The 115,343-nt window shown below is 41.2% G+C and carries 108 protein-coding genes, 3 riboswitches and 1 other annotated feature (1 of these 112 running past the window's edge); of the genes, 74 read left to right on the top strand and 34 right to left on the bottom strand.

Features of this window, described 5'->3' with window-relative positions:
• The 3 genes from ACQKNS_RS22260 to ACQKNS_RS22250 form a co-directional block, all read right to left on the bottom strand.
• Positions 1–207, bottom strand: a complete 207-nt coding sequence (locus ACQKNS_RS22260; protein WP_076372773.1) for a DUF1657 domain-containing protein — start codon at positions 205–207, stop codon at positions 1–3.
• A 216-nt stretch (positions 208–423) separates the two neighbouring features.
• On the bottom strand, positions 424–1,428 hold the full coding sequence (spoVAD, locus tag ACQKNS_RS22255; RefSeq protein WP_427645427.1) for a stage V sporulation protein AD: 1,005 nt from the start codon (positions 1,426–1,428) through the stop codon (positions 424–426).
• Between the two features lie 372 nt (positions 1,429–1,800).
• A complete protein-coding gene (locus ACQKNS_RS22250; RefSeq protein WP_057278507.1) occupies positions 1,801–2,004 on the bottom strand; it encodes a DUF1657 domain-containing protein in 204 nt (67 codons plus the stop codon).
• A 269-nt stretch (positions 2,005–2,273) separates the two neighbouring features.
• Here ACQKNS_RS22250 and ACQKNS_RS22245 point away from each other — a divergent pair, with 269 nt between their 5' ends.
• The 3 genes from ACQKNS_RS22245 to ACQKNS_RS22235 are packed head-to-tail and all read left to right on the top strand — an operon-like array spanning position 2,274 to position 4,221.
• Positions 2,274–2,675 (top strand): hypothetical protein, encoded by a 402-nt coding sequence (locus ACQKNS_RS22245; RefSeq protein WP_427645426.1) that lies wholly within the window; start codon positions 2,274–2,276, stop codon positions 2,673–2,675.
• Entirely contained in the window at positions 2,672–3,949 is a 1,278-nt protein-coding gene (locus ACQKNS_RS22240) for an ammonium transporter (RefSeq protein ID WP_427645425.1), read from the top strand. Before ACQKNS_RS22245 ends, ACQKNS_RS22240 begins: the two co-directional genes overlap by 4 nt.
• Positions 3,950–3,993: 44 nt before the next feature.
• On the top strand, positions 3,994–4,221 hold the full coding sequence (locus ACQKNS_RS22235; protein ID WP_427645424.1) for a hypothetical protein: 228 nt from the start codon (positions 3,994–3,996) through the stop codon (positions 4,219–4,221).
• A gap of 273 nt (positions 4,222–4,494) precedes the next feature.
• Here ACQKNS_RS22235 and ACQKNS_RS22230 read toward each other — a convergent pair whose 3' ends face one another.
• Positions 4,495–4,827 (bottom strand): hypothetical protein, encoded by a 333-nt coding sequence (locus ACQKNS_RS22230; RefSeq protein WP_427645466.1) that lies wholly within the window; start codon positions 4,825–4,827, stop codon positions 4,495–4,497.
• Between the two features lie 356 nt (positions 4,828–5,183).
• Here ACQKNS_RS22230 and ACQKNS_RS22225 point away from each other — a divergent pair, with 356 nt between their 5' ends.
• The 5 genes from ACQKNS_RS22225 (at position 5,184) to ACQKNS_RS22205 (ending at position 9,605) form a co-directional block, all read left to right on the top strand.
• Entirely contained in the window at positions 5,184–5,840 is a 657-nt protein-coding gene (locus ACQKNS_RS22225) for a 5-bromo-4-chloroindolyl phosphate hydrolysis family protein (RefSeq protein WP_427645423.1), read from the top strand.
• On the top strand, positions 5,837–7,009 hold the full coding sequence (locus ACQKNS_RS22220; protein ID WP_427645421.1) for a toxic anion resistance protein: 1,173 nt from the start codon (positions 5,837–5,839) through the stop codon (positions 7,007–7,009). The genes ACQKNS_RS22225 and ACQKNS_RS22220 overlap by 4 nt, the downstream gene beginning before the upstream one ends.
• Before the next feature lie 11 nt (positions 7,010–7,020).
• Positions 7,021–7,590: a nitroreductase family protein gene (locus ACQKNS_RS22215; RefSeq protein ID WP_098370388.1), complete on the top strand. Its 570-nt coding sequence runs from the start codon at positions 7,021–7,023 to the stop codon at positions 7,588–7,590.
• Between the two features lie 194 nt (positions 7,591–7,784).
• Positions 7,785–8,291, top strand: a complete 507-nt coding sequence (locus ACQKNS_RS22210; protein ID WP_427645420.1) for an SEC-C metal-binding domain-containing protein — start codon at positions 7,785–7,787, stop codon at positions 8,289–8,291.
• A 318-nt stretch (positions 8,292–8,609) separates the two neighbouring features.
• The gene (locus tag ACQKNS_RS22205) at positions 8,610–9,605 is read left to right on the top strand and encodes a S8 family peptidase (protein ID WP_427645419.1); all 996 of its coding nucleotides are present in this window, start codon (positions 8,610–8,612) and stop codon (positions 9,603–9,605) included.
• A gap of 46 nt (positions 9,606–9,651) precedes the next feature.
• Here the strand turns inward: ACQKNS_RS22205 and ACQKNS_RS22200 are convergent, their stop codons facing one another.
• Positions 9,652–10,314 (bottom strand): YcnI family protein, encoded by a 663-nt coding sequence (locus tag ACQKNS_RS22200; RefSeq protein WP_427645418.1) that lies wholly within the window; start codon positions 10,312–10,314, stop codon positions 9,652–9,654.
• 16 nt (positions 10,315–10,330) lie between these two features.
• Positions 10,331–11,965, bottom strand: a complete 1,635-nt coding sequence (locus ACQKNS_RS22195; protein ID WP_427645417.1) for a copper resistance CopC/CopD family protein — start codon at positions 11,963–11,965, stop codon at positions 10,331–10,333.
• A gap of 299 nt (positions 11,966–12,264) precedes the next feature.
• Here ACQKNS_RS22195 and ACQKNS_RS22190 point away from each other — a divergent pair, with 299 nt between their 5' ends.
• On the top strand, positions 12,265–13,767 hold the full coding sequence (locus ACQKNS_RS22190; RefSeq protein ID WP_427645416.1) for a cadherin-like beta sandwich domain-containing protein: 1,503 nt from the start codon (positions 12,265–12,267) through the stop codon (positions 13,765–13,767).
• A 53-nt stretch (positions 13,768–13,820) separates the two neighbouring features.
• On the opposite strand, the gene ACQKNS_RS22185 is transcribed toward ACQKNS_RS22190, so the two are convergent.
• The 3 genes from ACQKNS_RS22185 to ACQKNS_RS22175 form a co-directional block, all read right to left on the bottom strand.
• On the bottom strand, positions 13,821–15,452 hold the full coding sequence (locus ACQKNS_RS22185; RefSeq protein WP_427645415.1) for a PAS domain S-box protein: 1,632 nt from the start codon (positions 15,450–15,452) through the stop codon (positions 13,821–13,823).
• Positions 15,453–15,566: 114 nt separating this feature from the next.
• Positions 15,567–16,223 carry a TVP38/TMEM64 family protein gene (locus ACQKNS_RS22180; RefSeq protein ID WP_427645414.1) on the bottom strand — a complete coding sequence of 219 codons (657 nt, stop codon included), beginning with the start codon at positions 16,221–16,223 and terminating at the stop codon, positions 15,567–15,569.
• 122 nt (positions 16,224–16,345) lie between these two features.
• Complete coding sequence (locus tag ACQKNS_RS22175; protein ID WP_076372803.1) at positions 16,346–16,831, bottom strand: QueT transporter family protein; 486 nt, start codon at positions 16,829–16,831, stop codon at positions 16,346–16,348.
• A gap of 6 nt (positions 16,832–16,837) precedes the next feature.
• Positions 16,838–16,882: riboswitch (PreQ1 riboswitch) on the bottom strand.
• A gap of 168 nt (positions 16,883–17,050) precedes the next feature.
• On the opposite strand from ACQKNS_RS22175, the gene ACQKNS_RS22170 reads away from it, so the two are divergent.
• Positions 17,051–17,578 carry a YbaK/EbsC family protein gene (locus ACQKNS_RS22170; protein WP_427645413.1) on the top strand — a complete coding sequence of 176 codons (528 nt, stop codon included), beginning with the start codon at positions 17,051–17,053 and terminating at the stop codon, positions 17,576–17,578.
• A gap of 123 nt (positions 17,579–17,701) precedes the next feature.
• Complete coding sequence (locus tag ACQKNS_RS22165) at positions 17,702–18,526, top strand: hypothetical protein (protein WP_427645412.1); 825 nt, start codon at positions 17,702–17,704, stop codon at positions 18,524–18,526.
• Between the two features lie 76 nt (positions 18,527–18,602).
• Here the strand turns inward: ACQKNS_RS22165 and ACQKNS_RS22160 are convergent, their stop codons facing one another.
• Entirely contained in the window at positions 18,603–18,899 is a 297-nt protein-coding gene (locus ACQKNS_RS22160) for a DUF3892 domain-containing protein (protein ID WP_076372809.1), read from the bottom strand.
• Between the two features lie 291 nt (positions 18,900–19,190).
• On the opposite strand from ACQKNS_RS22160, the gene adhP reads away from it, so the two are divergent.
• Positions 19,191–20,204, top strand: coding sequence for an alcohol dehydrogenase AdhP (gene adhP, locus ACQKNS_RS22155; protein WP_427645465.1), 1,014 nt, complete (start codon positions 19,191–19,193; stop codon positions 20,202–20,204).
• Between the two features lie 42 nt (positions 20,205–20,246).
• On the opposite strand, the gene ACQKNS_RS22150 is transcribed toward adhP, so the two are convergent.
• Genes ACQKNS_RS22150 through ACQKNS_RS22140 form a run of 3 tightly spaced genes read right to left on the bottom strand, consistent with a single transcriptional unit; the run spans position 20,247 to position 24,459 of the window.
• Positions 20,247–21,677 carry a sigma-54-dependent transcriptional regulator gene (locus tag ACQKNS_RS22150; RefSeq protein ID WP_427645411.1) on the bottom strand — a complete coding sequence of 477 codons (1,431 nt, stop codon included), beginning with the start codon at positions 21,675–21,677 and terminating at the stop codon, positions 20,247–20,249.
• Between the two features lie 4 nt (positions 21,678–21,681).
• Positions 21,682–23,298 carry an ATP-binding protein gene (locus ACQKNS_RS22145; RefSeq protein WP_427645410.1) on the bottom strand — a complete coding sequence of 539 codons (1,617 nt, stop codon included), beginning with the start codon at positions 23,296–23,298 and terminating at the stop codon, positions 21,682–21,684.
• Positions 23,299–23,310: 12 nt separating this feature from the next.
• A complete protein-coding gene (locus tag ACQKNS_RS22140) occupies positions 23,311–24,459 on the bottom strand; it encodes an iron-containing alcohol dehydrogenase (protein WP_427645409.1) in 1,149 nt (382 codons plus the stop codon).
• 271 nt (positions 24,460–24,730) lie between these two features.
• Between ACQKNS_RS22140 and ACQKNS_RS22135 the strand changes: the two genes are divergently transcribed.
• The 8 genes from ACQKNS_RS22135 to ACQKNS_RS22100 all read left to right on the top strand — a co-directional run bounded on the left by ACQKNS_RS22135 (position 24,731) and on the right by ACQKNS_RS22100 (position 32,122).
• Positions 24,731–26,131: a M28 family peptidase gene (locus ACQKNS_RS22135; RefSeq protein WP_427645408.1), complete on the top strand. Its 1,401-nt coding sequence runs from the start codon at positions 24,731–24,733 to the stop codon at positions 26,129–26,131.
• Between the two features lie 236 nt (positions 26,132–26,367).
• Positions 26,368–26,793, top strand: a complete 426-nt coding sequence (locus tag ACQKNS_RS22130; protein ID WP_427645407.1) for a YwqH-like family protein — start codon at positions 26,368–26,370, stop codon at positions 26,791–26,793.
• Complete coding sequence (locus tag ACQKNS_RS22125; RefSeq protein ID WP_144478758.1) at positions 26,793–27,083, top strand: YwqI/YxiC family protein; 291 nt, start codon at positions 26,793–26,795, stop codon at positions 27,081–27,083. The genes ACQKNS_RS22130 and ACQKNS_RS22125 overlap by 1 nt, the downstream gene beginning before the upstream one ends.
• On the top strand, positions 27,080–29,041 hold the full coding sequence (locus ACQKNS_RS22120) for a ribonuclease YeeF family protein (protein WP_427645406.1): 1,962 nt from the start codon (positions 27,080–27,082) through the stop codon (positions 29,039–29,041). The genes ACQKNS_RS22125 and ACQKNS_RS22120 overlap by 4 nt, the downstream gene beginning before the upstream one ends.
• A 9-nt stretch (positions 29,042–29,050) precedes the next feature.
• Complete coding sequence (locus ACQKNS_RS22115) at positions 29,051–29,320, top strand: hypothetical protein (RefSeq protein WP_427645405.1); 270 nt, start codon at positions 29,051–29,053, stop codon at positions 29,318–29,320.
• Positions 29,321–29,635: 315 nt separating this feature from the next.
• On the top strand, positions 29,636–30,658 hold the full coding sequence (locus ACQKNS_RS22110; protein WP_427645404.1) for an ADP-ribosylglycohydrolase family protein: 1,023 nt from the start codon (positions 29,636–29,638) through the stop codon (positions 30,656–30,658).
• A gap of 555 nt (positions 30,659–31,213) precedes the next feature.
• Complete coding sequence (locus ACQKNS_RS22105) at positions 31,214–31,534, top strand: hypothetical protein (RefSeq protein ID WP_427645403.1); 321 nt, start codon at positions 31,214–31,216, stop codon at positions 31,532–31,534.
• 396 nt (positions 31,535–31,930) lie between these two features.
• Entirely contained in the window at positions 31,931–32,122 is a 192-nt protein-coding gene (locus ACQKNS_RS22100) for a hypothetical protein (protein ID WP_427645402.1), read from the top strand.
• A gap of 243 nt (positions 32,123–32,365) precedes the next feature.
• Here ACQKNS_RS22100 and ACQKNS_RS22095 read toward each other — a convergent pair whose 3' ends face one another.
• Both ACQKNS_RS22095 and ACQKNS_RS22090 read right to left on the bottom strand, forming a co-directional pair.
• Positions 32,366–33,622 carry a DUF445 domain-containing protein gene (locus ACQKNS_RS22095; RefSeq protein ID WP_427645401.1) on the bottom strand — a complete coding sequence of 419 codons (1,257 nt, stop codon included), beginning with the start codon at positions 33,620–33,622 and terminating at the stop codon, positions 32,366–32,368.
• Between the two features lie 261 nt (positions 33,623–33,883).
• On the bottom strand, positions 33,884–34,855 hold the full coding sequence (locus tag ACQKNS_RS22090) for a bile acid:sodium symporter family protein (RefSeq protein WP_427645400.1): 972 nt from the start codon (positions 34,853–34,855) through the stop codon (positions 33,884–33,886).
• A 357-nt stretch (positions 34,856–35,212) separates the two neighbouring features.
• Here ACQKNS_RS22090 and ACQKNS_RS22085 point away from each other — a divergent pair, with 357 nt between their 5' ends.
• From ACQKNS_RS22085 to ACQKNS_RS22070, 4 genes are all read left to right on the top strand, one after another.
• Complete coding sequence (locus tag ACQKNS_RS22085; protein ID WP_427645399.1) at positions 35,213–35,890, top strand: response regulator transcription factor; 678 nt, start codon at positions 35,213–35,215, stop codon at positions 35,888–35,890.
• Entirely contained in the window at positions 35,887–37,266 is a 1,380-nt protein-coding gene (locus tag ACQKNS_RS22080; RefSeq protein WP_427645398.1) for a sensor histidine kinase, read from the top strand. The genes ACQKNS_RS22085 and ACQKNS_RS22080 overlap by 4 nt, the downstream gene beginning before the upstream one ends.
• 99 nt (positions 37,267–37,365) lie before the next feature.
• Complete coding sequence (locus ACQKNS_RS22075; RefSeq protein ID WP_427645397.1) at positions 37,366–38,472, top strand: ABC transporter permease; 1,107 nt, start codon at positions 37,366–37,368, stop codon at positions 38,470–38,472.
• On the top strand, positions 38,469–39,146 hold the full coding sequence (locus ACQKNS_RS22070; RefSeq protein ID WP_427645396.1) for an ABC transporter ATP-binding protein: 678 nt from the start codon (positions 38,469–38,471) through the stop codon (positions 39,144–39,146). Before ACQKNS_RS22075 ends, ACQKNS_RS22070 begins: the two co-directional genes overlap by 4 nt.
• 143 nt (positions 39,147–39,289) lie before the next feature.
• Here ACQKNS_RS22070 and bioC read toward each other — a convergent pair whose 3' ends face one another.
• From bioC to bioF, 3 genes are read right to left on the bottom strand one after another with little or no spacing between them, the layout of a single operon-like run.
• On the bottom strand, positions 39,290–40,150 hold the full coding sequence (bioC, locus tag ACQKNS_RS22065; RefSeq protein ID WP_427645395.1) for a malonyl-ACP O-methyltransferase BioC: 861 nt from the start codon (positions 40,148–40,150) through the stop codon (positions 39,290–39,292).
• Entirely contained in the window at positions 40,143–40,889 is a 747-nt protein-coding gene (locus ACQKNS_RS22060; RefSeq protein ID WP_427645393.1) for an alpha/beta fold hydrolase, read from the bottom strand. Before ACQKNS_RS22060 ends, bioC begins: the two co-directional genes overlap by 8 nt.
• A complete protein-coding gene (bioF, locus tag ACQKNS_RS22055; protein ID WP_427645391.1) occupies positions 40,886–42,085 on the bottom strand; it encodes an 8-amino-7-oxononanoate synthase in 1,200 nt (399 codons plus the stop codon). The genes ACQKNS_RS22060 and bioF overlap by 4 nt, the downstream gene beginning before the upstream one ends.
• A gap of 446 nt (positions 42,086–42,531) precedes the next feature.
• Here bioF and ACQKNS_RS22050 point away from each other — a divergent pair, with 446 nt between their 5' ends.
• The 14 genes from ACQKNS_RS22050 (at position 42,532) to ACQKNS_RS21985 (ending at position 55,206) form a co-directional block, all read left to right on the top strand.
• Positions 42,532–43,371: a YitT family protein gene (locus tag ACQKNS_RS22050; RefSeq protein ID WP_427645389.1), complete on the top strand. Its 840-nt coding sequence runs from the start codon at positions 42,532–42,534 to the stop codon at positions 43,369–43,371.
• 158 nt (positions 43,372–43,529) lie between these two features.
• A complete protein-coding gene (locus tag ACQKNS_RS22045) occupies positions 43,530–43,715 on the top strand; it encodes a hypothetical protein (RefSeq protein WP_063235290.1) in 186 nt (61 codons plus the stop codon).
• 360 nt (positions 43,716–44,075) lie between these two features.
• The gene (locus ACQKNS_RS22040; protein WP_427645388.1) at positions 44,076–45,365 is read left to right on the top strand and encodes an ABC transporter substrate-binding protein; all 1,290 of its coding nucleotides are present in this window, start codon (positions 44,076–44,078) and stop codon (positions 45,363–45,365) included.
• Between the two features lie 164 nt (positions 45,366–45,529).
• Positions 45,530–46,390 carry a carbohydrate ABC transporter permease gene (locus ACQKNS_RS22035; RefSeq protein ID WP_427645387.1) on the top strand — a complete coding sequence of 287 codons (861 nt, stop codon included), beginning with the start codon at positions 45,530–45,532 and terminating at the stop codon, positions 46,388–46,390.
• Complete coding sequence (locus tag ACQKNS_RS22030) at positions 46,390–47,208, top strand: carbohydrate ABC transporter permease (protein WP_427645386.1); 819 nt, start codon at positions 46,390–46,392, stop codon at positions 47,206–47,208. Before ACQKNS_RS22035 ends, ACQKNS_RS22030 begins: the two co-directional genes overlap by 1 nt.
• Positions 47,209–47,265: 57 nt before the next feature.
• A complete protein-coding gene (locus ACQKNS_RS22025; protein WP_427645464.1) occupies positions 47,266–48,300 on the top strand; it encodes a LacI family DNA-binding transcriptional regulator in 1,035 nt (344 codons plus the stop codon).
• A 225-nt stretch (positions 48,301–48,525) separates the two neighbouring features.
• Complete coding sequence (locus ACQKNS_RS22020) at positions 48,526–49,254, top strand: ThuA domain-containing protein (RefSeq protein WP_427645385.1); 729 nt, start codon at positions 48,526–48,528, stop codon at positions 49,252–49,254.
• Positions 49,255–49,267: 13 nt separating this feature from the next.
• Positions 49,268–50,290, top strand: coding sequence for a Gfo/Idh/MocA family protein (locus tag ACQKNS_RS22015; protein WP_427645384.1), 1,023 nt, complete (start codon positions 49,268–49,270; stop codon positions 50,288–50,290).
• A gap of 17 nt (positions 50,291–50,307) precedes the next feature.
• Positions 50,308–51,348, top strand: coding sequence for a Gfo/Idh/MocA family protein (locus tag ACQKNS_RS22010; RefSeq protein WP_098370422.1), 1,041 nt, complete (start codon positions 50,308–50,310; stop codon positions 51,346–51,348).
• A gap of 21 nt (positions 51,349–51,369) precedes the next feature.
• Positions 51,370–52,338, top strand: a complete 969-nt coding sequence (locus tag ACQKNS_RS22005) for a sugar phosphate isomerase/epimerase family protein (protein WP_427645382.1) — start codon at positions 51,370–51,372, stop codon at positions 52,336–52,338.
• Positions 52,339–52,755: 417 nt separating this feature from the next.
• Complete coding sequence (locus ACQKNS_RS22000) at positions 52,756–53,076, top strand: PadR family transcriptional regulator (RefSeq protein WP_377395309.1); 321 nt, start codon at positions 52,756–52,758, stop codon at positions 53,074–53,076.
• 72 nt (positions 53,077–53,148) lie between these two features.
• A complete protein-coding gene (locus ACQKNS_RS21995) occupies positions 53,149–53,502 on the top strand; it encodes a DUF1048 domain-containing protein (RefSeq protein ID WP_427645381.1) in 354 nt (117 codons plus the stop codon).
• Between the two features lie 192 nt (positions 53,503–53,694).
• On the top strand, positions 53,695–54,456 hold the full coding sequence (locus ACQKNS_RS21990; protein WP_427645380.1) for an ABC transporter ATP-binding protein: 762 nt from the start codon (positions 53,695–53,697) through the stop codon (positions 54,454–54,456).
• The gene (locus tag ACQKNS_RS21985; RefSeq protein ID WP_427645379.1) at positions 54,457–55,206 is read left to right on the top strand and encodes an ABC transporter permease; all 750 of its coding nucleotides are present in this window, start codon (positions 54,457–54,459) and stop codon (positions 55,204–55,206) included.
• 83 nt (positions 55,207–55,289) lie between these two features.
• Here ACQKNS_RS21985 and rluF read toward each other — a convergent pair whose 3' ends face one another.
• The 4 genes from rluF to brnQ form a co-directional block, all read right to left on the bottom strand.
• On the bottom strand, positions 55,290–55,997 hold the full coding sequence (gene rluF / locus ACQKNS_RS21980) for a 23S rRNA pseudouridine(2604) synthase RluF (protein WP_427645378.1): 708 nt from the start codon (positions 55,995–55,997) through the stop codon (positions 55,290–55,292).
• A gap of 114 nt (positions 55,998–56,111) precedes the next feature.
• Entirely contained in the window at positions 56,112–57,011 is a 900-nt protein-coding gene (locus ACQKNS_RS21975) for a DMT family transporter (protein WP_427645377.1), read from the bottom strand.
• A 172-nt stretch (positions 57,012–57,183) separates the two neighbouring features.
• Positions 57,184–58,116 carry an aldo/keto reductase gene (locus ACQKNS_RS21970; RefSeq protein WP_427645376.1) on the bottom strand — a complete coding sequence of 311 codons (933 nt, stop codon included), beginning with the start codon at positions 58,114–58,116 and terminating at the stop codon, positions 57,184–57,186.
• A gap of 122 nt (positions 58,117–58,238) precedes the next feature.
• Complete coding sequence (gene brnQ / locus ACQKNS_RS21965) at positions 58,239–59,570, bottom strand: branched-chain amino acid transport system II carrier protein (protein ID WP_427645375.1); 1,332 nt, start codon at positions 59,568–59,570, stop codon at positions 58,239–58,241.
• 98 nt (positions 59,571–59,668) lie between these two features.
• Positions 59,669–59,913 (bottom strand) — a binding site (T-box leader).
• A gap of 207 nt (positions 59,914–60,120) precedes the next feature.
• Here brnQ and ACQKNS_RS21960 point away from each other — a divergent pair.
• The 6 genes from ACQKNS_RS21960 (at position 60,121) to ACQKNS_RS21935 (ending at position 68,175) form a co-directional block, all read left to right on the top strand.
• Positions 60,121–60,294 carry a hypothetical protein gene (locus ACQKNS_RS21960; RefSeq protein WP_164468807.1) on the top strand — a complete coding sequence of 58 codons (174 nt, stop codon included), beginning with the start codon at positions 60,121–60,123 and terminating at the stop codon, positions 60,292–60,294.
• 492 nt (positions 60,295–60,786) lie between these two features.
• Positions 60,787–63,528 carry a GTPase domain-containing protein gene (locus tag ACQKNS_RS21955; RefSeq protein WP_427645374.1) on the top strand — a complete coding sequence of 914 codons (2,742 nt, stop codon included), beginning with the start codon at positions 60,787–60,789 and terminating at the stop codon, positions 63,526–63,528.
• A 94-nt stretch (positions 63,529–63,622) separates the two neighbouring features.
• Positions 63,623–63,728, top strand: a riboswitch (SAM riboswitch).
• A 116-nt stretch (positions 63,729–63,844) separates the two neighbouring features.
• A complete protein-coding gene (locus ACQKNS_RS21950) occupies positions 63,845–64,957 on the top strand; it encodes a sugar ABC transporter substrate-binding protein (RefSeq protein WP_427645373.1) in 1,113 nt (370 codons plus the stop codon).
• A 56-nt stretch (positions 64,958–65,013) separates the two neighbouring features.
• Positions 65,014–66,516: a sugar ABC transporter ATP-binding protein gene (locus ACQKNS_RS21945; protein ID WP_427645372.1), complete on the top strand. Its 1,503-nt coding sequence runs from the start codon at positions 65,014–65,016 to the stop codon at positions 66,514–66,516.
• Between the two features lies 1 nt (position 66,517).
• Positions 66,518–67,522 (top strand): ABC transporter permease, encoded by a 1,005-nt coding sequence (locus ACQKNS_RS21940; RefSeq protein ID WP_427645371.1) that lies wholly within the window; start codon positions 66,518–66,520, stop codon positions 67,520–67,522.
• 287 nt (positions 67,523–67,809) lie between these two features.
• Entirely contained in the window at positions 67,810–68,175 is a 366-nt protein-coding gene (locus ACQKNS_RS21935; protein ID WP_427645370.1) for a winged helix-turn-helix transcriptional regulator, read from the top strand.
• A 66-nt stretch (positions 68,176–68,241) separates the two neighbouring features.
• Here ACQKNS_RS21935 and ACQKNS_RS21930 read toward each other — a convergent pair whose 3' ends face one another.
• Positions 68,242–68,772: an NAD(P)H-dependent oxidoreductase gene (locus ACQKNS_RS21930; RefSeq protein WP_427645369.1), complete on the bottom strand. Its 531-nt coding sequence runs from the start codon at positions 68,770–68,772 to the stop codon at positions 68,242–68,244.
• Between the two features lie 476 nt (positions 68,773–69,248).
• Here ACQKNS_RS21930 and ACQKNS_RS21925 point away from each other — a divergent pair, with 476 nt between their 5' ends.
• On the top strand, positions 69,249–70,232 hold the full coding sequence (locus tag ACQKNS_RS21925; RefSeq protein ID WP_427645368.1) for a ketoacyl-ACP synthase III: 984 nt from the start codon (positions 69,249–69,251) through the stop codon (positions 70,230–70,232).
• 601 nt (positions 70,233–70,833) lie between these two features.
• Here ACQKNS_RS21925 and ACQKNS_RS21920 read toward each other — a convergent pair.
• A complete protein-coding gene (locus ACQKNS_RS21920) occupies positions 70,834–72,234 on the bottom strand; it encodes a purine-cytosine permease family protein (protein ID WP_427645366.1) in 1,401 nt (466 codons plus the stop codon).
• Between the two features lie 316 nt (positions 72,235–72,550).
• Here ACQKNS_RS21920 and ACQKNS_RS21915 point away from each other — a divergent pair, with 316 nt between their 5' ends.
• The 9 genes from ACQKNS_RS21915 to ACQKNS_RS21875 all read left to right on the top strand — a co-directional run bounded on the left by ACQKNS_RS21915 (position 72,551) and on the right by ACQKNS_RS21875 (position 80,082).
• Positions 72,551–73,270: a GntR family transcriptional regulator gene (locus tag ACQKNS_RS21915; protein ID WP_427645365.1), complete on the top strand. Its 720-nt coding sequence runs from the start codon at positions 72,551–72,553 to the stop codon at positions 73,268–73,270.
• Between the two features lie 20 nt (positions 73,271–73,290).
• Positions 73,291–74,436, top strand: coding sequence for an LLM class flavin-dependent oxidoreductase (locus tag ACQKNS_RS21910; RefSeq protein WP_427645364.1), 1,146 nt, complete (start codon positions 73,291–73,293; stop codon positions 74,434–74,436).
• Complete coding sequence (locus tag ACQKNS_RS21905) at positions 74,437–75,015, top strand: amino acid synthesis family protein (protein WP_427645363.1); 579 nt, start codon at positions 74,437–74,439, stop codon at positions 75,013–75,015. It begins immediately after the preceding gene.
• Complete coding sequence (locus ACQKNS_RS21900) at positions 75,015–75,827, top strand: alpha/beta fold hydrolase (RefSeq protein ID WP_427645362.1); 813 nt, start codon at positions 75,015–75,017, stop codon at positions 75,825–75,827. Before ACQKNS_RS21905 ends, ACQKNS_RS21900 begins: the two co-directional genes overlap by 1 nt.
• On the top strand, positions 75,824–77,308 hold the full coding sequence (locus ACQKNS_RS21895; protein WP_427645361.1) for an aldehyde dehydrogenase: 1,485 nt from the start codon (positions 75,824–75,826) through the stop codon (positions 77,306–77,308). Before ACQKNS_RS21900 ends, ACQKNS_RS21895 begins: the two co-directional genes overlap by 4 nt.
• A 58-nt stretch (positions 77,309–77,366) precedes the next feature.
• Complete coding sequence (locus ACQKNS_RS21890) at positions 77,367–77,927, top strand: NADPH-dependent FMN reductase (protein ID WP_427645360.1); 561 nt, start codon at positions 77,367–77,369, stop codon at positions 77,925–77,927.
• Between the two features lie 98 nt (positions 77,928–78,025).
• The gene (locus tag ACQKNS_RS21885) at positions 78,026–78,331 is read left to right on the top strand and encodes a hypothetical protein (RefSeq protein WP_427645359.1); all 306 of its coding nucleotides are present in this window, start codon (positions 78,026–78,028) and stop codon (positions 78,329–78,331) included.
• A gap of 37 nt (positions 78,332–78,368) precedes the next feature.
• On the top strand, positions 78,369–79,811 hold the full coding sequence (locus ACQKNS_RS21880) for an aldehyde dehydrogenase family protein (protein ID WP_427645358.1): 1,443 nt from the start codon (positions 78,369–78,371) through the stop codon (positions 79,809–79,811).
• Between the two features lie 13 nt (positions 79,812–79,824).
• On the top strand, positions 79,825–80,082 hold the full coding sequence (locus ACQKNS_RS21875; protein ID WP_427645357.1) for a YciI family protein: 258 nt from the start codon (positions 79,825–79,827) through the stop codon (positions 80,080–80,082).
• 513 nt (positions 80,083–80,595) lie between these two features.
• Here the strand turns inward: ACQKNS_RS21875 and ACQKNS_RS21870 are convergent.
• Positions 80,596–80,952 carry a hydrolase gene (locus tag ACQKNS_RS21870; RefSeq protein ID WP_427645356.1) on the bottom strand — a complete coding sequence of 119 codons (357 nt, stop codon included), beginning with the start codon at positions 80,950–80,952 and terminating at the stop codon, positions 80,596–80,598.
• A gap of 174 nt (positions 80,953–81,126) precedes the next feature.
• Here ACQKNS_RS21870 and ACQKNS_RS21865 point away from each other — a divergent pair, with 174 nt between their 5' ends.
• From ACQKNS_RS21865 to ACQKNS_RS21830, 8 genes are all read left to right on the top strand, one after another.
• Positions 81,127–81,813, top strand: coding sequence for a hypothetical protein (locus tag ACQKNS_RS21865; protein ID WP_427645355.1), 687 nt, complete (start codon positions 81,127–81,129; stop codon positions 81,811–81,813).
• Between the two features lie 189 nt (positions 81,814–82,002).
• A complete protein-coding gene (locus tag ACQKNS_RS21860) occupies positions 82,003–83,238 on the top strand; it encodes a S1C family serine protease (protein WP_427645354.1) in 1,236 nt (411 codons plus the stop codon).
• A gap of 549 nt (positions 83,239–83,787) precedes the next feature.
• Positions 83,788–84,102 carry a hypothetical protein gene (locus ACQKNS_RS21855; protein WP_427645353.1) on the top strand — a complete coding sequence of 105 codons (315 nt, stop codon included), beginning with the start codon at positions 83,788–83,790 and terminating at the stop codon, positions 84,100–84,102.
• Between the two features lie 1,047 nt (positions 84,103–85,149).
• Positions 85,150–86,079: a cytochrome aa3 quinol oxidase subunit II gene (qoxA, locus tag ACQKNS_RS21850; RefSeq protein WP_427645352.1), complete on the top strand. Its 930-nt coding sequence runs from the start codon at positions 85,150–85,152 to the stop codon at positions 86,077–86,079.
• A gap of 73 nt (positions 86,080–86,152) precedes the next feature.
• Complete coding sequence (qoxB, locus tag ACQKNS_RS21845; protein ID WP_427645351.1) at positions 86,153–88,099, top strand: cytochrome aa3 quinol oxidase subunit I; 1,947 nt, start codon at positions 86,153–86,155, stop codon at positions 88,097–88,099.
• Positions 88,099–88,695, top strand: a complete 597-nt coding sequence (gene qoxC, locus ACQKNS_RS21840; protein ID WP_427645350.1) for a cytochrome aa3 quinol oxidase subunit III — start codon at positions 88,099–88,101, stop codon at positions 88,693–88,695. Before qoxB ends, qoxC begins: the two co-directional genes overlap by 1 nt.
• Position 88,696: 1 nt before the next feature.
• The gene (qoxD, locus tag ACQKNS_RS21835; protein ID WP_283916703.1) at positions 88,697–88,981 is read left to right on the top strand and encodes a cytochrome aa3 quinol oxidase subunit IV; all 285 of its coding nucleotides are present in this window, start codon (positions 88,697–88,699) and stop codon (positions 88,979–88,981) included.
• A gap of 306 nt (positions 88,982–89,287) precedes the next feature.
• On the top strand, positions 89,288–89,737 hold the full coding sequence (locus tag ACQKNS_RS21830; protein ID WP_427645349.1) for a YfmQ family protein: 450 nt from the start codon (positions 89,288–89,290) through the stop codon (positions 89,735–89,737).
• 262 nt (positions 89,738–89,999) lie between these two features.
• On the opposite strand, the gene ACQKNS_RS21825 is transcribed toward ACQKNS_RS21830, so the two are convergent.
• The gene (locus tag ACQKNS_RS21825) at positions 90,000–90,134 is read right to left on the bottom strand and encodes a BA3454 family stress response protein (RefSeq protein WP_192207721.1); all 135 of its coding nucleotides are present in this window, start codon (positions 90,132–90,134) and stop codon (positions 90,000–90,002) included.
• A gap of 247 nt (positions 90,135–90,381) precedes the next feature.
• Positions 90,382–91,239 carry an EamA family transporter gene (locus ACQKNS_RS21820; RefSeq protein WP_427645348.1) on the bottom strand — a complete coding sequence of 286 codons (858 nt, stop codon included), beginning with the start codon at positions 91,237–91,239 and terminating at the stop codon, positions 90,382–90,384.
• Positions 91,240–91,369: 130 nt separating this feature from the next.
• Positions 91,370–91,415, top strand: a riboswitch (PreQ1 riboswitch).
• 104 nt (positions 91,416–91,519) lie between these two features.
• Between ACQKNS_RS21820 and queF the strand changes: the two genes are divergently transcribed.
• Positions 91,520–92,020 carry a preQ(1) synthase gene (gene queF, locus ACQKNS_RS21815; protein WP_061461394.1) on the top strand — a complete coding sequence of 167 codons (501 nt, stop codon included), beginning with the start codon at positions 91,520–91,522 and terminating at the stop codon, positions 92,018–92,020.
• A 202-nt stretch (positions 92,021–92,222) separates the two neighbouring features.
• The gene (locus ACQKNS_RS21810) at positions 92,223–93,569 is read left to right on the top strand and encodes an aspartate kinase (protein ID WP_427645347.1); all 1,347 of its coding nucleotides are present in this window, start codon (positions 92,223–92,225) and stop codon (positions 93,567–93,569) included.
• Between the two features lie 220 nt (positions 93,570–93,789).
• Here ACQKNS_RS21810 and ACQKNS_RS21805 read toward each other — a convergent pair whose 3' ends face one another.
• On the bottom strand, positions 93,790–94,350 hold the full coding sequence (locus ACQKNS_RS21805; RefSeq protein ID WP_427645346.1) for a nitroreductase family protein: 561 nt from the start codon (positions 94,348–94,350) through the stop codon (positions 93,790–93,792).
• Positions 94,351–94,800: 450 nt separating this feature from the next.
• Between ACQKNS_RS21805 and ACQKNS_RS21800 the strand changes: the two genes are divergently transcribed.
• The 9 genes from ACQKNS_RS21800 (at position 94,801) to ACQKNS_RS21760 (ending at position 107,137) form a co-directional block, all read left to right on the top strand.
• On the top strand, positions 94,801–96,549 hold the full coding sequence (locus ACQKNS_RS21800) for an ABC transporter ATP-binding protein (RefSeq protein ID WP_427645345.1): 1,749 nt from the start codon (positions 94,801–94,803) through the stop codon (positions 96,547–96,549).
• On the top strand, positions 96,524–98,314 hold the full coding sequence (locus ACQKNS_RS21795; protein WP_427645344.1) for an ABC transporter ATP-binding protein: 1,791 nt from the start codon (positions 96,524–96,526) through the stop codon (positions 98,312–98,314). Before ACQKNS_RS21800 ends, ACQKNS_RS21795 begins: the two co-directional genes overlap by 26 nt.
• A 362-nt stretch (positions 98,315–98,676) precedes the next feature.
• Complete coding sequence (locus tag ACQKNS_RS21790) at positions 98,677–100,731, top strand: carbon starvation CstA family protein (RefSeq protein WP_427645343.1); 2,055 nt, start codon at positions 98,677–98,679, stop codon at positions 100,729–100,731.
• Between the two features lie 13 nt (positions 100,732–100,744).
• A complete protein-coding gene (locus tag ACQKNS_RS21785; RefSeq protein ID WP_427645342.1) occupies positions 100,745–100,948 on the top strand; it encodes a YbdD/YjiX family protein in 204 nt (67 codons plus the stop codon).
• 293 nt (positions 100,949–101,241) lie between these two features.
• Positions 101,242–102,456 carry an ammonium transporter gene (locus ACQKNS_RS21780; protein WP_427645341.1) on the top strand — a complete coding sequence of 405 codons (1,215 nt, stop codon included), beginning with the start codon at positions 101,242–101,244 and terminating at the stop codon, positions 102,454–102,456.
• Between the two features lie 16 nt (positions 102,457–102,472).
• A complete protein-coding gene (locus ACQKNS_RS21775) occupies positions 102,473–102,835 on the top strand; it encodes a P-II family nitrogen regulator (protein ID WP_063235326.1) in 363 nt (120 codons plus the stop codon).
• A gap of 581 nt (positions 102,836–103,416) precedes the next feature.
• Entirely contained in the window at positions 103,417–104,067 is a 651-nt protein-coding gene (locus ACQKNS_RS21770) for a LytTR family DNA-binding domain-containing protein (protein ID WP_076370821.1), read from the top strand.
• Positions 104,068–104,198: 131 nt separating this feature from the next.
• Positions 104,199–105,725, top strand: a complete 1,527-nt coding sequence (locus ACQKNS_RS21765; RefSeq protein ID WP_427645340.1) for an acetyl-CoA hydrolase/transferase family protein — start codon at positions 104,199–104,201, stop codon at positions 105,723–105,725.
• 305 nt (positions 105,726–106,030) lie between these two features.
• Positions 106,031–107,137, top strand: coding sequence for an AI-2E family transporter (locus tag ACQKNS_RS21760; RefSeq protein ID WP_427645339.1), 1,107 nt, complete (start codon positions 106,031–106,033; stop codon positions 107,135–107,137).
• A gap of 54 nt (positions 107,138–107,191) precedes the next feature.
• On the opposite strand, the gene ACQKNS_RS21755 is transcribed toward ACQKNS_RS21760, so the two are convergent.
• From ACQKNS_RS21755 to ACQKNS_RS21735, 5 genes are all read right to left on the bottom strand, one after another.
• Positions 107,192–108,610, bottom strand: coding sequence for an NAD-dependent succinate-semialdehyde dehydrogenase (locus ACQKNS_RS21755; protein ID WP_427645338.1), 1,419 nt, complete (start codon positions 108,608–108,610; stop codon positions 107,192–107,194).
• A 210-nt stretch (positions 108,611–108,820) separates the two neighbouring features.
• Positions 108,821–110,089, bottom strand: coding sequence for a dicarboxylate/amino acid:cation symporter (locus ACQKNS_RS21750; protein WP_241590049.1), 1,269 nt, complete (start codon positions 110,087–110,089; stop codon positions 108,821–108,823).
• 227 nt (positions 110,090–110,316) lie between these two features.
• Positions 110,317–111,228 carry a ketopantoate reductase family protein gene (locus tag ACQKNS_RS21745; protein WP_427645337.1) on the bottom strand — a complete coding sequence of 304 codons (912 nt, stop codon included), beginning with the start codon at positions 111,226–111,228 and terminating at the stop codon, positions 110,317–110,319.
• A gap of 153 nt (positions 111,229–111,381) precedes the next feature.
• A complete protein-coding gene (locus ACQKNS_RS21740; protein WP_427645336.1) occupies positions 111,382–111,936 on the bottom strand; it encodes a 3D domain-containing protein in 555 nt (184 codons plus the stop codon).
• 397 nt (positions 111,937–112,333) lie between these two features.
• Complete coding sequence (locus ACQKNS_RS21735) at positions 112,334–113,398, bottom strand: M20 family metallopeptidase (protein ID WP_427645335.1); 1,065 nt, start codon at positions 113,396–113,398, stop codon at positions 112,334–112,336.
• Positions 113,399–113,561: 163 nt separating this feature from the next.
• Here ACQKNS_RS21735 and ACQKNS_RS21730 point away from each other — a divergent pair, with 163 nt between their 5' ends.
• Entirely contained in the window at positions 113,562–114,068 is a 507-nt protein-coding gene (locus ACQKNS_RS21730; protein WP_427645334.1) for a general stress protein, read from the top strand.
• A gap of 53 nt (positions 114,069–114,121) precedes the next feature.
• Here the strand turns inward: ACQKNS_RS21730 and ACQKNS_RS21725 are convergent, their stop codons facing one another.
• Positions 114,122–115,343 carry the 3' portion of a methyl-accepting chemotaxis protein gene (locus ACQKNS_RS21725; protein WP_427645333.1) on the bottom strand. 773 nt of this gene lie beyond the right edge of the window, so only the last 1,222 of its 1,995 coding nucleotides appear in the window; its start codon lies beyond the right edge, outside the window; the stop codon is at positions 114,122–114,124.

Below are 115,343 nucleotides of genomic sequence, written 5' to 3'. Positions count from 1 at the left end.
TTAAAAACCTTTATATTGTGGTTCTTCCCGTTCTAACTCTCCCACGCGTTTCTGTACATCCTTCATAACTTCATTCACCACCAGCATCGTTTCATGCAAGATGCGTTTAGATTCATCATCTTGAGTCCGGAGTGCTAAGCTGGATAAACCTGCTTCAACTCCTTTAAGACTAGAGACACATTGTTTTACATTAGAAGCTATCGTCATATAGCATCCTCCTTATCCTTTGGATCTAAATATAATGGCTTGTAACACTTCGATATTGTTTTTTCCTGGCACTGGTTAATTCAATCGTGCCAGTGACAACAATCGATCAATCCTTGCTTTTATGCATCCGCGAACTCTCCGAAAACAATGTACGCAGCCGTGAACAAGCAGGCACTTCAAACCTTATATGACCCGATTACATAAGAGAATCATGGTTCATTCGTATTCAATGGAAACGGCATGGGCAATGCATGGAATCGTCTCACTTTGTTGAAAGGATAGAGGAGATAGCAAAGCGCCGGTAGCCACGACGAGCAAACGTTTTATTTCTCCCTTTTTCATGCGATTCAATAAATGACCATAAACGACGGTTGCTGAGCATCCAGGGCCACTTGCCCCGGACAAGACCGGTTGACCATCCCTGTATATCATTAAACCGCAATCTTTATATTGCTCTTCTTTAATCGGCGTTCCATGTTTTTCAAATAATGCCAAAGAAACTTCATGTCCAATCTTTCCTAAATCCCCAGTCACTATTAAATCATAATAGGATGGGGCGAGGTTCCGTTCTCTTAAATGGGCTTCAATCGTATCTACAGCAGCTGGGGCCATGGCACCGCCCATATTGAAAGGATCAGTCAATCCCATGTCGATGACACGGCCTATCGTAGCTGAAGTCACCTTAGGGCCTTCCCCGGCACTACTCAATAAAGCCACTCCTGCCCCCGTAACGGTCCATTGGGCTGTTGGAGGTTTTTGCCCCCCGTATTCAGTTGGGTAGCGAAATTGCTTTTCCACTGCAGCGTTATGACTTGATGCTCCTGTCAATAAGTACTGTGCCCCTTTGGTATTGACAAGGTATGCACCAAGAGCCAGTCCCTCCATGGAGGTGGAGCAAGCACCAAATAAGCCAAGATAAGGTGTTCCCAGTGTACGACAGGCAAAACTCGTAGGGGTTATTTGATTGATAAGGTCGCCTCCAAGGAAAAATTGAATCTGTTCCTTCTGAAGACCCGCCTTTTCGATTGCTTTTGTACTCGCTTCTTCCAATAAGACTTTATGTGCCTTTTCATAGGTATCTTGATTTATCCATAAATCGGAATGGAGAAGATCGAAATCATCCGCAAGCAAACCTTCCGCTTCGAATGGACCGCCAACGGTTCCCGTGGAGACGATGACAGGTTTTTGATCAAACACCCATGTGCGATGTCCCGTAAGCATTATAAACCACCCCATTGTAGAGTATTGTCATTGATAAGATAAGATCTTGGAATAAACATAGATCCTTCAGCCAATTCCTTTTGAAATCCTTTTATTAAGGTCTTTTTAAGTTCATGCCATTCAAATTCTAAACGACCTGTTTACGAAAATTTTAAGCGTATGAATCAATAGCTTCAGCAACCTCGTCCTGTTTCAATAGCTTTGGGCTTGATTGTCCGTAGTTCAATCAATTGGATTGCTTGTATGTAACCCTATGGTAAATTCAGGCCAGGTCCTTTATGACAGGAAAAAGAATGAAAGGCTTCATTCTGCTTATGGAATTAAGATATAAAAAAGGCTGGTTGCTTTAACCAACCTTTTTTATATGAATGATTATTGTTTATATTGAGGTTCCTCGTTTTGAATCTCTTCAATGCGAGGCGTGATGCTGTCCACGATCGTTTGTGTTTGTTGGGCAGCTTGTTGGTATAGTTGTTTGGCTTGCTCATTATCTGTGGAAAGGGCGAAGGTTTCAAAGCTCGCTTGAGCACTTTTCAGCCCTGCAATAGTTGTCTTGACATCGTTTATTACTGTCATGTATGAACCTCCCTAGTTAGTAACTGCCTTATTAGAGTAAGGAAAAAATGAAGATCTATACCTTCCAAATTTCTCTAGGATTTACATTAATCAAACGTTTGATTAATGGAACAGGAACAGGCAGAAGCGCAGTTAATATTATTCTCCACCTATTTGTTACGCAAATCGTTTTATTGTTTAATTATTGACTGAATTCAGAATTCTTAATATAATTACAGAAAACATAACATGATTACGTGAGGTGATATGACATTTATATTCGGGATGATTTGTATGGTAGAGTTGCTTTTGAAATTTCATCTGAAGAATTGTTAAAAGGCCTGCTATTTTATAAAAGCAAACAGGAGTCGGAAATTGAAGCGATCAAAGGTAAAATACATAAATATGAGCAAAAACGAAGAGCTGAAGAAGCTTGGTATCAATCCCTATCACCATTTAAACGCTTTTTTACAGGGCGTGCCCCAAGTCATCACCAGGCCGTTGAGCATTTGGCGAATGTTAAAGATAGATATAAAAAAATTGAGATGATAAAACAGAAGGTTGCTCTTCTAAATCAGGTGATCGGTTTACTTGAAGCTGAAGTTGAAACGGAAATACGGGAAATGAATTTACCATCAGACATCATGAAAGAAATAATGGACTGGCAGAAAGCGGAGGGAACGCCAAGATGACTCTAGAAACGGTTAGCGCGGGATTGGATACGGTTTGGGTGGTTCTGACAGCAGCCATGATTCTATTAATGGAGGGCGGGTTTGCTTTATTGGAGGCGGGGTTCGTCCGTACGAAGAATAATGTGAATATCATCATGAAGGTTTTTGCCGATATTACGATCGGAACGCTTTGCTATTTCGTCGTTGGTTTTGGCTTAATGTATGGAACGGATGTATTTGGAACCATTGGGACAAGTGGCTTTCTGTTGAAAGGTGATTTGTCGCACATCGACCTTACGATTTCCATGGATGCATTTTGGTTATTTCAAGGCGCATTCGTCATCGCCGTTATTTCCATAGTTTCGGGAGCGGTTGCGGAAAGGATTAATTTTAGGGCGTATCTTATTTTTGTCGTAATGATGACGGCATTCATCTATCCGATTGCCGGTCACTGGGTATGGGGGGGTGGCTGGTTAAGCGGGTTGGGTATGCAGGACTTCGCAGGGTCTGCGGTCATACATGCATTAGGCGGTTTTTCTGCACTTGCCGCTGCCATTGTTATCGGTCCGAGAGCAGGTAAATTCACCTCACGGGGAACTAGCTCCATTTCGCTGCCGAGTAACCTTCCACTGGCATCTGTCGGAGCATTCCTTTTATGGTTTGGCTGGTTTGGGTTTAATGCAGGAAGTACCTTGCAGGCTACAGATATACGCATTGGACATATTGCCATTGTCACGATGCTCTCAGCAGCATCAGGGGGAGCGGTGACATTGATCTATACACTATTTAGATATGGACGGTCGGATGCACCTTCCGTCATAAATGGCTCACTTGCGGGTCTTGTCGGGATTACTGCTGGATGTGCATTCGTTAGTGATCTGGCAGCATTACTGATTGGAGCTGTTTCTGGAATGTTGATGTTAACTGCGACAAACTGGTTGGAAGCCCGAAAAATCGATGATCCGGTTGGTGCCTTTCCCGTTCATGCGGCATCAGGAATGTGGGGTACGATAGCAGTAGGGCTTTTTTCCACTGAAAACGGATTGTTTGCAGGTGGTGGATGGCATTTGCTCGGAGTTCAATCGGTAGGATTAGTGGTATTATGCATCTGGGGCTTTTCAGTGACATGGCTCGTTTTTAAAGTCATAAATGTTTGGCTGCCTATAAGATCCACTGAAGAAGAAGAAGAACTTGGGTTGGATATCAGTTATCATGGCATCATGGCCACGCATACCTCGCCTGAGTTCATCAAGGTAGAGGACTACTATAAGCAAGATGAAGAATTGACAAGGTAATGTCCATAATACAATGGTAGAATCAAGTAAGAGGTGAATTATAAATGGGTGCATGCAATCTTAATCATTCGCAACAAGATGTCAGGCTGAAGTTTGAGAGTCAAAAAGCATTTTTACCAACCGAATTGGGTCAAACATTAGATCGATATCTTGAAAAAGGGAATTCGCAAGAAACATTGAATGAACTTTTTCATCTATTGAAGAAGTATGACTTGTCTTCCCGGGGGGAACAGGAATCCAGAAACGAAAAGTTGAAACGAATGATGCTGTAAACGAGAAAGAACGAGAGTGCGAGTATACTCCCGTTCTTTTTTTGTTTTCTTCATTATGGGATATTTTGTTGAAATGATTTAAAGGTTTCCGCGGGAATGTGGAGGACTCCTATTTACTTTTTTCAGCGCTTCCGTAGTTGTAACTACTTGATTGTAATCATATTAATTTAATCAATCGTTTGATTAAACCTCATGCACTGGCTAACAGAGCCTTCAATAAAAGAATGGAGAAAATAAAAAAGCCGGAGCCCATAAGGAGCTCCGGCTATTTCTTTAAAAGCCATCATCTGTTGCGGTGAAGGGGATGTTAAGGCTTCGTTCAACGGCACGAAGTCTTTGATTTAATCGATTCAGCCTATTCGTTTGACGTTGATCATTTTGACTCAGTCTGGTTATTTCTTGGTTTATACGGTTCACTTCTCGATTTATCCTTGTAATTTCTTGGTTCAGCCGAGTGAGTTCTCTTGATTGACGCTCGTTTTGACGTTCAAGTTCCCGGACTCGTCTTTCAAGTTGTTGAGGCTGCCTTTCAACATCGTATTGGTCGGGCACCTGGCTATATGGATTTTCTTGTACCTGCTGAAGGTTCCAATCTTGCTGTGGCATGTAATCAAATCGTTCAGGCTGTTGGAAATATGGGTTATAATTGGGTTCAAAGTACTGGTGATTTCCATTTTGTTGTGGATAAGGATAAAATCCGTATGAATTCATGGTCAACTCTCCTTTTTTAAAATCAGGATGGATACGTTATAACTTATGTAAGTTCTGGTGAAGTGACTAGGCGTTAGCCCAGATGAGTGGGTGGAAGAGTAAATTTACAGAAAAAATTTCAATAAATTTGCAGAAACCATCCGGTTCCTATATCGTTTAGGATAGGAGAAATTCTTTTAATCCATCTTGAAACCAATCCATGGGATAATCCGTATATATAGAAAAGAGTGTAAGTCAGGAGTGTAATGATTATGAATCGATTTCTTGCTGATTTTGTTCCGATATTGATTGCATTTCCAATGGTTTTGCCGGTTTGGATGATTAGCTATTTTGCATTGGATCAACCGTTTGCCCTATCCGTTGTCATTTCTTTAGCAGGAGGGGTGCTTGCATACTGGCTAAGTTCTGTATATTTTTCATCAAGATACCTTAAAAAACATGAATTGACGAGAAAAGAATATCAATATATAAAGAAAAATTTAATTGAAGCAAAATCGAAGATATGGCGGGTTCAAAAAGCATTAATCTCGGTCAGGCATATCTCTTCTTTTAAACAGAGGAAGGATATGATTAAAATGATCAGAAAAATATATAGTCTGACAAAGAAAGAACCGAAGCGATTTTACCAGGCGGAACAATTTTATTACTCACATCTGGATTCCGCGATGGAGCTTGCGGAGAAATATGTTTTTTTAGCACAGCAGCCAAAAAAGAATAGGGAACTCGAACTTTCCTTAACAGAGACTCGCAAAACTTTAAAGGAACTAACAAATTCGATAGAAAAGGATTTATATAAAGTGATTGCCGATGATATTGATCACCTTAACTTCGAATTGGATGTTGCTAAGCAATCCATTAAAACTAGAAAAGAGTCAAAAGTAATTGATGAAAGCAGGAGGTTAAAATGAATAACAATGATCCAAACCTGTTGAATAAAACGAATAATGCCAGTTTGATCGATGATCTTTTAGCCAATCCATTTGATGGGATGCAGGAGCTGGAGAAAGTATCTTCCCAGGAAGCGAAACCGATTAAACTGATTGATGTCATTCCGGAAGAGAACAGGGCAAAGGCATATCAGCTTGCAGAACAAATCGACCCAACGAATCATCAGGCGATGATATCCTATGGTACACCCGCCCAATCAAAGCTTCTGACCTTTTCTAATTCCATGCTCGAGCATGTCCAGAAAAAAGATGTGGGTGAAGTTGGCAACATTATCAGTGATTTAATGAAAAAGTTAAACGAGCTGAGCCCGGATGAGCTAAAACCGGATAAGCCCTCTTTCTTTGCTCGTATGTTCGGGAAGCTCTCGGGATCTGTACAGGAAGTGCTATCCAAATATCAAAAAACTGGTGCCCAAATTGATCGAATCAGTGTGAAACTCGATCGGAGCAAGAATATCCTGCTATCGGATATTGTAATCCTTGAAAAGCTATATGAAACGAATAAGGATTACTTCCAGGCATTGAATGTCTATATTGCAGCCGGAGAAATCAAACTCGAAGAAATCCATGGGAAAACGATTCCGGAGTTAAGGAAGTCCGCTGAATCAAGCAATGATCAAATGAAGTTCCAGGAAGTCAATGATATGCTCCAATTTGCTGAACGGTTGGATAAAAGGCTTCATGATTTGAAATTGAGTCGTGAAATCACGATTCAAAGCGCACCGCAAATCAGGCTGATCCAAAACACGAATCAGGCACTAGTCGAGAAAATACAATCTTCGATCATGACAGCCATCCCCCTTTGGAAAAACCAGGTTGCGATTGCACTGACCTTAATCAGGCAAAGGCATGCTGTAGAAGCACAAAAGCAGGTTTCCAAGACTACAAATGACTTGTTATTGAAGAACTCTGAGATGCTGAAAACGAATACCATTGAAACGGCAAAGGAAAATGAACGCGGACTTGTCGATATCGAAACATTAAAGAATACTCAGGCTAACTTGATTTCCACGCTTGAGGAAACCATGCGGATTCAAGAAGAAGGAAGGCATAAACGCCGACAAGCTGAACAGGAATTGGCTTCAATGGAAAATGAACTGAAACAGAAACTATTAGAGATAAAGGGATAAGGGGAGATAACATGGAAACTATCGAGGCTATAAAAACGAGAAGAAGCATTGGAATCGTCAAGCAAGATCCGGTACCTAAGGAAATGATCGAGCAAATCATTGAAGCTGGAACATATGCCCCTAATCACCATCGAACGGAGCCTTGGCGCTTTTTTGTATTGACAGGAGAAGGAAGAAATAAACTTGGAGAGGTATTTGAAGAAATCACAAGAATTGAAAATGCTGATGATACCCCTGAAAGTTTAATCAGCAAGCTCGAAAGGCAAAAAAAGAATCCATTAAGGGCTCCAGTCATCATCGCAGTGGGCATAGAGCCTAGTGATAAGAATAATGTCCTCGTGGCAGAAGAATATGCGGCAGTGAACAGTGCCATTCAAAACATGCTTCTTGCAGCACATTCCCTAGGGCTGGGAGCAGTATGGAGAACGGGAAAAATAACTTATCATGAAAAGGTCCGTGAATTTTTCAATTTATCCTCAAAAGGTGAAGTATTGGCTTTCATATACTTGGGTTATCCCGATATGGAGCCAAAACCTGCCAAGAAAACACCGATTGATGAATTGACCACATGGATCGGATGAAGGGTTGAGGGGAAGCTGCATCAGTGTATACATACTGATGCAGCTTTTTTTTGCCTTCAATAGGCTTCCTGAAATTCTGGTTTTTTATGAAAGGGAATGGGATTTGTCAGGCTTCATTTCAAGTGACGATTGATGAATTAGGTTGTACAATACATAGTATGAATAAATTTTGATGAATTAGGATGTGTCTATAGATGAGAACGATTGATCCATTTGAGATACTTGATGGAAAAGCGATAAAATATTTGGATGTTTTCGGCATGGAGGATGGAATTGCTTTAAAGAGTAAGTACGAAGATAAAACGTATTGGATTTATGATTATTATTGCATGCACCAGACTTGTGATTGCCAGGAAGTATACCTTGAATTCGTTGAGGAGCTTAAAGGCAATAAACAGGCAGGACAGCATTTTGGAGTAAGGGTTTCTTTCGGGGACAACCAATTTGTCCTGGAGGATTATAATATTTCCAAGCAAAAGGCGATGGATATTGCGGAAGATACGTTAAAATACAGTAAAGAGGTAATGGAGTTATTTAAACAGCGGTATCAGCAAATGAAGGAAAAAGGCACGCAAATCATCATGGAAAGTGCGAAGGCAGCTAAAATGCCGCATGTTCATACAGAACCGGTCATTGGCAGGAATGAACCATGCCCATGTGGAAGCGGGAAAAAATACAAAAAATGCTGCGGCGCAGCTTAACATCTCATGGAAGCTGACCTGATTCGGGGTCGCTTCTTTTTTATTTGGGAAAAAATTGAGTAATGAATAAAAAAATATGGCATTCAACGAACGTTTGTTCTATAATAAGGGTACCAGATAATTACACAAAAAGAAATAAAAAGTAGTAATTTAGACGGAATTTTCCAAAAACTTCTTTTTTATTTTCGTAAATCTGGTATATATAAGAGAGAAGGTTTTTTTGATCTCATCTCTTTCAACGGTAGACGGCAACCAGACGGGATGAATATCCCCACACTGATGGCAGTTTAACTTATGAACGAAGGAAGGGGTAATCAAATGACAAGAGAAAAAAGATTAATACCTTACAAAGTTCTTGAAGTAATGGAAACGGTGAAAGAGAAGATTCCTGAGGGTGTCGAGCTTGTGAAGGCCCCGGAAATTTGGGAGAAAAGCAATTATGGTGAGGGCGTGGTAGTTGCCGTCATCGATACAGGCATTGACAAGGGACATCCAGACCTCAAGGAAAGAATCATTGGTGGGAAGGATTTTACCAATACTGGGGATTACCAAGATGATAATGGACATGGGACACATGTTAGCGGTACGATCGTCGCTGCCGTCAATAATGCTGGTGTAGTGGGAGTGGCTCCGAAAGCGAGCATATTAGCGTTAAAGGCGCTAAATGGTCAAGGGCAAGGTGATATAGATTGGATTAATGGAGCTCTAGAATATGCAATCAATTGGCGGGGACCTAATGAAGAAAAGGTTTCGGTTATTTCGCTTTCACTTGGAGGTCCTCCGGATGAGGCTGAACACAAACTCATTCAAAAAGCCCTTCAGAACGATATCCTTGTTGTTTGCGCAGCTGGAAATAGCGGTGATGGCCGTCATGAAACGGATGAATTGGATTATCCGGGGGCATATCCCGAGGTAGTGGAAGTCGGAGCTGTGGATTTAAGCAGAAATTTAGCGGATTTTTCGAATACAAATGATGAAATAGACTTGGTGGCGCCAGGTGTCGATATTCTTTCTACGTATCCAGGAAATAAATATGCCAGGTTAAGCGGAACGTCCATGGCTACGCCTCATGTGAGCGGTGCAGCAGCCCTCTTGAAAGTGATTTCTGAAAAGGAATTTGACCGCAATTTAACTGAAGCGGAATTATATGCACAGCTGGTAAAAAGTACGGAAGATTTGGGAATAAGCAAAAAAGCACAGGGAAATGGATTGCTTAACTTAACGATAGCTGACCAAAGAGCTGAAAAATCGATTAAGATTACCATAGAATCAGAAAACCTTAAATTACCGAGTAAATCGGTGGTCATGGAATAGAGAATAAAAGGTGCCTCAATAATTTTTGGGGCACCTTCCATAATGATTATTTTTTAGTTTTCCTTAGAGCAGCAAAAAGCGCTACAATGGACAGAATTAGTGAAATGACAGCCAGAGTGATGATCAGCGTTTGATTGCCATCACCTTCCGTTGCTGCTGAATCCTTTGAATTGTCAGTTACCGTGGAATCATTCGTGTCAGCTTCATCTTTGTGACCATGGTCCGCAGGTTCTGCATCAGCCTTTGGCGCAACCGTAATCTCCGTTACAGAATGCGGTAGGTCTGAGCCTTCATCACCGCTCCATTCAACAATTTCACCATCTTCGTAATATTGAAATGCATCCCAGGCAACTTTCGTTTCTTTTTTAGGGTTTTGTGCCACAAAAGAGAATTGCTGGAATTGTCCGGCAGCTATTCCTTCATCCGTTGCTGCCCAAGTCACTGTTTTTACATGCCCATCTTTGTCACCTTCTGTTGTTACTTTCCAACCCGGTACAGGCTGATAGCTTTCAAAAGTAACCCCTTCGGGTACTTTTAAAGATACCTTTGTAGTGGCAGTTTCTTTTTCTACAGGTACTTTGAGTGTATAAGTTTCCCACGCCTCAGGTGCAGATGAACTAGGCTTGACAGTAACGTGAGCATATGCTGAACCGGAAAAAATGAATAATGCGGCAAATGTGAAAATAAGTAGCTTTGAAATATTTTTCATTAGTCTAAACCTCCTGTTATGAATTCCCTATGAAAATTATAAAATCAGCATTAATTGAATCCAGGGTTTCGGTTAATCCATGAACATGGATATTCCACTTTCCTGGCATGGTTAATAAAGACTTTGATGTAAATGTACCTGTGTTTTTCTCCTTCATTTGCAGTTTTATTTCACCGCGTGGCGTATCTAATGGCTGCATAGTGATTGTAAGCTGCTCAATTTCAGCAATGGGCTTGCCATCATTGGAAATACTTACTTGAATCACGTTATCCCCGACTTCATTGGGGGTCAACATTAAAGTAACCTCATTGTTTTCTTCAGTCCGGAACGTCTTTTCAATGGGCCCGGGAGAAGACATGGCAGTTTGGACATTTGTCAATAGAGCTGCAACGAGAAGGATGACGATCCCTATACCAAACTCCATTCCCACACTATAACCCAGTTTTTTCGTTTGCTTTTTCCCTCTGAGAAAATGGAAGCCGCCTAAAACGATCATGACTAACATGAGACCGACTTTTGCCAGTAACAATTGTCCATATGTTGTGTTGAACAATGAATGGACAGTAGGAACATGCTGTATACTGCTATATATCCCGCTAACAATCAGTATGATTACAAACAGAAATGCCCATCGGGAAAACCTTTGAATGATTGACCAGTAAAATGTTTTCTTATCTTCTTGGACTGACTGCCGATCAGCTAGCCCAGGTAAAATCACCAATAAGGCCATAAGGCCGCCGAGCCATAATGCCATGGACACCAAATGAAGGAAATCCATCAACACGGCCAGAACCTGATTAGGAACAGCTGCTGTATGTCCAGTTAAAGCCTTACAAATCATCAAGCTGGCCATTATGATGAAAGAAAAGAAAGGCAATGATTTATTCAGGGAGTTCTCGAGCATGAAATAAATCACTAAAAATAGAAGCAGCAATAGTAGAACTTCAATGATAAAGACCGTTCCAAAGTTTGTAGCATTCAATACTTCTTTTATATAACTCAATTTAAATGCTTCTGTCCAACCTACACCAGCGTCAATCGTAACCTTTAAAGGCAGATTGAAGAAGATGGAAAATGCTAAACCGGCATATGAAACCCAAAGGTATAGACGTGTTCTTCTGCTTGCTTCAAAAAGTCGGGAATCTTTCATTAACGAAAGCCTGAAAAAAAGGATTCCAGTAAGTGCAGCGAAGCATATGTATTGAAGACTTTGAAGGATAACATTGATGGAATTCGGAAAACTTGCATTCACTTCGGGATTTTCTTGGTCTGAAAGGCCCGCTGAATCCCCGAATTGAAAGGGAATTGTTCCTTCAATGGGATGCCCATCACTTGAAACCACCCTCCATTTAACGTAATAAATCCCTTCGTCGATAGTGCCCTTCCACTTAGCTTCCAGTATTTTTTCACTTTTTTCCGAGATTGTACTGTCTTGAATTTGAATTTTGTCCCCATCTTGGCTGAATACCTCAAGCGAATGGAAAGATGGTTGAATATTCTCGCTGAATTGAATGCTTATCTTTTCAGGGAGGGTATCCATCGTTTCATTAGGGCTTGGATTAGAGCTTATTACCGTAGCATGACCAAAAGCCATTGCCGGGTATAAAAGCAAACTGAAGAGGCTGACTACCAGCCATAAATATTTTTTCATCTTGGTGTGCCATCATCCTTTCATCAGATCATGTAAGCTCATTATAAAAGGAAAATGTGAAAAAACAGTGAAAATAAAATAGTTATCTAAAGGCAGTTTGAAAGGTTGGCAAGAAAAGTGATAACAATAAGTTTAGATTTGCCTTCCTACCTCCATTATAGCCATAAATATTGGTTTGGAACTCCGCTTCGCAAAACATTATTAGGTATCCCGTTGCCATAAACTCCATTAAGAAATAATTAAGGTTCCTTTGATAACCTGAGCCTATCATGTTTGCAGAATCATAGGAGGGATAGGCTTTGCTAAAGAAGGGATTAAAAGAAAAAAGTGTGAAGGTGATTTTGGTTGGTTCCCTTGTGGGGATGGGAACATCCACTTATATGCCGGTGGCAGGGGCTGCGGAAGGCCCTTCCGTCATTCAAAGAGAGGAACAAACGGTAAATAGTCTTTCAAGGCTGGAAATAGAGGGTATGGCACTTGATCAAAAATTTTCAGAAGATGTACTCGACTATAGTTCGGCAGTGGGGAATGATGTGGAAAAGATCAACTTGCTTGCAGCAAGTACTAACGAGAATGCAGCCATATACGTGAATGGTGTCAAAATGACAGAGGGGAAGGCAAAGGACATACCGCTTCAAACTGGCATGAATACATTTGAAATCACCGTCAGAGATGGGGAAAATGAAATGGTTGCCTATACGCTCAAGGTCGAAAAACTTGAAAGTGATGATAACCTTTTAACATCGATTGGATTATCAAAAGGCTCATTAACATTCGATTCTAAAGTGACAGCTTATCATGCTTCTGTTGAAAATGAAGTCCAGTCCATTACAGTCACTCCGACATTAAGTGACGGTACCGCAATTGCAAAGGTGAATGGAATGGATGCAAGCGATGCAGGTGTAAAGGTTACCCTTCCAATAGGTAAGACAACGGTGAAGATTATCGTTACAGCAGAAAATGGAGATGAAAAAACCTATACGCTTACGATTACACGGGCGGCAGCCGAGGAAAAAGAAGAATCGAAAACTGCACCTAAAGCGGGAGAAGTTCAACAGGAGCCCACAACAGGAAAGAGTAAAACTCAACCTTCCACGGCTAAGGGGAATAAATCATCATCTATAACTCCAATGGAATCCACGGCTAAGGGGAATAAATCATCATCTGTAACACCAACGGAATCCACCGATAATCTAAAACCAAACAGTGGTGTCAGCCAAATAACGAAAACACAGCAACTTGGAAGCGTTTCGACACAAAAAGCGAAAACGGATTCTATGGAGAAGGTAGCGCCAGCAGATTCCTTAGGTGATGAGGAAAATAATGCACCAGTATTGAACAACCTGACTGTATCATCAGGAGTATGGAACAAATCTTTTAATTCTAATGAGCATACCTATCATATCGAGGTCGATAATGATATTTCTTCAGTCGAAATGAATGCAACGACAAATGCAAGCGGAGCAATGATTGAATATGACGGTGAGAGCAGTAAAAAAGTGAAGATCAAGGATAAAGCAAAAACGGCCATTTCCGTTACCGTTTCAAAGGATGGGGAGCGCCGTACTTACGTCCTTGTTTTCGAAAAGGATATGGATGTGGAAATGGATGAGGAAGAAACCGTGGATGACGTCAAAACAAAAAAGGTGGGAGTTGGGGCAACGCAAATGAGTACAGCCGGCAAGTCGGAGAGCAGTGCATCCAATAATAATACCGGAGGCCAGGTTTATCGCAAACAACCTGTTGAGACCGAGTCATTCTTTGGGAATATAAAGGATTTCTTCACCTCCCTGATTAAATAGGGATGGTTCCGAATCCAGCAAAAAAAGGACAAGGTGTAGGCTTGTCCTCGGATTTATATTTTTATGGGCAAAATGATTTGGACCTCGGTTCCATGATTTAGTTCGCTGTTAAAGTGCACCTTTCCCCGATGCGCCTCAATGATTCGGCAACTGACTGTCAGTCCTAATCCGGTTCCTTTTTCTTTAGAAGAATAGAAAGGCTCGCCAAGATGCTTTATCCGGTTTTTTTCAATGCCGCTCCCATTATCTTTGATGGTAATGGAAAGGTTATTGTCGATGCGTTCGAAATCAATCCAAATGTGATCGGCGGATGCCTCCATTGAATTCTTGAGCATGTTTATGAATACTTGTTTCAGTTGGTTTCCCTCACATAATAGAAGCGGTATTTCGTTTTTAACAGATATTGATATTTGGGTGGGGTACGAGTCCGCCTCTGGTTTCAACAAGGTTTTGACATCATTCATCAGGTCGATGATTTGATGTTTGCTGAATGGAAGTTCCTGTGGTTTTGCCAGAACGAGTAACTCGCTTACAATAAGATTGATCCGGTCCAATTCACTTAACATGATCGTGTAGTATTGTTCATAGGGATGGTCGCTCTTTTTAAGCAGCTGGACGAAACCTTTTAAAGAAGTCAGAGGGTTTCGTACCTCATGGGCCACACTTGCTGCAAGTTCGCCGACTATCGATAATTTTTCAGTTCTTCTTAAGCGTGCTTCGGTTTCCCGAATTTGAGTGACTTCTTTAGCATAAGTAATGATTCCGACTAAATCCTCTCCAACCATCATCGGGACAAACGTACAGGAAAGTAAGATGGGCTTCCCGTATTTCGTCAGGAATTCTATATCTCTCCCTTTCTTTATCCCCTTTTGGTTTTCGATGACATATTGGCAAGATGTACGGATCAACTCCGCGTCTTCTGCTGAGAAGTCCAAATTGATGAATGAGGCTCCATGTATTTCTTCCTGTTGAAAGCCTGTTACCGTTTCAAATCGAGGATTAACGGTCGTGATCATTCCATTTAAATCAAGCATCAGCATCGGATAAGGGTTGTGTTCAAACAATGATTTATAGCGTTGTTCACTATCGAATAATTGATTCTCCGCGACGACTCTTTCAGAAATATCCCTGCCGATGACGACTAAGCCTTTTCGTGAACCATCCTCATTGAACAGGGGGACTTTGATCGTATCAAAGGTCTTGTGATTGCCATCGGGTAGAGGGACGATTTCCTCACACCTTGTAATTTCCCCTTTTACCCACGTTTCCTCATCGGACACTTCACAGTAAATCAACGACTCTTTATAAAATTCGGAGTATTCTGCGAGCTCACTGTCTCTTTTTCCTTTATAGTCCACATGCTCCAATTGAAATAATTGCAGGCCGAAGGTATTGGATTCAAGCCATCGGCCATCACCATCCTTGAAGTTAACGAAATCCACCATTGAATTGATGAGTGTACGCCGACGTTGTTCCGCTTCTTTTAATTGCTTGAATTCTTCCCTTTTCGCTAAATAAAGATATAAAACCAAGCCTATTGATAAAAGGAAAACAAATCCTTCCGCTCTTTGAAGTTGAATGAAGACCTCTTTGTTTTGGATATTTGTAGTTAAAAAATAGTCGAACACGACTAGTGTAAGAATCCCGGATAGGATATAGATTGCTAAGATGGAGCGTTTGGACATGGAGATTCTCCCTGATTTTAAGACATTCTAAGGTAAAATTACATACACATTTTAACAAACTATCGAAAAAAAATATATGCAGAATCCTAAATAAAAAAACAGGGGCCAAAGTGGTCACCTGTTTTTTCTGAAGAAGGTTTGTTTCTTTTTCTTTTTTGCACGCTTATAGATAATGAAAAATAGTAAGAAGATGAGTGCGAGTGCTGCTAATGTATATTGGTTCATTTCAACAGATAGCAGTCCATATGGAATGAGCGAAAGGAAGAAAAAGTATATAAGGTTGCCAAGTGCCGTCGCTAATAAAAAATCCTTGAAAGTGACGGTGCTGACTCCAGCTACCAAGTTAATTAAGCTTGTTGGAATCAGAGGGAAAATCCTGCCTGTAAAAACGTACATGAAGCCATGCTCCACAACAGTTTCTTGCCATTTTTCTCCAATCTTATTTAAGAGAAGCTCCTGAAACCAGTTTCTTGCTGCATAAAAAATGAAACCTGAGGCAACAACGCTTGTAAACCAACTCCATAGATATCCATATACGAATCCGAATATCGTGACATTGATAGTCAGGAGCAAAATTAAGGGAATGATTGTAAAAGAATTTTGTACAAACATCAATACGAATGTCACAATAAATGTAAGCAAAAGGTTTTCCTTCAAAATGCCAATAACAGAATCCAGATCACTTTTCCAAACCAAAGTGAATAACTCTGCATTAGAAAAAATAAATATTGCGATTACCAATAGACCGATTATGGTCAGGACTTTTTTCAAAGGGCCACCACCATTCTTACTAGTAGTTTATCATTTTCGAGTTCATTGGTGAAAAAAAAGAGCTGCCGCATCATGCAGACAGCTCTTTTCCATTATAGTGGGTTTGCGGCGCGAAGATTCCATTAAAGCCACTTTTCAAACTGAATTCTTTTGTTCATTCCATAAATGATTGGCGCTCCAATCAAGAGGACAACGAATTCACCGACAGCCGTGGTCATCCAGCTTAACCAGAAAGGGAAACCCAGGGCAAGGTTCAGTTCAATTGCAATTAAAAACATTGTGAACGTGAAAAAGATAATCGTAGCGATCATCCGTCCTTTAATGCCTTTTATGAACCGAGAAACAAAAATGACAAGCAATAAGGCGAGCAGAGATTGCCCTACCCCGAAAATCAAGTCATATGGCACCATCGGCGAAAAGAGCAGATTCGATATGAAGACTCCACCGACGATACCGTAGATATACTTTTTATTGAATACAATCAGATGATTCAGTATTTCCGGTACACGAAATTGGAACATCTGAAATGATATTGGTTGGAACACCAATGAGACCGCCACATACAAGGCAGCCAATAACCCGCTTATCACGAGCGTACGAACATTCATTTTACTCTCTCCCTAGTTTTTTATCGTGGGATGGTTACGAACCACGTTTAGGCGTTTGCCCGATGTTTAATAGTATCCCATGTAAGCTTATTTCGTCAATTTGTAAAGAATGGTTTTTATTTATATTTCCAAGCCGCGGAAGTAGCTCGATTGGATTTTGATTTATTGCAATGAAGGATGATATTATTTCAATATGTACTTCAAAGGAGTGAATATGGAATGTCGATCGAGAGTGTCAAAAGCCATTTTAAAAAATGGGATCGGGAAGGCGATGTAATGGAGTTCGAAACATCGAGTGCTACGGTGATTGAAGCAGCGGAAACCATCGGTGTTATTCCAGCGCGGATTGCTAAGACTCTTTCCTTTAAGGGGGAAGGTGAAAAAGCCATTTTGGTTGTTGCTGCTGGGGACGCGAAAGTGGATAATAAGAAATTTCGTCAGACGTTCGGTTTCAAGGCACGAATGCTTTCACCTGAAGAAGTCCTTGCACAGACCAGCCATGCTATCGGAGGCGTTTGCCCGTTTGGTCTGGCAAATGATCTAGCTGTTTTTCTTGATGTATCGCTGAAACGCTTTGAGTCATTGTTCCCGGCATGCGGCAGTGCGAACTCTGCAATAGAACTTAAGCTCGCTGAGTTGTTCGAATATTCAGGCGCTGAGGATTGGGTGGATGTTTGCAAAGGTTGGGAAGAGAAGGGGAACGAGGAAGCAGCAGTAGGCATAGGCAATGCAATTGATGGCATTTGATGGTTTCAAAAAATCCACATGAATGGAAGTCCACTATTGTGGACTTTATTTTAGTGGCGGCCCAATTTTCTATGTTTTAAGCGGAAAATCGGGCAGAAAGTGTTCCTGAGCGGAGGTTGAAAGATGTTAAATGAAAGCAAAAGAAAAAGCAAAAGCAAAAGCAATAACAGCTATCTTAGTCTTAAAACTCTTTATGAAGAGAATATAACGGTTAAGAGCATTGCCCAGGAACTTGAGTTTTGCCATAAAAACGATCTGGCGGTGGATATCCAGAAAGCATTGGAAAAAAAGAATTTTGATATATTGGCAGTGCAAGATCAGGGGGAAATCATCGGGTATATCGAAAGGGAAGAACTCGGTGAAGGAAGGATCTCTGAATATTTGAGAAACTTTTCACCAAGGGAAATGGTTTCGGATTCAACCCCTTTGATCCAGCTTCTCCAGATTTTCAAGAATAAAACAAGGGTATTCGTATTAGAGAATAATTCAATTAAAAAGTTGATTACCCATGCCGACCTTCAAAAGCCTCCGATCAGGATGCTGATATTCGGATACATTACGTTATTGGAAATGAGGATGAGTGATATCATCCAGGATAGATTTGGCGATGGCAGCTGGTATCCAATGATCAGCGAAGACCGTTTTGAAAAGGCCACCGAATTATATAGAAGGAGAATCGATAAAAACGAGGATATAAATATCATAGAGTGCCTGCAAATCAGTGATAAATTCGATATCATACATAAAGATAAAGAATTGAGGCGCTTCTTCCAAATCCCTTCGAAAAGTAAAGGGAAGAAGGATGCGAATTCCATCCGGAAATTACGGGATAAGATTTCCCATGCTAATGAATTGGGTCTGGACATGTCATGGATGGAAATCATCGAGGTTGTCGAGTCCTGTGGCCGACTGCTCGAAATCTCTGAATCTTATCAGTATGAAAAATAAGGATCCGGCTAATCATGCTGGTTCCTTTTTAGTGCATCCAAATAGAAAAAACTGCCCATATCAGGCAGTTTCCCCCTCAAAACTCCGGCAGTTGATCCAGGTTATTTTCTTTTATCCCATCGGGCTCACTCCGCAATATGTCACGTCCATATTTATGAAAGACGTCAACATTGGCCAGGTTGCCTGCTTTGGCTTCCGAAAGGGCTGTGGGGTAGTCGAGTTCGCGGCCGGAGTTCGTCTTGATGGCGATAATATTGTCCTCTTCATTTTTCCTTACAGCGATGATTTCTTCTTTTCCCGCTGAATCAGCTTGGTTTGCTTGCGGTGTTCCCTGCTGTTTATATGATTCATAGGCTTTTTCAAATTGGTCCATGTTTTAGACACCTCCTATTTATAGGGTGAGCCATTTTTTCTGCAATATACAAACCGGATTTCGTCCAACTTGAGCCATTAATTCGACCAAACGGGCCGATTTTTCGGCATTTTTTTAAAGTGAATGCTATGATATTTGCCTTTTTGCAGTGGCATGGGATTTGCATCTTTTGTAAGTAGTAGGTGTAAGTAGCAGCAAAAAAATAAAAACAACTGGATTAAGGGAGGAAAATGAATCATGAATGTAAAACAAGGGGCAAGCACTGTAAATGCAAAGCAAAATGTCAAGACAATGAAAGCGGCGGTCGTCAATGAATTTAACCAAAAACTTGAGATTAAAGAAGTTCCCATCCCAGAGTTGGAATATGGAGAGATATTAGTGAAAATTAAAGCCTGTGGCGTGTGTCATACAGATTTGCATGCGGTACATGGTGATTGGCCGGTAAAACCTAAGCTTCCGCTTATCCCCGGACATGAGGGTGTGGGCATTATAGAGAAGGTGGCAGAAGGGGTAACTTCCTTGAAAGTAGGTGACCGTGTTGGAATCCCATGGCTTTATTCGGCCTGTGGCGATTGTGAATATTGTCTGACCGGAAGGGAAACGCTTTGCTTGGATCAATTGAATGCAGGCTATTCGGTGGACGGAGGGTATGCGGAATATTGTAAAGCACCCGCCAAATATGTGGTGAAGGTTCCTGAAGGGCTTGACTTTGCGGAGGTTTCTCCAATTTTCTGTGCAGGTGTAACGACTTATAAAGCGCTTAAGGTGTCAGAAGCAAAACCTGGTGATTGGGTAGCGGTTTATGGAATTGGCGGATTGGGACATGTTGCCCTGCAATACGCGAAAGCGATGGGCTTTAATGTGATTGCTGTTGATATTCAAGATGATAAGCTTGATCTGGCAACGGAACTTGGAGCGGATTACACGATTAATGGACTGAAGACCGATCCTGTACAGGCTATAAAGGATAAGGTTGGCGGTGTGCAGGCATCCATCTCTGTAGCGGTTACGAAAAAAGCTTTCGAACAGGCTTACAGTTCAGTCAAGAGGGGCGGAACAGTTGTCGTAGTCGGATTGCCGAATGATGAACTTCCAATCCCGATTTTTGATACAGTGCTAAATGGGGTAACTGTAAAAGGGTCAATCGTCGGCACGAGAAAAGATTTACAGGAAGCTGTTCAATTTGCGGCAGAGGGTAAAGTCAGAACGAATATAGAGACGAGGAAACTTGATGAAATAAATGATGTGTTTTCAATGATGGAAAAGGGGGAAATCAACGGACGCATCGTATTGACGCTGGAATAGGAACAGAGGAGGAAGCCTTGGAACGGGGCATCCTCCTTTTTATCATGTCTGGTTCTTCTCATTTAATATATAACGTAATTTCCTTATGGATATTTGCAAGCGTTTGGCAGCTTCATTCCGGTTGCCGTAGGTTTTTTGCAGTGCCTGCATGACGAGCTCCTTTCCGATTGTGGATTGAAGCTGTTTGATTTCGGTAAGGATTTCATCAAGCATCAGTTCATCCTTCTCATTAAAGTCAGCCACTAGCCTTTTTCGCCATTCTTCAAGGAGGTTATCAGTTGGCATAATCCCATAAGTGGACACGTTTTTGTCTGGGATGATCTGGCTGTTAGTGAGAGAGATATCATTGGCGGATATTACCGACTTATGGTCTGCGAGAGTTAATGTGCGCATGACCACATTAGATAGTTCACGTATGTTGCCTGGCCAATTGTATTGCTGTAATTTTTCAATGGCTTCATTGGAAAAGGAGATATTTCCATGACCATTCCTCTCAATCAAGTGACGGACAAGCAAGGGAATATCCTCTTTTCGGTTCCTTAATGGCGGGATATCGAGAGTCACGACGTTCAGCCGGTAAAATAGGTCTTCCCGGAATTTATTATTGTCCACTGCCTGCTGCAGATTTTCATTGGAGGCGGCCACTAACCGGGCGTTCGTCCGTAATGTCCCGCTGCTGCCAACCCGCATGAATTCCCGCGTTTCCAAAACACGAAGCAATTTGACCTGGATTGCGGGACTCGCATCCGCAATTTCATCGAGAAAAAGCGTCCCGTTCCCGGCAATTTCGAAAAAACCCTTTCGCAGCTGGGTCGCACCGGTGAAAGCACCCTTTTCATGACCGAATAATTCGCTTTCAAGCAGGGATTCTGAGATCGCTCCACAATTGATGCCGATAAAAGGTTCATGGTTTCTGGGGCTGGCAATGTGAATGAAGCGTGAAAGCACTTCTTTACCGCTTCCGGTTTCTCCCTCGATTAATACATTGACGGATTTTTGGGCTACCTTGAAAGCCGTTTCAATCAAACTTTTCATTAATGGACTCTCACCGACAATGAGTCCTGAATCCTCGGCCAGTTTATGGATGAAATGCTGATTCAAAGCTTCATTTTCATTCAAAAGGTTGTCAATCTGCCTTTCCAGTACTTCAATATCCACAAAGGGTTTTTCCATATAATCACTCGCGCCAAGTTTCATTGCATCAACAGCGGTCTTGACGGTGCTATACCCGGTCATGATCAGTACCTTGCAACGCGGCTGCAGCTGTTTTAGATGCTGCAGGAGGGAAAGTCCATCACAATCCGGAAGCTTCAGGTCTATCATTGCGACATCAAAACGCTGCTGATTCCAATCGATTTCATGAAAATCCTTCCCGCTATTCACAACTTGTACGAGATAACCTTTCATCGTAAAAAGACGGGAAAGAAAAGTCCCAACCTCTTTCTCATCGTCTACCACAAGTAAATGAACCATATTATCAACCCCTTTCCTCTTCTGCTTGTAAGGGAAGCCTCAGGAAAAAAGTGCTTCCTTGTCCTGGTGTGCTCAAAACGTCGATCTTCCCACCATGGTCATTGGCGATGCCAAGGCTTACAGACAGCCCCAAACCCGTACCTTTTTCACGGTCTTTAGTCGTATGGAAGGGATGGAATATGAAGGGCAGGCGTTCTTTTTCAATCCCCGTTCCGTTATCAGTCACCTGAACCACCATGAACTTGTTTTCTGTATAGGTAGTGATCGCAATCGATTTTTCCGTTTGGGAGGACTCATCCAATGCGTCCTTGGCATTCAATAGCAAGTTGATGATGATCTGTTCTATCTGAGGCTGGCTGCCCTTTATGTAAGGAAGGTCTTCCTGAAGGGTAAGATGGAGGGATATCCGCTTCTTCCCAAGTTGGAACTTCAAAAGGTTCAGGACCTGATGAATGGCTTCGTTAATAGAGTAATAGTGGAATCTATACTCGTCCTGCCTTGAAAAGGTAAGCAGGCTTTTCACTATTTGCCTGCATCGATCCCCGCAAATCCTAATATCGTTTAACAGCATATGATCCAGATTGTCCTGTGGGGTTTTACGTAATAAAATTTGCGAGTTACCAAGAATGGCCGTTAATGGGCTATTCAATTCATGGGCAATCCCAGCTGCCATTTCACCGATCGCCCCAAGTTTACCGGCATGCAATAGCTGGACTTCCATCTGTCTTCTTTCGGTGACATTTTTATAATAAGCAATGACCCCATATACTTGATGCTCCTTATTCTGAATCGGGTACGCATGCATTTCCAGGATGGTATCATGCTGAAGGAGAATTTCCTGTAACCCTGGCTTATTACATGAAAAGGTATCTTGGATCAGAGATTGGGATTTTTCAATTAAAGCAACCAGGTCGGAAAATTCCCTTGCTGAATCATTGGATTGATAGACCGTTCCTTTGTGATCAAAGACGATGATCATATCTTCAACTGCCTTGAATGTATCCTCCCATTCCTGTTTGGAATGAAGAACTTCCTTATAAAGCTGGGCATTCTCCAAAGTTAAGGCGAGCTGGTTGGATAGTTGCTCAAGAAATTCAAGTTCATCTTCAAGCCATGTTTTCTTTTTCTTCCTGCCGAAAGTCCAGATTCCGATTTTTTTACTTTTTCCGTATAAAGGGACCAATAGAAGCGATTCGATTTCAAGGGATAATAAACGTTCCTTTTCTGAGAATTCCGGTAGCGGTTTAATTTCCACCTGAATCGGCTGTTTATCCTTCAAGGCGGACGAGAAATCCTGAAAAGGGTGTAACAAGTTTTTGGAATCCATTTCAAGTTCGCAGTGACCATTAGGGCAGATGTGAAGCAGGGCAGGTTCTTCCTCATACAAGATGACAAAATGACTGTCATCGAATGTAATGAGCTGCTTAAGTTTTGCAATAACATTTCGGAGAATCTCTTGGATGTCGATGTCCATATTCATATTTTTAGTGATGTCATTCATGATTTCAAGCTGCATATTCTTCTTCTTCAGCTGATCCACGGTTTTCTTAAGTTCCGTGTAATACGTTTTCTTTGAAGATTTAACACCTGTCATTAAATCTATCAATTCAAGTTTGTTCATGCTTTTCACCTCTTAAAGGGCTGTAAGAAGCAGCTGATTAATCTGTTCTAATGACATATCACGAGGATTTGTGATCATGCACGCATCCTCAAGAGCGGTCATCCCTATGGGGTCTATCATTTCTCTCGTAATGCCGACATCACTTAAACTATTGGGAGCCCCTATATCCTGGGATAATTCCCTTACGAAGTGTATGGCTGCCATTCCTGCTTCCTGCTCGGTCAATGCCCGTGTATCGATGCCCATGATACCTGCAATCTCACTGAATCGCCTTGGTGAGGCAATTCGATTGAAGTCCATGACATGTGGAAGGAGTATCGAATTGATTTCACCATGCGGAAGGAGGTACTTGCCGCCTATGGCATGTGAAATGGCATGGGCGGCTCCCAAAATGGCATTGGAAAAAGCCAGACCAGCCTGCAGGCTCGCCATCGCCATCGCTTTTTTTGCTTCCTCATTATGCCTGGAAGCGACAGAGGGGCGTAAGTGGCGGGAAACGATGGAAAGTGCGTTTTTGGCTTGTACATCTGTCAAAGGTGTCGCAGCGAGTGAGACATAGGATTCAATGGCGTGTGTTAAAACATCCATTCCCGTGGCTGCGGTCAAATCCGGTCCCAAGGTGGTTAAGGTACCAGGGTCGACTATTGCAATATCGGGGACGAGTGATTTTGAAATGATTGTCATTTTTTTCTCGCGGAATGAATCGACGATCACCGAAAACTGTGATACTTCCGATCCCGATCCTGCAGTGGTCATGATCATCACCATGGGCGGGAGGGGAGAGTGGACTTTATCCACACCTTCATAATCACTGATGATGCCGCCATTCGTTACTAAAAGGGCAACCCCTTTGGCGACATCCAAAGCACTGCCTCCACCCAAACCGATGATTGCATCACATTCTTGTTCTTTAAATGTCAAACAGCCGGCTTCAATCTCCCTGTCCTTCGGATTGGTCGTCATTTCAATGAAGGTAGCAAAAGCAAGGCCTGCATCTTGGCAGGATTTTATGACTATTTCTAACCAGCCGGCATTGGCGACCCCTGAATCACTTACTATCAGCGCCTTTTTGGCACCCAGCCGCAAGCATGCCTCGCCAGCCTGTTCAATCGAACCTTTTCCAAAAATCACTTCCGGCATCACGAATTTAGTTATCGACATCTTTGCGCCTTCTCCCTGTAGAAATTCTATCTCTTCTGTATTATTTTCCCGAAAAAGAGCGGAAATCCTGTTTGGATTACAGGTATTTTTATATAATCTGACAAAATATCATATGACAGAGAACTTTCGGCATGAGTCAAACCTCCAGCCGATTTCTTTAATTTGTAAATTCGTTACTTTAGGCCTGTGCGAATAGGGATAAACATACCTAGTTAGTATTTTCTATATATTGTAAAATTAGGGTGGAATCTATTAAACTGGGAGGCAATCTATGAAAAAACAATTACTATCAGTAACTTTAATCGCAGCATTGACACTCGGAACAGCTGGGACAACCACCGCTTTAGCAGCGCCACATTCTTCGCCGGTGCTATCTGCACCATCCACGGACAAGCAAGTCATTAAAAGAATCGATGCCGATCGAATCTACAAGAATATTGAATACCTCTCACAAACACCTCGGGTGGCCGGTACCGATTCTGAATATAAAGCCGTCCAATTCATCAAAAAGCAATTCCAATCTTATGGCTATAAAGCCGATATCGAAGAGTTCAATTTTTTATCTTATACAGACCCAAATCTGGTCGAGCTGTCCGTTGCCGGATTTGATGGGGAAATCCAAGCGAACCATTTAACCTATTCAGTTAATGGGGACCTATCCGGCGACGTTGTATATGCCGGTCTAGGAACCAAAGAAGAGCTGAAGGAAACCGATGTTGCAGGGAAGATTGCCCTTATACAAAGAGGAAGCCTCACTTTTGCAGAGAAAGTATTGAATGCAGCAGAAAAAGGGGCAGCAGGTGTCATCCTATTCAATAATGCAGATGGGGAATTGAACGGGACACTCGGAGAAGATAATGATAAGTATGTTCCATCTGTCACGATAACCAAGAGTGATGGAGAAGCCCTGCTGGAAAAATTGAATGCCGGGGTCAAATTGACAGCATCATTAAAAATCGAAGGAGCTCATTCCGGAGAAAAAACCTCTTATAATGTAGTGGCAACGAAAAAAGCAACAAAGAACAATAAAGCGACAAAGAGCGATATCATTTATATTACTGGGCATCATGATTCGGTTGCGGGGGCACCCGGAGCGAATGATGATGCATCAGGAACATCCGTCACCCTTGAACTGGCACGTGTTCTGAAGAATCTTCCTACAGATACGGAAATTCGCTTCGTCACCTTTGGGGCAGAGGAAAATGGATTGCTAGGTTCGCGGCATTATGTGAGCAATCTACCTGATGATGATATCAAGCGGACCATTGCCAATTTCAATCTCGATATGGTGGGAAGCAGGGATGCCGGTGATTTGGTCATTTTGACTAATGATGGAGAAATGAACCTTGTAACCGAGCTGGCCCAGGCATCAAGTACAAGACTGAATGGAGAGCCGACCCCATATGGACAAGGCGGGAGAAGTGACCATGTATCTTTTGCTGAGGCAGGAATACCCGCTGCGTTATTCATCCACAGTCCATCAGAACCTTGGTATCATACTCCTGATGATACCATTGATAAAATCTCAAAAGAAAAGCTTCAAGATGTTGCTGAAATTGTCGGCACCGCCGTCTATGACCAAGCTAAAATCGAAGCTAAAAAACCTCTCAATCATAAAAAAGGGAAAAAGGTGAAAGTTCCGCATTTATTTGGCGAAAAGGAATTCAGATAATGCAGTAAATATTTAGAGGGTGCAGCCTGCACCCTCTTTTTATGTTTAAAAATGGAAAGTGAGGGGTAATAAGTCTAATCCGGAATTGATGACTATGGGAAGGATTCCCTAAATACCTAGCATAAATAGCTTATTTATCCCTATTTAACTCTAAGACTATAATCCTTATAATAAAAATTATGAAAAAAATGACAGTCTACATAATGAGAAAAGGTATGTTTGAGGTGATTTTTTAAGTGTATGCAAATTCATTGAGTGAAATTCACTCTGCCCTCTCCAGTAAAATGTCCGATGTGAATGAAAAAATCAATCGTTTGGAGCAGGCAAAAAGACAAATCAAAGACGAACAGAATGCTTGTCTGGGGGAAATTGTTAAAATTAAAAATCCGGACTTGGGTAAAAGCTGGACGGGAAACTGTGCTGAAGACTTTCAAGATGCACGCAGTGATGCATATAAGGCAATGTCAACGATCATCCATGATGATTATGACGACTATCAAGAGAAAATCGACGGTAAAATCATGATACTTAATATAGAAAAAAAGGCTCTGAGTGCAGCAGGAACCATTGCACATGAAGCGGATGTTCTTTTAGGTAAAGGGGAAGCCGTCATAGATCAATTGGAAAGTAAAATATCATATTTAAAAGGGTGGTTGTTTTAATGACGACAATCAAACTGAATCATCCTGCCGTAATGAAGCAAGTCGATCAGGTGAAGACGGCACTTGGTACAGTCACGCTTGGAAATTTGCCGGCAGGCGAACTTGGCAGCAATAAATTGGAATTCACCTCGAAATGGATCGACCGGGAAACGAACCTGGAGAAGGTCTTCGAGCAATATATTAAAATCGTCCAGAAAAATGTGGAAGATACCCGTGCCAACATTGACTTATTAAAAGAACAGGATGAAGCCATCGCCCATACGTCTTCACATGGGTATCCTACGCGATGAAAATATATGAAGCCAAGACATTGACGGCCGCAACCAAGTCGCGCGCCAAGCAATATGAAGAACTAAAGAAGGAAGTCACAGCCCTGAAGAAAGAATTTCAGGGCATCGTCGGCCTGGATAACGAGTTTCAAGGGGCCGGTGCCGCCGCCATCAAAAGCTTTTATGAAGCACAAATCGAGGTGGCGGACGCCTGGATGGAACTTTTCACGACCCAAATCAGTTTTTTGGAAGGCATTCCAGCCAGTCTGGAAGAGGCGGACCTCTCCGGAAATACGGTGGTAGAGGTTCCCTTTTTAGATGGCGAAGTCTCGAACGGCATCAACCAAGCGAAGTCGCTTGTCGATGAACAAGCAAACGATCTTCAAAGGATCCTCGACAGCATTGACGATATCCTGCCTCTTGATATGTTCGACCAAAAAGACTTTAATGAAAAAATCACGCTGGCCGGACAAAGGCTGGATGACACCGTGACAAAGGTCGAGAATGTCGACCGGCAATTGGTCGAGGAATATGATGTGTCCGTCGGGCAGGAAAATGTGGCCGTTGGCCTCTTCCGCGCCTTGCTTGATGCCACCAAACAGGACGGCAACGTTTCGCCGATGACGTTCAACCAATCGGCCTTCAAGAAAAGTGACGTCTATCAAGTGAAGGATGAAGTCGCCGGTCAGATGAAAGACTATCAGACCTTCAAAAAGCAGCAAGCGGAAGCCCGGAAAATCGAACAAGAAATGGAAGAACTCGAAAACCGCCCATGGTACGAAAAAGCTTGGGATACGACAAAAACCTTTACAGGTGAATTCACGGGATATTATGATTCAATCAGGGCCTCAACCGGAGTCGATCCAGTAACCGGCCGCAAGCTGTCCGATGCCGAAAGAATCGCCGCCGGCGCCATGGCCGCCGCTGGATTCATTCCCGTCGTCGGCTGGGCTGGCCGTGCCATCAAAGGCGGCAGCGCCATCTACAAAACGGCCAAAGGACTCAACGCAGCGAACCACGCGCTCGATGCCTATAAAACGACAAAAGGCTTTAGTCTCCTCCAGAAAACCGAATACGGCATATACGGACTCCTCGCAGCCAACGGCCTCGGAGAAGCGGTCACCGGCAAGGACATGTTCGGCAACCAGCTAACCGAGGAACAGCGCCAGAACGGCCTGTTGATGGCACTCGGAATCGGCGGTGTGGCAGGTGCGGCTAAAATCGCTGATAAAGTAGCGAGTGGTACAAAGTTCATTCCTTACAGTAAGGAATTTGTGCAAAAGCAGGTTCAGAAGGTTCAAGCTACAATAACAGACATAGCGCGATCTGGAAAAACCACGTTAAAAAATATAGGTGAAGAACTAAGTAAAAAAGAAATTCCTAAACGTATAAGTATGGAACAAGTATCCCTCGCAGGAGGACCAACTCTTCGCCAAGTTATGATGGAAAAGCAGACAATTAAGGAAGCCTATCAGAAATTCACGGTGAAGGATAGCAAAGTAGAGGGTGTTTCAGGGGAGAGTATTCCTAAGGGGACGGGTAAAGTTGAAACCTTTGGTAAATATTCAACGAAAATTGATGAAAAGGTGAAAGTAATTGAAAAAGTAGATTTACCTGATTGGATAAGTGAATCATTTACTGATGGTATTTATAGAACTGTAATTACTAAAGAAAGTATTACATTTTATAGAACTTATGGTGGTGGAGCAAAAGTTAATGGAGCATTTGTCACTACTAGCCCAGCTGGAAATAGAATAAATGCAAAAATAAATACTGCATTAGTACCTGATTGGAAAAATTCTAGACAATATGAAGCTGTTATAGAAGTACCAAAGGGACAAGTTTTAAATATAGGTAGAGTTGAAAAGCAATATACAAAATCAGGAGCATTACTAGAAGGTGATGGAGATCAAATACTATTACCCCAAGGATGGTCTTCAGAATGGATAAAGGAAATTAGAGGGGTTCCAAGTAGATAGGGGGATAAAATGGATAAGAAAAATCAGTTAATTAACCAAATAAAAGTTGTAATAAATAATCTTGAAAATGATTATTATAATGAAATTACTAGTGGTGTTTTACAACTTATATATATAAGATATAAGAATGCATTGACAATATTGGAGAATAATAAAGATATAAGAGAATTAAATATAATTGGTGGCATAAGGGCTTATATGGATAGTTATAGTGACTATCAAAATCCATTATTAGGAGAGTTACATAAAGCTGAAAAATTAAATAAAGAATTATTATAAAAATAGTTGTTACAAAATTAACTAGAGTTAGCTTTATGACTTAACTTAGACCTTGATTGGATATATATATGCCTTTCAAGGTTTTTTAATGAAATTGACAGTATAAATTTTGAGGAATATGGTAAGCAGGTAATTTGGAAATACGAACTGATTTTGCTCTTGTGATTAAATGGAAAAATATTATAGTGGTTGTAGTATAGGTATTAGTGTATATAAAACCAAAGTGTTACCTTAATCAATCCGTAGCACCTTGAAATTAATCAAGGAGTACTGAAGATGACAAAATAGTACTTTTAAAAAAAGTAGGTGTAAGGAATGACAGGCAGAAGAATGGTAGACAGATGGGAAGACGATAGTAAAAGTTTTTTGAGATTTAATCTAAAACAAAGAATGTTACCAAGTCTGTATGGCGGTATTATTGGCGACATGCTTGGTGTCCCAGTTGAATTTAAAAAAAGAGGGACTTTTACTATTAATGATATAACTGGATATGGAACCTATAATCAGCCGCCAGGTACCTGGTCGGATGATACTTCATTAACTTTATGTTTAATTGAAAACTTAATTGAAAAAGGCGATTCAGCGGAGCTAATGCAAAAATTCGTTCAGTATATGGAATCTGGTTATTGGACACCACATCATGAAATGTTCGATATTGGCAGAACGACCAGTGAAGCCATAATCAAGTTTAAAAGTGGAACGCCAGCAAAAGAATGTGGCGGAGATGCAATGTTTGATAATGGGAATGGGGCGTTAATGAGGATCGCCCCAGTGGCATTTATCCTTTTTAATAGCTTTAATTTCATTGAAAAAATCCAAACCATTAAAAAATATACGGAAGTTACCCATGCACATCCGCGTTCTGTGGTAGGTTCCATTATTTATGTCGAGTTTTTACTTAGACTTTATTATAATAATTCTCTTGAAGTTTCAAAACGAGAAATAAAAGAACTTTTTGATGAGAATTTTGATAAAGATCATATATACCAAAAAGAGCTGCAATCTTATTCAAGAATTTTTGAGGAAGGTTTCTTTTCATTACCACAAGAAGAAATTCAGTCAGATGGTTATGTCGTTCATACGTTGGAAGCAGCCATTTGGTGTTTAGGAAATTCAGATTCATTTAGCGAAGCCGTTTTAAAAGCAGTGAATCTAGGGGATGATACGGATACAGTAGGAGCCATTACAGGCACAATGGCAGGTATGTATTATAAAATGAACGACATTCATAAAGAATGGCTTGAGAAAATCAAAAGAAAAGAAGATATCGATGAATTAATTAATCAATTCCATAGTTTTTGTGCAGATAAAGCAATTAAAGAAGAGTATGGAGCTTGATGCAAATCACCCATGTAAAAACCCCCTATAAAAGTCCTTTATAGGGGGTTTTTATGTCCAGAGTCCAGTCTATGTTATGTAAAACGGGTAGCGAAAAAGCAGTTTGAATTTGGGTGATGGAGAATGGAGTGAGTGGAAAAAATGATAAGAAAAGGTGAGTATACGATCTATAACGGGAAAGAGTATATGGCGAGGATAGAAAAATTCTTCTATCAACTCCTCATTTAAAACTCGCGGAAAAGTATGGCTTTGAGCGGAACAGATAAATATCTTTATTCTAAAAATGTTAATTTAGATGAAGTTGAAATAATGGAAGAATGAAAACTGTTTTCGTAAGATTAAATATATATCGTAACAATCAGTAGGACTTTCGTAGAGATACAGGATACAAGTGTTAACAAAATGAAAAATTCAAATTAAAAAGGTTACAGATTAAAAAGTTGTGAATTTTTTTTGAAGGAAACGGAAGGGGATTAAGTGATGAGTAATCTGAAAAAGGGAGAGTTAGAAATAGATGGTGGTTTTATTTTTCCAACTGTAAATTAGATGAAAGATGTGACTAAAGAAGAAGTTGATTTAGTTTATGAACAAAAGTTTATGGTAGCATACAAAGGTAAAGAGTTTGAGCCATATTCATTGGGCAGGCATATCTTGGATGAGAATGTGATTTCGTTATTTAGTATGGATAGTAATGATGTAGACTGCTATGGATTCGAAAAGCAAGAGCAATTTGTTTTTAAAAAGGACGTACCGCTAGGTGACATAGAATCGATTATTGCGGTGAAAAAACCAATATTAATATTTGAAGATTTACCTGAAAGCAGGAAGGTTATACCAAGGGGGAAAATTAGAGATTATTTAAGTAAACTGGTTTAAGTGATTAGTTTAAATAGATTGGGAAATGGATATTTTGAATTGAAATGTGCATATCTTGGTATACTGATTAGTGAGAAAATCCGTTAAGGACTCATAACAAACATGAAAAATAATAGGGGGGAACCTTGAAGTAGGAGGTAAAGATTATTAACATTCTTACGTTCGTTATTCAAGGATATTTATCAAAAAATTCGATATTGCTGAACTCTCCTAATAGCGTCCGAGGACGCTTTTTTATTGTATATATACGAATGTTTCAACCAATTCTTTAATGAAGCAATAAAGCGATTATTCGTTCATAAAGCGGGTATTAAGGTATTAAGCGGTCTTTCATTTAATATCTAGCACTAAGTTTTCTTTATGTGGAATAAGGAGAATTTGGTGGGAGGTGATTAAATGAGGAAAGCCTATGGTATAAAAAGGTTAATAATTTACCTTGAGTCGGTAAATTATCCGATTACCGAAGAGGAAATCAATGATCTAATAGTAAATAAAAAGATACCCCACCTCAGACCGATCGATAATTTGCTGATTTTTAATTTAGATCATATTGATGGCTGGCTTAGTGATCAGCAATTCAAACCTTAGTTAATTGAAGCCCTGCTTTAAGTGGGGCTTCAATTAATTGTAGTACAAAAGGAAAAACTAGCCAGGGTATTTCTTGAAAAACTTGACTAGCTTTTTGTTTATCTCTTCATTTTCGAATAAAAAAGAGGACCCTGCATATTGGCGGCAAACTAATTGCAAGGGATTTAATGGAAACGAATCAGCCCCAGATGATTTAGTACTGACAGTATTCTTCCGGTACAATATCGGCCGTCGGTGCCTGAATTATAACAGCTTAAGTAGTGCCTGTGCACCTGTTAGGATGAGCCCTATTATGAAACCACAGACCGCTCCGTTTACACGAATCCATTGTAAGTCTTTTCCTACACCATTTTCCATCATATCAATCAGTGTTTCATTGTCTAGCTTATCTAAATTTTCCTGTACAAGGTTCCCGATCTGCGTATGGTTTTTTTCAATGAGAACAGTAATTTGTTTCTGTATCCAATGATCGATGTGCGTGCTATTTTCTTTAATGTTGTCCAGTACGTGCTGAATCAGTGGAGTCAGGTAAGTATCCATGAAATGTTCTTCTTCGATGAAATTCAATGCATCTTGTTGAATTTGTTGTAGACTTCCCTTTATTGTCGCCTCAGGCTCCCATTTTGTCAGAAGTTGATTTTTCCATTTTTCAACTCCTTCCAACAGTTCCCGGTTATGGTTAATGCCTTGTATCTCATTTCGGATATATAGGATTAAAGCCTCTCTATTTGGTTCTTTCTCGTTTTGTAAATTATTTACGACACTTAATAAAAGGTTTTGTATGATATTCCCAAGTTTTTCTTCGTTAAGTAGACTTTGAATGGATTTGACGGCAAACTGAAGCATGCCATCCAGTTCGATCTTGCTTAGTACATCCATGGAAACAGTGCCAAGTCGGCGGCTGGTTTGTTTTTTTCTTAACCAATCTTCCGCTTTTTTCAAAACATGATCCAAAGCCTTCTTATCAAACTGTTCATTAAGTAACTCTGAACTTACTAAATGAAGAATCTTGCCCATGTCTATGTTAGAAAGTGATGCTTCAATTTTTTTTGCAACGAAAGGTGTAATCTTTTCTATATCTATATAACCAATCATTTGCTTGATCAGTTTAATCAGGACTTTTCTAAAAGTATCACTTTGTACCTCTTTTACTAAAATAGGGATCAATTTTTCTGTAAAAGGAATATGTTTTACTTTGTCCTGAATACTTTCCTTAGAAAGCCAATCGTTTTTTAGCATCGAAACAAGTGCATTCGTCATTCTTTTACGATTGTTGGGCAAAAGTGCTGTATGGGGGATCGGTAATCCAAGCGGGTGCCTGAATAATGCAGTGACTGCAAACCAATCGGCCAAACCACCAACTAATCCTGCCTCAAACCCTCCATGTAATAAATCCAGCGGCAATGTACCTTGAAATGGAGTGGTTGCAATATAACCCGCTCCCATGATCATTAGTGAATATTTAGCAATTTTTCTTGACGATTTTATTTTTGGTGACATTATATTCCTCATCCTTAAAATGATATCAATTACTATAACCCGAATCATTAGCAAATTCCATAACTTACTTTTATCTAGTAGTATAGCAGGTAGTTCAAAAAAATACTCCCACAAGGGCAGTCAGTTCATTTATTGGGGGATGGGAAAATCACATATTAAGAATCACTGATATTTTCCTTTGAATATCAAAGAAGGGGATGGTTGATTCACAATAAAAAAAGCCGATTTTCTCGATCGGCTTTTTTTATTCTTCCAACAATATTATGATATATCTGTTTTTATCGAAGTATTTGTCCCTGCATTTTTTTTATCTTTCATGCGGCTGAAAATAAAGGCTAGAACGGAACCTGATATATTATGCCAAACACTGAAAATGGCACTAGGTACAGCGGCCAAAGGCGAGAAGTGGGCTGTTGCTATCGCTACACCTAAACCAGAGTTCTGCATACCAACCTCCATGGCGACAGCTTTCTGTTTAGCTAAATCCATCCCGCATAAACGAGCAAAGAAAAAGCCGAGAAGAAAACCAAGAACATTATGAAGAACGACGACTGCAAAAATAAGCAAACCTGTTTTAGCCAGCTGATCTTGGCTGCCTGCCACTACGGCAGATACGATCAGAACGATGGAAATGACAGATACTAGAGGCAGAGCCTTTGCACCGGCCTCTGCCTGTTTACCGAAAAACTTTTTAACGATGAATCCAAGCATCAGTGGGATGATCACCACTTGAATGATGGAAATGAATAGTGATCCAATACTGATATCAACCCATTTGCTTGCCAAGAGCAAAATAAGCAGGGGGGTTACGATAGGCGCCAGAATAGTGGAAACAGAAGCAATGGCAACTGCAAGCGCAACATTTCCTCTCGCAAGAAACACCATGACATTTGATGCTGTTCCACTAGGGCAGCATCCAACCAAAATAACCCCAACAGCGACTTCTTTCGGTAAATCGAACCCTATCGCTAATACGAATGCCAATAAGGGCATAATGATAAAGTGCCCTGCTACCCCTAGTGCCACTTCTTTCGGTCGCCGGAAAACTTCTTTAAAATCCGCAGCTGATAATGTAAGTCCCATGCCAAACATGACAATTCCTAATAATGGAACAATATAGGCTCCAATCCATATAAAATGATCAGGCAAGATATAAGCGATAATGGCAAATATAATGACCCAAATGGTAAACGTCTTACCAGCAAATGTGCTGATTTTCTCTACTACTCCCATAGTGACCCTCCTAGATGTTTTAAAATAAATCAATTATAGTTTATATTCTGAATATTTAAAACCCTTTTGGGCCAGAAAAAAATTTAGGTAGTTTCACTATGATAGTCATATTGAAAGTGATTTTTTGAATGGTAAATTCCCTAGCGCTGATATTGCATGAAAATGAAGATTAACAAAGAAGAAAGCGGAAAGGTTTTTGGAAATCCGTTATCTTTTTTATGAAAAATAAGAGGGGTCTGCAACTATAAAATAACCATCTGTTTCTAGAGCAAGAATTAGTATTTGTTGTTTTAAAGGATAAATTATTGCTATTGTAAGTTTAGCTAGGGCTATAAAAGAAGTGGAGATGTGGTTTCTTTGATACATATATTAATTGCGGATGATGATCGGCATATTCGGGAGTTGCTTAAATTTCACTTGGAAAAGGAAGGGTACATGGTATCGGAAGCGAAGGATGGGAATGAGGCTTCCTTGATGCTGGAGAAGGAACGGGTCCATCTGGCGGTTGTCGATATTATGATGCCGTTTAAAAACGGACTGGATCTTTGTAAGGAAATCCGGGATCAATATGATCTGCCGGTCATTTTATTGACTGCTAAAGATCAACTAATCGATAAGGAAAAGGGGTATTTTGCGGGTACGGATGATTACCTCGTGAAGCCATTCGAACCACGGGAACTTTTATTCCGGATAAAAGCGCTATTGCGAAGGTACCGTATGGTGAATTCTGAATCCATCTCATTGAATCAAACGGTCATTGACCGTAAAAGTTATGAGGTTCGAATAATGGGGAATACGCTGCTCCTGCCGCTTAAGGAATTCGAGCTGCTGGCACAGCTGGGGAGTTTTCCTGATCAAGTCTTTACGCGTGAACAGCTTATTGAATTGGTATGGGGTGCTGATTTTGAAGGGGATGATCGGACGGTCGATGTCCATATTAAACGGTTAAGGGAACGTTTTGCCGGACGGACTGATGATTTTGTTATAACGACTGTCCGTGGCTTAGGTTATAAACTGGAGGTCAACAAGAAGTGAAAACACTCTATTTCAGGATAGTCATTCAAACCATTTTGATCATGGTGCTTGCCAGTGTCATCGCTTTTTTAATTTCCAATGTTTATTATCATCAGGTTCAAAAACCCAACAATGGTGAGAAGATAAAGAAAGTCGCAAGTGAAATCGTCTCTTTATATGAGGAAAATCCTGATCAGGACATTGATGCGTATTTAAATCATATTGCAGGATTGCACTATCAAATGTATCTATTTAATGAGCAGGGTGAAGGAACTTTATATGGTGAACCGTTTCGTGAAACGTCATTGGACACGGATACGATTTCTGCAGTTTTGAACGGGAAGACCTATCAAGGGATCGCCCATTATAATAATGGGCTATTTATTACCGGATTTTTTGAAGATGTATTGATTAATAGCATTGGGGTCCCGTTGAACGTCAATGGCGAAAAGCATGCATTGTTTGTAAGACCGAATATAGAGCTGCAGTTTGGTGAGTTCCGCTTTTTCCTTGCAGTTTTACTCGTACTCACGCTCCTGCTCAGTTTTTTATTTGTGATCATTAACACGCGTTTCATCGTGAAGCCGATTACGAAATTAACGGAAGCTACAAAAAGAATCGCCAATGGGGATTATAGTAGTGAATTGAATGTCACCCGGAGCGATGAAATAGGGGATTTGGCGCAGCATTTCTCGAAAATGACCCATAGTATCCAACGGTTGGATGAAATGAGACAGGAGTTCGTATCGAATGTATCCCATGAAATTCAATCTCCGCTTGCATCCATCCAAGGTTTTTCCCAAACCCTCCAATCGGAGGAATTAACAAAAGAACAAAGAAATCAGTACTTGTCCATTATTGAAAAAGAAAGCAGGCGGATGTCGTTGTTAAGCAAGCAGCTGCTCATGCTTGCTTCGTTAGATAAAGTGGATGATCCGCTGCAACGGTCCCGATTCGATTTAGCGCAACAAATACGGCAAGTGCTGTTCATGCTGGAGTGGAATTGGCGGGAAAAAGATATGGTGATCGAAATGGACTTGCCTACAACCATCATTTCTGCGGATGAGCAGCTTTTAAATCAAGTATGGACGAATTTGATAACCAATAGTATTAAATACTCGGAATCCGGCAGTTCGATCAATATTCGGATTAAAAAAATAGGCAGTGCTGTTGAGGTGATGATCGCGGATACGGGCATGGGAATTCCAGAAGAAGACCTTCCTTATATCTTTGATCGCTTTTATAAAGTCGACAAAGTGAGGAACAGGAGTGAAACAGGCAGCGGATTAGGACTTTCGATTACGAAGAAGACAGTCGAACTTCATGGGGGAACGATCGAAGTTTCAAGCGAACTCGGTAAAGGAACCACTTTTTATATACGGTTGCCCCTTATGTAATCAGTTGTTCATCTTCCATTCATATTGATTGTTTACAATCGGTTCATACCGAATTAAGTAGGACTTGAGCGGTAAACAAAAGGAATGGGAGATGAAATAATGTTTTTGGCAATACGTGAACTAAAGCATTCAAAGTTACGTTATCTGCTGATTGGACTGATCATGGTATTGGTCGCTTTGCTTGTCTTTATCATTTCAGGATTAGCTAATGGACTTTCTTCAGATAATGCTTCATCCATACAAAACATGAAGGCCGACTATTTCGTAATGGAGCATGACTCCAAAAATAAATTGAACCGATCGATCATATCCGTGGAGAAGCTGGATGAAATCCGGGCTTCAGCCGATGTTAAAGCAGCCGAAGGTTTGGGGCAAATGATGATCACATTGAATAAAGTCGGCTCATCAGAGAAAACGGATGTCACCATTTTTGCGACCGATGCCAGCGGTATTTTAGCACCGAAGGTCATTGAAGGAAAGAACTATGACAATGAGAGACAAGGTGAAGTCGTAGCAGATCGTTCCTTAAAAGAAGTGGGTTATAAATTGGGTGATTCACTTAAAGATGGCCTATCAGGCAAAGTTTTCACCATTGTTGGTTTTACGGAAAAGCAGTCTTACAGCCACTCACCGGTAGTTTACATGAACGTTAAGGGATGGCAGGAGATTAATCCTGCATTGAAAAATCAAGATACGGATTCAATCAGTACGATAGCCGTGCAAATGGATTCGAAGTCAGAAGAAAAAGTACGTGAATCATTGCCTGAAGGACTAACGCTCATTTCGAAAGATGAATCACTTCAGAGCATACCAGGGTTCAAAGAGGAACAGGGTACGTTGACGATGATGATTGCCTTCTTGTTTGTCATTGCAGCTTTCGTTTTGGCTGTATTCTTTTATGTGATTACCCTGCAGAAGACGAATCAATTTGGAGTCCTTAAAGCACTTGGGGCCAATACGGGCTACTTGGCAAAAAGTATCGTTGGCCAAGTAATGCTGCTTGCCGTGACATGCATAGCCATCAGTGTTGCCCTGACATATGTCGTCACGTTAATCATGCCAGAAGGAATGCCATTTGAATTGAGTAGCGATTTGGTCATTAAATATTCCGTGTTACTTTTGGTTGTATCCGTATTGGGTTCGCTGCTATCACTATACCGAGTTGCGAAGATAGATGCGATCGAAGCAATTGGGAGGGTATCATGATGGGGGATAAACTATTATTTGAAAACATCAGCAAGATTTATGGGGAAGGCGATATTAAGGTGACAGCCCTTGATAATATTTCCCTGAATGTGAGGGCGGGGGAATTCATTGCCATCGTGGGTCCTTCAGGTTCAGGAAAAAGTACTTTTCTTTCGATAGCAGGTGCGTTACTATCTCCGAGCAAAGGGCGCTTACTGCTGAATGATGAGGATATTACAACTCTATCTCCAAAGGAATTGACTAGAGTCCGCCTTGAAAAGATCGGGTTTGTATTCCAATCATCGAATCTTGTGCCATACCTCACTGTAAGGGATCAGCTTCTGCTACTTTCCGAACTGATTGGCAAGCGGGATAAAAAAACCATGAAAAAGGCGGACGAATTGATTAGCCACCTTGGACTCGGACATCGGGCAGATCACTTGCCGGAAGCTCTGTCGGGCGGTGAGCGGCAGCGTGTAGCCATCGCCCGTTCGCTGATGAATGATCCAGAAATCATTTTAGCGGATGAACCAACCGCAAGCCTTGATTCCAAAAGAGGCAGGGATGTTGTTGAAATGCTTGCACATGAGGTGAAGTCAAGAAATAAAGCGGCCATCATGGTAACGCACGATGAAAGAATGTTAGATTTATGTGATCGAGTGGTCAATATTACGGATGGTAAGGTTTTTGGATGAAGTCATACGAAAATACTTTCAATAAGCTGTAAATAGGCCGCCGTTTCTCCAAAGGAATGAGGGGAGGCGGCGGCATGAATCAAAACCTGGTTAATCAATCAGCATATACTTACTGGTCGTTACTTTATAGTAACGGCCTGCAATTATGTATAATACCTTGCTTGTAGCCCGGATTTTTCGGAATGATCATGTTTTTCTATCTTAAAGAACAAGCCGTGATAGGTTGCTTTCACACCTGATTCATTTCGATATTCTTTGTCGTATATGTTGATTAACTCTCGAAAAAGGGAAGGACGCTGGCAGTAGTTTTCTTTGTTGCTGTTAGCCGCACCAATCTTTTTAATTGAAGTGAAAAATTCACGTACTGTCTGAAAGTGCTCCAGTTCAAACTTTTCCATTTTTGTGATCTCGATTGGAACTGCTGATGAATAGGGGATTGCTGCTTCACAAATTCGGGATAGTTCTTCTAGATTGTAAAACATTTGGCCTGGTGAACTATCAATAGAAAGCTTAAGCTTTTCTTTCGCCTGTTCATATGACCTATGAAGCTCTTGAAAGGTATCTATTCCGAACGTTGAAAATATCAGGCTTCCTTCAGCCGTTAATCTTGTAAACAGTTTTTCAAGTGTTGCAGGAAGATCATTCAGCCATTGAAACGTTGCATTGGAAATAATCAAGTCGTAATTTTCAATATGCGCCATTTCCTCGATATCCGTACATAAAAATGTAACACGTTCTTTATCTGTCATTCCTTTTGCCACTTCGACCATTCCTGGTGCCAAATCAACAGCCGTAATAGCGGCATTGGGAAATGTTTTGACGAGTAACCTGGTTAAGTAACCAGTGCCGCAGCCGATTTCAAGAATATTGATTTTATGATTGGTGTTTTTTTGAGGAAGCAAATCCACTAATTGTTTTGCCATGCTTTTTTGGACATTGGCGTACGCATCATATGTTTTCGCGTGTTCACTGAACCGTTTGCTTAACAATCGTTTATCAATCATGATTGTACTCCTTTTGAACAAATGTTTTTATAAACTGGACACATTCCTGCGGATTTGTGAAAAATGGAATATGACCAGCGCCTTCGATAATATGAAACTCGGCTTTCCCACCTAGATTTTCTTTAATGAAGGAGGAGGCTTCAAGCGGACAAATGTTGTCTTCCCTCCCATGAAGCAATATACAGGGGGCCTCGATCCGGTCGAGTTTTGCTCTAGCATCTTTCTGAAGTAGATAATCCAAGCCAATAAGAAGCGAAAACACATCATCTCCATGAAACTCGCTTTGAATGGTCGAGATGAATTGATGATAAAAACCTGCTTCTTTTTCAGCTTCGGAAAACATCGCTTCATAGAAAGAAGTCAAAGTCTTTTCTTTATTCCGCTGCAGTTGTTTCTTCATGCGCTCGACCATTCGTGGATCCCAGCCAAATGGATAATGCTCTCCTGTTATAAACCGACTTGTTGCACCAAAAAAGATAAAACCTTTTATTTTTTCTCGATACGAACTTGCAAGTTCAAGTGATACTAGTGATCCCAATGACCAGCTCAGTAAATAAACAGGACCATCGATGGAAGTGATTGTGTCTATGACTTTTTCTTCAAAGTCATTTAATGCTTTCATAGCTCTCCATTCTATAAATGAAAGGTGAAATAATTCTGACAGCGGTTTGATTAACGGCTGAAACGCCTCTTTTTCCATTCCCCAGCCAGGAAGCACGACTAAATTCGGCTGTTTCATTCAATAACACCCATTTCTTTTCCTATGATGGATACCTTTTCAACTGCCCAATCAAGATCTTTTTTATCGTGGAGAGCTGTTACGGTAAACCGGATTCTCGCCTCTTTCTCTGGGACGGTCGGCGGCCTGACAGCAATAGCAGCAATTCCTTCTTTTTGCAAGCGTGCGGCAAATTTCATCGCTTTTTCGTTTTCCCCGATGACGATAGGAACAATTTGTGATCGGCTTCCGCAAATATTAAACCCGTAATATGTAAGTTCTTCTCTAAAGTGATTTGAGTGTGTTTGGAGCAGTGAGCGGCGTTCAGGTTCTTGCTGTACAAGCTCAATCGCTGTTTTTATGGCACCGAGTATGGTCGGTGGGAGTGCAGTTGAATAGATGAATCCGCGCATGCGATTTTTTAAATAGTCGATGAGCCATTTTTTCCCGACGACATAGGCACCGAATGAACCGAGCGCTTTACTGAATGTTCCCATTTGGATATCTATTTCATTTTGAAGTTGGAGATGACCGGCATAACCTTCACCGTTTTTCCCGTAGATGCCGCTTCCGTGTGCTTCATCTGTCATTAGCATTGCGTTATAACGTTCCTTTAACCGAACGAGTTCTTCGAGATAAGCAAAGTCACCGTCCATGCTGAAGACTGTATCCGTCACGATTAATTTACGTGCTTCAATTGGTGCTTTTTTCAAAAATGCTTCTAAATGATCTAAATCATTATGACGATAGCGTATATGCTTTGCACGGCTTAAAAGAGCTCCATCGACAATGCTTGCATGATTCAATTTATCGCTATAAATAATATCGTTTCGGGACAGCAAGGTGGATATAATTCCAAGGTTCGCGTTATATCCACTGTTGATAATGAGTCCTGCTTCGGCCTTCTTCCAATCGGCAAGAGCTTGTTCCGCTTGCTCGTAAAGTGGATGATTGCCAATGATCAAACGTGAAGCCGTTGCTCCTGCACCGTATGTATATACTGCATCCACCATCGCCTTTTTCAGCCGCTCATCCCCTGCATATCCTAAATAGTTATTAGAAGCTAGATTTAGCATCTTGCACCCATTGATCATCAGCCATGTCTGGTCGGCGAATGCTGTCGATACGAGTTCGCGTTTTTGCGATATCCCTTCTAAATAAGCCAGTTCTTTCTTTATTTTTTCTTCCCAACAAGGTAATTTTTTTTCACTGTGCATGCCCATTCTCCTTTTTATATGTTAACTAAAATGAATATAAGTTAACATATAAAATATTCTAATCATGACTCAATGAAACTGTCAAGCCTTGATAAGGGACTGAATAAATTAATCCGGGGATATTAAAGGTCGAAAAAAGACACTTATGAAAAGCGTGCTGTTTGGTTATGTGAACCAAGTTAAGGAGCATGAAACTAATATAAAAATAAGTTTGGGGAGAAGGAGGCTAGGCATCGGCTTTGTTAAGCTAATGTATAAAAGAGCTTGGTGAAAATTAGTGCCTTTGTATGTATTGAGCCCGTTCATTGAAGATAATCTAACTTTCAAGGTAGTCTTTTTGTTAAACCTTCAAATCTTTGAAGGATTAAATGGAATTCCATGTTACTATAGAGCAGTGAATTTAACCGAATTCACATTAACCATTACATAAAGGAAGGGTAATAAATATGAAAAAGATTTCTTTGGATGTTTTCTTTATATTAATAGGAGCTTTTATTTTCGCTTTGGCAATAAATCTTTTCGTCATTCCCAATGAACTTGGTGAGGGAGGAGTCACGGGGATAACCATCATTTTATTTTATCTTTTTGAATGGTCACCAGGGCTGTTAAGTTTGATCATTAACGCTTTCCTGCTAATCGTTGGTTATAAATATTTGTCGAAAATGACAACGGTATATACAATCATAGCCGTTGCATTTAATTCACTTTTCCTGCATTTAACCGAAAGCTGGACGATATCTTCAGATGAATTGGTCATCAATGCGATATTTGGCGGGGTTTTTGCCGGTGCAGGAATTGGCATGATCATCCGTGTTGGAGGCACTACTGCCGGTACGACGATCCTGGCCCGAATCACGAATAAGTATTTGGGATGGAGTTTAAGCTATGGACTTCTGTTTTTCGATTTAATCGTTGCGTTCTCATCTTATTTCATCATTGGTGCAAAAGGGCTGATGCTCACGATCCTTATGCTTTATATTGGAACAAAAACGATGGAATTCATCATTGAGGGATTGAACCCGAAAAAAGCGATTACCATCATTTCAAATGAAGCGGACCAGATTGCAAAACAAGTAACCGAATTGATGGACCGCGGGGTCACTGTTTTTAGCGGTCATGGATACTATACAAAAGCATCCAAGGATATTTTATATATCGTTATAAGTAAGCAAGAGGTACTAAAGTTAAAGAGAATAGTGCAGTCGACGGATAGCAACGCTTTTATAGCCATACATGATGTTAGGGACGTATTTGGTGAAGGATTCCTGGATATCTCAAAGTCCTGATGCGATTTGAGAGGCGGATTATATGCGAATGAAAAGGCCTAATAGGCTTTTTTATTTTGCAATGAAAAAAATCTGTAAATTCCAAATATTTTGTTATATTATGTAAATAAGAAAACACACCCTGAGGAGTGCAGCCATTAAATGTGGAGGTATCCAAGATGATTCTTTTAAAAGTGGATGACAGAAAGTTCGGGAAAAGCAATATCAAGTACAGTGTCGTTGATAAGGAAACGAATGAATTGATCATTAGCGGTGTGTTTAAAGAGTTTGGACAAGCAAGCGATAAATATTATGAATTGAAGGATGAATACGGTTCATCCAATGTGAAGATGATATTGAAGTGAAAAGAGGGGGACCGACGCGGGTTTCCCTTTTTTCGTAGCATTGCTAATATGAAAATAGCCCGTACAATAAATAATCGGATAAAGGAATATTCATGGGTTTCTGAATCATATAATTAGATTAAGAGAGTTCTTGACATCCTTTTTTTACAATATACTACAATTTTATTGTAAATTATGGCATTTGATGGTAATATAAAGCGCATAAATGTAAACGTTTGCAAAAAGTATTGTGAGGAGGTGATGTAAAAGAAGTACAATAGACCACGATTTTTATAGAATGAAAGGCTTTTATTTTACTATTTTATGCAAACGTTTTCTTAAAATTGCGTGAATCATATGAAAAAGGGGGAGTCGGTAGGCATGAAACGTAAAAAATGGTACGGGGGAATTCTTACTGTTTTATTAGTTTTTAGTGTGATTTTGGCTGGATGCACTTCTTCAACTGGTGGAAACGGAGACTCAAAGGATGTCGTGACGCTGGATATATTTCAATTCAAGGTAGAATTCAAGTCGCAATTCGAGGCATTGGCAAAACAATATGAAAAAGAGAATCCAGATGTAAAGATCAAGGTATCGACAGTTGGCGGCGGAAATGATTATAAATCAGCCATTACGGCAAAGTTCGCATCAGGAGAGGAGCCGGCGGTCTTTAACATTGGCGGACCGGTGGATGTCGAACAATATAAAGATAGATTAACAGATTTAAAGGATACGAAGGCTGCAGCAGCTGCACTTGAGGGCACTTTGGATGGCGTGGAAGAGGACGGGCAAGTCCTTGGACTTCCATTTAACCAGGAAGGATACGGCTTGATTTATAACAAACGGATATTTAAAGAGGCTGGAATTAATCCTGATGAAATTACAAGTTATGAAGCCTTAGAGGCGGCAGTCAAGAAAATGGATTCACAGAAAGACAAATTGAAAATCGATGCAGTTTTCGCTTATCCGGTCAAAGAGAAGTGGGTGACAGGAAACCATTTATCCAATGTTTTCTTAGCGCCGGAGTTTGATGGGAATGTGTTAGAGGCTAGCAAGGCTCCAACGGTTAAATTCACGGATGGTGACAAGTTCAAACAACTGGTCGATATTCAAAATAAATATTCCGTCCAGCCGACAGCAAGCCTCGATTACTCCCAACAAGTGGAAGAGCTGTTCTCACTTGAAAAGGTTGCTATCATTCAGCAAGGCAACTGGGTGTATAACACAGTATATGATATGGATCCTGAATTAGCTGAAAAGGGGATTGGCATCATCCCGATTCCAAATGGAGACTCTGCAGGCATGCCGGTCGGCGTACCGAACTATTGGGCAGTGAACAAGAAATCGGATGAAAAGGTACAAGAAGCAGCGAAGAAGTTCCTCGACTGGATGTATACATCCGAGGAAGGGAAAAAAGCCGTTTTGGAAGACTTTAAATTCATTCCTGCATATGAAGGATATGATGTAGAAAAAATTGCGGATCCAATTTCAAAAGAGATTTATAAATACTCCCAAGAAGGAAACACGATTGGCTGGGTGTTTAATGGATATCCGGTTGGTTGGAATGATGATCTTGGGGCAAGTGTCCAAAAATATGTAACCGGTAAATTGACTTGGGATGAACTTGTCCAACAGAACATTGAAAATTGGGAGAAGATTCATAGCAAATAAGTATTGGGATGCAAGTGACCGATCGGCATGAAAAGTGTGCCGATTGGTTGTTCCTTGTTATAGAAAAGTCGCTAAGGGAAATTGCCTCGACAAGGGATTCATCAATAACCCAGTCATGATCAAAAACCATTAACTATTAAATCATTTCAAGGAGGTCGGTTTCGTTGAGAAATCGGGATGCCGCATATTGGCTGTTTTTGACACCTGTTCTTGCTGCACTCATTTTGGTTGTTATCGTGCCACTCATCTACGGATTTTATTATTCCTTTACGAATTGGAACGGCTTGGGGACGCCGGATTTCATCGGTTTTAAGAATTATATAGACTTGTTTACGGATAAAGGGTTCCTTGATACATTTTGGTTCACCATTAAATTTTCCGTAGCGGCAATTGTGGTGATCAATATCATCGGATTAAGTTTGGCTCTCATCGTGACTTCGAAAATTAAATCAAGCAACATACTGCGGACGGTTTTCTTTATGCCCAATTTAATTGGCGGCTTGATTCTCGGCTTTATTTGGCAGTTCATTTTTATTAAGGTCTTCGGTGCGATCGGTGATTTGACCGGGATCGAAGCATTTAATGGATGGTTATCAACGACTGATACAGGTTTTTGGGGATTGATCATTTTAACATCATGGCAAATGGCCGGATATATCATGATCATTTATATTGCCTATCTGCAGGCCGTTCCTGAAGACTTGATCGAAGCGGCAAAAATTGATGGAGCTAACAGTTTCCATCGTTTTCGCCATATAACTTTTCCACTAGTGGCACCCGCTTTTACCGTCAGTTTGTTTTTGACTCTTTCCCACTCGTTCAAGATCTATGATCAAAATCTTTCTTTGACGAATGGAGCTCCCTACAATTCAACTGAAATGGTTGCGATGAACATTGTAAAATCGGCCTTCACTGAAAACGATATGGCATACGCCCAGGCAAAAGCCGTTATCTTTTTCGTGATTGTGGCGGTCGTTTCGCTGACACAAGTCTATTTCAATAAAAAACGGGAGGTTGAGCTGTGATGAGGGGAAAATGGAAATTGTGGCTAATTGGATTCATCGGATTCATTTTAGCCATATTATGGCTCACTCCGTTTTATTTAATGCTTGTAAATGCCTTTAAAATGAAACGGGATATATTTGCAGATACACTGGGACTGCCTGAAACCTGGACATTCGAAAACTTCGCTCAAGCTTTCGAGCAATTGGATTTCCTCCGGACTTTATTCAATTCTTTATTGATATCGGGCGTCAGTGTAGTCATCATCATCATTTTTTCTGCGATGGCAGCATACGCTCTTTCCCGAAACAAAAGTAAAATAAGTTCCCTGCTTTTCTTCGTGTTTGTAGCAGCCATGCTAATTCCGTTTCAGTCTGTGATGATACCGCTCGTTGCCCAATTCGGACAGCTTGGGATGTTGAACAAGGCCGGACTGATTTTCATGTATTTAGGTTTTGGCTGCAGCCTTTCCATATTCTTATATCATGGTACCTTAAAAGGGATTCCCATCTCACTTGATGAGGCAGCAAAGATTGATGGTGCTAACCGGTTTCAGGTATTTTGGTATATCATATTTCCATTATTAAAACCGATGTCGATTACAGTTGGCATCTTAAATGTCATTTGGATATGGAATGACTATTTGCTGCCATCCCTTGTTATTGGCGGGGCGGGATCGGAGACCATTCCGCTTAAATTATTCTTCTTTTTCGGTCAATATACGAAGCAATGGCATCTTGCCTTGGCTGGACTTACTTTATCCATCATTCCAGTCATCATTGCGTACTTTTTTGCTCAGAGGCAAATTATTAAAGGAATTGCAGATGGAGCCGTTAAATAACTATTTAAATATAGGGAATATTAAGCCATGTGCGGTGAACGGGGAGTGTTGATGAATTTGTCTGTTACTATAAAAGACGTTGCCAAAAAAGCGAATGTCGCTCCATCAACGGTGTCGCGTGTAATCCATAATAGCCCGACAATCAGTGAAAAGACAAAGAGGAAAGTACGCAAGGTATTAAAGGAAATGGGCTACCATATGAATGAAAATGCCCGGAACCTAGTCACGAAGTCAACCAAGGCCATAGGGATCGTCATGAAAAGTTCGGCAAGGGAATCACTTTATAATCCCTTTTTTCCAGAAGTGATCCGTGGCATCGGGGATTTCTGTAATAAAGAAGGGTACAGTCTTTCTCTAACAACCGGCGAAACGGAGGATGCCATCTTTGAGGATGTCGTGAAGATGGTTCAGGGCAGAAGAGTGGATGGCATGATTGTTTTGTACTCTAAAAAGGACGATAAAGTGGTGCCATATTTATTAAAGCAGGGCTTCCCGTTCGTTTTGATCGGGAAGCCAAGCACGAACATGAGCGGCATCACATTCATTGATAACGATAATGTTCAAGCGGCCAGGGAAGTATCGGAGTTTGTAATCGGCCTTGGACATGAGCGAATTGCCTTTTTAGGGGGCAGTCCCGAGTTTGAGGTGATCCAGGACCGTTTAACAGGCTTTCAACAAGCGATGGAACAGGCCGGGTTGGATGTACGACAGGAATATATCAAATTGATTCCTTTAAATCGGACGGATGGAATAAAGGCGATTGATGAATTGCTGGAATTGAAGGAGGCACCAACCGCATTTTTGGTTATGGATCTTTTATTGGGTGTTCTCTTGCTTGGAGTGTTGGCTGAAAAGAACTTGAAAGTGCCACGTCAAATAAGCGTCGTCTGTTTTAACCACTCAGAATTCATAGAATTTTTAAGTACGCCGCTGACAACGGTTGATATCCATACGTATCAGTTAGGATATGAGGCGGCAAAATGCGTGTTCGATCTAATTGCAAATCCGGAAATGATGGAAAAGAGCATCAGCATTCCTACCAAAATCATAAAGCGGGAGTCGCATTTTGATGCCAAAAAGGAAATTAAATGAAAAATGTAGAAATCTTTTACCAATTAATGCTTGATTTTTGCTAACATAAATTTACAATATAGATTATCACTATAATTTTTAAAAAATCATACTTTGAAGGCATAAAGTATGTTCTTATAATTCGATCTTCTCTAACGCAAACGTTTGCGTTATGAATAAAGAGGTAATAGTTAAACATGCAAAGCAAGTTACCGTGAATTGAATCTTGAATGGAGGAGGTTGTACATGAGAGTCCTGGTATGGAATGAGTTTCGCCACGAGAAAACAAAGCCTGAAGTAGCAAACGTATATCCGGATGGTATCCATGGTGCAATTGCCGGCTTTTTACAAAGTGGGCAGGTCGAGGTGAGAACCGCCACTCTTGATGAAGAAGAGCATGGATTGACCGAAGAGGCACTGAAACAAACCGATGTACTTCTGTGGTGGGGGCATGTTGCACACGATGAAGTTCAGGATGAAATCATTGCGAGGGTTCACAAGCGAGTACTCGAGGGAATGGGTCTCATCGTCCTCCATTCTGGTCATTTTTCAAAGATCTTCAAACGATTAATGGGCACGACTTGCGATTTGAAATGGCGGGTGGCGGATGAAAGGGAACGGCTATGGGTTGTCGATCCAAGCCATCCTATCGTTGATGGAATCGGAGAATATATAGAGCTTGAGAAGGAAGAGATGTACGGGGAACATTTTGATATTCCTGCACCAGATCAATTGCTATTCGTCAGTTGGTTTGAAGGCGGGGAGATATTCAGAAGCGGTTGCACGTATCAGCGGGGAAAAGGGAGGATTTTTTATTTCCGTCCAGGTCATGAAACATACCCTACCTACCATAATCCCGAGATTCAACGAGTGATTAAGAATGCCGTTAATTGGGTCAAGCCGGAAAATGGAATCGTAACGAACTACGGGAAAGCCGAACCGTTGGAATCCATCTCAGGCAAAGAGCTGAAGTGAAGGAGAGAACAATATGGGCAAAGTGAAGGTAGGAGTCATTGGATGCGGGAGTATTGCAAAAAACAGGCATTTTCCGGAGTATGATGCACATCAGGAAACGGACATCATTGCGGTTTGTGATATTGTACCGGACCGGGCGAATGCAGCAGCACAAAGGTATGGCGCACAAGCATATACTGATTATATAGAACTTTTGAAGAATGAGGAGATAGAAGCGATCAGTGTATGTACCCCGAATTACCTGCATGCACGCATCACAGTTGCGGCCTTGGAAGCTGGTAAGCATGTCCTTTGTGAGAAACCAATGGCTACTTCTTTAGTAGACGCTGAAAAAATGAATGCAGCAGCAGCGAAAAGCGGCAAAATACTAATGATCGGTCATAATCAGCGTTTTGTTCCCTCTCATCAAAAAGCGAAGCAGCTTATTGAGAGCGGGGAGGTAGGGAAGGTCTATAGCTTCCGGACGGCTTTTGGACATTCCGGGCCGGAAACCTGGAGCGTAGACGGACTGGAAAGCTGGTTTTTTAAAAAGGATCAGGCAGCCATTGGTGCAATGGGCGATTTAGGCGTTCATAAAGCTGATTTATTAAGGTATATCCTAGGAGAAGAATTTGTTGAAGTGGGAGCCTTTGTGGAAACGACTGCCAAGAAAAATACAGACGTTGATGACAGTGCGGCCTGTATCCTCCGGACGGAGAGCGGTATCATCGGAACGCTTACCGCCAGCTGGTCTTATGCAAAAGAAGACAATGCTACGGTCATTTATGCGGAAAAAGCGGTATTACGCCTTGAAGACGATCCGAAATACTCACTGATCATCCATCATGATAATGGAAAAACGGAAACCATCCAATTAGGAAGCATCCAGACTAATGACTCAGAAGGACAGCATGACTCCGAAGTGATCAGCCACTTTGTAAAATGTGTGGTGGACAATGTGGAGCCACTTGTCTCAGGAGTTGAAGGATTAAAATCATTAAAAGTCATTCTTGGCGCGATGGAATCAAATGCATCCCGAAAAATCATCCGCTTATAAAGGGGTTAAAAGTCATCATGTACAAATTAAAAATGGGTATTATCGGAGCTGGCGGAATTGCCCAAAAAAGGCATATTCCAGCTTTTCAAAAATTTCAAGATAAAGTGGTTTTATACGCCATTCATGACATAGATGAAATGAAGGCGCGAGAAGTTGCGCGTGAATTTCATATCGAAAAGGTTTTCACAAATTATGAAGAAATGTTTGCCGAAGTGGATGCTGTTACGATTGCAACACCAAATAAGTTCCATGCGGAGATTTCCATTGCTGCCCTGCAAGCGGGTGTACATGTGTTATGCGAGAAGCCAATGGCCATTACAACGGAGGAATGTTTAGCCATAACCGAGGCTGCAAACATATCGGGTAAAGTTTTATCGACCGCTTATCATTACCGCTTCATGAAGGAAGCCCAGGCTGCAAAGAAAATGATTCAGGCCGGTGAAATCGGTGAACCATATGTAGCGCGTGTACAGGCAATCAGAAGACGAAAAGTCCCTGGCTGGGGAGTGTTTACAAGCAAGGAATTGCAAGGCGGTGGAAGCGTGATCGATTATGGCTGCCATTTGCTTGATTTGGCTTTATGGCTGATGGACGACCCAGAACCGATTGAAATCGTAGGTTCGACATATAATTATGTCAGTAAGGGTGTCGATCAAGTCAATTTATGGGGGAATTTCGATGCCTCTGTATTTGAAGTGGATGATCATGCCACGGCATATATCAAATTTGCCAACGGAGCATCTTTATTATTCGAAACATCTTGGGCCGCGAATATCCGTGAAGAAGCAACTGTTTTAAGTTTATCCGGAACGCAGGGCGGACTTGATGTGTTCCCGCTGGTCTTGAATCAGGCTAAGCACGGCATGCTTTTAAATAGTGAGGCAGTATGGATGCCAGGGGAAGATACACCAGACCTGCAGCAGGCAGAGAATTTTATTAATAGCTGTCTGGGGTTGGCAGAACCATTGGTAAAACCATCGGAAGCCATGAAAGTTTCGAAAATAATCGAAGCCATTTATCAAAGCTCGGCAAGTGGGAAGGTCATGAGCATAAATTAATGAAAAGGTGAGGTGGGGCTTGTGAAATTAGGGATTTTTACAGTGCTATTTGCTCAAAAATCATTTGAGGATATGCTTGATTATGTCGCAGACTCAGGATTAAAAACAGTTGAAATCGGTACAGGCGGGTATCCAGGCAATATCCACTGTCCGCTCGATGAACTGCTGGAAAGCGAAGAAAAACGCCAAAAATACCTCGAAGCCATCCAAACAAGAGGATTAACAATCAGTGCATTCAGCTGCCACGGCAATCCAATATCTCCAGATGAAGCATTCGCCAAAGAAAGTGATGAAACACTGATTAAAACAATCAAGCTTGCATCCTTACTGAACGTCCCGGTAGTCAATACCTTTTCTGGTACAGCCGGTGATCACGAAGGAGCCAAATATCCAAACTGGCCTGTCGCCCCATGGCCGAATGAGTATACAGATGTACTGAAATGGCAATGGGAAGAAAAATTGATTCCCTATTGGAAAAAAGCAGCCGCCATTGCCGATGAGCACAATATAAAAATCGGACTTGAACTGCATGGGGGCTTTCTCGTCCACACACCCTACACCTTGTTAAAACTTCGGGAAGCAACATCTGATGCAATAGGCGCCAACCTTGATCCAAGCCATCTTTGGTGGCAGGGCATCGAACCAGTCGGGGCCATCAAAATCCTAGGGAAAGCGGGAGCAATCTACCACTTCCACGCTAAAGACACATACTTGGATCAGGATAACATCAATATGTATGGATTAACCGACATGCAGCCATATGGAAATATCCAGAGCCGTGCCTGGAATTTTCGCTCTGTAGGATGCGGCCACAGCCTCCAAGAATGGTCCGACATCATGAGCGCCCTTCGCACATACGGTTACGATTATGTCGTCAGCATCGAACATGAAGATCCGCTGATGTCAATTGAAGAAGGATTCCAACGGGCTGTTACCAATCTGAAAACTGTACTCATCAACGAAAGCCCAACAGATTTATGGTGGGTATAATTTACACCCCATAACGAGCAGCCTATTGCAGGTTGCTTTTTATTTTGGCCCTTACTCGTGAAAAAGTGGAATTCATAAGTAAAAGCGCAAAACTCACGAGTAAAAGCTGAATTAATAATACGTCAAAATTTCTTTTCCAATGTAGATAGCTGGCTAAAAAAAATTAATCAATTTGGCAGTCACACTACTATGTGTTACAGCATACCTTGTAGTAGTAACACTGTATACCAGCGGCACTTAATAGTGAAGTTGCAAAATATTTTTAATATAAAATTTGACACCTCTGCTACTCAGTGTTACAGTTTAGATGTAATAAGTAGTACTAAATAGTGTGAATTCCAAAAGCTATTCAGTAAAAATTCCCCTCGGAACTACGTTATACTTTATATGAGTCACAAAAAAGAGGAGGCTCTGAACATGGAAAATTTAACTGAAATGCTGAAGGGTTCGCTGGAAGGCTGCGTGCTGGAAATCATCAGCCGCCATGAAACATATGGCTACGAGATTACCCGCCGCCTGAACGAGCTTGGGTTTACTGAAGTCGTGGAAGGGACGGTCTACACGATCCTCGTGCGATTAGAAAAGAAAAAACTGGTGAACATAGAGAAGAAACCGTCAGATATGGGGCCGCCCCGCAAGTTTTACTCACTTAATGAGGCTGGCCGCCAGGAACTTGAATTGTTTTGGGAAAAATGGGATTTTGTATCATCGAAAATCAACGTCTTAAAGTCAAACTAGCTTCATAAGATATTCCGTACGATATTTTTGGAGAGACCTGTTCAGCCTTTATAAAAAAGGGAGGGAAAATAAATGATGGAATTGTTCAAAAAAATGATTGGTGATAAAAAAGAGTATAAAATGATGATGGCACGGGTTGAAGCCCTGCCAGAGGACTACCAGTTTGTATTTAAGAAAATTCAAAACTATATGTGGAATTTCTCAGCGGGTAACGGGATGGATATGCTGCACATGCAGTATGAATTAATCGAGTTGTTCGAAGCAGGTGCGGCGGAAGGCAGACAAGTGCTGGAAATCACTGGGGACGACGTGGCGTCATTTGCCGACGAACTAGTGGCAAATGCTAAAACCTATTTCGCCAAGTATCGTGAAGAATTGAATGACAGTATCATGAAGCAATTGGGGAAAAATAAATTCAATAAATAATTCCGACTGAATAGCTGGTTACAAATGCCACCTTCGCTATTCAGTTATATTTTAACCTGGTAGTAAGTCATACAGATTATTAGTCAGACTAAATAGTGGAGTATAGGCAATCTAGTTCGGCAAGGCGCTCGACCGGATAATGACGGACCTTACAAGCGGCTTTGCTGCGATATTATAAGGAGGAAAAAAGGTATGAATAATGCAGCGATTTCTATAAAAGGGTTAAAAAAATCATTTAAAGACAAGGAAGTCTTAAAGGGGGTGGACTTTGAGGTACGGCGTGGCGAAATTTTCGCACTGCTGGGCTCAAATGGAGCGGGCAAGACGACGACGGTCAACATCCTCTCGACTCTGATGAAGGCCGATGGCGGCGAAGTAGGCATTTGCGGCTTTGACGTCCAGCGTCAACCGGATCATGTTCGCCAGAGCATCAGCCTGACAGGGCAGTTCGCAGCTTTAGACGGAATGCTCACCGGTCGGGAAAACCTGCTGATGATCGCCAAGTTGCGGGGAGTTTCCAATCCCGCTCAAGTAGCCGACAATCTGCTTGCAAGATTCAGCCTGACCGATGCAGCCAACCGCCGGGCGGATAAATATTCCGGCGGGATGAAGCGCCGGCTTGACATTGCCATGAGCCTGATCGGGACGCCAGCAGTCATTTTTCTCGACGAACCGACGACAGGGCTTGACCCTGAAGCGCGAATTGAAGTCTGGGATACCGTCAAGGAGCTAGCCGGCGGTGGCACGACCATATTGCTGACGACCCAGTATCTGGAGGAAGCCGAACAACTGGCGGACCGAATCGCCATCCTGCATGGCGGAAAAATCATCTCGACCGGCACCCTTACCGAACTCAAGGAGATGTTCCCGCCAGCGAAAGTGGAGTACATCGAGAAGCAGCCGACATTGGAGGAAATTTTCCTTGCGATCATCGGCAAAAAGGAGGAGATATAAATGAAAAGAAAAACAGGGGTATTACTAGGGCGTTTAATGCACAACATCATGCGCAGCCCGGATACAATTATCACGGTGGCGATTACGCCGATTATGATGATGCTGCTGTTTGTTTACGTATTTGGCGGTGCCATAGAGGCAGGCACAGACAACTACGTCAATTATTTATTGCCGGGAATCTTGCTGATGGCTATCGCATCCGGTGTAGCTTACACTTCCTTGCGGCTGTTTACGGATGTAAAGAGCGGGCTGATGGCGCGTTTCATAACCATGCCCATCAAGCGTTCGTCGATATTGTGGGCTCACGTGTTAACCTCGCTTGTTTCCAATGCTCTTACTGTCGTGGTGGTTATCCTCATCGCGCTCTTGATGGGCTTCCGCTCCAGCGCTGATATCCTGGATTGGCTCACGGTAGCTGGGATACTCGGGCTGTTTACGCTGGCACTGACATGGTTGGCGGTCATTCCAGGGTTGACTGCGGGGTCAATGGAAGGGGCGACAGCCTACTCGTACCCGCTGATTTTCCTGCCGTTTATCAGTTCGGCCTTTGTCCCAACCGAAACCATGCCTAAAATTGTCCGTGCGTTCGCTGAGAACCAGCCAGTGACTTCAATCGTGAATGCGATTCGTGCCCTCTTGTATGAAGGGGCTGTTGGTAACGATATCTGGATCGCACTTGCCTGGTGCGTCGGCATCATGGTCATCGCTTACTTCTTCGCCAGTAAAGTATTTAAACACCAGTTAGGGTAAGTACACCATAGAGCAAACTATTGACGTAAATTCTCTGAAATTAAAAAAGCGATGCCCCCAGAAATCTGGGGGCATCTTCATTATCATCTTTGCCTTGGAGTATAATTCAATTCCTTAAATAGTTCCGTCAATTCATCCTCAGTTAGATCGCGCCATTGTCCGATCGCCAGTCCGTCCAGATGGATGTTCATGATACGGATTCGATGTAAATCACGGACTTCGTACCCGAGTGCGGAGCACATTCGGCGGATTTGTCTGTTCAGTCCTTGCATCAAAGTAATGTTAAATGTATATTTGGTCAACTGTTCGACCTTACATGGAAGTGTTTTCGTATCCAAAATCTCCACTCCGGATGACATATCTTTAATGAAGGAAGCGGTAAGTGGTTTATCTACGGTTACGATGTATTCTTTTTCATGTTTGTTTTCTGCACGAAGAATTTCATTCACGATGTCTCCATCATTTGTAAGAAGGATCAGACCGCTTGAGTCTTTGTCCAGCCGTCCGATATGAAAAATGCGAAGCGGATGATTGACAAAATCAACGATATTCCCTTTTATGTGTTTTTCAGTCGTACTTGTAATCCCTATCGGTTTATTCAGTGCAATATAGACATTTTGCTGTTCCACTTTTATCGGCTTGCCATCGACACGAACATCATCACCGGATTCAGCTTGACTGCCGAGCTCTGCTACAGTGCCATTAATCGTCACACGGCCTTCGGCTATCCATTTGTCTGCGCCCCGTCGGGAGGTAATTCCGGATTCACTGATATATTTATTGATCCTCAACTAAAGCACACCTTTTCATTCAGATTTTCTTCTTTAAAGGATAACGTAAATCATGGTGCATAGACAAGGGGAAAAGACAATTAAGCATAGTTGGTGAGAAGTACTGGATGTTCATTACATGTTCTTCGTGAGAGCTGCCGAATTTTCTTTTTTCTTTTTGCTTGTCAGGTAGACGCCAATGAAGACAAAAAGACCTCCCAGGATTTGGACAATGGTAATTGAATGACCTAAAATCAGGCTAAGAATGGCGGTAAATACAGCAATCAGATTGAGATAAATTCCAGCCTGGCTAGCATGGATATGACGAAGGGAAATATTCCAGAAAATAAAGGAACCGACAGATGGGAAGATTCCAATATATAAGAGACCCGTGACGGCTTGACTGCTTAAATCAAGGTTCATTCCCGAGCCAATGGCAAATGGAGCGACGAGAATCAATCCGAGAAATACGGAAACGGCAGTGGCTGAGATGATCGGAATGTTTTTCAGTTTTTTACCGATTATTGAATAGAAGGTCCAAACGAGAATTGCCAGAATCATCAATAAGTCGCCTTTATTGTAAGTGAGCTGGAAAATATCCAGAAGATGTCCTTTTGTCAAGACCAATAAAACGCCGAATAAAGATATGATTAGACCGAGTGCATGGGGGGCTGAAATTTTCTCCTTTAACAGCAAAGCCGAAAAAAGCACAATTAAAGCAGGGTTCATCGAATTGACAAGAGCCGCATTCATGGAAGTTGTATAGGTCAGGGCCCAATAAAGGAAAAAATTATAACTGATGATTCCGAGCACACCCATGACAAACAGTAATCTCCATTCTTTCCATACACTCTTCCAATTTGGTTTTTCAATCCATTGGGCTAAAGGAAACAATAAGAAAACGGCTATTAGCCATCGCGTAAATGTTAGTTGGATCGGGGAAAGTTCGGTCACAACGTATTTTCCGAAAATGTAGTTACCGGCCCAAAACAAATTTGCCAAGATAAGAAATAAAATAACAATAGATTTTTTCATCAGACTGCCTCTTCCTTAATTGGTGGAATATTCACTAAATATACCAAAGCAGGAGCCCCTAAGCAATATAGCAAGCCTACTAGCCAATTTTTGTAATAGATGGACCAAAGAGAAGGATAAATAGAAAAAAGGCCGTTCAACATGAGCTGAACAGCCTTTTTTCACATCTATATTAAGCGAAAATGGCACTGATTTCGGCGATTTCATCCATAGTTAGTTCGACATCCAATGCTTGTAAGTTGCGTGTGACCTGTTCAGGCTTTTTCGCTCCGGGAATCAGTACATCTATCGAGTGCCGGGTTAAATACCAAGCTAGTACGACATCGGCGACATCGGTTTGCTTCCTGTTGGCAATCGCCCGGAGCTCTTCCACTTTTTGAAGGTTGCTTACAAAGGCTTGTCCTTGGAAAAGCGGACTTTTTGCCCGGCCGTCCTCGAATGTTGATTCCTGATTATATTTGCCGCCGAGCAGACCGGAAGCAAGGGGGAAATAAGGAATGAAGGAAATATTATTTTCGGCTGTATATGGCAGCAGGTCTTGTTCTGCCTCCCGTTTGAATAGATTGTACTCGGATTGCAACACATCGACATAGCCGTCTTTATTCGCTTCCTTCAATTGTTCGAACGAAAAATTCGAGACGCCGATGGACTTGATTTTGCCTGCATCCTTCAATTCCTTTAAGGCACCTACCGCTTCATCTTTAGGTGTATCCTCGTCAGGGAAATGGATATAGAATAAGTCGATGTAGTCGGTTTGGAGCCTTTTTAGACTCGATTCCACAGCATTTTTCAGAAAAGCCGGAGAGTTATCAAAGACGATATTGCCATCGGCAAATTTATGTGCTCCTTTAGTGGCAAGGACTATGTCCTCGCGTTTGCGGCTCTCTTTAAGGATTTCACCGATAAGTTCTTCTGAACGCTCAGGACCGTAAATGTAAGCTGTATCCCAAAAGTTGATTCCCTCTTCCAATGCCGTCCTCAAAACATCCCTTCCTGTATCCTCACTTAGATTAGGGAAAAGGTTATGTCCGCCAATTGCATTCGTGCCAAGGCCAATCGGATTTACATACAGATTTGTTTTACCAATACGGGTTTGCTTAGACATATTACTTATCATCTCCTTTGACCCCATCATAACAAAAAGCGGATGTTGATTTCCAAAATAAAGCAGTCCGGACGTGTACAAAATAAGCAGATGATCCGTAAAATCACCTGCTTACTTCATTATTATAATGTTTCGATTTCCAGCTCTTCAGCTCGAGCCGTTTGTCCAAATTGACTGAGAAGCAGGCCGAAGGCTGTACCGACGATAGCAGGGATGATCCACTCCATGCCGTAGGCAGAAAGGGGAAGGACATCACTCAACGTTTGTACGGGTCCTAATTGTAAGCCGAAGGCATTCAGTCCGTCCATCAAGGCGAAAGCACCTGTGAAAATCATTGCACTGCGATAAACCTTCTTCGGGTTTTTGAAATGACGGCTGAAGAATGTCAGGACAATCAGGACGATCGTTAACGGATAAGCCATCACAAGGAATGGTACAGATACTTTCAAAATTTGATTCAGACCCATATTTGAAAGGATGAAGCCGACGATTGTTACAATCAGAATGACGGTTTTATAGTTCAGCTTGGGGAAAAGTTTCGAGAAATACTGTCCGCAAGCAGTCGTCAACCCGACGACGGTGGTGAAGCATGCTAAAGTGAAAATGATGCCAAGAAGGACCTTCCCGCCAGTTCCAAGTAAAAGGGTGGATGCGACAGTGAGGATATCCGTTCCGTTTTCGAATGCCCCATCGGCTGCCATGCGTGCTCCCATTACACCTAAGGAGATATAAACTAAAGAAAGTAAAACACCAGCGATGAGACCAGCCTTTACTGTATATCTCGTCAATTGTTTTCGTTCGGAAATCCCCCTTTGCTGGATTGAAGTCAGGATGACGATTCCAAAAGCCAAGGCAGCTAGTGCATCCATCGTGTTGTAACCTTCAATGAACCCTTTCGAAAATGCTCCTGCAGCATATGCTTTGGTTGGAGCTAGGAATGGAGCATCAAGCTTTACGAACCCAACGACACAGAGAATGACCATGGACAAAAGCAGAACGGGTGTAATCCAGCGTCCCATGAAGGTTTCCATTTTCTCTGGATTCAATGAAATGGCATAAGCTGTGATGAAAAATATGGTTGTGAAAATGAATAGGAATAATGATTGATTCATTGAGTCGCCCAAATACGGCTTGAATCCCATTTCATAGGCAACATTCGCGTTTCGCGGAATGGCCAGAAAAGGCCCGATGCTTAAATAGATGACCACCATGAACAATGTGCTGAATAGAGGATGTACACGGGCCCCGATGGTTTGTGCCCCGCCTTTAACAAGTGAGACTGCAAGAAGCACCAAAATTGGCAGGCCGACCCCGGTTACAACAAAACCGGCAATGGCTGGCCAGAAGGAAGTTCCTGAAGATGCTCCCAAAAATGGAGGGAATATGAGATTTCCCGCTCCGAAGAACATTGAGAAAAGCATAAGGCCGATAAATAATGTGTCTGTTTTTTTCATGGTGAATTCTCCTTTTTTTTATAATGGTTACTCTCGCCGACTGGCCTGAAAAAGGCTAATTAAAGTGTTTTGTGCAAATAAAAAACTCGTCCCTGAAAATCAGGGACGAGTTTGTGCTCGCGTTACCACCCATATTCCGCACTAAAAAAGCTGCGGCACTCAGTCAACGTACGTATTCATACGTGATCCATTGTAACGGCGGAAACCCGTCAAAGCCTACTGGATTTTCAGCTTTGCATCTCAGAGATGATTTTCGGATAGGCCTTGGACATCGACTTCCACCATATGTCGACTCTCTGTGGAACAGGGTTCTCATCTTACTCTTTCTCTTCATAGATTTTTTAATATAGAGATAATTTAGCAAATTCTGATTATGAAGTCAATATAATTTATCATTAATCCTTTTAAAGGAGCAGGAAATTAGTCCCTCGTTGGCGAAACTTCCTATATCCAGAGGATATTTTCAAGAAGAATAGGATATTACTCCCTATTATCTTTCTAATCGCAACTATATTATAATAGAAGGCAGAACACTAAAGGAGACAACAGTATGTCTGAAAATAAGAAATTAAGCCTGGCGGATGCAGTCAAACAAAAACTGGCTCAAAAGCAAGCGGGATCAAGTAAAGATAAATTGGAAACAGGCGTTGTGAAGAAAACGAAACAGCTTAAAAGCCAGTTGACCAAAAAGCCGAATAACCAACGTAAGCGTACAGGGGTATAATCCTAATTTGTCAAAGGACAACGACTGTTCGGAGCTTATCAGTGAGCAGTTACCTTTTATGAATGAGGGTGCTGCTTTTTTATATGAACGGAAAAATGGGGATTTAGTAATGGACGGGGCAGGGTGATCTTGCTTTTTACAGTAATAGGCAGTTGAAGGGCCGGGCTTCTGGTAATTTGGAGGTATAAAGTATGGTTCGCCCACCTCTATCTGGTATGTGGTGAAACTGAAAAAACATTTTTCCCCGAATATGGAAATGACATTTCTGTATCGCTTTATTAAAAACATTACAGTTCTATTTGTTTCTGTTTTAAAATTGTAAGAGTGGTGACATGTTGTTACCATATTGTTTTGCTAAAATAACATTTTAAGGTTTTGTAAATGATTTTTTAACTAAAGGAACCTATAGATTGAATTTAGGTCTACTAGAAGGTATATAGAATCAGTGATTATCCTTTAATTAAAAATATGAAATATATCGGGGGAATAAAGATGGACGAACGGCTGATCGGAAAAAAACATTATGAAACGATGATTGAGGATACAAGGAAGCACCCGATTCAAGCTTTGGGAGAAATGTTTCTCGTGGAACAAAAAAAGGAAAGAGCGGATTTAACCGCCATTCGCTTTGCTCAAGGAGAAGTATATTTTCAGCATCATGACTATGAAGCAGCCATTTTTAAATGGGAGAACATAGAAGGGGAACTTGGTTCATGGGCGAAGAAAAACATCGCTGATGCTTATTTTGAACTGGAAATGTATTCAACCGCAGAGGATATCTATAAGTCCGTCGATACGGATGAAGCGGTCTTGAAAACAGAGGTTCTTTTGCAACTGTTTTCCCTGTACATAGTGGAATCGAGAAATGACCTGGCTTCCAAAGTCGTGAAAGAAGCAGTCGAGTTCCAACCGGATTACCCGAATGTCACGGAAATCGCACGTGCCTTTTTTGAAGAACAAAAGGATTGGAACAGTGCGGTGGTATTAGCGGCTAATGAAAGTATCCGTACAGAATCAATGGGCTGGTTCGATGTGCTGAAGAAGTATATCCAGCAAGGTGTTGCCCAATCGATGGATCCGGATTATTTTTCAACTGTCCTTGGTTCGCTATACACACTTGACCAGGAACGTTTCGAAAAGGTGACGGTTGCCCTTTGGAAAAATTATAAATATACGGATTCTTATTTCGAATGGCTAAGAGTGATTAATAACTTGATAGATACCATCGAATTGAACCATGCTGATGTATGGGATGAGCTTTCAGTCTATTATAGGGATGCATATGCAGGTCTTTTAGAAGGAACGCACCTAATCAAGGATTTAAGTCCAGTCGTGCCAAGGCTGCTGGAAAACTGGCTCAAAATCGCAGATGGGGAGCTCTCGCTGTTTGCCGCGGCATCCGCGTTGTCCTGGAATGAAATCTTCCCGGATACGATCAATGCGCTGGTCATTCAGGATGCAGAAAGCCTGTTGGCGAAATCGCCTAAATTAGGAGGGGGACTTGAAGCGGGGGAGAAACTGTTCAATTCCATTATCCAGTGGGCTGAAGAAAATGATTTAATGGTTGGCAATAAGCTTAAATGGATGGTCGAGGGGCTTAAGGATACCGGGAATTTCAATCTTCTTCTTGTGGGAAGTACAGGAAATGGAAAGACATCCTTCATTCAGTCAATTGTTGGCGAGAGCATTGCCGCTGAAGATCATTCGTCTTTAGTCAGTGTTAAAGACGGGGATGATTTGGAAATCCTAGAAATTACCGATACAGATAGAAAGGTTGTCATGGAGCTAACTGAACTGGATGAAACGCGCCGTCAGCGCGGGACTATTGTTGATGTGACAATCATAAGTGACTACCTAAGAAATAATGGTCTGCGATTATTGGATACACCGGGGTTCAATGGGGAAAAAAGCGTGGAATCGGATTTCCAAGGCTATTTACATGGCAGTGATGGACTGATGTTCGTTCTTGACGCCCGGGCGCCTTTCACCGGCAGCGAACGGGATCTTTTATTGGAAATTCAAATGATGGCTCCGAAACTGCCGATTCATTTCTTATTAAATAAAATGGATACGATATACAGTGATCAGGTCGCAGTCCGGATGGAAGACGAAACATGGGATAAAGTGAATGCATATTTCCCGAATGCGAAAGTATTCGCTTTCTCCAAACTTTATGATAGCAAGCAGCAATTGAAAGACCTTTCAGCCTTCCTTCAATCGAATTACCAAGATGATAATTGGAAGGAAAGAAGATCTGAAAAAATCCTTGCATTCATTCGTAAAACTTTATCTTATCTGTTGGAAAAACGGGCAGCCAATGAGCGGAAATGCGAGCATTCCATCTCTTGGAATGAACAGATGGAAGTCAAACTGAATGGGGCGGTCAATCAACTGGCTGATTTGGAAAAAGAAAAAAGTGAAAATATCATCAGGTCGTATCGTCTGCTTAAGGATGAAGTGAAAAATCAGCTATTTTCTAAAATTCCTGAATTACTGAGGGATTGCTCTAAATCATTAACGGAAAGCAGTGATTTCAGTCAGGTCCATGTACAGTTAAATCAAGAAATGAATGAGCGGATTCAAAACTTCATTTCTGATAAGATCATGCCTCAATATTACCGTTCTCTTCAAGACTGGATTGCCAGTTCCCAAATGGAGTTCACACAAAGCCAGCAATTTATGGATGAGATGAGTGCCGGATTCAATGAATTATACAAAGAAGAACGGATTACGCTTGCAGGTGACTTCAGGGTATTGGATGACTGGCGCCGTGATGCCGATCGGATGACAAGCAGTATCCGCATCGAAAACGTTAATATCCTTTTGCGCAGGACTCCATCACAATTGCTGCTTAAAGGAGCAGGGAAGCTGTTTGGAGCCATACCGCAAAATAAAGCCAATATGTACAATCGTTATAAGAAGTATCTGGAAAGTGAAGATTACCTGGATGTTGCGGAAATGATCACGGAACGTTTCCTTACCCAATTTGGATTGTTTGAAAAATCTTTGGATCGGGACATCGCACTTTTCTATCGCAGTTCATTTGCGTTGCTTCAAAAAACGATTGAACAAACTCAGACCGAGATAAAAGACTACCAGGCTGCATTGGAGCACATGAAAGAAAATCCGGAAGTATACCGTGACCCGATCACTTTGTTCGAAGTGAAATTAAGGCAGTTGGAGAGGCTTGAAAAAATCGAGAAAAAGCGTCTAGCCCAGCTTCAAAGGAAATAAAAATGACGGGGAACATTTCAAATATTCAAAAATCTATTGACTTTACGACTATATCCCTATAAAGTGATAATTACGAAAACGTAACACAATATATCTCTTATCAAGAGTGGCGGAGGGACTGGCCCTAAGATGCCCAGCAACCGTTCCATTAGGAATTGGTGCTAAATCCTGCAAAACAGAAATGTTTTGACAGATAAGAGAGGGACAAGTCTGCAAAACAGCTGATTAAACCTCTCTATATTAGAGAGGTTTTTATTTTGGGATTTACACCAACTTGACTGATAAGACTAATTAGAAAACATGGAGGGAAAACAAGATGAGAAGGTCTATTAAAGGGATATTCATTTCAGCCATCGCTTCGGCTTTGCTTTTAACGGGGTGCTCCACTGGGCAGAGTTCCACAGAATCGAAGAAAGAAGAAAAAGTATCGTTTGAAAATGTGCCAAAAAGATTTGCAGATGGGGATGGAGCCAAGATCAAAGTGATCCGTAAAATTGGCGGTGATGATCATACGGCCCAATACCTGGCGGGTGCGAAGGAAGAAGGAGAAGCACTGGGATTTCAAGTGGATACATATACAGCCAATGGTGATACGGCTAAATTTCATGATGCGATAGCGCAGGCTTTGGAGGAAGATTACGACGGCTATATCATTTCCCATGGTGATGATGCAGCAACTGTGAATGACGTTCAAAAGTTGGTTGATGCAGGTAAAAGCGTTGTCACGTTCGATTCAATAAGCGATCTATCTAAAATAGATGGTGTGACATTAACCTCACAGGATGATGAAGCGTTGGCAACACTGGCTTTCGATAAACTGATAAAAGAGCAGAAAGGTGAAGCGGCAATTGCCTATCTTTGGGTGGATGGCTTCCCGCCAATGGTAAGAAGAAATGCAGTCTATCAGGAAAAACTAAAAGAAAATCCGGGTATTAAAGAAGTCGAAAGATTCGGAGTGGCAGCTGCTGATACTTCGGTTCAGACACAAAATGCTGTAGCCGCAATGCTGAATAAATACCCTAAAGGTAAATTGGATGCCATTTTCGCAACATGGGATGCCTTTGCCATCGGCGCAGCCCGGGCGATTAAAGAAGCGGGTCGCGATGAAGTGAAGATATATGGTATTGATGTATCTAATGCAGATCTCCAGGAAATCCAATCGGCTGACAGCTCATGGTCCTATACGGCAGCAGTCGATCCCAAGTTAATCGGTGCAGTGAATATGAGGATATTGGCTAAAAAATTAGCGGGCGAAGATACTCCGCAAACCTATGACTTAGAGGCTTCACTTATTTCACAAAAGCAAGTCCAAGCTTCAAAAGAAGCGGTAAACATGGCAAATCTGTCTGATATTGTCGATGGCTGGGGTGAATCTACGGAATTTGAAGAAGATTGGATGAAAGTTTTGAAAGATCATTATAAAAAGTAAAAAGAGACACTCTCTTACCAGTGAAGGGAGTGTCTGTTCAATAAGGGGGAATGGACATGGGCACGCAACTAGAAATGAAGAAGATTTCAATTGAATTTCCAGGGGTGAAGGCGCTGAGTGAAGTTGATTTTTCCGTACAATCAGGGGCTGCCCACGCATTGGTCGGTGCAAACGGAGCAGGGAAATCAACGTTAATGAAAGTTTTATCGGGAGCCCATGTTCATTATTCAGGTGACATTTTTATTGATGGGATGAAGCGGGATATCCGCTCGCCAAAAGCGGCTCAGGAACAAGGCATTCAAATTGTTTATCAGGAAGTGGATACAGCCCTCATCCCTTATTTAACGGTTGGGGAAAATGTAATGTTGAATGATATGGTCCAAAACATGGGGAAAAAACAGAGGGTCCAATGGAAAGAGCTGCACAAACAAGCCTCTCATATACTTGAGGATATGAAAATTCGTGTCCCTTCGAAAAAGCTGGTAAGGGACCTTACCTTGGCTGAAAAACAGATGGTCCTGATAGCAAGGGCCGTTTCGACAGAATGCAAATTCCTGATTCTCGACGAGCCAACTGCTCCGTTAAGTCATACGGAGACGACAGAACTTTTTCGAATTGTAAATGAATTAAAGCAAAAAGGCGTGGGAATCATTTTCATTTCACATCGTCTCCCTGAGATCTTTGAAATCTGTGAGGAAATTACGATCATGAGGAATGGGGAGCGTGTAACTTGTAGAAAGAAGGGGGACATAACCCGTAACGAAGTGGTGGAGAATATGCTTGGGAAAACCATGGATGAACAGTTTCCTGAGGTGAATGCTTCAATCGGGGACGTCATTCTTGAGGTGAACGGATTGTCAGATGCCGAGAAAGTCAAGAGTGTCAGTCTGAATATAAAAGCAGGCGAGATCATCGGCTTGGCAGGGTTAGTCGGGGCGGGAAAAACGGAGTTCTGTAAAACCCTTTTCGGTCATACTTCGATCACAGCGGGTGAAGTTTTCCTGAATGGTCGAAAACTTCCTTTGAAATCACCGCACGAAGCAGTAAAAAGCGGTCTGGCACTAGTACCTGAGGAACGCAGGAAAGAAGGGGTCCTCGTTCAGGAATCAGTCTCGGCGAACTTGACTGCAGCCAGTCTCGGGAAATTCTGCAAGACGTTCAGTTTCGTGGATCGTAAGGCGGAAAAGGAAAAGGCGAAGGAAATGATTGCAAGTCTCGGCATTAAAACTCCTTCAGGGGAAGCGAATGTCGAAAACCTTTCAGGCGGTAACCAGCAAAAAGTTGCCATCGGAAAATGGCTTATGGCCGATGCGGATGTATACATATTCGATGAACCAACGAAAGGGGTCGATGTCGGGGCCAAGAAGGATATATTCGAATTGATTGCAAAGCTTGCAAGGAATGGGAAAGCGATCATTTATGCATCATCCGAGCTTTCCGAAATCATTGGCATTACCAACCGGACATATGTGCTATATGACGGGAGCACTGTCATCGAATTAGAAACGAGCAAAACGAATGAAGAAGAACTACTATTCTATTCAACAGGAGGAAAATAGGATGAGCATACCCATTCCTGTTATACAGACAGCAAAAGCGAAGAAAAGGCCGGAACTATTCGACTTTTTCTATAAATACGGCACAATATTGACGATTATCATCCTGATTGGAATTTTTGCCGTGTCCAATCCAGCTTTCATTCAAACGAATAATCTGATCAACATCCTGCGTTCCATTTCAATCGTGACCATTATTGCGATCGGCATTACGATATCCTTGACGGTGGATGGCTTCGACCTTTCCGTCGGCTCCGTTGCATCATTGGCCAATGCCATCGTCATATCAATGTTCGTCTGGTTTTCGCAGGATACATTAATCGCCATATTAGCTGCAATCGGCGCCTCACTTGTCGTAGGGGCCTTGAATTCATTCATGATCGTTAAATTGAGAATTCCCGACATGCTGATGACATTGGCTACCATGTTCATTATCCAGGGAATTGCCCTTACTTATACAAAAGGGGCAACGGTTTCGCAAAATATGGTCATGCCCGACGGGACATTCGCAACAGGACTGATTAGCCCATTTTTTTCCAAAATCGGCCAGGTACCATGGATCATCCTGATCATGGCAGTCATTGTGATTGCGACCCATATCTTTTTGACTTATACGAAGCATGGTCGTTATATGTACATTATTGGGGGAAATAAGGAAGCGGCGAGACTTTCCGGGATATCGGTCAATAAATACAAAATCCTTGCCTATCTGCTTTCAGCTCTATTAGCTGCAATCGGGGGGATTGTCCTAGCCTCAAGGGTCATGACATCTGAAATCAACTCAGGTTCCCCCTATTTAATGGATGCCGTTGCGGCTGCCTTCATTGGTTCCTCCGTTTTAGGAGCGGGAAAACCGAATGCATTTGGAACCTTTGTCGGTGCAGTCCTGATCGGAATCCTTCAAAATGGCTTGATCATGATGTCCGTTCCGTATTATGCGATGGATATTGTCAAAGGAACAGTGCTGGCCCTTGCGCTCGCGGTAACCTATTACAAACAAAAACACTGAAATGAATCCGTTACGTTAAAACTACAAGAAACCTATCATTGGATTGTTGAATATTGAGAAAGGTCCTGTTGGATATGCAACAGGATTTTTCCTTTTAAAAAGGGGGGGCTATGGATATAAATTTTCGCTATTTTTCTTAATAATAATTATTTACACTAATATGGAGCAGCGCCACGATAGCGAAATTTTTAAAGGGACCTTATTTACCTTTTAATAAGATTGATAATGATCTATTGTAAAGTATGAACATTCATATCCTATACCTATCTAAAGGAGAGTGTAAACTTATGCGCGAAACCTGTGTTCCGACTGGCGTGAAACTAAATGACACTGGCTTTGGATATACGTTGTCTTTAATAGGCGGCAAATATAAAATGATCATAATGTATTGGCTGTCTGAAAATAAGGTTATGCGGCATAATCAGTTGAAGCGAAGTATCGGTACCATTTCCTTTAAAACGCTAAGCATCATGTTAAAAGAGTTGGAGGCTGACGGACTTATCATACGCAAGGAATTTCCCCAAATACCTCCAAAAGTAGAATATTCATTAACTGAACGTGGTCTATCTCTCATTCCATTGTTAAATATGATGTGCGAGTGGGGAGAGAAAAACAGTTTGCCAGCTCAAGAGACTGTACAGCCGAAGATGTAGCTATTTTGATTCATTCAAAAGAAGTATTTCCTTAACAAGGAAATACTTCTTTAATGATACCGCCTATTAAAGGGTGTCGACAAAAAACAAATAATCTTGTGCGCTTTTTTCCAATTCGCTTGCGGACGGCTCATTTTCAGCACCATAAAACGCAAAGAATGAACGATAATCTGCATTGCAGTATAGGAAAGTAGTTTCAAAGGGAGATAATAAATGTTCAAGTGTATAGCGATATCTTCCATCTTCACGATAATCCTCTTTGTTAATCCCGGCAGAGACAGCTAAAGCAGCTTTGCGATCCTTTAATTTATCGCCTCCATTTGTTCCATAAGCCCAACCATAAGTAAAAACATCGTCAAGCCACTTTTTTAGGAGAGGCGGACAATTAAACCAATAAAAAGGGAACTGTAAAACAAGATTACCATGCGATTCAATTAATTGCTGTTCTTTTTCGGCATTTATGTTTCCGTCAGGGTAAACCTTATTCAATTCGTGTACTGTATACTTTTCCGGATATTTCCTGAGTTCTTCTATCCATCGCTTATTGATGACGGATGATTCTAGACTTGGGTGTGATACGATAACAAGAGTCCTCAAAGATTTCGCCTCCTTAATTTTATTTATGTTAAGTATAAAGTCCACCCTGCAAGTATGTAAGTATGCACTTTTAGTATAGGTACTTACCTAAAGGAGAGTGTGAAGCAGGCATAAAACATCCAATCTATTGGGATATTTCCTATATTTTTTATTCGGAAAAAGAAACGGGTATTATGGTCAGCTGAATTTGTAGACAAAAGGAATCCATCTAAAAAAAGAAAAGAAGGTCGAGACTCCTCCGGGAAAAGCGAATGCCTGGAGAAGAAATCAATGATTTTTGCAAAACTCAATTAATATCGGGTTTATCCCCCCTTATGGTATCAACCGTCACTTCCAGAGTTTCTGCATTCAGCTCTTTTCCTTTGGGTCTAAAGTGACCGGTAGTTGCATAAGATTTTTTTTACTTTATAATTAGTACCAGGTATTAATATCAAGTTATAAAATTGGTGCAATTCATAACACGAGGTGGTTATTTTATGTTCAAATCCAAAGCACGTATTACTGCGATAGGTTCTTATGTTCCAGAAAAAAGATTAACGAATAAGGACTTAGAAAGAATGGTTGAAACCGATGATGAATGGATTATTAAACGTACTGGCATTAAAGAGCGAAGAATTGCACATGAAGAAGAGTTTACTAGTGATATAGGTTATAAAGCTGTAAAGGATTTAATGGAACGGTATGATAAATCAGTCGAAGATGTTGATATGATTATTGTCTGTACCTTTACACCTGATTTCAACACTCCGAGTGTAGCTTCTTTAGTCCAAGCAAAGCTAGCTATTAAGAATACTGGAGCTATTGATCTAAACGCAGCTTGTGCAGGCTTTACTTATGGGCTGCATGTAGCTAATGGTCTGGTAACATCTGGTTTAAACAAGAAAGTTCTAGTTATTGGTGCGGATACTTTATCAAAAATTATGGACTATGAAGATCGAGCCACCTGTATTTTATTTGGAGATGGTGGAGGAGCGGTTCTTGTAGAATATGATGAACAACAGCCAAGCTTCATTTCTTCACATTTATATTCGGAAGGAGAAGGGGGAAAATATTTATATAGTACAAACCTATCGACACGTATAAATGGTGAAGACTTGAATAATAGTGGTAATCTTGTTCAAAATGGACGTGAGGTTTATAAATGGGCTGTTACTACTGTTCCAAAAGGAATGCAAACGGTGATGGAAAATACTGATCTTCATTTGAATGATGTTGATTGGTTCGTTCCGCATAGTGCAAATTTAAGAATGATCGAGTCAATATGTGATAGAAGTGGTTTTCCGATTGAGCGTACTTTATATAGCTTAGTCGAGTATGGAAATACTTCCTCAGCAACCATACCATTAGCTTTAGATCAAGGAGTAAGTGAAGGAAAGCTCAATAATGGTGAGAAGATTTTATTATATGGTTTCGGTGGCGGGTTAGCGCAAGCAGGATTGCTTATCAATTGGACCTTATAAACCTTTTTTCTGCTACTGGTCAGCAGCTTTGTTCTTATTGATATAAGTGTGAACACCATCATATAAAATCATATGTAGTCTATGGTGCACCAACAGAAGCCGATCGAACCTCTGGACATTTTGATAAAGAAGGATATGTAGGTTTAGACTTCCTGCAATCTATCGTTCCATCAAAAGAAGCTAATTTTTATTTCTGCGGACCTATCCCTTTTATGGAAGCAATCAATGAGGCCCTGAATAAATGGAGTATATCGAAAGACCATATTCATTATGAAGTATTTAGTCCACTCGCTATTTTAGGAGAAAAATAAGTAAACTAAATTAGTGAATAAAAAGGATCTTTCACTGAGGTGAAACCAAAAAGTTAGGCAATTTATTTAACTATGCAGATTTGAAGGCATGAACCCGTAATCTACCGGGCTCATGCCTTTTAATTTTATCTTGATACGTTGAAAATTGCCGTATTGTTTGAAGTGCTCCATGCTTTCAAATTCAGAGGGAAGTGTAATATTTCATTAATCGTATAAAGTCAAAAAACTGCACCCAAAATTGTTGGCAGATTGGGGTGCAGTTCATTTGTTATCCGACACTTGATATTCATTTACTTAACTCTAGCGTCTGTATTCTCTATCGAACTCTTCTCTTGCTTTAATGCATTTTCAGCTATATTCAACTTTTTTCTCATTGGGAAGTAATACAAAACAGCTGGGACAACTAACCCAATAATCCAAGCGATATCTGCCCCATCAAAGGCCTTGGCTATCGGTCCTACATAGAATGATGTATTTATAAAAGGGATTTCCGCCAAGATTGATGCAAGAAAGGCCATACAGGTAATCCAATTTATTTTTCCATATTGACCGTTCACATCAAAAATATCTTTTACATTGTAACGGCCATGTCGCAGTAAATAATAATCAACAAGATTAATCGATGTCCAGGGAATTAAAAAATAACTAATGAAAAAAATGAAATTCAAGAAAAAGGATAGAAAATTACTCTGACCGAGTAAGCACAATACGGTTCCTGCAACTGTTACACAGAATATCATTCCTATTCTAACCTTCGGTGTGACCTTTAATTTAATAAACGGTTCAATTGTCGTTATCGTTGCCATGAATGCCCCATATAGGTTAAAGACATTAATAGCAAGCTGTCCGAAGATGATTATAAAGAACATGATTAAAGCAAAATTTCCAAACAGGCTGGCCAAATTACCGCCAGAGTGATCAAGGAAGTTAGGAATCGCTATGGTTAAGGTTGCGCCTAATGTCATCATCCAAATGGTCCCGATGACTGTGCCAGCGTAACTATACCAAAATGTATGGGCAGTGGGTGTGGTTATCGGTAGATAACGGGAATAGTCCGCAACGTAGGGGGCATATGCCAATTGCCATGTAGCAACCATGCTGACCGCCAACAAAAACACTGGTAAATCCAAATTTCCCAATGCCCAACTGCCTGCCGGAATTTGCAATTGGAAGACTATATATGTAGCTACAATATAAATACAGAGAGACGCCCAGGACAATAATTTTTGCATTTTATGAATTAAGTTATAGCCATAAATGGTGGCCACGAAACAAAGAACATTTAACAGTATTATGCTCCATGTTTGGTCGATCTTTGTTAAGCTGCTTAAGGTTTGCGCTGCAAGCAAACCGCTGCTGGCAAAGAAACCTAAATAGACGAACATAACGAGAAACAAGGGGAAAATGGCTCCGATTACACCAAATTGAGCCCGGCTTTGGATCATTTGCGGAATTCCGAGCTGAGGTCCTTGAGCTGAATGGGAGGCCATGAAAATGGCGCCTAATAAGGTACCGACAATGATTGCAGCCAGACTCCAAAATAAATTAAGACCTAATGTAATTGGCAATGCCCCAGTCACAAGGGTGGTAATATGCATGTTTGCCCCAAACCAAATTGGAAATAAATCACGGGCCTTACCATGTCGTTCATCTGCCGGAATATATTCTATACTGCGAGTTTCAACTTTCATCAATTTACCCCCTATCAAAATCGTTATACTACCATGTACCATGCAAGCTTATTTTATAGAATCACTATAATTGTAAGCGTATACAGATGTCAATATTTTCAGAAAAAATAATTTTTTAGGGAATTACCCTAAATGATCAGTTCATTCATCTAGTGAATTTCAATAAATCAAATTAATTATTAGAGTGAATGATTGAAAATATGAAACTCTTGTTTGAAAATTATGGAACAGAATATCTACGAATAAAAAAATAAATTTTGTATTTTTTGAATTGACAGTCTATTTATCATGACCTATAATTGCACTTATCAAGAGCTTGCATGGTACATGGTACAAACTTTTAAAAAAGGAGGGGCTTTTCATTACAGCTATCTTAACGCTGGGGATTACGGCTCAGGTTACGAACGCGATACGCGAATCAATAGTAACTGGAGAATATGAACCAGGACAAAAATTATCGGAAACTGTTTTATCTGAATATTACAAAGTTAGCAGAACCCCTATTAGGGAAGCATTTAAACAGCTAGAAAGAGAAGGGCTAGTCGAGATCATTCCAAGAGTTGGAACGTGTGTGACCAAACCAACTGAAAAGGAACTGAATGAGTTATTTACTTTAAAGGAAGTAATGGAAGGGCTTGCAGCGGGTTTGCTTGCAGAAAGCGGGAGTGCTGAAGACATTCATCAACTTAAGCAAGCGGTGTCCGACATGGAAATTGCAATACAAACCTCGGATAAAAAGCTATATGTCGAAGCAAATGATGTTTTTCATTCAGTCATTCAAGAAGGCGCCAATAACTCTAAATTAAGTTACATGCTAAATTTGCTGCTCAATCAAATACCTTATAGACAATATGTCTTTTTAACCATTGAAGATCCGGTTCGCCGTGAGAGATCACTAAAGGAACATCAGGCGGTCTTGATAGCCATAGAAAAAGGCAATCGGGAGGAAGCGGAGAAGGCCATGCGGGAGCATGTAAAAGCAAGTGGAATGCAGCTTAAGATGGACATAGCAAAAAAACTTGGTCAAAAAAAGTGATTTGAGGGGGAATGAGTTTTATGAAATTCGGAATCTTTGCAAATCTTGCAGGACAGGGAAGACATGATGAGTATTATAAAGTGTTGGATGAAGCCCGTGAGCAAGCCATTTACTGTGATGAAAATGGTTATGATTCGATTTGGTATACCGAACACCACTTTGGTCATGAAGGAAATGAATTGATTTCTAACCCGATCTTAATGGGTGCCGATATTGCTGCACGTACTAAGAACATTCGAATTGGCCAGGCTGCCAATGTTGCCACTTTCTGGCATCCACTGCGTTTGGCGGAAGACATAGCAATGCTTGATCAGTTAAGCAAAGGACGTGTGGAAGTTGGCCTGGCTCGAGGATTATACGGAAGGGAAGCAGCTAACCTAAACACATTGGCAGACCCGGCAAATCAAGAACAAAACAGGGCACTGTTTGAAGAAACATTGGAAATTTTAAAAAAGGCTTGGTCAAACCGTTTCTTCTCACATCAAGGTGATATCTATCAATTTCCTCCTAAAGGTTTAAAGTGGAGTCACCCTATGAGTCCATCAACTTCGGAATTCATGGATATGGAAAAAGGTGAAATTGATAAAATTTCCCTTATGCCTAGACCTTACCAGGAATCACTTCCACTGTGGCAAGTAATTGATTCACCGCGTTCTATTGAATTGGCTGCGGAGAACGATATACAAGGAATGTTTTGGATGCCTACCGTCAAAGAACTAAAAGGACGTTTTGAACTGTATCGTGAAAAGGCTTCCAAATCCAAAGGCTATGAAGTTCCACTTGGTCAGGGCATTGCCTTAGTACGTGATGTATATGTAGCGGAAACCATGGAACAAGCTCGGCAAGATGCTGCAGAAGCAGTTTTGAATAATTATCGCTGGATTTGTCACTGGAGAGGGCTAAGCAACCTTATGGATCCGGGCGAAACAGTAAAGGAAGGACAGGAATTGAACTATGAATTCCTACATCCAAGAAATTTATTGTTTGGTACACCTGAATATGTAACAGAGAAAATTCAAGAATTGAAGGAAGAGCTGAATTTAGAAACATTACTGCTTTGGGTGAACCATAATGGTTTGCCACATGAAAAAATGATGAAAAGTTTAAAATTGTTCACGGAAGAAGTTATGCCAAAATTCACAAAAACCAAGATGGGGGTAATGTAAATGTTAGATATTCGTAAAGTGTATACAGCTATTGAAGAAACACGTATTGAGGGCGGTAAAAAAGTAGAGAATCCCATCAAGATGATAATTACTATGGCTGTTATCAAAAACCCATGGGCTGGCAGAGGGTATGTTGATGATTTAAAACCGGAAATTGACGAATATGCACCGCAAATTGGCGAACTTTTAGTTGCTGAACTATTTAAGCACATTGATTCGGCTGATGATGTCGAAGCATTCGGCAAGGCAGCTGTCGTGGGAGTGGATGGGGAAGTTGAACATGCATCAGCTTTTATCCATACTTTGAAATTCGGCAACAAATTCCGGGACGCTGTGAAAGGAACGAGTATCTTGAGCTTTACTAATAAGCGTGGCGGTGCTGGAACTGCGGTGCTCATACCGATGGTACATAAGACAGATGATTCTGAGCGTTCTCATTTCATAACATTTGAAGCTTCTATACCTGATGCACCGAGGGCCGATGAGATCGTTGTCGCTATTGGGGTTTCTACAGGAGGACGTCCTCATCCAAGAACAGGAAACAGGCATCAAGATATGGTTGAAATGGGGCTGGTTTAATGCCAACTACATTGCATGGAAAAGATTCGCTTCATTATGAAGAGAAAGGGATTGGTCAATCGCTTATCTTTATTCATGGTGTTGGTCTTGATCTTACGATGTGGGAAGAACAAGTTGAAGATTTGTCGAAACATTTCCGTGTTATCACATATGACATGGTTGGGCACGGAGGATCTGAGCATCCTCCGGGTCCTTATTCCCTTTCACAGTTTGTTGAGCAGTTAGCAGAACTGATGAAACACTTACGAATTGAGAAAAGTCATTTGATTGGTTTTTCCATGGGTGGTATGGTCGCTCAGGCATTTGCATTAAAATATCCGGATAAAGTGAAAACGCTGACAATCATGAATGCAGTGGCCAACAGGACGAAAGAACAAAGGAAAGCCGTTTTAAATAGAGTGGAAGAAGTGAAAATAGCGGGACCTTTGGCAACAATTGAACCAGCCATTAAACGTTGGTTTAATCCAGAATTCTTAGACTTACAAGAAGAAACAGTCAGTAAGATCCGGAAAAGACTTCAGAAAAACGACGCTGATTCATATTTAGCTGCCTATACACTTTTTGCTACAGCGGATGAAGAGTTGTGGCCTCAGATTCACCAGATTAATATACCGACCCAAATTATAACAGGGGAACATGATGTAGGTTCAAATCCCGAAATGGCGAGACAAATGCATGAAAAGATTGTGCATTCAGAACTGATGATAGTACCTAATATGAGGCATATGCTGCCGATGGAAGGATCCAAAATAGTGAACGAAGCCATTAGGTCGTTTATTGAAAGGCAAAAGCAAAGGGGTGACTCAATGTGATAGAGCTGAAGAAATATCAGATGTATATAAACGGAGAATGGGTAGAATCATCAAGTGGTGAATATTTCGATAGTTATAACCCTGCAACTGAAGAAGCTTGGTGTCAAGTCGCTAAAGGGAATGCTGAAGATGTAAATCGTGCCGTTCAATCTGCGCATCATGCATTCTTGCATTCAGGCTGGACTGATATGACATTCACAGAGCGAGGGCGCCTGGTTAGAAAGCTTGGAGAGCTGATTGCTATTCACTCTGAAGAGCTTGCGAAAGTCGAATCACTGGATAATGGGAAATTAATACGTGAAATGCGTGGTCAGGTAAAATACTTACCTGAATTTTTCTATTACTATGCAGGGCTAGCAGATAAAATCCATGGCCAAACCTTACCGATTGATAAAAAAGATATGTTCGCTTTTACGTCCAAAGAGCCGCTTGGGGTAGTAGCCGCCATCACTCCTTGGAATTCCCCTCTTTATTTAACAACCTTGAAACTTGCGCCTGCACTTATAGCAGGAAATACTATAGTCATTAAACCTTCGGAAATGACTTCGGCATCTCTTTTGGAGCTGGTGAAACTGGTTGAAGAAGCTGGTTTTCCACCTGGTGTAGTCAATGTAGTCACCGGCTTTGGAATGCCTGTAGGCGATACACTCACCTCCCATCCTCTTGTAAGGCGCGTGGCCTTCACGGGAGGTTCGGAATCAGCACGGCATATTGTTCGTAATTCGGCTCAAAATTTTGCTCAGGTTTCACTTGAACTTGGAGGGAAATCACCGAATATCGTGTTTGAGGATGCTAATCCGGATAATGCCGCGATGGGAATAATAGCAGGTATATTTGGTGCTTCGGGACAGAGTTGTGTGGCTGGTTCACGTGCATTTTTACATGTCGACATTTACGATGAAGTGATGCAAAAACTCGTAGACCGTGTATCGAAAATTAAGATTGGTGATCCTTTTCAAGATGATACAGAAATGGGACCGCTGGCAACGCAAGCCCAATTGGAGCGTGTCCAAAAATACGTAGCTATCGGGTTAGATGAAGGTGGAAAACTTGTTTGTGGAGGTAAAAAGCCTGAATATTTAGATAAAGGATGGTATTTTGAGCCCACGATCTTCGAGCATCACGATAACGATTCCCGCATTACTAAAGAAGAAATATTTGGTCCTGTGTTAAGTGTCATCCCTTTTAAAGATGAAAAAGAAGTTATTCAATTGGCAAACAGTACTGATTACGGATTAGCGGCCGGAATTTGGGTAAGTGATATTGCAAAAGCCCATCGAGTCGCGAAAGCTATACGTGCTGGAATCGTTTGGGTGAATACCTATCGAAGTATTTCACCAATAGCAGCAATCGGCGGCTCTGGCCTAAGCGGTTATGGAAGAGAAGGCGGTTATGAAGCGATTCATGAATATATGCAAGATAAAGTGGTTTGGATCAATACATCATCTGAACCGATTCCTGACCCATTCATAATGAGGTAGTGAAAATCGAAGGGTAGAGCCTTTTTATCGAAGTGCATGAATAAGGAGGAAAAGTGAAATGAAATTACTGGGAATCTCAGGAACGATAATAGGAACAAAGACGAAAGTCGTTATAGAAAAAGTTTTAGAGGAAGTTAAGAATAATCATCCTGATATCGAAATCGAGCTGCTTGATTTGAAAGAGTATGATGTTCAATTTTGTGATGGCCGTAATCCGTCAACATACACTGGAGATACGAAAAAAGTAATTGATATCGTTACCTCAGCAGACTTTTACATTATAGGAACACCAATATTCCAAGGGTCGATCACGGGTGCTCTTAAAAACTTATTTGATTTAATACCCCCGAAGGATTTCCGTAATAAAGTAATGGGGCTTGTGGCTACTGGTGGAACCTACCAGCATTATTTAGTCATTGAAAATCAGCTGAAACCTATAGCCGGTTATTTCCGTGCCTTTGTTGCACCAGGCTCTGTTTATGCTCATAACGACCATTTCAATCCACAAAACGAACTGGTTGATGAGGAAGTTCTTGAACGTATATCAATGCTGAGTGAAGAAGTCGTTTTTATGCAAAAAGCATTGAAGAGTACAAAACCAGAGCACCAATTAAGCTAAAGATTAGTAGATTTAAATGAAAAAAACTCCAGCTGATAATTCGTTTTGGAATTGAGTGCATTTCAATTAGCAGAGCTAAGTAGCAAGGAGGGGACAAATTGCTATTAAATATAGATGAGATAATAAACTTAACTGATTTATCCTTCATTAAAGTCTGTAATGAACAGTATGGGATTAATAGAGGGGTTTATAATACCATTGATGCTTGGTTTTATAAGCAAGGAATTAGTAATATTCTAGAAAGACGAAATAGCATATTATATTTTCTTGAATTTAGTAAGCGAAGTTCCGGGAAAGAAAATAGCCACTGTAAATTTGGCCACGGTGGATTAACGACAAAATTAGAAGAATATTATTTTCCAAGAATGGGATCGACCGTTTCAAAAATTGCCTCTAATCTTTAGATGAAGCACATACAAAGAGTGAAGGGTGGCTGAGAATATGACAATCATAGATAGAGTGGAAAAAAAACATTTACTAATCAAAGGGGAATGGGTGGAGGCCAAGGAGTATAGTCAACTTCGATCTCCTTTTTCAGGAGAAGTCATAGCTGAAATCCCCCTGGCTACAGACGAAGAAACCGACCAAGCTATCGAAGCGGCGCAAAAGGCTGCAAAGGTGATGGCAAAAATGCCGGCCCACCAACGAGCGAAAATCCTTGAAACATTGGCACATCTTCTTGAGGAGCGCGCAGATGAAGCCGCTCAAATCATATCTATTGAGTCAGCAAAGCCGGTTACAACCGCGAAGGGAGAGGTGGCGCGAACAATTGAAACGTACAAGTTTGCCGCTGAAGAAGCGAAACGAATTCATGGAGAAACGATCGCTCTGGATGCCGCCCAAGGTGGCGAAAACCGACTTGGTTACACTGTACGTGAACCGATTGGAGTGATTGGGGCCATAACACCTTTCAATTTCCCCATGAATCTAGTCGCTCATAAAGTGGGTCCGGCCATCGCAGCAGGAAATACAATTGTATTAAAGCCAGCAAGCCAAACGCCTCTATCCTCTTTATTCCTTGGAGAACTATTACAGGAAGCGGGATTGCCTGCAGGAGCATTAAATGTGGTCACGGGTGGAGGAAGAGTGGTTGGAGACAAGTTGGTCACTGATTCTAGAGTAAGTATGATTACTTTTACCGGTAGCCCAGGAGTTGGAATTGGCATCCGCAACAAAGCTGGATTGAAACGAGTGACGCTGGAACTGGGATCCAATGCAGCAGTCATCATTGATAGTGGTGCGGATATCGAAAAGATTATTTCTCGTTGTGTGAATGGGGCATTTTCAAACCAGGGACAAGTATGCATTTCTTTGCAAAGGGTTTATGCTCATGAAGAAGTCTATGATCGGTTTGTTGAAAAGTTTATAGAAGCAACGAAACGATTAAAATTAGGTGATCCGCTTGATCCGGAAACGGATGTTTCCGCATTGATCTCCCCAAATGATGTTGAAAGAACCCTCAATTGGATTGAGGAGGCGAAACAAGGTGGAGCCAAGATTGCAACTGGTGGAATAGCGGAAGGCAATATCCTTCATCCAACCGTCATATTGAATGCTGATGCATACTCAAAGGTATCTTGTCATGAAGTGTTCGCCCCGATCGTTCTGATTAACAAGGTTCAATCAGTAGAACAAGCAATCGATTTGGTTAATGATTCCAATTATGGCCTGCAAGCAGGGATTTATACGAACGATGTTCGTACAGCACTGGATGCTGCAGAAAATTTACAAGTTGGTGGAGTCATGATCAACGACATTCCGACATTCCGAGTAGATAATATGCCGTACGGCGGAGTGAAGGAAAGCGGAACTGGCCGTGAAGGATTAAAATATGCAGTGGAAGAAATGACAGAAATGAAGCTGGTTGTCTGGAACCAAAATTAGGGAGTGGAAAAGCATGGCTTATTATGCAGCAATTTTACATATGATTGATGCTGAAAAAAATATAGAAGTGCGCCCACAGCATATCGAGTATTTAAACGAACTTGATCGCAAAGGGAAGGTTTTTGCAAGAGGGCCTTTTGCAGATGGCTCAGGCGGCTTGGTTGTCTATAATGCAGACACATTCGAAGAAGCACGCTCATTAGCGGAAAATGATCCCCATGTTGTACATAAAGTTCGTAGACTGGAATTAAAAGAGTGGAATATTTTATAACGAAACGTTATGAGTGCATGTCATTGCAATGAAATGATACCGGGAGCTTGAGACAGTTCCTTCATTATAGGGAGGGCTGCCGAGGCAGCCTTTTTTTTATGCATGTGCAGGTCAACTCCATAATGAAAAGATAAAGTTATACCAGAAGTGAGTAAAGATGTTAATTGGACCTTGCTTCCCTTTGATAACTGCCGGTTGTTAAACGTGAAAGTATGAGTGCAAAAAGGAGAGAAATATAAAAGAATGCTTCGTGAAGCTACACCGATATTACAATTTTAAAAAGCATGCCAGTTGTATCGAATCTTTAACCATTAGCTTTGATGGTTATTGGCGGTGTAGGTTCAGACTATTTGAAAGATATATATGTAGATTGAAAGGACCCTGCGTATAAAACTGTATAATGAATCACGAAATGGAATCTTTTTCGCTTGCATTTGGGGAAGGGAAAACTTTTTGATTGAATTTGATCATTAAGGAACAGAACCTTTGAATTTCAGGTTCTGTTCCTATTTGTTATTTGAACTTTTGTATTACTTCTTCTCCCTCGAATTTGTTATCTTTCAATATGCCGATTTCTTCAATATGGTTTCGTGCCGTTTCATCCCCTAACTTATAAATGAGGGCATACAGCCTTTTCATGGCAGCATCGTATTTATCATTTGCCCGGTCATGATGATAGAGAAGGTAGGGCACATGTGAACGGGCATATGCCTCCAGGTCATCAGTCCGGTGTTCCTCCAAGCATTGTTTCAATTCTGCAAGTTCCTCATCAGTTGCGTGTATAGTGAAGCTCGGATTCTCTTCAAGTTTTTGTCCGAGTACGTCGCCGCTTACCAAATCGACATAATAGGTCTGTTTTTCCTGAATCATTCTGCACATCATCCTTTCAAGCATTTATCTATTCTGTACCACTATTTGTAAAAAGTTAATCCTGAACGTAAACATTTCCTTAATGAAAAAGATAGGAAATAGAGGTATCGGATTTCTTATCAAATGGTTTAAGATGGATTTACAGAATATTATGAAAAAGTGAGGAGTGACATAGTGAAGAGGTCAATCATGGTTATTTTTCTTGTGTTGATTGCTTCAGGATGCGTAACAAGGAATTATGATTCCAATATGGATTTAGGGAAAAGTCAGTTGAATGAGGAAAATTATTTAGAAGCCCATGAGGCATTTGAATTAGCTTATAAAGAAGCAAAAACAACGGAAGCAAGGGAGTTAATGGATCTTTCAGGTTTTCTGGCAAGTGGGATGAAGAATTTCGACGATCAGGATTTTGGTTTGGCCAAAATCGATTTTGAAAAAGCAACCACATATAAAGCGAAATACAGGGTAGGTAAACAAATGGTTTTAAAGGCGGTGGAAATGCACTCCGTATCAGACTCCGCCACGATAGAAACAGTAGTGGGGAATGATGAACCGGTGAAGGAATCAACCGAGGATGGATCAAAAGCAGAAGATAAGGCGGCAACGGAAACAAACGGCAAAGGAAGCAAGGATTCAGTCAGTACATTAAGTAAATCCCAGGCTGAAATGCTTGTGAAAGATTATGTGGATATGGAAAATTTTCAGAATTTGCATATTGAATATGATCATGATTCCGAAAAGGGAGATTACATTTTTCATGTTTTCGAGGTGGATGAACTTAGTCAGAAAAATGGTCACAAAACCACTTGGGGCTGGTATGGCGTGAATAAGAAGACTAAAGAAGTTTATGAAGTCATGTAAGGATAACTGAATGGTCGGATTGAATGCCTTTTGAGGCCTTTTTATTTTGTGGCGCGGCAATGTGCAGGATTCGATAAAATGTCATGATTTTTGTAAAAAGGTCGCCTTATTCTTTATTTTCTTAAGAATTTTTTAATATTTACTGTTTATGATTGAACCAAGTAAAGGATAATCCTAGGAGGGATAATGATGGAGAATTATAATGGTGATGAGCAAGTCAGAGTCAAGGCAGAACGGAAAAAGGGTAAATCTCTTTGGATAACCAGTCTTGTTTCCGGAACGGTTGCTTCTATGGTTACATCATCTGTATTTCTATTTGGCGGGGATTTTATAGATCAAGGGAAAAGTTCAGTGAATGAGGCAACCGAAACGGCAGGAGTACAGCAAACGGAAAGTGTTGAAAAGGATAAAAGTGTCACGGCAGAAAAGTTATCGACAAGTACGGATTCCAATGATAGGGCAGTGATGGTCGAATCAGCATCCAAATCGATAGTGGGGGTCGTGAATTTACAGGAGATGCAAAACCAGAACCCGTACCAGCGGCAAAGCACGGAGAGCGAAACGGTTGAGAGCGGCACCGGCTCAGGGGTCATTTATAAAAAAGCGGATGGGAAAGCCTATATCATTACGAACAATCATGTTATTGAAGGAGCTAAGGAAGTCGAAATTTCATTGTATGATGGACAAAAGGCGACGGCAGCGGTTGTCGGCGCGGATGCTTTGACGGACTTAGCGGTTTTGACAATTGATGCCTCGAAAGCACCGGAGGGAATAAAATTCGGTAATTCTGATAACATGCGTCCAGGTGAAGAAGTATTGGCGATTGGCAACCCGCTTGGACTTGATTTTTCACGATCGGTTACACAAGGGATCGTCAGTGCGACCGGACGCTCCATTTCAGTTGATACCTCGGATGGGGAGTGGGAACTTGATGTCCTTCAAACAGATGCAGCGATCAACCCCGGCAATAGCGGAGGTGCATTGATCAACACCGCTGGGGAAGTGATCGGCATAAACAGCTTGAAGATTTCCGAAAACGGTGTGGAAGGTTTAGGGTTTGCCATACCAAGTAATGATGTGATCCCAATTGTTACGGAGCTGATTGAAAATGGAAAAATCACGCGCCCATATTTAGGAGTCAGCTTGGCCAGTATGGAAGAACTGCCGCAATATTACATTCAAAATGTTCCTGAAGCGGTAAAGACCGGTGTAATGGTGACGAGTATTGAAGCGGGTTCGGCTGCGGCGAATGGAGGGCTTAAGGAACAGGATATCATCGTGGAGATTGATGGAACGAAAATAAATACAGCTGCAGCATTAAGGAAGTACTTATATACAGATAAGAAAATCGGCGATAAAGTAAAGGTTAAAGTATATCGGGGGACGGAAGAGAAAACGGTAACGTTAACCTTACAAAAACCATAGAAATTGGTAGGCCCCTGATTTTTCATCAGGGGCCTCAGTTTGTAGACAAAAGGGGTTCGGAACAAAAAATCCGAACCCCATTTTCCCTTTAGGTGGTTTTGGGAACCTGCCATGTCCATTTGGCCAACTTATTTAAATTAAGAGAAAGTAATTATCGCCTGCATCGACCATTTTTTAAGTCCTCTTATAATAATCCGATATAAACCATATTTGTAACAAAAAGGATTTAGGCTAAGAGTTTTTATCTAAAAGTTAAAACAACGTTGATTGGCACGGAAGGTGCGAGACTCCTGCGGGGAAAGCACCTGGAGTGGAAAACATCGTTCAAATTGTACAAACCCCTATTTAATAGTATACAAAAGGTTAATATAGGAAAAATGGATAGTGTATTTGCACTATTTTGCAGATTTTTCCTATAGTCTTGAATGCCTAAAAGCGAATAGTGACGCGTTCTATTTGTCAAGGATTTCATTGTGGATATGTTAAAAAATAGAAAAGATTTGACAATTTTGTGAAATGTAATAAAATAGAAAGAAAGGGGATGAAATTATGGAAGCTAATCAGAAGATGTTAGATGCAGTGAAATGGGTATCGGGCACAGGTTGTGTAATCGGAATTATTATTTTTGCTTTAAGCTTCTTTGTAAGCGATTACAATAAAGATTATATATTTACTGCCGTTGGAATCGCCATCACACTAAGCGCAGCTGCAATTTTTCTAGTTGGTATATTTTTTGTCCTGACAGAAGAAATGGTAACGAAAACACATAAAGGTGAAAGAATCGTACCCGAAACGACTAAAATCATAAAAATGAAATCAAAGGCTAACACCCCAACAAAAAGAAGTACAGAATTCAGTAACTAAAACAAGGAATATAACATAATGAACGTGCATTCCATCATCAGATTTACCAACATGGATGAACGCCTGTCTAAAGAATTCGAGTCAACGTGATCCGAATGATTGAATGCGCTTTCATTTTGTGTAGGGCTTGGGGTAATTATCAGTTGGCTACATTTTAATTCAATACAATATACTGCACTCGTCATGTACCAAAAAAATATTTCAAGTAACCCTTTGTATTTGAAATACATAACGATGTGCTTGGACCACGAGAAAAGGACACTTTTAAAAAGTCCTTTTTTTGTGGTTTTTTTATGCTCTTTTCCTTGAAGATACAAAAGGGATGCCGTTGATTTTTGAGTAGTGAGTTTCCAAAAAAAACGGAGTTGATTGAACAACCAAATGTACGTTTTTGTGGAATGTTTTTTGTCCGGTCCTGCTGATATTGATTGATAAACAACTTGACTCGTTATAGCTAGTTATTGCGAGGAGAATAAAGCCATTTACATTTCACACCAGTTATTTCTTTATATATATATAATATTGACCAGTGTTGGATCATAGGGGTATTGAAGCATGGAAACAACATCGTGTACAATGCGGCCACCATTTACCAACTTCCATGGCCGAGTGAAAAAAATCCGCTATAAATCATGTTTTTCAATGATAGATACCTAATTAACAGGATAGGTAATATCATTCATAATCTTTACAAGTCTTAAGGCAATAAACGCAGTGAATATAATGTGAAAATTTCATTTCATTATATTAGAATAATATTAAACGGATAGTAACCGATACTGTCAGCAATTCTGTACGAATAAGTGAATTTTCATAGGTAATTTATTAAACAATTATTATATTTCATTTGCTGAAGATTTTCGAACATTTCTGCTCATTTACCATCTTCTTACTGCTCTTTATTGAACTTTATGTGACAGATGTCACTTTATATTGTCTTTTTTTACACTTGGGATTAATATTGGTATGTCGGGTTTGTGAACATGGTAACACTTTGTCCGAATAATTACCAATTGGAATTTTATTATGTAAGAAAGGGGTAGTACTATGAAAATAAAATGGGCTCTATTAACTATACTTTTTACAATTGCCACTGTGCTAACCGGTTGCGATAACCCATTAATGGTCTTGGACCCTAAAGGGCCAGTAGCTGCAACACAAGCAGATGTTATTATGATTTCGATTTGGACAATGGCCTTTGTCGTCCTTGTCGTTATGGTACTGTATATCTTCATGATAATGAAATATCGTGCTTCCAAACAACGTGATGATTATGAACCGCCTCATATAGAAGGAAGTAAGGTTCTTGAAATAATTTGGGTTGCGATCCCAATTTTAATCGTCGCTTTCCTATCTGTTGTTACTGTTAAAACAACAAATGAAGTTGAGGCAACACCTAAAGGGTACGGAGATCAAGAACCTTTAGTTATTTACGCTTCATCTTCCAACTGGAAATGGCATTTTAGTTATCCGGAAGAAGATATCGAAACAGTCAACTATCTGTTTATACCGACTAACCGACCAATCGAATTTAAACTTTACTCATTCGGTCCAATCTCAAGTTTCTGGATTCCGCAACTTGGAGGACAAAAATACGCGATGTCGGACATGGTTAATACGTTGCACTTAGCAGCTGATGTACCAGGTGAGTATATGGGTCGGAATTCGAACTTCAGTGGTGCAGGTTTTGCTCAACAAACGTTCAATGTTAATGCACTGACTGCAGAAGAATACGATAAGTGGGTAGATGAAATTAAAGCTACTGCTAAACCGATTACTGAGGAAAAATTCAATGAATTATTAAAACCTGGTCATGTGGGACAATCCACTTACACTGGAACTCACTTAGAGTTTTCACCAGCTCCTGAAGGGGAAAACGCTGGTCATGACCACGGATCATCTCATACTGAAGAAAATGATTCCAAGGATTCACACGAGGAACATTCAGAACACAGCAACATGAATCATGATCACTAAGAATTAATTTCGTTCGATAAAACAACCAGTTTTACAAGATAAGGAATATTTTCCTGAAAGGAGTCACAAAAGTATGGATTACTTTGATCGATTTGCCGTACCTCATCCAAGTCCTGCGATTTATGCATCCATGGTTGCCATTGGTTTAACCATGATTGCGGTTGTTGCCGGAATTACCTATTTTAAAAAATGGGGTTACTTATGGCGTGAGTGGTTAACAACGGTTGACCATAAACGTATTGGTATCATGTACATCTTGGCAGCACTGCTTATGCTCTTCCGCGGTGGCGTCGATGCTCTCATGATGCGTGCTCAAACGGCTATTCCAGATAACGGTCTTTTGGATGGACAGCATTATAATGAGGTATTTACAACACACGGGGTCGTCATGATCCTGTTCATGGCTATGCCATTCATCATTGGGTTAATGAACATTGTTACACCATTACAAGTTGGAGCGCGTGACGTAGCATTCCCACGTCTGAACGCAGTAAGCTTCTGGTTATTCTTCATGGGGGCAATGCTATTTAACATCTCTTTCGTAGTCGGTGGTTCTCCTGATGCAGGCTGGACATCTTACTTCCCGCTGGCAGGTAACGATTTCAGTGAATCAGTAGGTTCGAACTATTATGCGATTTCACTTCAAATAGCTGGTATCGGTACATTAATGACTGGTATCAACTTTATCGTAACCATCTTGAAAATGAGAGCACCTGGCATGACCTTAATGAAAATGCCAATGTTCACATGGTCTATCTTGATCACAAACTTCATCATCGTTTTCGCTTTCCCTGTATTGACAGTGGCACTTGCGTTGATGACAATGGATCGTCTATTCGGAACTCAGTTCTTTACGATGGCCAATGGCGGTAGCGATATGCTTTGGGCGAACTTGTTCTGGGTTTGGGGACATCCTGAAGTTTATATAGTTATTCTTCCGGCCTTTGGTATTTACAGTGAAATCATTTCAACATTCGCACGTCGTAACCTATACGGTTATAATTCGATGGTTATTTCCATGGTAGCTATTTCTACACTATCTTTCATTGTATGGGCTCACCATTTCTATACAATGGGTCACGGCGCAATGGTTAACGGTATCTTCTCGATTACCACGATGGCAATTGCCGTTCCGACCGGAGTTAAGATTTTCAACTGGTTGTTCACACTTTGGAAAGGTAAAATCGTATTTACCGTTCCGATGCTATACTCCTTGGCTTTCATTCCGATTTTCACGCTCGGCGGGGTAACAGGGGTTATGCTTGCCATGGCAAGTGCTGACTACCAATACCATAATACAATGTTCTTAGTAGCTCACTTCCACTACGTTTTAATCCCTGGTACTGTATTTGCCGTACTTGCCGGTTTCACGTACTGGTGGCCAAAAATGTTTGGTTTCATGTTGAACGAAAAAATTGGGAAATGGTCGTTCTGGTTCATTACAATCGGCTTTAATGTAACATTCTTCCCGATGTTCATCACTGGTTTAGATGGGCAAGCACGTCGTATGTATACGTACTCCGAATCAACAGGGTATGGTCCATTGAATATGCTCTCTTTCGTTGGAGCGATTGGCTTGGCAATAGGTTTTGCACTTATTGTGTACAATATCTATTGGAGCACTCGTTATGCATCAAGAAATATTTCGAATGATCCATGGGATGCACGTTCTTTAGAGTGGGCTACACATACACCAATCCCTGAATATAACTTTGCAGTTGTGCCAACAGTTGATTCTACAGAAGCATTCTGGGATTCAAAGAAAAAAGGCTTTAAATTATTTGGCGGTAAAGTAGAGAAGATCCATATGCCAAATAACAGTGGTGTGCCGTTTATCATGAGCTGTATCTTCTTCGTTTGGGGCTTTGCATTGGTATTCAGCATGTGGATCATTGCAATCATTGCAACGATCGGTATCTTTGCTTGTATGATTCACCGTTCATTCGAAAAAGATCACGGACGTTATATCTCTGTTGAAGAGATCGAAGAAACTGAAAATAAATTGCGAGGTGCTAAGTAATGAAAATAGATAACTCGCTGCCACTAGAATATAGCACGGAAGAAAATCGCTTAAAGATTTTTGGGTTCTGGATTTTCCTAGGAGCAGAAATTGCTCTTTTCGCTACACTGTTCGCCACTTATTTTGTCTTAGTTGATGGAACTGGAAATGGTCCAACAGGGGAACATCTTTTTAAAGTCCCAACACTAATGTTTCAAACCATCTTTCTTTTAACTAGTAGTTTTACCATAGGTCTTGGAATCAATGCAATGAGACTTGGCAGGCAGAAAGCAACGATTGGTTTCTTCATTATCACCCTTATTCTTGGTTTAGGCTTCTTGGGAGTCGAAATCTATGAATTCGTGGAGTATGTACATGAAGGAGCAACGATTCAAACAAGTGCTTTCTTATCTAGTTTGTTCACATTACTAGGTACGCATGGAGCTCACGTTACACTTGGTTTGTTCTGGGGAACCTTCATTATCATGCAGCTTAAAAAGCGCGGTATGACTCCACAAACAACCAACAAGGCTTTCATCTTTTCACTTTACTGGCATTTCTTGGACGTTGTCTGGATTTTCATCTTCAGTTTCGTCTACTTGAAAGGAATGATGTAATATGAAAGAATTATTCCCACGGGGCCAAGTTATGGGATTTGCTTTTTCACTAGTCCTGACTTTGGTCGCACTATCAGTTATTATGTTTGATCTCTCACTTAAAATGGCTATGATCATCCTACTTGTTACAGCCTTCATGCAAGCAGCACTTCAATTTGTTATGTTCATGCATGCAGGGGAGTCTGAAGATAAAGCATCGATTTACACAAACGTATATTACGGATTGTTCGTTGCATTGGTTACAATTTTCGGTACATTGCTAACAATGATTTGGGGATATCAATAATCCATTCCGGAAAAACTGGGCGTCTTGATGACGCCCAGTTTTTTGTATTTAATTAATAATATAGTGCTCTATCCACTTCATGCTTTTAGTGTGTGGAGAACCCGTTTTGTTTAGTATAACCCTTTCGGAACATTATATGTATAAACGAAAACTTTTCCCTTTCGAAGGCGCGGCCGTGTGTTCAAGTGAAATGTTTTACAAAAGGAAATCGTTAATAGAACGTACACATTTTCTAAGAAAAAACTGTCGGACCTTTTGATATAATAAGTGATATAAGCATTTATAAACGCAGCGGAGATGATGAAATTGACATTGCCGGTCTTGATTTTGACAATTATCTTAAGTTTGTTAAAAATATTGGTTTCCTGCCTTCCAACCGATGCAGTTAATTGGATTATCAGCAAATTTAAAATACACTCAGAAATTAGTGACGAGAATGCGATCGTAACCTTTGACGGAAAACGTTTAGAAGGGGAAGAAAAGATTCAAGTCATTAATTATTTTAATAACGCTAGGTTTTTGAAAAAAAATCATATATTCCCAGGGAACGAGAAATTGTTTTTACATCCAGAGAACAGTGGGACTCCATTGGTCATAGATACTAAAAGGAGCAAAAAGGACGTTAGGTTATTTGTGTATATTTACAATGACCACGTGGATGTCGTTAAACAGTACAAGAAGAAAGTTATTTCTTATAGTCTGCTTTCCGATAGCCTCCAAGAGCGTTCCGTGCCATTAATAAGAAATTTAGTTTAAAAGAACATTAAAAAGACTTATAAAAAAAGACCGTCTTTTTTTATAAGTCTTTTATAATTAATCCATTTCAATTTAGGTGCAATTCTAAATTACATGTTATTCGGATTAAGAGGTTAAGGTACATACTGAAGTCTCAATTTTAGTTTATTTTGGAAAATGCAATTAAAAGTGAGGGAATTGCTGTAAGAGGTTCTTTAATCGTTCATACTTAAATTATTTAAATGGTAATAAAAAGCAGGTATCTATTGCGATGCCTGCCTGTTTATGCTTTCCATTGTTTTTCAACTTGATGAAGAGCTTGTTGTAAAATTACTTCATGATCTGTATCCGGTTTAGTAAGGACGTTTGTTTGATAAGATTTTCCTTGAAAATCAACTGTTACCGTAACTTTTACCATTATGCATCTTTCCTTTCCTAATTCAGAATTAAATAAGGTGGTTGTACCTATTTCTTTAATACCCGTGGCAGAGGATTTTTCAAACATTTCAAAAGTAGTAAAACATAAAGAATTAATATTCAAAATTATCTGATATTTTATAAGAAGTGTCAACACTTTTTTTTGACGGCCCTATTTTCCGGTAAAATAAAAAAGCGACCTGGCTTGTACTCATGACAGTCAGGTCGGTTTTGTAAATGAACTATATTCATATTTTAGTCAAGATAATGCCGATTAGTGCTGCAAGTACGCCGGCAATTTGATAGTTTTTTAGTTTTTCTTTGAATAAATAGCATCCTGCGAAAACGACAACTAAACAATTCAGGCTGACGACAGGGAAGATGATGCTTGCGATGCCAGTGTTCAACGCAAAGAAATAACATCCATAGCCTATCGTGCTTAAAAGGCCTACCAAGGAACCGATTTTGACTTCATTTAGCTTGATTTTTTCCTTTTTAATGGCCAAAGCCGAAAGAAGGTAAAGAGTTCCGCCTCCATACATTGATACCAGGATATCAAGGGAATTTAAATGAAGACGTGTGGATGTCGTCATAAGAATGCCGAGCACACCAAAAGATAATATGGACAATAATGTGTGCATCATCCAAGGGACATATTGATGGTTACCTTTAGCATTAGGTGTATACTGAATGACTAATGTAGCGAGAAACATGCAGACAATACCAGCCCACTGCAAAGTAGATATATGTTCGTGAAAAATTAAAGCTGCACAGAGAATGGGGAATATTGCATTCGCTGCGATTAATGGAGATGTCAAACTTGCCGGCCCTTTTTCAAAGGCGCTTGCCATCTGGATATTACCATTAGCGTTCAGTACCCCAATGGCTCCGCCAAGCATGATGGACAGCCAGTCAAACTGTAAACCATCCACAAATACTCCATAAGATATGGCCAAAATGAAAGCTGAAAAATAAAAGAAAAATTGGATATGCACTTTTGAGTAACCCTTTCCGCTACTCCATTTAAAAATGCTGTTATTGATTCCAAAACATAAACTCGTGATGAGGGCTGCAAAAATCCACATTGACGTAATCTCTTCCTTCATGTAGGATAAACTTCTTCTACATTTTAAGCTGAATGCATGAAGGAATCAAACCAAATTTAAAAAGTATGATTGACAGATTAAATATTTTTTTCTATATTTACTATGACAATTTTAAAATATTTCCCGATAAACGGGAGAGGTTCATAGCATCACCCTCTTAAAAAAACTATGGCTTTGATATTTTTCGCGAATCAACCATATCTTTGAGGAGATATGGTTTTTGTTATATAGAGGCCCATTTTATGAATCTCCCTGAAATGTGGGATTAGGAGGACTTTTAATGTCTGGAAGAAAAGAAGAAGAATTAAAAAAAGATATCACACTGCTTGGGAATCAAGGAACAAAATATACATTCGACTATGCGCCTGAGATCCTTGAATCATTCGATAACAAGCATCCGAACCGGGATTATTTCGTCAAATTCAATTGCCCGGAATTCACTAGCCTATGTCCGATAACGGGTCAGCCGGACTTTGCGACCATTTACATCAGCTATATTCCTAGTGTGAAAATGGTGGAAAGCAAATCATTGAAACTTTATTTATTCAGCTTCCGCAATCACGGTGATTTCCATGAAGACTGCATGAACATCATCATGAATGATTTAATCGAATTGATGGATCCTAAATATATTGAAGTCTGGGGCAAGTTTACACCTAGGGGCGGAATATCCATCGACCCTTACACGAATTATGGGAAACCAGGAACGAAGTATGAGGAAATGGCGGATTACCGCTTGATGAACCATGACTTATACCCGGAAACCGTGGATAATCGCTAAAGAATAGTGGAGACAATGGGCAAATGCCTGTTGTCTTTTTTAGTTTTTTAGCCATTATCAATCCGTGTCTTAATATTTTGTCCTTTTTAAAAATACAATTGTCCTTCAGTAACGGAATTTCCACTTGATTGTTTCGAGAAAAAGCGTAATAATAGGGAGAGTTAATTTTGACAGAATATTTACGAAAATAGGGGATGTCGATATGAAAGTTGCAAAGTTTGGTGGAAGTTCACTTGCGTCAGGTGAACAGTTGAAAAAGGTATTCGAAATTGTAGTTTCTGATCCAGAGAGGAAGATTGTAGTCGTTTCGGCTCCAGGGAAACGCAATTCCGATGATATAAAGGTGACGGATTTATTGATTGCAGCTGCAGAACAGCAGCTGCGCGGGGATAACGGGGAGCATTTGATAGAAGATGTTGTATCCCGCTATGCGAGCATTGCTGAAGAACTGGAAATATCCGAGAGTGTCGTCACGGGAATCCAGGAAAATTTAATGGCACTGTTGCATGCAGACCAAACTAACCCGAAGCGTTATTTGGATACCTTGAAGGCCAGTGGAGAGGATAATAATGCGAAGCTGGTCGCAGGTTATTTCCAAAGCCTTGGAGTAGAGGCTCAGTATATAAATCCGAAGAAGGCTGGCCTGATCGTAACGGATGAGGGTGGATTCACCAAGGTTCTGCCAGAGTCTTATGACCGGCTATATTCTCTGCGTGATGAGCCTGGAATCATAGTATTTCCAGGGTTCTTCGGTTATACGTTAGATGGTGATGTTTTAACCTTCTCAAGAAGCGGTTCCGATATTACGGGTTCGATTCTTGCAAATGGTGTCAAAGCTGATTTGTATGAGAACTTTACGGACGTGGATGCGGTTTATGCGGTGAATCCAAATGTGGTTTCCAATCCCAAGGGAATCCGGGAATTAACTTATCGAGAAATGCGTGAGCTTTCTTACGCAGGTTTCTCGGTATTTCATGATGAGGCGCTGATTCCGGCATTCCGTGCGGGAATACCCGTACATATCCAGAATACGAACAATCCTGCGGCACAAGGGACCCGCATTGTAAGTACACGGGATAATACGAACGGGCCGGTCATTGGTATTGCAAGTGATAAAGGATTCTGCAGCATTTACATTAGCAAGTACTTGATGAACAGGGAAGTTGGTTTTGGCCGGAAACTGCTGCACATCCTCGAAGATTATGGAGTTTCATATGAGCATATTCCATCAGGCATCGATGATGTGACGCTTATTCTAAGGCAGGACCAGATGAAGGGCGAAGCCGAGAAGAAAATCATTTCACGAATCAAGAAAGAGCTTCATGCTGATGAAGTGAATGTGGAGCATGATCTTGCCTTGATCATGGTTGTAGGGGAAGGAATGCGCCATAATGTCGGTACGACGGCAAGAGCGTCAAAAGCCTTGGCCGAAGCAAAGGTGAATATTGAGATGATCAACCAAGGCTCTTCGGAGGTAAGTATGATGTTCGGTGTGAAAGGGCATAATGAAGAGACGGCAATTCAGGCATTATATCACGAGTTCTTTTGAGAATAATAGTACAGAGACCTCCTTTTAGAAGGGGGTTTTTTGTGTGTAATCTTTTAGTCACTATACAGACGCTGGATTTTTCATCGGGTTCTTTTTGATAGCGGCATTGACCGTTGTCCAATTGCAAAAGCCATAAAAAAACTGTAGACAAACTCGATTTGCATCGAGTTTGTCTACAGTCTGAGCCTCCAAATAGAAGATTGGAGGTTTTTCTTTTATATTAGTCCATAATGGTCAGTATTTGATCGATCTCTTTCCTTGGACGTGGAGTGGGGATCATGTCGGGATAGCCGACGTGAAGGCTGCCGACGATCTTCTCGCCTGGTTTCACGCCTAAAGCTTCACGAAACTCCGTGCTGTGTATCATGCCGTATGTTTCCCATATCATCCCGATTCCCTGTTCCCAGGCAAGCAGGCTGAAATTCTGGATCAAAGCACTTGTGGCCGCATAATCTTCTTCTCGTGTCATGGGATTCGGATTCTCTTCCATGATCACTGCGACAAACATCGGTACACCTATAAGTTTATTATATCCTCGCTGTCCGGCCGCTTTTTTCTTTTCAGGGTCCTTCTCTTTGCCTGCCATGAATGCACTTGTTGCTTCCGCGAGTTTTAAACGGCTCTCACCATGTACCACGACGAAGCGCCATGGTTGGGTCATTTTATGGTTCGGTGCCCATGTCGCAGTTTCCAATAATGATTGGATGGTATCAATGGGAACAGGAATGTCCTTAAATCGTTTGATGCTGCGCCGTTCTTTAATGATATCTTCTAGTTTCATGATCACCCTGCTCCTTTAATCATATATGTAAGTTTAATAGTTGAAAAAAAAATAATCCCCGGCTGCCTAATATGCTTCAACGTGAAAAAATTACTTGAATAAAGAGGGGGCAATATTCTAGTGACTTGCTTTCGCTAATGAGCATATAATTTTACTAGGCACAGAGAAGCCGGGGCGACATTGCAGCTATGTACAATATCAAAAGGGTACGATAAGAGAATATCGTAATTGCTTATCAAATTTCAGAGATCGATAATGAAATTGAAAATCATTATCAATTAGAATTTTCGCTTATTTTGTGTTATTTGTCAAGGGTATTTATTAAAAAAAATTCAATATATTTACCAATCCTTTATATTAGTTAAAATCTTTTAAAAAATCTGTATAAAAATGTATAATGAGAGGATGAAAAGATGCAATCTACATATGAAGAATCGAAGGGGGTCATAGATGAAAAATTTGTCCTCATTTCTTAAGCCATACTGGCTTTTGATCATTCTTGCTTTATCCTTAATGATTGTCGAGCTCGGGGTAGAGCTGTTGCAACCTCTATTTATAGCAAAAATAATTGATGATGGCATTTTGCAGAAAGATTTATCGGTGGTGATTAAATGGGGAAGTGTCATGGTTGGACTTTCCGTTTTTTCATTCCTTGGCGGGATCGTTAATTCCTTTACGGCATCACATGTAAGTCAAAGCTTTGGACATGATGTAAGGAAAAGCCTTTTTGGTAAAATACAGGCGTTTTCTTTTGCGAATTTGAATAATATCCCGACTTCCTCATTGATAACAAGGATGACGAATGATGTGACCCAACTTCAAAATACGGTTTTTATGGGCCTGCGTATCATGGCAAGGGCGCCATTGATCGTAATTGGCGGGGCGATAATGGCAATTACGGTCGATTTGAAACTATCCCTTGTTTTGATCATTTCTATTCCGGTTCTTGTCTTTTTCCTTAGATGGGTGATGAAACGAGCGGCCAAGCTGTTTAAGCTCGTGCAGGATAAACTTGATAATGTCAATGGAGTCATGAGGGAAAATCTGATAGGCATGCGCTTGATCAAAGCTTTTCTTCGTAAGGAGCATGAAATCGGCCGATTTGACGATGCAAATGAAGAGTTGAAAAGAAAGACCGTGACTTCCCTTCGTTTAATTGAAACGACGATGCCTGTGTTGATGCTTGTCATGAATGTGGCGATTCTGATCATTCTCTGGCTTGGAAGCGAATTTATAACTATGGGAGATATACAGGTAGGGGAGGTTGTGGCGATTGTCAACTATGCCACGAGGATTGCGGCATCCCTTTCCGTTTTTTCATGGCTGATCATGGTCATTTCCCGTGCGAAGGCTTCAGCGGAACGTGTGACGGAAATATTTGAAACCCCGATAGATATTGATGAAGGAAAGGCGGAAAGCGAGAGTGGGGCCATCGATGGGGGAGGCATCAAGTTTATGGATGTATCTTTCCGTTATCCTGGAACCGATACCCCGATATTGAAAAATTTGAGCTTCTCCATCGGTCCGGGTGAATCGCTTGCCATCATAGGAGCGACAGGATCAGGGAAAACATCGCTGTTTCAGCTGATTCCGAGATTATACGAAGTTGAAAGCGGCTCCATTCGAATCGATGACCAGGATGTGAAAGATATTCCCTTGAATTCGCTGCGGAAAAGGATTGGCTATGTACCGCAAGAGGCCCTGCTTTTTTCAGGAACCATAAAAAATAATGTCGCTTGGGGAAAAGAAAATGCCTCGATGGAGGAAATCGTGACAGCGGCCATGCATGCTCAGGTACATGAGACCGTAATGAAACTTCCGAAAAAATATGAAACCCATTTAGGACAAAAAGGTGTGAATCTGTCCGGGGGGCAAAAACAGCGCTTATCAATCGCAAGAGCATTGGTGCGCAGACCAAAGATTCTCCTTCTGGATGATAGTACTAGTGCGCTGGATTTGAAAACGGAAAGTAAATTGCTTGCCGCTTTAAAGGACTATACGTGCACAACGCTCATCATTACACAAAAAATCAGTACAGCCATGGAGGCGGATAAAATATTGTTGCTGGAAAGTGGTCAAGTGCTTGCGCTGGGGAAACATCAGGATTTGATGCAAACAAGCGATCTTTATCGAAAAATCGTTCACTCACAGTTTGGGGAGGAGGGGATTACTCTTGAGCCGAAGAATATCTCCCGATAAGGCAAGGGCTAAACCGGTCAACTCCTGGAATACGATAAAAAGGATCATTCCCTACTTAGCAACGAATAAAAGCCTGCTATTTTGTGTCCTTTTCATGGTACTGATAAGCTCGGTTTTGGGATTGCTTGGCCCTTTTCTTGTTGGGATGGCCATTGATGATTATATTGTCACAAGAGATAGCGGGGGGCTGATCAGCCTTCTTTTCGGACTTCTCGGGGTCTATATATTCTATTCCCTATCCATGTGGCTCCAGAATTATTGGATGATTGGAATCGCACAGGATACGGTTTATGCAATGCGCAATCAATTGTTCAAAAAGCTTCACCAGTTGTCCATTCCCTTTTTTGACCGGCGTCAGCATGGGGAATTGATGAGTAGGGTCACGAATGATATAGAAAATGTCAGTTCCACTTTGAATAGTTCTGTCATCCAGATTTTTTCCAGTGTGCTGACACTGGTCGGTACAATCGGAGTTATGGTGTATTTGAGCCCTTTATTAACTGTTCTAACATTATTGATCGTTCCTCTTATGTTCTTCGGGCTGAGGTGGATAACGAACCGGACGGGAAAGTTGTTTAAAGAACAGCAGAAGAATCTTGGGGAACTGAATGGTTTTATAGAAGAAACGATATCCGGACAACGGATCGTAAAGGCTTTTTCACAGGAAGATAAAGTGATTCGAGATTTTGTCATCCGAAGTGAAAACTTAAAGAAAGCTGGTTTCCTATCACAATCATACTCTGGGCTGATTCCGAAATTGATGAATTTACTGAACAACTTAAGCTTCACGGTAATAGCCGCTGTCGGCGGGTTTTTGGCGCTGAGTGGCATAGGGACGGTTTCCATCGGGGTCATTGTCATTTTCACCGAGTATGCAAGGCAATTCACCCGTCCCCTCAATGACCTGGCTAACCAATTCAATACACTTCTCTCAGCTGTTGCCGGTGCGGAACGGGTTTTCACCATACTTGATGAAAAAGAAGAGGAAGTGGATGAGAAACAGGCCTCTGAACTTCGTGATGTCCATGGTGAGGTGGAATTTGAGGGTGTTTCTTTTTCGTATAATAATGAGGAGCAAACGATATATGATGTTGATTTCCGTGCGGAAAAAGGGGAGACCATCGCGCTTGTAGGTCCCACTGGGGCGGGGAAGACTACGATCATTAATCTTCTAGCCCGTTTTTACGAGCCGAATAGCGGCCGGATATTGATTGATGGACAGGATATCCAACAGGTGACGAGATCCAGTCTCCGTAGGCATATGGGTTTCGTTTTACAGGATTCTTTTTTGTTCCAAGGTACGATTCGTGAAAATATCCGCTACGGTCGACTGGATGCCGAAGATGAAGAAGTGGTGAATGCAGCAAAGCTTGCCAATGCCCATTCCTTTATCATGAAACTGCCGGATCGGTATGATACCATCTTGAATCAGGATGGCAGTGGAATAAGCCAGGGACAGCGCCAGCTATTATCGATTGCCAGGGCTATCCTAGCCGATCCCGTTCTCTTGATTTTGGATGAAGCGACAAGTAGCATAGATACGATTACAGAGCTTAAAATCCAGGAGGCTTTACACCGTTTGATGGAGGGAAGGACAAGTTTTGTCATTGCCCACAGATTAAATACAATTCAGCAAAGCGACCAAATCCTTGTGCTTGATGAAGGAAGGATCATTGAAAAGGGATCCCATGAAGAATTATTGCGGCAGAGGGGTTTTTATTACGAACTGTTTCGCAGTTCATTAAGAGGAAACCAGATTGGATGAAGAAAGAATGTGTGCCGTCAGGGCGCACATTTTTTTGTGTTGGTCCGAATTTAGGACCTTAAACCTGTGGATTGCCTTCCGTTCATTTAAAAATGTGGATTTATCACCTAATACGTTTTTTATGATTCGTAAATCGCAAATTCCATATTGATGGGTAGAGAGGGAATTATCGACAAAATAATGGAAAATACTTTACAAATTGACCATTTTGCTATTGCTAAAAAACCTTATGGTAACATATAATTCAGAATATATATAAAATTCTTTAAATTTAATGGGTTAGGGCAGAAATATAGCCCTGGCCCCTTATAAATGAGGTTTTTTATAGTTGCAGCCAGTTCAATAGAGAGGAGATGGAAAAAATGAAAACGCTTAAATCAGTCATTCTTTGGGGGATCATATCTGCGTTGGGTGCGGTGAGTTTTGGTTTCGTCGCGCTAAACCGGGGGGAAAGTATCAATGCCATGTGGATTGTCACTGCAGCACTCTGTGTTTATTCAGTTGCATACCGCTTTTATAGTAAATTCATTGCACGGAAAGTGTTTGAACTAGATGACAATCGCCAGACTCCGTCGGAAGCGAATAATGATGGGAAAGATTATGTTCCCACAAACAAATGGGTGTTGTTTGGCCACCATTTTGCGGCGATTGCCGGAGCTGGCCCCCTCGTTGGTCCCATCCTTGCAGCGCAGATGGGATATCTGCCAGGGACACTATGGCTTGTAGTCGGGGTTGTATTGGCAGGTGCCGTACAGGATTTCATCATTCTCTTCGGTTCGATGCGCCGTAACGGCAAATCATTGGGAGAGATGATCAAGGAGGAAATTGGACCGATTACAGGCTTGATAGCAATGATCGGTATCCTGGGTATCATGATCATTTTATTGGCGGTACTTGCCCTGGTTGTCGTAAAGGCGCTCGTCGGAAGTCCGTGGGGGATGTTCACGATTGCCTCGACCATACCGATCGCCGTGCTTATGGGCATTTACATGCGCTATATAAGGCCAGGACGCGTTGGCGAAGGATCGATTATCGGAATCATACTATTGATGCTCGCGTTATATTTCGGCCGCTTTGTGTCCGAGAGCGCAACATTGGCGCCAATGTTCACCTTCAGCGGGGAAACGATTGCCATCATGTTGATTGTATATGGATTCGTTGCATCCGTTTTGCCTGTATGGATGTTATTGGCACCGCGTGATTACTTAAGCACATTCTTGAAAATCGGTACGATCATCGGACTTGCGCTGGGTATCTTTATTGTCATGCCGACCCTTGAAATGCCTGCCGTCACTCAATTCATCGATGGAACAGGACCCGTATTTTCCGGAAACTTATTCCCATTCCTGTTCATTACGATCGCTTGTGGGGCGGTATCAGGTTTCCATGCACTCGTTTCTTCAGGTACAACTCCTAAAATGATCGAACGCGAATCCCATTCGCGTCCAATCGGATACGGGGCGATGTTGACTGAATCCTTTGTTGCCATCATGGCGATGATAGCAGCCTGTGTGCTGACCCCTGGTATCTATTTTGCCATTAATAGCCCGGGTGCCGTTGTGGGAACGGAGCCAGCTCAGGTGGCCGCTACGATATCCGATTGGGGTTTCATATTGACACCTGAGATGATTACCGGCCTTGCCGACGATGTTGGGGAAGAGAGCATTATATCCCGTACTGGAGGAGCTCCAACCTTTGCTATCGGCATGGCCCATATCTTCTCGCAAGTGATTGGCGGAGCGTCCCTGATGGCATTCTGGTATCATTTCGCGATCCTTTTCGAGGCATTGTTCATATTGACCACCATTGATGCTGGAACCAGGGTTGGACGTTTTATGATACAGGATATCATCGGGACCTTTTACAAACCTTTTGCCGAAACGAATAAATGGCTGCCCAATATTATTGCGACTGCCATATGTGTAATCGGCTGGGGTTACTTCCTTTATCAAGGGGTCATTGATCCTCTTGGCGGAATCAACACCCTTTGGCCATTGTTTGGAATTGCGAATCAAATGCTTTCCGCCATTGCGTTACTGCTTGGGACGACGGTCCTTTTCAAAATGGGCAAGAAAGCGTACACATGGGTCACCCTTGTGCCTACTACATTCTTGTTGATAGTGACCATGACGGCAGGTTGGCAAAAGCTGTTCCACGAAAACCCGGCTATTGGCTTTTTAGCGCATAAGGATAAGTTTAAAGCGGCTTATGATCAAGGGGAAATTCTTGCTCCGGCGGCTAACCTTGCCGAGATGAAACGGGTTATCGTCAATGATTATGTGGATGCTGCCCTATGTGCCATCTTCATGATCGTGGTGATCACCGTCCTGATTTCAGCAATTAGGTTATGGATAAAAGTCTTGAAGAACCAGAAAATAGATTTACATGAAACACCTTATGTATCAAGGACTTCATAAGGGAGGGAAGGCGATGTTAAAAAGATTGATTAAAATTCTCAGCTACAGAAAGCAATTCGTCAGTTTGCTTGTCGGTGTGCCAAGTTATGATACTTATGTGGCGCATATGAAAATGCATCATCCTGAAGAACCTGTGAAAACCAGGAAAGAATTTTTCTGCGAAGCTCAGGATGAACGGTATAATGCAAAGGGTGGGAAGGTGTCCCGCTGCTGTTAACTGAATATCTTTTGGAGGGTCCTCAATAGGAGGGCCCTTTTTTTAATGGGATTTTTTTAGAACGGGACATAAGTAGAGGGGGAAAAGTAATGGGAGTGGGTGGAAAGTATTTTCGGAATGAACAAACCATTTTTTCTGATCCTTTTTTCACAGTGATGTTATATTACCTCACAAAAAAATGTTGAAAAATAAAAATTAAGTTGAATTTTTAGAAAATTAAGTATATGATAAAAAATATAACATAATAGTGTTAATAAACATAACATATATAAAAACAAGGGGGAAAAAACAGTATGCAAATGGCGGATTCGGTATTCATGTTTTTGGCGACGATGATGGTTTGGTTAATGACACCAGGGATTGCCCTATTTTATGGAGGGATGGTAAAAAGTAAAAATGTCCTGAATACGGCAATGCATAGTTACATGCCTCTGGCAGTCATTTCGATTCTTTGGGTGATGATTGGGTATTCATTATCATTTTCACCTGGTAATGCATTTCTGGGCGGTCTGGACTGGGTTGGTTTGAAGGGTGTTGGTTTTGCACCTGGACCATATAGCGATACGATTCCTCATAGTTTGTTCATGTTATTCCAAATGACTTTTGCCGTGTTAACAGTCGCGATCATTGCAGGAGGCATTGCCGAGCGGATGAAGTTTTCGGCATTCCTGATTTTTACGATTCTTTGGTCTTTATTCGTATACGCTCCCGTTGCACACTGGGTATGGGGAGGCGGCTGGTTAGCGGAACTGGGTGCACTTGACTTTGCTGGTGGCAACGTCGTTCATATTTCCTCAGGGGTTGCGGGTCTTGTTTTAGCGATCATGTTAGGCAAAAGGAAAGAGTCGGGTGACAGTGCTCCACATAATCTTCCTTTAACATTCCTTGGCGGTTCATTAATTTGGTTCGGGTGGTACGGTTTCAACGTCGGAAGCGCATTGACAATCAATGAAGTGGCAATGAATGTATTCGTTAATACAGCAGTTGCAGCAGCTGCTGGTATCATTGGCTGGCTGATCGTTGAGTATATGGCTAATAAAAAGGCAACATTGCTGGGTGCGGTATCGGGAGCTATTTCAGGATTGGTGGCCATTACACCTGCTTGTGGATTCGTAACCACTGCTTCTTCCATCATCATCGGTGTCGTCGGCGGTGCCGTATGTTTCTGGGGGGTTTTCTTCCTGAAGAATAAACTGGGTTACGACGATGCACTTGATGCTTTCGGATTACATGGGATCGGTGGGACATGGGGGGGCATCGCCACAGGTTTATTCGCGACAACTTCCGTAAATGAAAGCGGGGCAAATGGTTTATTCTATGGCGATTTCAACTTGTTATGGAAGCAGCTTGTAGCGATCGTCGCGACATATATTTTCGTTGCCGTGGTCACTTATTTCGTTGCGAAAGTCATTAACCTTTTCGTGCCGTTGCGAGTCAGTGAAGAAGATGAGTCAATGGGGCTTGATCTTACACTTCATGGCGAAAAGGCTTATCACGAATCCATTTAAAAGGGGGGGCTTTTATATGTCCGAGGTTTTAACGAAAATAGAAATCATTACACGTCCTATCAAGTTTGAACAATTCAAAGCCGAACTTGCAAAAATTGGGGTAAGCGGAATGACAGTTTCGGAAGTAAAAGGAACGGGTCTTCAGAAAAGTTATGTGGAAACATATAGAGGCAGAAATCGTGAAATGTCATTGCATGACCGAATGAAAATCGAAATCGTCGTGTGTGAGGTGCCGGTTCAGGATGTTGTGGATGTAGCAAGGAAATTCTTGAGTACGGGTAAGCCTGGGGACGGTAAAATCTTCATTTATGAATTGGCGAATGTTGTGAATATCCGGACCGGGAAAGAAGGTCATGATGCGTTAAAGAATGATATCTGATGCTGTGATTAATTCGGCCGCATGAGCCGGATACAGTAGATTAAGGAAAGGGAGCTGAAAATGGGGAGACTGGTCCGAATTGTTAATGCGAAAAAACAGAAGATCGTTAATACGCTCATTTCAGAGGATGTATATCAACCTGATGACCGACCCTTTTTATTGGAATTGCCACTGAAAAACTTAGAAGAAATATTTTCCCTTCGAATAAAATCCCCGATTCAAAATCCCCGTTTGAAAAAATAACCTTTCAGCCGTTACCCAATATGGGGAGAGCGGCTTTTTCATGCGTTGATGCCTAACTTCGGCTGTTGAGTTTATATGTTAGTTATAAGGAAGCTTTTTTCTAGAATCCCCCATGGAAATCGGGGAGCTTTCCAACTATAATGAATAAGGACATAAATTTAAATACAATTTTTTTGCTTTTTTTGACGCTTTTCGCTTAGTTACTTCCATTTTTCTTTATTTTACGAAACGCGAATTCAAAAAAATGTAAGTTTTCCAGAAAACTATGAATTATTTCATGTATGCCCTATTTAATAATAGGGAAATTATTAATATGTTCTTTTAAGAGGTGAAAGGAAATGGATCAATTTACGGTCGAATCCGTTTTGAATATCATCAGGGAGTTTGTACCGAAGGATGCTTCAATTTCTGTGGCTGATTCTGAAAAATACATTTATTATCAACCGAGCAAACAAGTTGACTTAAGAATAAAACCGGGTGATTTAATCAGTGAAAAAACGGCGACATATAAAGCGCTGAGTGTGCGTAAAAAAATAGGGGTGCAAGTTGAAAGTAATGTATTTGGCGTACCTTACTATGGGCTGAGTGTTCCGATCATGGACGAGGGCAATCCTTTAGGGGCGGTAACGGCCATCTTGCCGTCAAAGCCATTAATTTTACCGACATCATTCTTGACCATTAAAACGGATGATCGCTGGATACCGCTTCCATATGATGAAATTATGTATTTGGAAGCTCAAAATAGGAAAACTAAGATTCAGTCCGAACGTGTGAGTGGATTTCATAAAATGAACTTAAGTGAACTGGAATTCATTTTACCTAGTGATTTATTCATTCGCGTGCATCGTTCGTACATCGTCAATATCAATTATATACAAGAGATCCTTCCCGATTTTCATTCTACATTTTTACTGATAATGAAAGACAATTCAAAAATCCAGGTCAGTCAAACATATGCAAGTCAATTTAGAAGGGCTTTAGGGTTTTAACGATTCTCCTTTGTGTGAAAAAAATGCTGGCTTATGCTCTATTTAAGGCTTTTCATTCAGAATCGAATGTGATGATTACACAGGATTGATAAAATTAAGTGTAAGAAAAGCGAAAAATGGGGGTCTTTTGTATGAACGAAAGCGTTTTCAAAAAAATTCGCAACGAACAATTTAAGGGGAAAGTAGTTACAGCGGAAGAAGCAGCTTCATGGATTAAAGATGGGATGAAACTCGGTATGAGCGGATTTACCCGTGCTGGGGATGCTAAAGTTATACCGATGGCTCTAGTTGAAAGAGCAAAAACTGAAAAATTCAAAGTTGACGTATTTACAGGTGCTTCATTAGGACCGGAAGTCGACCAACATATGGCGGAAGCAGGCATCATAAATAAACGTTTGCCGTTCCAAGCGGATAAAGGTATTCGCAATAAAATCAATGCTGATGAAGTCACTTATGTGGATCAGCATTTATCTCATACAGCTGAACAAGTTCGTCAAGGCATTGTCGGACCTATAGATTTTGCAATCATCGAAGCATTGGCGATTACGGAAGATGGATTAATCATTCCGACAACTTCTGTAGGAAATTCAGCCATATTCGCTCAAGAAGCTAAACATGTAATCATTGAATTGAACGTGTCCCATCCAGAAGGATTGGAAGGGATGCATGATATATATACACCAGCTAAACAAGGGGAACGCGAACCGATTTCCATGACTAAAGCAAGTGATCGCCTTGGATCGATCGGTATTGCGGTTGATCCTGAAAAAGTAATGGGAATCGTCGTTTCCACAGATCTTGATGCACCTTCAACAATCGTGCCGCCGGATGAAGAAACTGCAACGATCGCCAACCACCTCATTAACTTCCTTCGTGAAGAAATCAAGGCTGGCCGTTTAACTGAAAGCCTTGCTCCGCTTCAGTCGGGTGTAGGTTCAGTTGCAAATGCAGTATTCGCTGGCTTCCTTGATTCTGAATTTAAAGATTTGGAAGTATATTCAGAAGTGCTGCAAGATGCGGTATTTGATTTAATCGATGCTGGAAAAGTTAAATTCGCTTCAGGGTGTTCGATTACATTAGCTGAAGAAAAAGGTAAGCAAGTTTACGGTGAGCTTGAAAAGTACCGTGATAAACTAGTTCTTCGTCCGCAAGAAATATCTAACCATCCTGAAATCATCCGTCGCCTTGGCTTGATTTCAATCAATACAGCGTTAGAGTGTGATATCTATGGTAACGTGAACTCGACACATGTTTCTGGGACAAGAATGATGAATGGAATCGGTGGATCGGGAGATTTTGCCCGTAACTCACGCCTAGGCATTTTCGTAACGAAATCATATGCAAAAGGCGGCAAAATTTCTAGTATCGTTCCTTTCGTTTCACATGTGGATCATACTGAACATGATGTGGATGTATTAGTGACAGAGCAAGGGATCGCTGATTTACGTGGTTTGGCACCAAAAGAGCGCGTAGAGTTAATCATAGAAAACTGTGCGCATCCTGACTACCGTCCACAGCTTCGTGCATACTTCACTGAAGCTGTTGCGCAAACTGGCGGGCATCAAACTCCACACATTCTTGAAAAAGCATTTTCATGGCATACAAACCTAGCTAAAAACGGTACGATGCTTGAAGCAGTACTTCAAGATCAAAAATAAGACAAAACACCACCCCGCCAATACGGCGGGGTTTTTTTGGGGGTCCGTGTCCCTTATTGGTGAATGAATCTTTCGACACCACTGGAAAGAGAATATTTTAAAATGAAGCTTAACCAATAAAAAGAAAGGGAACTGTATCTTTAGGCTTTTTCTTTTATTTTTGTATATAATTATTCATTCAAGTTATGGAAATATGGTAAACTGCTAACAATGAGAGATTATCATACATAGGATTTTTCGTATTTATGATGTTGTTTCCTTAGAAATAGGGAGTTAAATAGAATGGTTATAGTGGAGGAGATAATTTGTTCAAGACAAAATTACATTTTTGGACGTTAGAGTTATTACTATTGTCTTTACTTTTTTATGTTGGTACAAAGATTTCTTTTCTTTTTGAACCGATAGTCATCTTTACATCTACATTGTTCTTTCCAATCTTGATTTCAGGTTTTCTTTACTTTTTGTTCAACCCCACTGTTGATTTCCTGGTTAAAAGAAGGGTGCCTAGGGGATTGTCTATATTATTGCTATATGTATTTTTCCTGGGGTTGATTAGTTTGCTGGTCGGTCTGGTCGGCCCATCACTTTCTAAACAGGTTACGGATCTAGTCAATAACCTCCCGGATTATTTCAATCAAGTAAGGAAGTTCATTGAAGATTCAGCTGAGTCAAAATGGTTTTTGTGGACGATGGAACAAGACTATGTTTCCCTTAAAGAAGTGGGGGACTCGCTTCAAAAATATTTGACTGATTTACCTAGTAATATAACGAACAGTCTATCTTCCGTTTTCAGCGTAGTAACGAATATTACTTTAGTGGTCGTGACGGTTCCTTTCATTTTGTTTTATATGTTGAAGGATGGGGATAAGCTTCCGGCCGCCATTATGAAATTCGTTCCGGTTCGCTATAGAAAGCCAGCTTTAACAGTACTTCAGGAAACGGGAGAGACGCTTGCTACTTATATTCAAGGACAGATGCTAGTTTGCATGTTTGTCGGGATCGGAACGTTCATTGGATATTTGATCATTGGTTTGCCTTACGCATTCTTATTTGCGCTGATTGGTGCTGTAACCAATATCATCCCATATGTAGGTCCGTTTATCGGAGCGGCCCCTGCGGTCATTGTGGCGTTGATTCATTCACCGACAGAGGCATTATTGGTCATTCTGGTTGTAACGATCATTCAGCAACTGGATGGTAATGTCATTTCGCCGTTAGTCATCGGGAAAAAATTGAACACACATCCGCTTACCATCATCATCCTTTTGCTCGTCGCCGGAAACATTGCCGGTATCATCGGCATGATTTTGGCCGTTCCGACTTACTCCGTTGTTAAAACGATTGTATTGAATATCGCAAAATTCATCAGGATCCGAAAAGAGGAAAAGCTGGAAGAAGATATATTGGAATGAAGAAACGGGCCCGACTCAATTAAGTCGGGCCCGTTTTCAGTGCGCCTAAATAGCTTACAAACCTAAGGAAATGTATTTTACCTCCAGGAATTCTTCGATGCCTTGATGTCCACCTTCGCGGCCGAGCCCGCTTTGTTTGAATCCGCCAAATGGAGCTTGCGGAACGGAAGGAAGTCCATCGTTCAAGCCAACAATACCGAATTCAAGTGCCTCGGTGAATTTGATGCCCTTGGTGATGTTTTCAGTGAAGACATAAGCTGCCAAACCGAAGATGGAGTCATTCGCCCTATTGATTGCCTCTTCATCAGTCTTAAAGGAGGCGATAGGAGCTAGAGGACCAAATGTTTCTTCCTTCATGCAGAGCATGCTGTCATCAATGTTGGATAGTACGGTTGGTTCAAGAAAAAGGCCGCTAATTGATTTACCGCCAGCTTCGAGCTTGGCACCGCTGCTGATTGCTTCATCAATTTGTTTTTGAACCTTATCAACTGCATTTTGATCGATAAGCGGGCCGATATCGACGCCATCCTCCAGTCCATTTCCTACCTTTAGTTCTTTGACCTTGGCAACGAGCTTTTTGATGAAGGCTTCTTGAATGGCTTCGTGGACATAAATGCGATTTGAACAGACGCATGTTTGTCCTGCGTTGCGGAATTTTGAACTGATGATGCCATCAACCGCTTTATTAAGGTCGGCATCCTCAAGAACGATTGCAGGTGCGTGACCCCCGAGTTCAAGCGAGATTTTCTTTACCGTGTCAGCTGATCCCTTCATAAGGGTTTTACCGACTTCTGTAGAACCGGTGAACGTCAATTTACGAACCCTTGTATCTTGAAGCCAAGTTTCGCCGATTTCTGATGATTTTCCTGTCACGACATTGATGACACCTTTTGGAATGCCAGCTTCTTCAGCTAATTCAGCCATTTTTAGAGCTGTTATGGGAGTCAGGTTTGCCGGTTTAATGACGACTGTGCAGCCGACTGCAAGCGCCGGTGCAACTTTTCTCGTAATCATGGCTGCAGGAAAGTTCCAAGGCGTAATGACAGCTACAACTCCGACAGGCTGTTTTGTCACGAAAAGCCGCTTATTGGACACGGAAGCAGGAATCGTTTCGCCGTACACCCGTTTTCCTTCTTCGGCAAACCATGATAAAAAGCCATTTGCATAAGTCATTTCACCAAGAGCCTCTTTAAGGGGCTTGCCTTGCTCTTCAGTCATGATTTTGGCTAGTTCTTCTTTATTATCATCAATCAATCGATGCCATTTCCATATTAGTTCAGCACGTTCGTAGACTGAGCGTGCAGCCCAGTCCGTAAAGGCCTCATATGCAGCATCTGCAGCCTTCGCCGCTTCAGTTGCACCGCCTTTAGGAACGGTTGCAACTATTTCATCCGTTGCCGGGTTCCTCACCTCAATTTTATCCAATCCAAAATCCGACCACTCACCGTTAATAAATATTCCGTAATCTTTCATGATAAAACCTCCTAATTTGGTTAAATCCATCAAACTACTAAAACTTTTAACTATATACTTTTACCTGTTACATAAAAGTATAAACACTTTTCAATGATTCTGAAATTTATTTGATTGGCTATTTATAGAAAATCGGCAATTCATTGATAGAAAGGGAGCAAGACACAAAAAAAGAGGTGCAAGTTGCACACCTCTTCATTCAAGATTCGCTTATTTTTCCGATGAGACGGCCACTTCACTCATATCACCTGAGATGGCCTGGTTTGGATTGAATTCACCTTCTGATTTAGAAATGACAACTGTAGCAACACTGTTACCGATTAGATTGGTGATGGCACGTGCTTCAGACATGAAGCGGTCTACTCCCAGTAATAATGCCATTCCTTCAACTGGAATCATTGGGAAGGCAGCTAATGTTGCAGCAAGTGTAATGAAACCGGATCCCGTTACACCGGCAGCTCCTTTGGATGTTAACATCAAGATTCCTAGAAGGGTCAATTCCTGCCAGATGCTTAAATCGACACCATAGGCTTGGGCGATGAAAATCGCTGCCATGGATAAGTAGATGGATGTGCCATCAAGGTTGAAAGAATAACCCGTTGGGACAACCAACCCGACTACCGATTTTGAGCAACCGTATTTTTCGAGTTTTTTCATCACGCTTGGCAGAGCGGATTCCGACGAAGATGTTCCTAAAACTAAGAGGATCTCTTCTTTTATATAGGCTATGAACTTGAAAATATTAAAGCCGTAGATTTTTGCGATCGTTCCAAGGATAAAAATGATGAATAGTGCCATGGTGATATATACACTACCCATTAATTGTCCTAACGAGGTTAAAGAACCAAGGCCGAACTTACCGATTGTATAAGCCATTGCTCCAAAAGCCGCCAATGGAGATACTTTCATGATCATGCCGACGATGCCGAAGAATATATCGGCAATATGCTGAAAGAAAGATACGACTGGCTGCACTCTCGGTCCCATTGCCGCCATTGATAATCCGAATAATACGGCAAAGAATAGAATAGGGAGTAAGTCTCCGCCAGCGAGTGCTGCAACGGCATTATCAGGAATGATATTAGAAATGAAAGCAACGGCGCCATGTTCCGTTTCGGAAGCGGCTGTTGTATATTGTGATACATCTCCGCCCTCGACTGAATCGATGTTAAAGCCTTTACCAGGTCCCAGCAGATTGACCACGATGATTCCGATGGCAAGCGCGAAAGTGGTAACGATTTCAAAATAGAGCAGGGCCTTTCCGCCGATGCGGCCAACTTTTTTCATATCACCCATACCGCCAATTCCGATTACGACGGTTAAGAAGATGATTGGTGCAATGACCATTTTAATCATTTTAATAAATAAATCAGCTAATATCTTCAGCTGTTCACCGAAAGCAGGGAAGAAGAAACCGACTGTTATACCCAGAATGATACCGATGATGACCTGGACTGTTAGATTTTTTAATATTTTCAAGGTGCATTCTCCTTTGTTATATGATAGCGCTTTCTTAACTTGGTTATAGTGTAACAGAAGGAAGAGTCAGAATATTCTTTTGGTGATATTGTTTTCTTTTTGTTCTTTTTGGTCTTGGGGTTTTTAATGATTGAAGGGCGAAAGTGGAATTAAGGTGTCTATTAGTATTCATGATAGATTGATAACGCAATAAAAAAATACCGGTGGGGCACCGGTATTGGAGAAAATCAATTTTCGAAAGGTTTTATGAGTGCATAAAGGGTTCCAATCACAGGAAGTCTTAAACCGGCCTTGGCGGCAAGGCGCAGTGCACCGCCCTGTAAATGTTCCACTTCCAGGGTTAGGCCCTTCCGGCGGTCCTGGTGCATGGAAGAGGTGGATTCATCAGGTAAAGCTGCCATGTTTTCCAACGCCTGTGCAATATTCTCCACAGTGATTCCGACGCCATAGGCATTTGCGAGCTCCTTCATTTCAACAAGGACCTTTTCCAGCAATCCATTGGTTTCAGGGAATTTCCGAATCGTGCCGATAGGGAGATTGGAGGCAGTTGTCACACCGGAGAAAGCGGTGATGAACATGTATTTGATCCACATCCTGATCAATATGTTTTCCGTTCTGCCAGTCTTCATGATAGCTGATCCGGCTGCTTGTTCGAATTCATCACAAATCTTTTTTTGTGACGGATGAAGCGGGCCATAGATTAAATCGTGATTATCATTGGAGTGAATGACATGTCCTCTTTCATCAAGAGTGGCGATGATGAAGGCGCTTCCTCCCAAGACGGCTTCAACGCCCAGTTCGTCCTGTAAAATGGATACATGTTCCAATCCATTCAAAAGGGGGAGGACCTTTGCCCCTTTTTCGACAAGGGCCTTTAAATCTGTAAGGGTGCCTTGCAGATGCTGGCCTTTTACGGCGAGAACCACAAGGTCGACCTTTTCAATATCATTTACGTTCTCTGTAATATGAAGGTCGCTAAATTGATAGTTTCCATGTGGGCTGGTTATGCTGATGCCGTTTTCTTTCAACTGTTTGGCGCGGTTTTTACGGACAAGGTATTGAACATGCTGCCCCGCCTGCTGCAACCTGCCTCCAAAGTAGGAGCCGAGTGCCCCCGCCCCTATAATGACAATATTCAATGTGCACACCTCTCTTTTGATTAAGATGTACTAATCATAACATTGACTGAAATTTCAGTAAATATTTCCGTTTGAAGGGACACTGGTTGTTTAGGTGTTCGTGGTGAAAAACAAAAAACCAGCCTGAATTAGGTTTCAGGCTGGCACTTATCATTATTTATAGATTTTTACTTTAACGGTTTTTCTGCCCCAATTGATAGCTTTTGAGTGAGAAGAGTAGAAGACGTCAATTTTATTCCCTTTGATTGCGCCGCCTTTATCTGCCGCAATGGCATCCCCGTATCCTTCTACATGAACTTTTGTTCCTAGTGGAATGACCTTAGGGTCGACTGAGATGGCTTTTACGTTAGGGTTTTTCTTTAAGTTAAGACCTGATGCTGTAATACCGCTGCAACCTTTGCAGTTCGCAGTGTAAGCAGTTGCCTTCACCGTGATCGTTTTATATTTCTTGGATGATGATGTTTTAGCTTTTGGTTTAGCGGCGGTCGATGTTTTCTTGACCTTTAAAACTTGTTTTGGATGGATGTTATCTTTTTTCAGGTTGTTCCAACTTTTGAGTTGATTGACTGTTATATTATGTTTATTGGCGATACCCCATAGTGTGTCGCCGCTTTTAACTTTGTATGTAGTAGTAGCAGCCGATGAAACTCCGGAAAAACTAAATACCAAAAAGAAAGCAGTGAATAGTGGAAGTAGTATTTTTTTCAAAATGAATAGTCTCCTTTGTTTTAAATCGTAGACTTAGAATAACAGGTCTTTATGACAACAATGTTTCGCTGGAATAGTAATTGTGTTACAAAAAGGTTTCCTTTGATAAATAAATGTAATATAAACTAGGACAAAAGGACTTCTCTATTTAAAGTAAATATATTATTTTTTATGTCAGTATTAGTGAATTTTTGGTAAATAGTGTTGAGGGTATGGCATATCCTGTTTAATTAGATAAAAAATGGATGTGTGTTCCTTGGATTAAAAGTCCTGTATATTTTGTAAAAAAACAACGTGGTAATGAACAATTGTGTGCGGTTTATTTTAGTAGGAAAGGATATTCAGAGCATGAAAAAAGCCCGCATCCATGTGATGCCGGCTTTTTTCATGATTAGGATCAATGTAAAACAAATTCAGAAGCGAAATCGACCAGCATTTTTTGATAGATTGCCACTGATTCAAGGTTGACGCATTCCCTATCTCCATGCCAGTTCTCACCTTTTGGACCGAATTCAATGGCCGGGATATCATATGCCGCAAAAAACACGGTATCTGCGGAGCCGTGCTGTCCAAAGATGACAGCGTCCTGCTTGGTGTTTCTTTCGATAATAGGGCGGAGCAGGGTGATGAACGGGTCTGACTCTTCGGTTTTTACAGGTTTACTGTACATATTAAGGTGGACATTATTTCCTGTCACACTTTCGATCTGAGCAATGATATCTTCCATTGTTTGCGTGGGAAGGTAGCGTATATCAAGGCTTAGCAAACAGGCATCCGGTACCTTATTATAAACATCCCCGCCTTTAATTTTTGCTAGATTAAGTGAAGGGGAAGAGTAAAGGGGAGTGTGATCCCGGGTGAAAGGAAGTTCCTTTATTTTTTGATAAAGATCATAGGCCTTTTCAATTGCATTCACGCCTTCCCATGGACGGCTTCCATGTGCAGGTTTGCCGGATACTTCAATATCGAGACGAAGGGCACCCTTTGCCTGGAGTCCGATTCCCAACTGCGTAGGTTCAGCACAGATTACAAAGTCTCCTCTATAACCATGTTTCGCTAAATATCCTGAACAGTTTAACCCGCCAATCTCTTCATCCGATACGATCTGTAGCTGGATTTTCAACCCTAAGTCCTTATCTTTCAGTTCGGTGAATGCACACATCATCCCTGCAACTCCCGCTTTCATATCGGCTGTTCCGCGTCCATATAAATTTCCTTCACGAACCTCTGGGAAAAATTGATCCGGAGTTCCGCTGACAACATCGACATGGCCATTCCAAATTACGGTTTTATCTCCGCTGCCAATCTCGCTAACAAGCATTTTATAACCGTTATTTACGATCACATTCACAGTGATTCCTTGTTTTTTAAGCCAGTCCGCACAGTAATCCACGGCTTGGTTAGCTCCTTCTTTCGTTGAACTATCAATAGATACTAAATCTTTAAGTAATTCGATGAGCAAAAAGAAAACCTCCTAAAAATGTGCATACTACTATTATATATACCCTTTCTATGTAAAGGTTAACTCAAAAATATTTTCCTGTTAAATAACGTTTAGCTCTTTCATTCCCTGGGGTATGTAAAGGGGGAGCGACAATTTACATTCTTTAAGGAGGATGATAGATATGGATAAACGTATAATTGGTGTATATGAAACTGGAGAAGAAGCCATAAAGGCTGTTGAGTCATTACAGGCCCAAGGATATGATCGTGAAGATATTTCGGTGGTAGCTAAAGATAAAGAAGAATTAAACACAGTGAATGAAGAAACGGGTACAAAGGTAGAAGAGGGGCTCGCAGCCGGTGCGGCAACTGGAGGTATATTGGGCGGTACTGCCGGATTATTGGCTGGTGTGGGTGCATTGGCTATTCCGGGAATCGGACCAGTACTGGCAGCTGGACCGCTTGCTGCAACATTAGCCGGAGCAGCAGTAGGTGCTGGTACCGGAGGATTGGCCGGTACATTAATCGGAATGGGCATACCTGAAGACGAAGCTAATCGATATGAAGCGGATGTAAAGAGTGGCAAGCTGCTTGTGTTAGTCGATTCGGATGCGAGAAAATCCAGTTCTTCTTACTCAGGAATAACTGAAACCGATGAAACGCTAACGCATGGTAGAAGAACCCTGTAAATCGTAGGGTGAAAAAGGACGGACCCCTTTGGGAGGGCCCGTCCTTTTTTTGATTAGAATGTGAATTTCTTTATTTCTTTGTGCATTTCCTGGGATAAGGTATCCAATTCACTAGCAAGGGCATTTAATTGTTCCATGGAAGCATTCGTTTGTTCTACGGAAGCTGAAACTTCTTCAGTTCCTGCCGCAGTTTCCTGACTGATCGAATTTAATCTTTCTGCATTGCTTGCCACTCGTGTGACCTCGTTCACCATATCGTTCATCATCTTTTTTATTTCGTCGAAATTGCTGAATGTGTTCGCGATAATGGATGCAATGTGACTGAAGGCATTTTCCGTATCCGTTACAGAAGTATCCTGAAGATGGATTTTTTGATTGACTTGATCGATCAAATGAACGGTATTGGTTGTATCGGTTTGCATGGTTTGGATGATTTCAGAGATTTCTTTCAGAGAGTTTTCCGTCTGTTCGGCCAATTTCTTCACTTCATCGGCAACAACTGCAAACCCCTTCCCATGCTCACCAGCCCTCGCTGCTTCGATGGCGGCATTAAGAGCGAGTAAATTCGTTTGTCCTGCAATCCCGCTTATGGTCTTTACGATCGCACTGATATCATTGGAACTTGCATCCAATGATTTGACTGCCGAACTCATCTTACTGGAAATCAGGGACGTTTCATTGAATTGCTGTTTTAGGCCTTGCACTTGGATGATTCCGTTTTCGGAAGCCTTGAACATATTTTCGGATTCCGTGGCCATTTTGCTCGCTTGTCCTTCAAGATCATTGATTTTGTCAGCCAATAGCTTTACAGCCATTTCGTTATTCTGACCTAATTCAATTTGGTCTATGGCACCGCCCGCTATTTGTTCCATGGTCATGGCCACCTCGTTAGCCGCCGCTGAATTTTCATCGGCACTAGCCACTAGCGTCATGGATGATTCCGATACTTTATCGGAAAGGTTGTTGACAACTCCCAACATATGACTCATATTCCTGGTCATTAAGCTGGTGTCTTCTGCAAGTTGCCCGATTTCATCTTTCCTGGAAATGGAATTGTTGGGTGTGAAATCGCCTTCAGCCATTTTCCTTATGGATTCCTGCAGCTTTTTAATGGGATTCGTTAATGAACGGGTGATAAAGATGGCGGATAGTGCAGTGACAGTAAAAACGATCAACAGTGTGATGATATTATCGATTATCATCGGGCTTGCACGGACTTTCACTTCATTTTCATCCATCACCCCTGCTATTCTCCATCCAGTTGTCGGATTGGTG

Origin of the sequence: Peribacillus sp. NPDC094092, assembly GCF_050279365.1 — a bacterium.
GTDB lineage: Bacteria > Bacillota > Bacilli > Bacillales > DSM-1321 > Peribacillus.
Note: the sequence above shows the minus strand (reverse complement) of the source record. Positions and strands in the feature narration are given on the sequence as shown.

Coding starts and splice junctions, on each gene's coding strand:
- brnQ (WP_427645375.1), bottom strand. CDS start 59,570: ATGAAAAAAACAGACACATTATTTATCGGCCTTATGCTTTTCTCAATG.
- bioF (WP_427645391.1), bottom strand. CDS start 42,085: ATGCACAGTGAAAAAAAATTACCTTGTTGGGAAGAAAAAATAAAGAAA.
- ACQKNS_RS21910 (WP_427645364.1), top strand. CDS start 73,291: ATGAAATTCGGAATCTTTGCAAATCTTGCAGGACAGGGAAGACATGAT.
- ACQKNS_RS21955 (WP_427645374.1), top strand. CDS start 60,787: ATGGACGAACGGCTGATCGGAAAAAAACATTATGAAACGATGATTGAG.
- ACQKNS_RS21925 (WP_427645368.1), top strand. CDS start 69,249: ATGTTCAAATCCAAAGCACGTATTACTGCGATAGGTTCTTATGTTCCA.
- ACQKNS_RS22015 (WP_427645384.1), top strand. CDS start 49,268: ATGGGCAAAGTGAAGGTAGGAGTCATTGGATGCGGGAGTATTGCAAAA.
- ACQKNS_RS21860 (WP_427645354.1), top strand. CDS start 82,003: ATGGAGAATTATAATGGTGATGAGCAAGTCAGAGTCAAGGCAGAACGG.
- ACQKNS_RS21855 (WP_427645353.1), top strand. CDS start 83,788: ATGGAAGCTAATCAGAAGATGTTAGATGCAGTGAAATGGGTATCGGGC.
- ACQKNS_RS21995 (WP_427645381.1), top strand. CDS start 53,149: ATGATGGAATTGTTCAAAAAAATGATTGGTGATAAAAAAGAGTATAAA.
- ACQKNS_RS22000 (WP_377395309.1), top strand. CDS start 52,756: ATGGAAAATTTAACTGAAATGCTGAAGGGTTCGCTGGAAGGCTGCGTG.
- ACQKNS_RS22200 (WP_427645418.1), bottom strand. CDS start 10,314: ATGAAAAATATTTCAAAGCTACTTATTTTCACATTTGCCGCATTATTC.
- ACQKNS_RS22260 (WP_076372773.1), bottom strand. CDS start 207: ATGACGATAGCTTCTAATGTAAAACAATGTGTCTCTAGTCTTAAAGGA.
- qoxB (WP_427645351.1), top strand. CDS start 86,153: ATGGATTACTTTGATCGATTTGCCGTACCTCATCCAAGTCCTGCGATT.
- ACQKNS_RS22115 (WP_427645405.1), top strand. CDS start 29,051: ATGGATAAGAAAAATCAGTTAATTAACCAAATAAAAGTTGTAATAAAT.
- queF (WP_061461394.1), top strand. CDS start 91,520: ATGTCTGGAAGAAAAGAAGAAGAATTAAAAAAAGATATCACACTGCTT.
- ACQKNS_RS22165 (WP_427645412.1), top strand. CDS start 17,702: ATGTTAAATGAAAGCAAAAGAAAAAGCAAAAGCAAAAGCAATAACAGC.
- ACQKNS_RS22150 (WP_427645411.1), bottom strand. CDS start 21,677: ATGGTTCATTTACTTGTGGTAGACGATGAGAAAGAGGTTGGGACTTTT.
- ACQKNS_RS21975 (WP_427645377.1), bottom strand. CDS start 57,011: ATGAAAAAATCTATTGTTATTTTATTTCTTATCTTGGCAAATTTGTTT.
- ACQKNS_RS22135 (WP_427645408.1), top strand. CDS start 24,731: ATGAAAAAACAATTACTATCAGTAACTTTAATCGCAGCATTGACACTC.
- ACQKNS_RS22230 (WP_427645466.1), bottom strand. CDS start 4,827: ATGCCACAGCAAGATTGGAACCTTCAGCAGGTACAAGAAAATCCATAT.
- ACQKNS_RS21810 (WP_427645347.1), top strand. CDS start 92,223: ATGAAAGTTGCAAAGTTTGGTGGAAGTTCACTTGCGTCAGGTGAACAG.
- ACQKNS_RS21805 (WP_427645346.1), bottom strand. CDS start 94,350: ATGAAACTAGAAGATATCATTAAAGAACGGCGCAGCATCAAACGATTT.
- ACQKNS_RS22110 (WP_427645404.1), top strand. CDS start 29,636: ATGACAGGCAGAAGAATGGTAGACAGATGGGAAGACGATAGTAAAAGT.
- ACQKNS_RS21900 (WP_427645362.1), top strand. CDS start 75,015: ATGCCAACTACATTGCATGGAAAAGATTCGCTTCATTATGAAGAGAAA.
- ACQKNS_RS21775 (WP_063235326.1), top strand. CDS start 102,473: ATGTCCGAGGTTTTAACGAAAATAGAAATCATTACACGTCCTATCAAG.
- ACQKNS_RS22240 (WP_427645425.1), top strand. CDS start 2,672: ATGACTCTAGAAACGGTTAGCGCGGGATTGGATACGGTTTGGGTGGTT.
- qoxD (WP_283916703.1), top strand. CDS start 88,697: ATGAAAGAATTATTCCCACGGGGCCAAGTTATGGGATTTGCTTTTTCA.
- ACQKNS_RS22185 (WP_427645415.1), bottom strand. CDS start 15,452: ATGTCCAAACGCTCCATCTTAGCAATCTATATCCTATCCGGGATTCTT.
- ACQKNS_RS21800 (WP_427645345.1), top strand. CDS start 94,801: ATGAAAAATTTGTCCTCATTTCTTAAGCCATACTGGCTTTTGATCATT.
- ACQKNS_RS22040 (WP_427645388.1), top strand. CDS start 44,076: ATGAAACGTAAAAAATGGTACGGGGGAATTCTTACTGTTTTATTAGTT.
- ACQKNS_RS22095 (WP_427645401.1), bottom strand. CDS start 33,622: ATGTCACCAAAAATAAAATCGTCAAGAAAAATTGCTAAATATTCACTA.
- qoxA (WP_427645352.1), top strand. CDS start 85,150: ATGAAAATAAAATGGGCTCTATTAACTATACTTTTTACAATTGCCACT.
- ACQKNS_RS22010 (WP_098370422.1), top strand. CDS start 50,308: ATGTACAAATTAAAAATGGGTATTATCGGAGCTGGCGGAATTGCCCAA.
- ACQKNS_RS21950 (WP_427645373.1), top strand. CDS start 63,845: ATGAGAAGGTCTATTAAAGGGATATTCATTTCAGCCATCGCTTCGGCT.
- ACQKNS_RS21785 (WP_427645342.1), top strand. CDS start 100,745: ATGTTAAAAAGATTGATTAAAATTCTCAGCTACAGAAAGCAATTCGTC.
- ACQKNS_RS22195 (WP_427645417.1), bottom strand. CDS start 11,965: ATGAAAAAATATTTATGGCTGGTAGTCAGCCTCTTCAGTTTGCTTTTA.
- ACQKNS_RS22235 (WP_427645424.1), top strand. CDS start 3,994: ATGGGTGCATGCAATCTTAATCATTCGCAACAAGATGTCAGGCTGAAG.
- ACQKNS_RS22125 (WP_144478758.1), top strand. CDS start 26,793: ATGACGACAATCAAACTGAATCATCCTGCCGTAATGAAGCAAGTCGAT.
- ACQKNS_RS21940 (WP_427645371.1), top strand. CDS start 66,518: ATGAGCATACCCATTCCTGTTATACAGACAGCAAAAGCGAAGAAAAGG.
- ACQKNS_RS21870 (WP_427645356.1), bottom strand. CDS start 80,952: ATGATTCAGGAAAAACAGACCTATTATGTCGATTTGGTAAGCGGCGAC.
- ACQKNS_RS21945 (WP_427645372.1), top strand. CDS start 65,014: ATGGGCACGCAACTAGAAATGAAGAAGATTTCAATTGAATTTCCAGGG.
- ACQKNS_RS22220 (WP_427645421.1), top strand. CDS start 5,837: ATGAATAACAATGATCCAAACCTGTTGAATAAAACGAATAATGCCAGT.
- ACQKNS_RS22210 (WP_427645420.1), top strand. CDS start 7,785: ATGAGAACGATTGATCCATTTGAGATACTTGATGGAAAAGCGATAAAA.
- ACQKNS_RS21730 (WP_427645334.1), top strand. CDS start 113,562: ATGGATAAACGTATAATTGGTGTATATGAAACTGGAGAAGAAGCCATA.
- ACQKNS_RS21765 (WP_427645340.1), top strand. CDS start 104,199: ATGAACGAAAGCGTTTTCAAAAAAATTCGCAACGAACAATTTAAGGGG.
- qoxC (WP_427645350.1), top strand. CDS start 88,099: ATGAAAATAGATAACTCGCTGCCACTAGAATATAGCACGGAAGAAAAT.
- ACQKNS_RS21825 (WP_192207721.1), bottom strand. CDS start 90,134: ATGGTAAAAGTTACGGTAACAGTTGATTTTCAAGGAAAATCTTATCAA.
- ACQKNS_RS21790 (WP_427645343.1), top strand. CDS start 98,677: ATGAAAACGCTTAAATCAGTCATTCTTTGGGGGATCATATCTGCGTTG.
- ACQKNS_RS21880 (WP_427645358.1), top strand. CDS start 78,369: ATGACAATCATAGATAGAGTGGAAAAAAAACATTTACTAATCAAAGGG.
- ACQKNS_RS22070 (WP_427645396.1), top strand. CDS start 38,469: ATGATGGGGGATAAACTATTATTTGAAAACATCAGCAAGATTTATGGG.
- ACQKNS_RS22030 (WP_427645386.1), top strand. CDS start 46,390: ATGAGGGGAAAATGGAAATTGTGGCTAATTGGATTCATCGGATTCATT.
- ACQKNS_RS22060 (WP_427645393.1), bottom strand. CDS start 40,889: ATGAAACAGCCGAATTTAGTCGTGCTTCCTGGCTGGGGAATGGAAAAA.
- ACQKNS_RS22160 (WP_076372809.1), bottom strand. CDS start 18,899: ATGGACCAATTTGAAAAAGCCTATGAATCATATAAACAGCAGGGAACA.
- ACQKNS_RS22225 (WP_427645423.1), top strand. CDS start 5,184: ATGAATCGATTTCTTGCTGATTTTGTTCCGATATTGATTGCATTTCCA.
- ACQKNS_RS21990 (WP_427645380.1), top strand. CDS start 53,695: ATGAATAATGCAGCGATTTCTATAAAAGGGTTAAAAAAATCATTTAAA.
- ACQKNS_RS22050 (WP_427645389.1), top strand. CDS start 42,532: ATGAAAAAGATTTCTTTGGATGTTTTCTTTATATTAATAGGAGCTTTT.
- ACQKNS_RS21970 (WP_427645376.1), bottom strand. CDS start 58,116: ATGTCTAAGCAAACCCGTATTGGTAAAACAAATCTGTATGTAAATCCG.
- ACQKNS_RS22100 (WP_427645402.1), top strand. CDS start 31,931: ATGAGGAAAGCCTATGGTATAAAAAGGTTAATAATTTACCTTGAGTCG.
- ACQKNS_RS21780 (WP_427645341.1), top strand. CDS start 101,242: ATGCAAATGGCGGATTCGGTATTCATGTTTTTGGCGACGATGATGGTT.
- ACQKNS_RS21820 (WP_427645348.1), bottom strand. CDS start 91,239: ATGAAGGAAGAGATTACGTCAATGTGGATTTTTGCAGCCCTCATCACG.
- ACQKNS_RS22205 (WP_427645419.1), top strand. CDS start 8,610: ATGACAAGAGAAAAAAGATTAATACCTTACAAAGTTCTTGAAGTAATG.
- ACQKNS_RS21875 (WP_427645357.1), top strand. CDS start 79,825: ATGGCTTATTATGCAGCAATTTTACATATGATTGATGCTGAAAAAAAT.
- ACQKNS_RS22175 (WP_076372803.1), bottom strand. CDS start 16,831: ATGAATGTTCGTACGCTCGTGATAAGCGGGTTATTGGCTGCCTTGTAT.
- spoVAD (WP_427645427.1), bottom strand. CDS start 1,428: ATGCTTACGGGACATCGCACATGGGTGTTTGATCAAAAACCTGTCATC.
- ACQKNS_RS21905 (WP_427645363.1), top strand. CDS start 74,437: ATGTTAGATATTCGTAAAGTGTATACAGCTATTGAAGAAACACGTATT.
- ACQKNS_RS22170 (WP_427645413.1), top strand. CDS start 17,051: ATGTCGATCGAGAGTGTCAAAAGCCATTTTAAAAAATGGGATCGGGAA.
- ACQKNS_RS22145 (WP_427645410.1), bottom strand. CDS start 23,298: ATGAACAAACTTGAATTGATAGATTTAATGACAGGTGTTAAATCTTCA.
- ACQKNS_RS22250 (WP_057278507.1), bottom strand. CDS start 2,004: ATGACAGTAATAAACGATGTCAAGACAACTATTGCAGGGCTGAAAAGT.
- ACQKNS_RS21920 (WP_427645366.1), bottom strand. CDS start 72,234: ATGAAAGTTGAAACTCGCAGTATAGAATATATTCCGGCAGATGAACGA.
- ACQKNS_RS22140 (WP_427645409.1), bottom strand. CDS start 24,459: ATGTCGATAACTAAATTCGTGATGCCGGAAGTGATTTTTGGAAAAGGT.
- ACQKNS_RS21935 (WP_427645370.1), top strand. CDS start 67,810: ATGCGCGAAACCTGTGTTCCGACTGGCGTGAAACTAAATGACACTGGC.
- ACQKNS_RS21960 (WP_164468807.1), top strand. CDS start 60,121: ATGTCTGAAAATAAGAAATTAAGCCTGGCGGATGCAGTCAAACAAAAA.
- bioC (WP_427645395.1), bottom strand. CDS start 40,150: ATGATTGATAAACGATTGTTAAGCAAACGGTTCAGTGAACACGCGAAA.
- ACQKNS_RS22215 (WP_098370388.1), top strand. CDS start 7,021: ATGGAAACTATCGAGGCTATAAAAACGAGAAGAAGCATTGGAATCGTC.
- ACQKNS_RS22120 (WP_427645406.1), top strand. CDS start 27,080: ATGAAAATATATGAAGCCAAGACATTGACGGCCGCAACCAAGTCGCGC.
- ACQKNS_RS22075 (WP_427645397.1), top strand. CDS start 37,366: ATGTTTTTGGCAATACGTGAACTAAAGCATTCAAAGTTACGTTATCTG.
- ACQKNS_RS21770 (WP_076370821.1), top strand. CDS start 103,417: ATGGATCAATTTACGGTCGAATCCGTTTTGAATATCATCAGGGAGTTT.
- ACQKNS_RS21890 (WP_427645360.1), top strand. CDS start 77,367: ATGAAATTACTGGGAATCTCAGGAACGATAATAGGAACAAAGACGAAA.
- ACQKNS_RS22020 (WP_427645385.1), top strand. CDS start 48,526: ATGAGAGTCCTGGTATGGAATGAGTTTCGCCACGAGAAAACAAAGCCT.
- ACQKNS_RS22045 (WP_063235290.1), top strand. CDS start 43,530: ATGATTCTTTTAAAAGTGGATGACAGAAAGTTCGGGAAAAGCAATATC.
- ACQKNS_RS22090 (WP_427645400.1), bottom strand. CDS start 34,855: ATGGGAGTAGTAGAGAAAATCAGCACATTTGCTGGTAAGACGTTTACC.
- adhP (WP_427645465.1), top strand. CDS start 19,191: ATGAAAGCGGCGGTCGTCAATGAATTTAACCAAAAACTTGAGATTAAA.
- ACQKNS_RS21755 (WP_427645338.1), bottom strand. CDS start 108,610: ATGAAAGATTACGGAATATTTATTAACGGTGAGTGGTCGGATTTTGGA.
- ACQKNS_RS21985 (WP_427645379.1), top strand. CDS start 54,457: ATGAAAAGAAAAACAGGGGTATTACTAGGGCGTTTAATGCACAACATC.